The sequence below is a fragment of the Aeromonas sp. Marseille-Q7275 genome, assembly GCF_965119515.1.
In genome coordinates this window covers 338,493-453,835 of record NZ_CBCPLW010000001.1, presented here as the reverse complement: position 1 = coordinate 453,835, position 115,343 = coordinate 338,493, and the positions used below count along the sequence as shown (strand labels likewise).

Annotated in this window: 94 protein-coding genes, 2 tRNA genes and 1 pseudogene (2 of these 97 cut by a window edge); 52 read left to right on the top strand and 45 right to left on the bottom strand. The window is 63.1% G+C overall.

From position 1 onward, the window contains the following. The 3 genes from ACWPWQ_RS02035 to ACWPWQ_RS02025 all read right to left on the bottom strand — a co-directional run. A protein-coding gene (locus ACWPWQ_RS02035; RefSeq protein ID WP_454008887.1) for an aldose 1-epimerase crosses the window boundary here: on the bottom strand, window positions 1-843 show its 5' portion. Its footprint begins 15 nt before the window's first position; only the first 843 of its 858 coding nucleotides appear in the window; it begins with the start codon at window positions 841-843; the stop codon falls past the left edge of the window. Next, on the bottom strand, window positions 840-2,291 hold the full coding sequence (locus tag ACWPWQ_RS02030; RefSeq protein ID WP_202046779.1) for a sugar porter family MFS transporter: 1,452 nt from the start codon (window positions 2,289-2,291) through the stop codon (window positions 840-842). Before ACWPWQ_RS02030 ends, ACWPWQ_RS02035 begins: the two co-directional genes overlap by 4 nt. Window positions 2,292-2,372: 81 nt before the next feature. Continuing rightward, window positions 2,373-5,651 carry a DUF5107 domain-containing protein gene (locus tag ACWPWQ_RS02025; RefSeq protein WP_454008886.1) on the bottom strand — a complete coding sequence of 1,093 codons (3,279 nt, stop codon included), beginning with the start codon at window positions 5,649-5,651 and terminating at the stop codon, window positions 2,373-2,375. A 119-nt stretch (window positions 5,652-5,770) separates the two neighbouring features. Here ACWPWQ_RS02025 and ACWPWQ_RS02020 point away from each other — a divergent pair, with 119 nt between their 5' ends. Continuing rightward, window positions 5,771-6,985: an ROK family protein gene (locus tag ACWPWQ_RS02020; RefSeq protein ID WP_454008885.1), complete on the top strand. Its 1,215-nt coding sequence runs from the start codon at window positions 5,771-5,773 to the stop codon at window positions 6,983-6,985. Here the strand turns inward: ACWPWQ_RS02020 and ACWPWQ_RS02015 are convergent. Then, window positions 6,975-8,228: an NADH:flavin oxidoreductase/NADH oxidase family protein gene (locus ACWPWQ_RS02015; protein ID WP_454008884.1), complete on the bottom strand. Its 1,254-nt coding sequence runs from the start codon at window positions 8,226-8,228 to the stop codon at window positions 6,975-6,977. The genes ACWPWQ_RS02020 and ACWPWQ_RS02015 overlap by 11 nt on opposite strands. 215 nt (window positions 8,229-8,443) lie before the next feature. Here ACWPWQ_RS02015 and ACWPWQ_RS02010 point away from each other — a divergent pair, with 215 nt between their 5' ends. From ACWPWQ_RS02010 to ACWPWQ_RS01930, 17 genes are all read left to right on the top strand, one after another. After that, complete coding sequence (locus ACWPWQ_RS02010) at window positions 8,444-8,863, top strand: MerR family transcriptional regulator (protein WP_247625873.1); 420 nt, start codon at window positions 8,444-8,446, stop codon at window positions 8,861-8,863. A 134-nt stretch (window positions 8,864-8,997) separates the two neighbouring features. Further along, window positions 8,998-9,279, top strand: coding sequence for a hypothetical protein (locus ACWPWQ_RS02005; protein WP_454008883.1), 282 nt, complete (start codon window positions 8,998-9,000; stop codon window positions 9,277-9,279). Window positions 9,280-9,334: 55 nt separating this feature from the next. Beyond that, a complete protein-coding gene (locus tag ACWPWQ_RS02000; protein WP_454008882.1) occupies window positions 9,335-9,784 on the top strand; it encodes a GNAT family N-acetyltransferase in 450 nt (149 codons plus the stop codon). A 135-nt stretch (window positions 9,785-9,919) separates the two neighbouring features. Further along, window positions 9,920-10,378 (top strand): GNAT family N-acetyltransferase, encoded by a 459-nt coding sequence (locus ACWPWQ_RS01995; protein ID WP_202046785.1) that lies wholly within the window; start codon window positions 9,920-9,922, stop codon window positions 10,376-10,378. Window positions 10,379-10,821: 443 nt separating this feature from the next. Continuing rightward, entirely contained in the window at window positions 10,822-12,729 is a 1,908-nt protein-coding gene (locus ACWPWQ_RS01990) for a PTS fructose transporter subunit IIABC (RefSeq protein ID WP_454008881.1), read from the top strand. A 458-nt stretch (window positions 12,730-13,187) separates the two neighbouring features. Further along, window positions 13,188-14,594: a hexose-6-phosphate:phosphate antiporter gene (uhpT, locus tag ACWPWQ_RS01985; RefSeq protein ID WP_429038709.1), complete on the top strand. Its 1,407-nt coding sequence runs from the start codon at window positions 13,188-13,190 to the stop codon at window positions 14,592-14,594. 210 nt (window positions 14,595-14,804) lie between these two features. Next, a complete protein-coding gene (locus ACWPWQ_RS01980; protein WP_247625868.1) occupies window positions 14,805-15,110 on the top strand; it encodes a PTS fructose transporter subunit IIB in 306 nt (101 codons plus the stop codon). Beyond that, window positions 15,111-15,878, top strand: coding sequence for a PTS sugar transporter subunit IIA (locus ACWPWQ_RS01975; RefSeq protein ID WP_454008880.1), 768 nt, complete (start codon window positions 15,111-15,113; stop codon window positions 15,876-15,878). A gap of 96 nt (window positions 15,879-15,974) precedes the next feature. After that, window positions 15,975-16,913 carry a 23S rRNA pseudouridine(2457) synthase RluE gene (gene rluE / locus ACWPWQ_RS01970; RefSeq protein ID WP_454008879.1) on the top strand — a complete coding sequence of 313 codons (939 nt, stop codon included), beginning with the start codon at window positions 15,975-15,977 and terminating at the stop codon, window positions 16,911-16,913. 64 nt (window positions 16,914-16,977) lie between these two features. Beyond that, on the top strand, window positions 16,978-17,445 hold the full coding sequence (locus tag ACWPWQ_RS01965; protein WP_307764245.1) for an NUDIX hydrolase: 468 nt from the start codon (window positions 16,978-16,980) through the stop codon (window positions 17,443-17,445). A gap of 158 nt (window positions 17,446-17,603) precedes the next feature. After that, a complete protein-coding gene (gene mnmA / locus ACWPWQ_RS01960; protein WP_454008878.1) occupies window positions 17,604-18,710 on the top strand; it encodes a tRNA 2-thiouridine(34) synthase MnmA in 1,107 nt (368 codons plus the stop codon). A gap of 23 nt (window positions 18,711-18,733) precedes the next feature. Beyond that, window positions 18,734-19,345, top strand: coding sequence for a high frequency lysogenization protein HflD (gene hflD, locus ACWPWQ_RS01955; protein WP_139439358.1), 612 nt, complete (start codon window positions 18,734-18,736; stop codon window positions 19,343-19,345). Between the two features lie 175 nt (window positions 19,346-19,520). Next, complete coding sequence (gene purB, locus ACWPWQ_RS01950) at window positions 19,521-20,891, top strand: adenylosuccinate lyase (RefSeq protein WP_319916502.1); 1,371 nt, start codon at window positions 19,521-19,523, stop codon at window positions 20,889-20,891. A gap of 152 nt (window positions 20,892-21,043) precedes the next feature. After that, window positions 21,044-22,174: a ribosomal protein uL16 3-hydroxylase gene (locus ACWPWQ_RS01945; RefSeq protein ID WP_139439356.1), complete on the top strand. Its 1,131-nt coding sequence runs from the start codon at window positions 21,044-21,046 to the stop codon at window positions 22,172-22,174. 379 nt (window positions 22,175-22,553) lie between these two features. After that, entirely contained in the window at window positions 22,554-23,966 is a 1,413-nt protein-coding gene (gene pykF, locus ACWPWQ_RS01940) for a pyruvate kinase PykF (protein ID WP_202046793.1), read from the top strand. 149 nt (window positions 23,967-24,115) lie between these two features. Beyond that, on the top strand, window positions 24,116-27,436 hold the full coding sequence (gene mscK, locus ACWPWQ_RS01935) for a mechanosensitive channel MscK (RefSeq protein WP_319913281.1): 3,321 nt from the start codon (window positions 24,116-24,118) through the stop codon (window positions 27,434-27,436). A gap of 130 nt (window positions 27,437-27,566) precedes the next feature. Then, window positions 27,567-28,175 carry a LysE family translocator gene (locus ACWPWQ_RS01930; protein WP_025327715.1) on the top strand — a complete coding sequence of 203 codons (609 nt, stop codon included), beginning with the start codon at window positions 27,567-27,569 and terminating at the stop codon, window positions 28,173-28,175. A gap of 93 nt (window positions 28,176-28,268) precedes the next feature. Here ACWPWQ_RS01930 and ACWPWQ_RS01925 read toward each other — a convergent pair whose 3' ends face one another. From ACWPWQ_RS01925 to ACWPWQ_RS01905, 5 genes are all read right to left on the bottom strand, one after another. Then, window positions 28,269-30,440, bottom strand: a complete 2,172-nt coding sequence (locus tag ACWPWQ_RS01925; RefSeq protein WP_454008877.1) for a carbohydrate-binding protein — start codon at window positions 30,438-30,440, stop codon at window positions 28,269-28,271. Between the two features lie 126 nt (window positions 30,441-30,566). Next, window positions 30,567-32,174, bottom strand: a complete 1,608-nt coding sequence (locus tag ACWPWQ_RS01920; protein ID WP_454008876.1) for a glycoside hydrolase family 3 N-terminal domain-containing protein — start codon at window positions 32,172-32,174, stop codon at window positions 30,567-30,569. 30 nt (window positions 32,175-32,204) lie between these two features. Next, complete coding sequence (locus tag ACWPWQ_RS01915) at window positions 32,205-33,182, bottom strand: ABC transporter permease (protein ID WP_202046797.1); 978 nt, start codon at window positions 33,180-33,182, stop codon at window positions 32,205-32,207. Between the two features lie 260 nt (window positions 33,183-33,442). Beyond that, window positions 33,443-34,927 carry a sugar ABC transporter ATP-binding protein gene (locus tag ACWPWQ_RS01910; RefSeq protein WP_454008875.1) on the bottom strand — a complete coding sequence of 495 codons (1,485 nt, stop codon included), beginning with the start codon at window positions 34,925-34,927 and terminating at the stop codon, window positions 33,443-33,445. 60 nt (window positions 34,928-34,987) lie between these two features. Further along, window positions 34,988-36,067: a substrate-binding domain-containing protein gene (locus tag ACWPWQ_RS01905; RefSeq protein ID WP_454008874.1), complete on the bottom strand. Its 1,080-nt coding sequence runs from the start codon at window positions 36,065-36,067 to the stop codon at window positions 34,988-34,990. Between the two features lie 249 nt (window positions 36,068-36,316). Between ACWPWQ_RS01905 and ACWPWQ_RS01900 the strand changes: the two genes are divergently transcribed. After that, window positions 36,317-37,075: a response regulator transcription factor gene (locus ACWPWQ_RS01900; protein ID WP_202046799.1), complete on the top strand. Its 759-nt coding sequence runs from the start codon at window positions 36,317-36,319 to the stop codon at window positions 37,073-37,075. A gap of 190 nt (window positions 37,076-37,265) precedes the next feature. Then, window positions 37,266-38,285 carry a 6-phosphogluconolactonase gene (gene pgl, locus ACWPWQ_RS01895; RefSeq protein ID WP_454008873.1) on the top strand — a complete coding sequence of 340 codons (1,020 nt, stop codon included), beginning with the start codon at window positions 37,266-37,268 and terminating at the stop codon, window positions 38,283-38,285. Between the two features lie 62 nt (window positions 38,286-38,347). Here the strand turns inward: pgl and ACWPWQ_RS01890 are convergent, their stop codons facing one another. The 4 genes from ACWPWQ_RS01890 to ACWPWQ_RS01875 all read right to left on the bottom strand — a co-directional run bounded on the left by ACWPWQ_RS01890 (window position 38,348) and on the right by ACWPWQ_RS01875 (window position 43,600). Beyond that, the gene (locus ACWPWQ_RS01890) at window positions 38,348-38,914 is read right to left on the bottom strand and encodes a lipid-binding SYLF domain-containing protein (protein ID WP_342058194.1); all 567 of its coding nucleotides are present in this window, start codon (window positions 38,912-38,914) and stop codon (window positions 38,348-38,350) included. Between the two features lie 238 nt (window positions 38,915-39,152). Beyond that, a complete protein-coding gene (locus tag ACWPWQ_RS01885) occupies window positions 39,153-39,893 on the bottom strand; it encodes a dienelactone hydrolase family protein (RefSeq protein ID WP_454008872.1) in 741 nt (246 codons plus the stop codon). Between the two features lie 380 nt (window positions 39,894-40,273). Then, window positions 40,274-41,512: a uracil-xanthine permease family protein gene (locus tag ACWPWQ_RS01880; protein ID WP_454008871.1), complete on the bottom strand. Its 1,239-nt coding sequence runs from the start codon at window positions 41,510-41,512 to the stop codon at window positions 40,274-40,276. Between the two features lie 378 nt (window positions 41,513-41,890). Further along, window positions 41,891-43,600, bottom strand: coding sequence for an NAD-dependent malic enzyme (locus ACWPWQ_RS01875; protein WP_454008870.1), 1,710 nt, complete (start codon window positions 43,598-43,600; stop codon window positions 41,891-41,893). A 250-nt stretch (window positions 43,601-43,850) separates the two neighbouring features. Between ACWPWQ_RS01875 and mobA the strand changes: the two genes are divergently transcribed. The 3 genes and pseudogenes from mobA (at window position 43,851) to ACWPWQ_RS01860 (ending at window position 46,365) form a co-directional block, all read left to right on the top strand. Further along, window positions 43,851-44,480 (top strand): molybdenum cofactor guanylyltransferase MobA, encoded by a 630-nt coding sequence (mobA, locus tag ACWPWQ_RS01870; RefSeq protein ID WP_342058192.1) that lies wholly within the window; start codon window positions 43,851-43,853, stop codon window positions 44,478-44,480. Further along, window positions 44,477-44,965: pseudogene (gene mobB / locus ACWPWQ_RS01865) on the top strand (molybdopterin-guanine dinucleotide biosynthesis protein B); the annotation flags it as partial. The gene mobA and the pseudogene mobB, both read left to right, overlap by 4 nt. A gap of 323 nt (window positions 44,966-45,288) precedes the next feature. After that, on the top strand, window positions 45,289-46,365 hold the full coding sequence (locus tag ACWPWQ_RS01860; protein WP_454008869.1) for an FUSC family protein: 1,077 nt from the start codon (window positions 45,289-45,291) through the stop codon (window positions 46,363-46,365). A gap of 71 nt (window positions 46,366-46,436) precedes the next feature. On the opposite strand, the gene ACWPWQ_RS01855 is transcribed toward ACWPWQ_RS01860, so the two are convergent. The 9 genes from ACWPWQ_RS01855 to ACWPWQ_RS01815 form a co-directional block, all read right to left on the bottom strand. Continuing rightward, window positions 46,437-47,810, bottom strand: coding sequence for an HD-GYP domain-containing protein (locus tag ACWPWQ_RS01855; RefSeq protein WP_454008904.1), 1,374 nt, complete (start codon window positions 47,808-47,810; stop codon window positions 46,437-46,439). 89 nt (window positions 47,811-47,899) lie between these two features. Next, on the bottom strand, window positions 47,900-48,457 hold the full coding sequence (locus ACWPWQ_RS01850) for a DUF3332 domain-containing protein (RefSeq protein WP_265435435.1): 558 nt from the start codon (window positions 48,455-48,457) through the stop codon (window positions 47,900-47,902). Between the two features lie 161 nt (window positions 48,458-48,618). Then, entirely contained in the window at window positions 48,619-49,914 is a 1,296-nt protein-coding gene (locus tag ACWPWQ_RS01845; protein ID WP_427232810.1) for a methyl-accepting chemotaxis protein, read from the bottom strand. 189 nt (window positions 49,915-50,103) lie between these two features. Beyond that, a complete protein-coding gene (locus tag ACWPWQ_RS01840; protein WP_454008868.1) occupies window positions 50,104-50,568 on the bottom strand; it encodes a GNAT family N-acetyltransferase in 465 nt (154 codons plus the stop codon). A gap of 62 nt (window positions 50,569-50,630) precedes the next feature. Next, entirely contained in the window at window positions 50,631-51,086 is a 456-nt protein-coding gene (locus ACWPWQ_RS01835) for a DoxX family protein (protein ID WP_454008867.1), read from the bottom strand. Further along, window positions 51,083-51,835 (bottom strand): HvfC/BufC family peptide modification chaperone, encoded by a 753-nt coding sequence (locus ACWPWQ_RS01830; protein WP_454008866.1) that lies wholly within the window; start codon window positions 51,833-51,835, stop codon window positions 51,083-51,085. Before ACWPWQ_RS01830 ends, ACWPWQ_RS01835 begins: the two co-directional genes overlap by 4 nt. Next, complete coding sequence (gene bufB / locus ACWPWQ_RS01825) at window positions 51,828-52,670, bottom strand: MNIO family bufferin maturase (RefSeq protein WP_454008865.1); 843 nt, start codon at window positions 52,668-52,670, stop codon at window positions 51,828-51,830. The genes ACWPWQ_RS01830 and bufB overlap by 8 nt, the downstream gene beginning before the upstream one ends. Before the next feature lie 62 nt (window positions 52,671-52,732). Continuing rightward, window positions 52,733-52,996 carry a BufA1 family periplasmic bufferin-type metallophore gene (locus tag ACWPWQ_RS01820; RefSeq protein WP_005328858.1) on the bottom strand — a complete coding sequence of 88 codons (264 nt, stop codon included), beginning with the start codon at window positions 52,994-52,996 and terminating at the stop codon, window positions 52,733-52,735. A 357-nt stretch (window positions 52,997-53,353) separates the two neighbouring features. Further along, window positions 53,354-53,713, bottom strand: a complete 360-nt coding sequence (locus tag ACWPWQ_RS01815) for a hypothetical protein (RefSeq protein WP_454008864.1) — start codon at window positions 53,711-53,713, stop codon at window positions 53,354-53,356. Window positions 53,714-53,963: 250 nt separating this feature from the next. On the opposite strand from ACWPWQ_RS01815, the gene ACWPWQ_RS01810 reads away from it, so the two are divergent. Further along, entirely contained in the window at window positions 53,964-55,982 is a 2,019-nt protein-coding gene (locus ACWPWQ_RS01810; protein ID WP_454008863.1) for a BCCT family transporter, read from the top strand. Between the two features lie 713 nt (window positions 55,983-56,695). On the opposite strand, the gene ACWPWQ_RS01805 is transcribed toward ACWPWQ_RS01810, so the two are convergent. The 6 genes from ACWPWQ_RS01805 to ACWPWQ_RS01780 form a co-directional block, all read right to left on the bottom strand. Further along, window positions 56,696-57,646 (bottom strand): transposase, encoded by a 951-nt coding sequence (locus ACWPWQ_RS01805; RefSeq protein WP_454008862.1) that lies wholly within the window; start codon window positions 57,644-57,646, stop codon window positions 56,696-56,698. 177 nt (window positions 57,647-57,823) lie between these two features. Continuing rightward, a complete protein-coding gene (locus tag ACWPWQ_RS01800) occupies window positions 57,824-58,246 on the bottom strand; it encodes a YybH family protein (RefSeq protein WP_454008861.1) in 423 nt (140 codons plus the stop codon). A gap of 139 nt (window positions 58,247-58,385) precedes the next feature. Next, window positions 58,386-59,660 (bottom strand): threonine synthase, encoded by a 1,275-nt coding sequence (gene thrC / locus ACWPWQ_RS01795; RefSeq protein ID WP_454008860.1) that lies wholly within the window; start codon window positions 59,658-59,660, stop codon window positions 58,386-58,388. Beyond that, a complete protein-coding gene (thrB, locus tag ACWPWQ_RS01790) occupies window positions 59,657-60,625 on the bottom strand; it encodes a homoserine kinase (RefSeq protein ID WP_454008903.1) in 969 nt (322 codons plus the stop codon). Before thrB ends, thrC begins: the two co-directional genes overlap by 4 nt. Before the next feature lie 40 nt (window positions 60,626-60,665). Continuing rightward, window positions 60,666-63,125, bottom strand: coding sequence for a bifunctional aspartate kinase/homoserine dehydrogenase I (gene thrA / locus ACWPWQ_RS01785; RefSeq protein WP_202046816.1), 2,460 nt, complete (start codon window positions 63,123-63,125; stop codon window positions 60,666-60,668). A 253-nt stretch (window positions 63,126-63,378) separates the two neighbouring features. Then, entirely contained in the window at window positions 63,379-64,071 is a 693-nt protein-coding gene (locus tag ACWPWQ_RS01780; RefSeq protein ID WP_454008859.1) for a tRNA/rRNA methyltransferase, read from the bottom strand. Between the two features lie 194 nt (window positions 64,072-64,265). Here ACWPWQ_RS01780 and aceK point away from each other — a divergent pair, with 194 nt between their 5' ends. Then, window positions 64,266-65,993 (top strand): bifunctional isocitrate dehydrogenase kinase/phosphatase, encoded by a 1,728-nt coding sequence (gene aceK / locus ACWPWQ_RS01775; RefSeq protein WP_454008858.1) that lies wholly within the window; start codon window positions 64,266-64,268, stop codon window positions 65,991-65,993. A gap of 83 nt (window positions 65,994-66,076) precedes the next feature. Here the strand turns inward: aceK and ACWPWQ_RS01770 are convergent, their stop codons facing one another. Then, window positions 66,077-66,466 (bottom strand): META domain-containing protein, encoded by a 390-nt coding sequence (locus ACWPWQ_RS01770; protein ID WP_427232458.1) that lies wholly within the window; start codon window positions 66,464-66,466, stop codon window positions 66,077-66,079. 166 nt (window positions 66,467-66,632) lie between these two features. Between ACWPWQ_RS01770 and ACWPWQ_RS01765 the strand changes: the two genes are divergently transcribed. Further along, window positions 66,633-67,109, top strand: coding sequence for a hypothetical protein (locus ACWPWQ_RS01765; protein WP_429158510.1), 477 nt, complete (start codon window positions 66,633-66,635; stop codon window positions 67,107-67,109). Window positions 67,110-67,113: 4 nt separating this feature from the next. On the opposite strand, the gene ACWPWQ_RS01760 is transcribed toward ACWPWQ_RS01765, so the two are convergent. After that, entirely contained in the window at window positions 67,114-67,593 is a 480-nt protein-coding gene (locus ACWPWQ_RS01760) for a putative 4-hydroxy-4-methyl-2-oxoglutarate aldolase (RefSeq protein WP_247626951.1), read from the bottom strand. Between the two features lie 117 nt (window positions 67,594-67,710). Beyond that, entirely contained in the window at window positions 67,711-68,109 is a 399-nt protein-coding gene (locus ACWPWQ_RS01755) for a DUF3293 domain-containing protein (RefSeq protein WP_454008857.1), read from the bottom strand. 385 nt (window positions 68,110-68,494) lie between these two features. On the opposite strand from ACWPWQ_RS01755, the gene arcA reads away from it, so the two are divergent. Further along, the gene (gene arcA, locus ACWPWQ_RS01750; RefSeq protein WP_010673581.1) at window positions 68,495-69,214 is read left to right on the top strand and encodes a two-component system response regulator ArcA; all 720 of its coding nucleotides are present in this window, start codon (window positions 68,495-68,497) and stop codon (window positions 69,212-69,214) included. A 120-nt stretch (window positions 69,215-69,334) separates the two neighbouring features. Here the strand turns inward: arcA and ACWPWQ_RS01745 are convergent. Together ACWPWQ_RS01745 and ACWPWQ_RS01740 are read right to left on the bottom strand one after the other, a co-directional pair. Then, window positions 69,335-69,409, bottom strand: a tRNA-Gly gene (locus ACWPWQ_RS01745). A 104-nt stretch (window positions 69,410-69,513) separates the two neighbouring features. After that, window positions 69,514-69,587, bottom strand: a tRNA-Gly gene (locus tag ACWPWQ_RS01740). 201 nt (window positions 69,588-69,788) lie between these two features. On the opposite strand from ACWPWQ_RS01740, the gene cydD reads away from it, so the two are divergent. From cydD to ACWPWQ_RS01720, 4 genes are all read left to right on the top strand, one after another. Continuing rightward, window positions 69,789-71,558, top strand: a complete 1,770-nt coding sequence (gene cydD, locus ACWPWQ_RS01735) for a heme ABC transporter permease/ATP-binding protein CydD (RefSeq protein WP_265436320.1) — start codon at window positions 69,789-69,791, stop codon at window positions 71,556-71,558. Further along, window positions 71,551-73,296 carry a heme ABC transporter ATP-binding protein/permease CydC gene (gene cydC, locus ACWPWQ_RS01730; RefSeq protein WP_454008856.1) on the top strand — a complete coding sequence of 582 codons (1,746 nt, stop codon included), beginning with the start codon at window positions 71,551-71,553 and terminating at the stop codon, window positions 73,294-73,296. Before cydD ends, cydC begins: the two co-directional genes overlap by 8 nt. A 156-nt stretch (window positions 73,297-73,452) precedes the next feature. After that, window positions 73,453-73,824, top strand: a complete 372-nt coding sequence (gene rcsF, locus ACWPWQ_RS01725) for an Rcs stress response system protein RcsF (RefSeq protein ID WP_005325859.1) — start codon at window positions 73,453-73,455, stop codon at window positions 73,822-73,824. Between the two features lie 9 nt (window positions 73,825-73,833). Further along, entirely contained in the window at window positions 73,834-74,220 is a 387-nt protein-coding gene (locus ACWPWQ_RS01720) for a DUF488 domain-containing protein (protein WP_205641322.1), read from the top strand. A gap of 61 nt (window positions 74,221-74,281) precedes the next feature. On the opposite strand, the gene ACWPWQ_RS01715 is transcribed toward ACWPWQ_RS01720, so the two are convergent. Continuing rightward, window positions 74,282-75,274: an NAD-dependent epimerase/dehydratase family protein gene (locus ACWPWQ_RS01715; RefSeq protein ID WP_454008855.1), complete on the bottom strand. Its 993-nt coding sequence runs from the start codon at window positions 75,272-75,274 to the stop codon at window positions 74,282-74,284. A 198-nt stretch (window positions 75,275-75,472) separates the two neighbouring features. On the opposite strand from ACWPWQ_RS01715, the gene tsaA reads away from it, so the two are divergent. Next, window positions 75,473-76,177: a tRNA (N6-threonylcarbamoyladenosine(37)-N6)-methyltransferase TrmO gene (gene tsaA / locus ACWPWQ_RS01710; protein WP_454008854.1), complete on the top strand. Its 705-nt coding sequence runs from the start codon at window positions 75,473-75,475 to the stop codon at window positions 76,175-76,177. A gap of 79 nt (window positions 76,178-76,256) precedes the next feature. On the opposite strand, the gene ACWPWQ_RS01705 is transcribed toward tsaA, so the two are convergent. Genes ACWPWQ_RS01705 through ACWPWQ_RS01695 form a run of 3 tightly spaced genes read right to left on the bottom strand, consistent with a single transcriptional unit; the run spans window position 76,257 to window position 79,440 of the window. Further along, a complete protein-coding gene (locus ACWPWQ_RS01705) occupies window positions 76,257-77,378 on the bottom strand; it encodes a beta-ketoacyl-ACP synthase III (protein WP_454008853.1) in 1,122 nt (373 codons plus the stop codon). A gap of 55 nt (window positions 77,379-77,433) precedes the next feature. Continuing rightward, window positions 77,434-78,597, bottom strand: coding sequence for a vWA domain-containing protein (locus ACWPWQ_RS01700; RefSeq protein WP_454008852.1), 1,164 nt, complete (start codon window positions 78,595-78,597; stop codon window positions 77,434-77,436). Then, window positions 78,598-79,440 carry an AAA family ATPase gene (locus tag ACWPWQ_RS01695; protein ID WP_265436326.1) on the bottom strand — a complete coding sequence of 281 codons (843 nt, stop codon included), beginning with the start codon at window positions 79,438-79,440 and terminating at the stop codon, window positions 78,598-78,600. Between the two features lie 163 nt (window positions 79,441-79,603). Here ACWPWQ_RS01695 and cysK point away from each other — a divergent pair, with 163 nt between their 5' ends. The 4 genes from cysK to crr all read left to right on the top strand — a co-directional run bounded on the left by cysK (window position 79,604) and on the right by crr (window position 83,595). Further along, the gene (cysK, locus tag ACWPWQ_RS01690) at window positions 79,604-80,572 is read left to right on the top strand and encodes a cysteine synthase A (RefSeq protein ID WP_202046831.1); all 969 of its coding nucleotides are present in this window, start codon (window positions 79,604-79,606) and stop codon (window positions 80,570-80,572) included. 440 nt (window positions 80,573-81,012) lie between these two features. Beyond that, window positions 81,013-81,270, top strand: a complete 258-nt coding sequence (locus ACWPWQ_RS01685; protein ID WP_005303128.1) for an HPr family phosphocarrier protein — start codon at window positions 81,013-81,015, stop codon at window positions 81,268-81,270. A 44-nt stretch (window positions 81,271-81,314) separates the two neighbouring features. Beyond that, a complete protein-coding gene (gene ptsI / locus ACWPWQ_RS01680; RefSeq protein WP_139437541.1) occupies window positions 81,315-83,042 on the top strand; it encodes a phosphoenolpyruvate-protein phosphotransferase PtsI in 1,728 nt (575 codons plus the stop codon). Window positions 83,043-83,085: 43 nt separating this feature from the next. Then, window positions 83,086-83,595: a PTS glucose transporter subunit IIA gene (gene crr / locus ACWPWQ_RS01675; protein WP_005325875.1), complete on the top strand. Its 510-nt coding sequence runs from the start codon at window positions 83,086-83,088 to the stop codon at window positions 83,593-83,595. A 144-nt stretch (window positions 83,596-83,739) separates the two neighbouring features. On the opposite strand, the gene ACWPWQ_RS01670 is transcribed toward crr, so the two are convergent. The 3 genes from ACWPWQ_RS01670 to ACWPWQ_RS01660 form a co-directional block, all read right to left on the bottom strand. Then, window positions 83,740-87,492, bottom strand: a complete 3,753-nt coding sequence (locus tag ACWPWQ_RS01670; RefSeq protein ID WP_454008851.1) for an AAA family ATPase — start codon at window positions 87,490-87,492, stop codon at window positions 83,740-83,742. An 82-nt stretch (window positions 87,493-87,574) separates the two neighbouring features. Next, entirely contained in the window at window positions 87,575-88,801 is a 1,227-nt protein-coding gene (locus ACWPWQ_RS01665) for an exonuclease SbcCD subunit D C-terminal domain-containing protein (protein WP_454008850.1), read from the bottom strand. A 107-nt stretch (window positions 88,802-88,908) separates the two neighbouring features. Then, window positions 88,909-89,337, bottom strand: a complete 429-nt coding sequence (locus ACWPWQ_RS01660; RefSeq protein ID WP_005331882.1) for a GNAT family N-acetyltransferase — start codon at window positions 89,335-89,337, stop codon at window positions 88,909-88,911. A 180-nt stretch (window positions 89,338-89,517) separates the two neighbouring features. Between ACWPWQ_RS01660 and rdgC the strand changes: the two genes are divergently transcribed. Continuing rightward, window positions 89,518-90,429 (top strand): recombination-associated protein RdgC, encoded by a 912-nt coding sequence (gene rdgC / locus ACWPWQ_RS01655; protein WP_139437535.1) that lies wholly within the window; start codon window positions 89,518-89,520, stop codon window positions 90,427-90,429. Window positions 90,430-90,512: 83 nt separating this feature from the next. On the opposite strand, the gene ACWPWQ_RS01650 is transcribed toward rdgC, so the two are convergent. After that, window positions 90,513-91,127, bottom strand: coding sequence for a GDSL-type esterase/lipase family protein (locus ACWPWQ_RS01650; protein ID WP_319918204.1), 615 nt, complete (start codon window positions 91,125-91,127; stop codon window positions 90,513-90,515). 115 nt (window positions 91,128-91,242) lie between these two features. On the opposite strand from ACWPWQ_RS01650, the gene ggt reads away from it, so the two are divergent. Both ggt and ybaL read left to right on the top strand, forming a co-directional pair. Further along, a complete protein-coding gene (ggt, locus tag ACWPWQ_RS01645) occupies window positions 91,243-93,024 on the top strand; it encodes a gamma-glutamyltransferase (RefSeq protein WP_454008849.1) in 1,782 nt (593 codons plus the stop codon). Between the two features lie 361 nt (window positions 93,025-93,385). Beyond that, window positions 93,386-95,017 (top strand): YbaL family putative K(+) efflux transporter, encoded by a 1,632-nt coding sequence (ybaL, locus tag ACWPWQ_RS01640; RefSeq protein WP_454008848.1) that lies wholly within the window; start codon window positions 93,386-93,388, stop codon window positions 95,015-95,017. Between the two features lie 117 nt (window positions 95,018-95,134). Here ybaL and ACWPWQ_RS01635 read toward each other — a convergent pair whose 3' ends face one another. Then, window positions 95,135-96,436, bottom strand: a complete 1,302-nt coding sequence (locus ACWPWQ_RS01635) for a sigma-54-dependent transcriptional regulator (RefSeq protein WP_202046838.1) — start codon at window positions 96,434-96,436, stop codon at window positions 95,135-95,137. Window positions 96,437-96,930: 494 nt separating this feature from the next. Between ACWPWQ_RS01635 and ACWPWQ_RS01630 the strand changes: the two genes are divergently transcribed. The 5 genes from ACWPWQ_RS01630 to ACWPWQ_RS01610 all read left to right on the top strand — a co-directional run bounded on the left by ACWPWQ_RS01630 (window position 96,931) and on the right by ACWPWQ_RS01610 (window position 101,231). Continuing rightward, window positions 96,931-97,383, top strand: coding sequence for a hypothetical protein (locus ACWPWQ_RS01630; protein ID WP_236661678.1), 453 nt, complete (start codon window positions 96,931-96,933; stop codon window positions 97,381-97,383). Window positions 97,384-97,575: 192 nt separating this feature from the next. After that, window positions 97,576-98,568, top strand: a complete 993-nt coding sequence (locus tag ACWPWQ_RS01625; protein WP_342058161.1) for a hypothetical protein — start codon at window positions 97,576-97,578, stop codon at window positions 98,566-98,568. 53 nt (window positions 98,569-98,621) lie between these two features. After that, on the top strand, window positions 98,622-99,299 hold the full coding sequence (locus tag ACWPWQ_RS01620; protein WP_202046841.1) for a C39 family peptidase: 678 nt from the start codon (window positions 98,622-98,624) through the stop codon (window positions 99,297-99,299). Between the two features lie 7 nt (window positions 99,300-99,306). Then, window positions 99,307-99,966 (top strand): hypothetical protein, encoded by a 660-nt coding sequence (locus ACWPWQ_RS01615; protein ID WP_202046842.1) that lies wholly within the window; start codon window positions 99,307-99,309, stop codon window positions 99,964-99,966. Window positions 99,967-100,028: 62 nt separating this feature from the next. After that, window positions 100,029-101,231, top strand: a complete 1,203-nt coding sequence (locus ACWPWQ_RS01610) for a transporter (RefSeq protein ID WP_342058158.1) — start codon at window positions 100,029-100,031, stop codon at window positions 101,229-101,231. Between the two features lie 297 nt (window positions 101,232-101,528). On the opposite strand, the gene ACWPWQ_RS01605 is transcribed toward ACWPWQ_RS01610, so the two are convergent. Both ACWPWQ_RS01605 and puuR read right to left on the bottom strand, forming a co-directional pair. Next, entirely contained in the window at window positions 101,529-102,806 is a 1,278-nt protein-coding gene (locus tag ACWPWQ_RS01605) for an NAD(P)/FAD-dependent oxidoreductase (protein WP_454008847.1), read from the bottom strand. Between the two features lie 49 nt (window positions 102,807-102,855). Continuing rightward, window positions 102,856-103,467: an HTH-type transcriptional regulator PuuR gene (puuR, locus tag ACWPWQ_RS01600; RefSeq protein WP_005331862.1), complete on the bottom strand. Its 612-nt coding sequence runs from the start codon at window positions 103,465-103,467 to the stop codon at window positions 102,856-102,858. Window positions 103,468-103,776: 309 nt separating this feature from the next. Here puuR and ACWPWQ_RS01595 point away from each other — a divergent pair, with 309 nt between their 5' ends. The 4 genes from ACWPWQ_RS01595 (at window position 103,777) to ACWPWQ_RS01580 (ending at window position 110,103) form a co-directional block, all read left to right on the top strand. Continuing rightward, window positions 103,777-105,240, top strand: coding sequence for an NAD-dependent succinate-semialdehyde dehydrogenase (locus tag ACWPWQ_RS01595; RefSeq protein ID WP_454008846.1), 1,464 nt, complete (start codon window positions 103,777-103,779; stop codon window positions 105,238-105,240). A gap of 230 nt (window positions 105,241-105,470) precedes the next feature. Beyond that, entirely contained in the window at window positions 105,471-106,769 is a 1,299-nt protein-coding gene (gene gabT / locus ACWPWQ_RS01590; RefSeq protein WP_429158554.1) for a 4-aminobutyrate--2-oxoglutarate transaminase, read from the top strand. Between the two features lie 208 nt (window positions 106,770-106,977). Then, window positions 106,978-108,357: an APC family permease gene (locus ACWPWQ_RS01585; protein ID WP_454008845.1), complete on the top strand. Its 1,380-nt coding sequence runs from the start codon at window positions 106,978-106,980 to the stop codon at window positions 108,355-108,357. A 435-nt stretch (window positions 108,358-108,792) separates the two neighbouring features. After that, the gene (locus tag ACWPWQ_RS01580) at window positions 108,793-110,103 is read left to right on the top strand and encodes an APC family permease (protein WP_139437586.1); all 1,311 of its coding nucleotides are present in this window, start codon (window positions 108,793-108,795) and stop codon (window positions 110,101-110,103) included. 78 nt (window positions 110,104-110,181) lie between these two features. On the opposite strand, the gene ACWPWQ_RS01575 is transcribed toward ACWPWQ_RS01580, so the two are convergent. After that, window positions 110,182-110,574, bottom strand: a complete 393-nt coding sequence (locus tag ACWPWQ_RS01575) for a hypothetical protein (RefSeq protein WP_319913241.1) — start codon at window positions 110,572-110,574, stop codon at window positions 110,182-110,184. Between the two features lie 250 nt (window positions 110,575-110,824). Between ACWPWQ_RS01575 and ACWPWQ_RS01570 the strand changes: the two genes are divergently transcribed. The 4 genes from ACWPWQ_RS01570 to ACWPWQ_RS01555 all read left to right on the top strand — a co-directional run. Continuing rightward, on the top strand, window positions 110,825-111,979 hold the full coding sequence (locus tag ACWPWQ_RS01570) for a sodium:phosphate symporter (protein ID WP_025327778.1): 1,155 nt from the start codon (window positions 110,825-110,827) through the stop codon (window positions 111,977-111,979). Window positions 111,980-112,116: 137 nt separating this feature from the next. Next, window positions 112,117-112,587 (top strand): FKBP-type peptidyl-prolyl cis-trans isomerase, encoded by a 471-nt coding sequence (locus ACWPWQ_RS01565; protein WP_005331844.1) that lies wholly within the window; start codon window positions 112,117-112,119, stop codon window positions 112,585-112,587. Between the two features lie 272 nt (window positions 112,588-112,859). Further along, window positions 112,860-113,627: a DODA-type extradiol aromatic ring-opening family dioxygenase gene (locus ACWPWQ_RS01560; protein WP_454008844.1), complete on the top strand. Its 768-nt coding sequence runs from the start codon at window positions 112,860-112,862 to the stop codon at window positions 113,625-113,627. Between the two features lie 160 nt (window positions 113,628-113,787). After that, a protein-coding gene (locus ACWPWQ_RS01555; protein ID WP_454008843.1) for an ATP-binding protein crosses the window boundary here: on the top strand, window positions 113,788-115,343 show its 5' portion. The gene runs 1,378 nt beyond the window's last position; 1,556 of the gene's 2,934 nt are visible here — the first part of the coding sequence; it begins with the start codon at window positions 113,788-113,790; the stop codon falls past the right edge of the window.

Below are 115,343 nucleotides of genomic sequence, written 5' to 3'. Positions count from 1 at the left end.
CAGGCAGAGTGTCATACCAAGGCTCATGCGATCCCCTCTGCCGAGCAGGCGCAAGCCGGGATGACCGGCCATGTGATGGGCATTGGCGGCATGGCTCTGGGGCTCCAGACAGACGAAGCCGCTCCCCTCATCGGGCTGGTAGAGCATCAGGAAGGCACACTCGCTTGAAACCAGCAGGCGCTGCTGGCGGGCAGGATGGTCAATCTCGGCCTGACCGCGCCAACCACCGTAACAGTGGTTGAGCCACCCTTGCGGGCGCTGCCACTGACGAAAGTCGAGGTGGGGCGCCAGTCTGCTCGACCAGTCGGTCGGCAGATGTTCCAGCCCTTCTTGCCAGACGCCGCTCGCCAGAAAGCGAATGCGGGTCTGCTCGTCGCGCCAGAAGAAGGGGTGGAAACCCGCGCCGTAGAGGCAGGGGCTCTCCCCGAGATGGGTCAGGCTGATCCGCGCCACCAGGCTCACTCCCTGCAGGCGGTAGTCGATCTCCGCCAGGTAGTGAAAAGGGCCGCTCTGGCTGGTGAGCTGCAAGGTCATCGAGCTGCTGGTCAGCGCCACCGGCTGCCATGGCTGCAACCAGCCATCCCCATGCAAAAAGAAGTCGGGATCGAGCTCGCTCGCGGGCAACGAATATTGCTCTCCCCACAGTTCGAACCGGTTGCCCGCAACCCGATTGGCCAGGGGCAACATGGGAAACAGGGCGCTCTGTGCGGGATGCCAGGGCTGCGCCGGGTCCGTGTCGCGTAGCAGCGGGCGCCCTTTGTCATCTTCAAACCCCAGCAGACAGGCCCCTTGTGCAGAGACCCGCATCCTAAGATGCGGGTTGCTCAATGTGTAAACCGTCATGCCGAGGCGCTCGCCTTGGGCGGAGTCAGCTCGACCTTGCCTTGGGCCAGCTGGGCTTCCAGCGCTTCCAGCGTCACCCCCTTGGTCTCCGGCACCTTGCGATAGATAAAGATGAGACCGGCGAAACAGATGAGGCCATAGAGCAGGAAGCTGCCTGCGGCGCCCAACCCTGCATTGAGCAGCGGGAAGGTGTAGGTCAGCACGAAACAGGCAATCCAGAGCGCCAGCGTACCGGCCGACATCGCCAGCCCGCGCACCCGATTGGGGAAGATCTCCGAGAGCAGCACCCAGGTGACCGGCGCCAGGGTCAGGGCATAGATGGCGATGGCCGCCAATACCAGCAGCAACACCGGCAGCCCCAGCACACCTGTGGCATAGGCCGCCGCCATCATGCCGTAGATGATGGTGAGACCGGCCGAGCCAATCAGCATCAGCTTGCGACGGCCAATCTTGTCCACCATGGGCAACGCGATCAGGGTAAACAGCAGGTTGATAAGACCGGTGGCGACGATGGATTTGAGGGTACTGTTGATGTCAAACCCGGCGGAGGCAAAGATCTCCTGCGCATAGTTGAAGATGACGTTGATGCCGCACCACTGCTGGAAGACCGCCAGCACAATTCCGATGATGAGGATCGGCCGCACCGAGGGCTTGCCCAGCTCAGCCAGCGAGACCTTGTGGGTCTCACCCACCAGGGTCTGACGGATATCGGCCAGCGTCTGCTTGGCATAGGCATCACCGCCAATCTTGCCGAGCATGCGGGAGGCTTTCTCATACTGACCATCTTTGGCCAGCCAGCGCGGCGACTCCGGCACGAAGAACATCAACACCAGAAAGGCCAGTGCAGGTACCAGTTCGGCACCGAACATCCAGCGCCAGCCGGACTGACCATTCCAGGTCGCCAGAATATCGGCCTGAGTCGCGTTGCTCGCCACCGGATCGGCAATCATCAGGTTCACCAGCTGAGCCGCCAGCACCCCGATCACTATGGTGAGCTGGTTGATGGCCACGAACTTGCCCCGCTTGTCGGCCGGGCTGATCTCGGCGATGTACATGGGCGAGAGCGCAGAAGCCAGACCGATGCCGATACCGCCGATAATGCGATAGACCACAAAGAGATCGAAGTTGCCGGCCGCGGCCGTGCCCCAGGCCGAGATGGTGAAGAGGATGGCGGCCAGGATCAGCGGCTTCTTGCGACCGAAGCGGTCGGCTGACCAGCCGGAGATGGCGGCCCCCAGCACGCAGCCCACCAGCGCCGAGCTCATGGCCCAGCCGGACTGGGCCGGATCCGTGATGGCGAAATAGGCCTCATAGAAGGGCTTGGCCCCGCCAATCACGACCCAGTCATAACCAAACAGCAGGCCACCGCAGGCGGCCACCAAACAGATCATCCAGATGTAGCTCATATTGAGCCCATTCGTATCCAATTGATTTTTCGTGCGTTCCATGACTCATCCTTATCATCTTGTCGATTGTAGGGTGCAGTGGCGCCCCTCACCGTGGCGGGGCGCCGGTTTTTGTTATGAGAGTTATGAGTTGAGTGACAGCTCGCGGCAGATCAGGGCAAAGAGGTGCCCCTTGTCGTGAGCCGGGTTGAGGGTGAGCAGATCTCGCAAGCTCTGTTCACAGCCATCCCGCTGACCCAGCCCCAACAGGCCGAGCGCCCTGACCAGCAGACAGTGCTGGCGGTGTTTGTGCTGCGGGTCGTCATCCAGCACGATGAGATCCGGCAGTGAGACGGCGAAGAAGTCCGCCTCGACCGACTCGCCCATCGCCTGCTCGGCCCAGCCGACCATCCCTTCAAAGAGACGCTGCGCCTCCGCAACCCGCCCAAGACGTGCCAGCGCCATGCCCTGATAGAAGAGGTAATCCACCGGCTGATCGTTGTAGTAGCGGCTGGCCCCCAGCGACCCCTGACCGAGGCAGGCCTGTTGCAGGCATTGGGCCGCCAGACTCTGGTTGTCACAGGCAAGGTGGCAGAGCGCCAGCAGGTAGTGGATATCGTTGTCGGTTTGCCCCACCAGACGCCCCTCCCCCAGATTGAGGGGGTAGTGCAGCGCCTGTTGCAGCAACGGAATGGCCTGCTCGTGACGTCCCTGAATCATCAACGCCAGCGCCCGGCGCTGCTGGTTGATGAGGTACTGACCGGTCACCTTGCCCTCGCCCCCCTCCCAGGGGTGGAATTCACGCAGCCGCAAGATCTCGGCCGCCGCCTCCAGCTGGCCCGTGATGTGATAGAGGCTGAGCAGTTCGGCGGTCAGGTCGTCGCGCTTGAGGGCCACCTCACGGTGTGCCTCCAGCAGCGTCAACCGCTCCCTTGGCGCCATGGCGCAGCGTTTGTGCAGCTGATCCAGTTCAAACAGCAGGCGGGCATCGTCCGGCTTGAGGGCAAAGGCTCGGCTCAGACACTGCTCGGCCATCGGCAGGTCACCGCTCTTGTTGAAGTGATAGATGCCAAGGTTGCGCCAGGCCGGGGCAAACCCGGGCGCCTGCTCGCACACCTGCTGCCACAGGGCAATCGCCTGCTCATAGTTACGCTTGCTGTAGTGGAAGCAGCCCAGCAGATAGCTGGCAAACCAGCTGTGGGGCAGTTGCGCCAGCATGGCCACCTCGCCAAGGGTATTGGGGAAGCGCACCTTGCGGCCAAAGGCCTGCTCGGCCCGTTGCAGCAGGGCATCCTGCGCCTCACCTTCCGGCAACAATGCAGCCTGGAACAGCAGCGGCAGGGTCTCCTCTACCGGCATTGTTGAGAGCAGTTGCTGCGCCAGCTCGGGGCGTCCCAGCGCCAGCAGGTCGCTTGCCAGGAAACAGAGATTCACCCCGCGCCCGTTGCACAGAGTACGCAGCGCCTCGAGATCGGTTGGCTGCTCGCTTGCCAGCCAGCGCAGGAAGGCCAGCTGATAGTGGAGTGGATAACGGACTCGCCGCTCGTCGATATAGGCAATGGCCGCCTCCCGCTTGCCAGACTCCAGCAGCGCCAAGCCCTTGAGGGCGATGGCGCCGTAGTGGGTGCCGTTGACCGCAAGACTCTTCTCGACAAAGGGCAGCGCCTGCGCGGGGTCCCGGCGTACCATAGCGATGCGGGCCAGTCCGAGGAAGCCGCTGTCGCGGCAGTTACCGCTCCAGGTCGCCTTGTAGAAGTCATCGAAAGCGGCATCGAACTGCCCCAGACGCTCCTCGATGTGGCCGCGCAGCAAGCTCGCCTTGCCACACTGGGGGTTCTTGTTGAGGCGATGGGCACGGGTGAGCGCCTGATTGACGTAGGCCAGCGCCTGCTCATAGTTGGCGCGGTTGTACTCTAGGGTTGCCAGGGCCAGATTGCAGCGATAGTCGCCGCCATCGAGCTCCAGAGCCCGCAGGTAGTAATCAAAGGGTGAGCGGCTGGCGTGCAGATACTGCTCAAGATGCTGGCCGATGAAGTAGAGCTCGTCGACCGAGTCGAGATTGACGGCGGGCTCTGGCGCGGTGGCAGGATCCGGCAGGGCTTCGCCTGCGGGCTGATGCTCCAGATAGCTCAGGATCGGCTGGCCCTGCTCATCCAGCAGGCGTACCTGCAAGCGTCCCTCGCTGGTGATGGCCTGCGGCTCAAGCCAGGCCTGACCCGGCTGCAGATCCAGCGTCTGGGTGAACAGCACGCCCCCCTCGTCACTTACCTCGAACCGGGCCCCGCAAAGCGGCGCCACCGCATAGACTCCGCAGACGAGGCCGTCATCGCTGCGTTCCAGCTTGATGGCGGCGCGGGTGTTGGCGTTTTGCAGGGTGCCGAGGGTGTTGTAGGGCAGGAAGTTCTGCACAAACACCTTCTCCTCCCCCGCATCCAGCCAGGTAAAGTCAGGCTGGTTGTCGGTATAGACCCCGGTCATCAGCTCGATGTAGGGGCCGTTGTCATCGGTCAGGTTGCGATCCCAGGCCAGACCGAAGTCACAGTTGCCCCAGCTCCACTGCTTCTTGCCCGGCGAGACATGGTGGTCCGCCACGTGCAACAGGCCGCCCTGCTCGTCATGACAGTAGGCGCCGACAAAGTCGTAGTCGGACTTGTCCGCCATGTAGGAGGTGGGCACCGGAATATTGCGGTAGCGGGAGATATCGACTCCGGCGGAGTAGTCCACCTTGTAGTAGGTACCGCGGGCGATGGGGAAGGCACTGACGTCGCGCTTGCCGTGGTCATAGACGGCGGTCACGTCGGGCGGGAAGACGCTCTGGTGGGCATCGCCCCCCTTCACCGCCGGGTTGGACCACCAGAGGAAGTGGCGCGGCGTGTCGTTGCCGTTGAACACCTTGCCAGTGATCTCGATAAGCGCCTTGTCGGGATAGAGGGTGAAGCCCGCCATCACCTGCAGACCGCGCATTGGCTCCACCTCGCCCAGCCAGACGGTCTTGGCGCCGCCCTCGCGCTCCTGGATGCTGACATCCACCGGCATAAAGGTGGTGGGTCTGTGGTGCTGCGGCCAGTTGAACTCGATGCCGCCGGAGATCCAGGGCCCCACCAGCCCCACCAGCGCCGGCTTGATCACCTCGTTGTAATAGACAAAGTCCCGCTGCATCACCTTGTCGTAGGCACGGTGGATGCGGCCACCCAACTCCGGCAGCAGCATCACCTTGATAAAGTCGTTCTCCAGCCAGACCGCCTGATAGGACTTCATCTGCTTCTGGCCGGTCAGGGTGTCGATCACGCCGTAGGGATAGACGGCCCCCGAGGAGCCCTGATAGACCCGCTTCTCGAGAAACATGGGGTTGGGATCTTCGGCACCGACCTCGTAGGTCGGCAGGGTGACGGCCTCTACCCAGACTCTTACATCAGCTCTCATCAATCTCGCCTCATTCAACATTTATTAGTAAACGTTTCCATGAGGCCAGTTTAAGATGGCGATGACGGCGATTTTCGCTTAAAGATCACGCAATACAGTAAGCGGAGTTTAGTGAACTGATGATCGTTGGCCTGAACAACCAGAAGGTACGCCACCACAACAAGCAGGTGCTGCTGGCGTTGCTCTACCAGCTCAAGGAGGCGAGCAAGTCCACTCTGGCCCGCCACTGCGAGCTCTCCATCCCGGCGGTCAGCAAGATCCTCGACGATCTGGTGACCGACGGCACCATCAGCCACAGCGAGCAGAACCTCTCATTGCGCGGCATCAACGGCGGCAGCTACCGTATCGCCAGTGGCCAGGGGGCCATCCTCTGCCTCAATATCAGCCCCACCAGCCTGGAGAGCATACTGGTGGACAACCTGATCACCCCGCTGGATGAGTTCAGCGCCCAGAAGATAGCCCCGCAGACCCCCGATGAGCTGCTGCACCTGATTGAAGCGCACTACTACCAGCACAAGCGCAGTCACAAGGGGCTGGCGATCCGGCTGGCGCTGGCGGTACACGGCCAGGTCAACCCGGCCACCGGGGTGTCGCAAACCATGCCGCAGGCCCCCTGGCACGCGCCGGTCGAGCTCAAGTATCTGCTGGAGGAGCGCCTCGGCTGCGAGGTGATGGTGGATAACGACTGCATCATGCTGGCGCTGGCCCAGAAGTGGCAGGGCCGGGAAGGAAACGGGGATTTTTGCGTCATCAACGTCGATTACGGTATCGGATCGGCCTTTATCATCAACGGCCAGATCTACCGGGGCGCCCTGTTTGGCAGCGGCCAGATAGGCCACACCATTATCAATCCGGACGGCAGCGCCTGTGCCTGCGGCCGCTATGGCTGCCTGGAGACGGTCGCCTCGCTGTTTGCCATCAAGAAGCGGGCAAGGGTCTTTCTCAAGCAGCAAGCCAGTGCCGACAACCCGGCGCCGGCGGGCGGAGAGCTCGACACGGCCCAGTTGCTCGCGCTCTACCACCAGGGGGATGCCATGATCCGCACCCTGGTGGACGAGGGGGCCCGCGCCATTGGCCTGAGCCTCTACAACTTCCTCAATATCCTCAACATCAACCGCATCTGGCTCTATGGCCGTAGCTGCGACTTCGGCGAGCCCTGGCTGCAGACCATCGTCAGCCAGACCGGTGCCAACCCCTTCGACTGCAGCGATGCCGTCAATGCGACCCAATTGCGCTTTGGCGAGCTCACCCGTCCCCAGCAGGTGGCGGGCATCGGCTATCTCTATGTGGAGCGGGCACTGGCGCAGCGTGATGCTGCAGGCTTTAGCCAGTGAAAACGGGTCGCCCCTTGATCCAGCGCCGATAGCGGGCGTTGCCACGCAGGGTCTGCCACTGCTGGCAGGCCAGCGCCAGGGCGGGTGCGACCTTGGGGCGGCTCGGCTGGCCGCGGCCCAGCCGCCGCAGCTGGTATTTCACCATCGCCATGTAGCCCACCGAGGCCAGCACCTTGTTGCGCCAGGGGATGGGCCTGAGCTCGGCGCTGGCCGCCTGCTCCCGGCGCCATCTGGCGGGCAGATCCGGGGCGATGGCCAGCGCAGTAGCCATGCCGACGACTGCCACTCCGCTGCCGAGCACCTGCTCCACCACCGGATAACGGCGGATCCCCCCGGTCACCATCACGGGCATGCGGGCGGCGCTCACTATCTCTTCGGCGAATGTCAGAAAATAGGCTTCCCGCGCCAGGGTGCGGCCATCGCGGGCCAGGCCGTGCATGGCGGGCGCCTCGTAACTGCCGCCGGAGAGCTCCACCAGATCCACCCCGAGGGGGTTGAGCATCTCGACCACAGCCCTGGCATCCTCGGTGCTGAAGCCGCCACGCTGAAAGTCGGCGGAGTTGAGCTTGACCGACAGTGAGAAGCGCTCCCCCACCTGCTCACGGATCCCCTGCACTATCTCCAGCAGCAGGCGTGCGCGATTCTCCAGGCTGCCGCCCCAACGATCGCGGCGCTGGTTGGTGAGCGGCGAGAGGAACTGGCTCAACAGATAGCCGTGGGCGGCGTGGATCTGCACCCCGTCAAAGCCCAGATCCTGTGCCAGCCGCGCCGTGTTGATAAAGCGCGCCTTCACCTCGGCAATGTCGGCCTCGCTCATGGCCCTGGGCGGGGAGAACTGTCTGGAGAAACTGCCGAGCGCCATGGGCACGGCGGAAGGCGCCAGGGTGGGCTGCCCCAGCGCCGCCGGCATCTGGCGCCCGGGGTGGTTGATCTGCATCCAGATCTGGGCGCCGCCGCTCTTGGCCGCCTCGGCCCAGGCACTGAAACGCTCTGCCAGCTGCAGGGAGAGTTCCGGGGAATCGAGCACCACGCCCCCCGCTCCCGTCATGGCGTGGCCGTCCACCATCACATTGCCGGTGATGATAAGGCTGGCGCCACCCTCTGCCCAGGTGCGATAGAGGCGGATCAGCGCCTCTGAGGGGGCATGGTCACGGTCGGCCATGTTCTCTTCCATGGCCGCCTTGGCGAGGCGGTTGATAAGCTGGCTGCCATTGGGCAGGGTCAGGGGAGTAAAGGGGTTCATGGCGATCTCCTCGGTAATGAGGGCCCCACCATAAGTTTGAAGCTGACTTGAAGGTCAAGCCCCTTTGTCGGGATGCCGTTGCGATGGGGAAAACGCTATCCACCCACACCGCCCTTGCTCAGGGCCGTTGACATTCAAGCGGGCTTTAACCCTAGAATCCTCCCTGATCCCGCCCTTCGGCGGGCGGCCCCGCCAACCCGAGCCCAGGAGGCAAGATGAAGATCGGTGAACTGGCCAGACAGACCGGCATGGCGGCCTCGGCCATCCGCTTCTATGAAGCCAGGGGCCTGCTCAGCAAGGTGCGACGGGGTGCCAACGGCTATCGCGACTACCCGCCCGAAACGGTGCAGCTGCTGACCATCATCGGCCAGGCCCAGCAGGCGGGCTTCTCCCTCGACGAAATCAAGCAGCTGGTGCCGGCGGATATCGGCACCTGGCAACAGGCCCCGCTGCTGGCGGCACTCAAGGCCAAGGTGAGCGACATCGAAGCGCTGGAGGCAAGACTTGCCCACAGCAAGCAGCAGTTGCAGACCCTGATCCGGCTGGTGGAGTCCAAACCCGACGAGATGCCGTGCGAGGAGAACGCCGCCCGGGTACTGGCCAGCATGGGTATCACATCCCCCAAACAGCCCTGATCGACGTCGCCATGCCCTCATGCCACCACGCAGAAAAGGGGCACCTCCCTCAATGGAGCCACACCATATGGGATGGGTGAGAGCCAAGTGGAGAGGATTATGATGGGCGCGCCATCAGCAGGAGAGTGCTTATCATGACAGCCCAGCGTGAACAGCAAAAACAGAGTGAACAGCAGGCGCAGAGCGAAATCCATCGCTGCGACAAATGCGCTGAGCGCACCCGCCATATAGTGGTGCTGGTCCCTCGCGATCACAGTCAGGACATCATGCCCAAGGATCCGCGCAAAGCCTTCTGGCAAGCCTTTACTTCCAGCAGCATCACCAACTGGGCATTCGGCTCGACCCTGGCCTACCAGACCACTCATGTAAAGCACCTGATCTGCGAGCGCTGCGGGGAGAAATTTCTGGAGTATTGAGGCCCAGAGGGCGGCGCGCCCCGGACAGTCAGAGCGAGATAAAAGAGAAATAAAGATGAAGTTTGTCGAGATAGACCCCCACCAACTGCCGCTGGCACTGCTGCTAGAAGCAGATCCCGCAGAGCAGCGCATTGCCGCCTATCTGCCCGGCGCCTGGGGCTTTGCCGCCCTGGCGGGCAACGAGGTAGTGGGAGCCTGTGTGGCCGGTCTGGTGGGGGAGCAAACGACCGAAATCTTCAATATCGCCGTTGCCCCCAATCGACAGCAGCAAGGCATCGGCTCCGGCCTGCTGCGCTTCGTACTGACCAACCTGGCCGGGAAAGGAGTAAGCCGCGTCGAGCTCGGTACCGGCAGCTTCGGCCACCAGCTCACCTACTACCAGCGCCACGGCTTTCGCGTCGATGCCGTTGTGAAGGATCACTTCCTTATCCACTACCCGGAGCCCCTGATGGAGCACGGCATCCAGCACAAGGACATGCTGCGACTCTACCTTGAACTGGGCTAGGCTATCCCCACCCTCAGCAGCCTGTAGCGCCCTGGGGATAAATAGTGGGGGGATCAATTCAGCGTCGCCACATCTCATCGAAAGCAACGAGAGCCATATCGAGCACCATGCCACTGGTAAAGGGATGAATGCAGGATGCAGACAAGAAAAGCCAGCCCAGATGAACTGAATGCCATCTTCTGGATGGGCTTTGATGCTTGGGGCGAAGGACTGTCACCGACTGAATATCTGGCGAGCTGCCACGCCAGTCAAAAATACCGCTCCGGTGTGTGGTATGTCCTTATTGTGGGCAATCAGCCTGTCTCTTCCCTTATCGTCTATCGGGACCGATTTGGCCTTGGCCAGGGCTGTTTTGGCATAGGTTCACTGGCAACGACACCTGCGATGAGGGGGCAAGGATTTGGCGCCCATCTGCTGCGTGGGGTGACAGGCATGCTGCTGGATAGTCCCGGTGCCGTCGCCACCTTCCTCCATGCAGATATCGACCATCACTTCTACGAGAGGCTGGGGTATAGGTGCATTCCGGGGGGTGATTGCATGTATTTCTCTCATAGGCGGCCACGCTATGTCGGCGAACCGCCTACCTACTTTTAATCCACTCTCAGCCACCATCCACATGGCAGCCACCCGATGGCTCACGACTTTTCTCCACCTTGCCACCCCTCCTCTTCCCCTGATTACCGCCATTTATGTGCGTCGGATCACATCCAACCCCATCATCCACCCTCACAAATTTATAGAAAAAGCTTCTCTCTCCCGTCCAGACTGGTAGGGCCACAGCAATATTGCCGCAAGGGGACTACTGCTAACGACATGATTTTATATGTGAAAACCAACTTAATTCACTGCCGTTGCCCAACGCCTCGCTTTGGGATCCGGCTCACACTCGGGATCTTGCCGCACAAAAATCCAGTCATTCGCACATTTGTCCGATAGGGTGGCGTTCGACCCGTCGCGATAATAGTCGTGTCAATTTTGTCTGCATGCCGTGTGCACGGCATGCCAACAGGCTCCATCAAGGGAGCGGGGAGAACGCCATGATCACCACCCTTATCAACGAGCAGCTGATCGCGCTCGATTTAAAGGCCACGGGCAAGGAGGAGGTCTTCGCCGAGATGACCCGATTGCTGGTCGCCCAAGGCAAGGTCAGCGACGAGCAGCAGTTCATCAAGGACTTGTGGGCCCGGGAAGAGCTGGACAACACCGGCTTCGAGGAGGGCGTCGCCCTGCCCCACGCCAAGAGTGCGGCGGTGAGCACCCCGGCGGTGGCCATCGGCATCAGCCGTGCCGGCATCGATTACGGCGCCGAGGATGGCAAGCCCTCCCGGCTGTTCTTCATGATTGCCTCCCCGGCCGGTGGCGCCAACCACCACATCGAGGTGCTGGCCGAGCTCTCCGCCAAGCTGATCGAAGAGGGCTTTATCGACGCCCTGCTGGCGGCCAAGACCTCGGCCGAGGCGCTGGCGCTGCTGCTCGAGAAGAAAGAAGAAACGGTTGCCACCCCGGCCGCCGACAAGGGCTTCATCATAGGCGTCACCGGCTGCCCGGCCGGCATCGCCCACACCTATCTGGCGGCGGAATCCCTGGAGCGCGCCGCCAGGGAGTTGGGGTACGAGGTGAAGGTGGAGACCAACGGCTCCATCGGCGTCAAGAACAGCCCTACGCCTGCCGAGATCGCCCGCGCCAGCGCCATCGTGGTGGCCTGCGACAAGCAGGTGGACATGGCCCGCTTCAACGGCAAGCCGCTCATCAAGACCGGCGTCAAGGCCCCCATCAGGGATGGCAAGGGCCTCATCGAGCAGGCGCTCAAGGCCCCCGCCTATGTGGCGGACAAGGATGAGCGCAAGAGCGAGGAGAAGAGCGCGGGCGGCAGTTCCGATCTCTACCGTTACCTGATGAACGGCGTCTCCCACATGATCCCCTTCGTGGTGACCGGGGGCCTCTTGATCGCCCTGGCGCTCGCCATCGGCGGTGACCCGACCCCGAGCGGCATGCAGATCCCGGCAGGGAGCATGTGGAACCAGATCCTCAACGTGGGCGTCGCCGCCTTCACCCTGATGATCCCCATACTGGCGGGCTACATCGCCTACGCCATCGGTGATCGCCCCGCCCTGGCGCCGGGCTTTATCGGCGGCTGGATCGCCAACAACGGCAGCTTCTACGGCGCCGACGCCGGCACCGGCTTTATCGGTGCCATCATAGCGGGCCTGCTGGTCGGCTACCTGGTGCGCTGGATAGCGACTCGCCACTACCACAAGATGGTGCAGCCGCTGGTGCCTATCCTGATCGCCCCCATCGTCGGGTCGCTCTTTATCGCCGCCGTCTTCATCTTCATCATCGGCGCCCCCATCGCCGACATGATGACGGGTCTGAACGCCATGCTGCTCTCCATGAGCGGTGGCAGCCTGGTGCTGCTGGGCATAGTGCTGGGCGGCATGGCGGGCTTTGACATGGGAGGCCCGGTCAACAAGGTGGCCTTCCTGTTCTCGGTGGGCATGATTGCCTCCGGCCAGACCCAGTTCATGGGGGCCATGGCCTGCGCCATCCCGGCGGCGCCCCTTGGCATGTCGCTGGCCACCGTGCTCGGTCGCAAGCTCGGCATCTTCGATGCCTCCGAAATCGAGGCGGGCAAGGCCGCCGGTGCCATGGGTCTGGTGGGGATCTCCGAGGGGGCGATTCCGTTCGCCGCCCGTGACCCGCTCGCCGTCATTCCCGCCAACGTGCTGGGCAGCATGACCGCCGCCGTGATGGCTTTCCTGTTTGGCATCACCAACAGCGTTGCCCACGGTGGCCCCATCGTGGCTCTGCTGGGTGCGGTCAACAAGCCGCTGCTGGCGCTGCTCTGCATGGTCTGCGGTGCCATCGTCACCGGCGTGGTGGCGGTCGCCCTGAAAAAACTGCGGATCAAAAAGCGTAACGAGGTGACCCTGGCCAAGGCGGCCTGACCCTTGTTGACCCCACGCACTTGAGATGACAGCAGGCCACCCCGGGTGGCCTGCTTGTTTTTGCGCCCCCCTTGCCGCCGGGCTGCGAGCCTGATGGCTCCCACCACTGCGCGTCGCGCCACCCGGGGCGCGCGGGCCAGTGAGCCGACTCTGTGATCCCCTTCACGCTTCAGGGCCACAAGCCGCCAAACTAGGAAATTTTCCTAATTGTCCTAGGGATGGCTCTCACGCCATCCCCATCCCGCCTCTTTACAGTCGACCTACCTGATGTAGTTACCCGACCCCAGCGCAGGTGCCAGGGCCGGGCATGGGTTCAATCGACAGGGGAGCGCTCTGCTGTTCGCCCTCTTCCTGTCGCCCTTCCCGTGGCGTGACCTCCCATAACAGATTGAACGAGTTCAATACACAAATGAGGAACGCGGCGGGAATAGCGTCTATCTCGCAGAGGATGAACGAAGATGTTTAAACTGCTCGAACAGGTCCGGATCCCCACCCTGGACCTGCCGGTCGAAGCCCGGCGCAAGCTCTGGTTCAAGCCATTCATGCAATCTTATCTGGTTGTATTCATTGGCTATCTGACCATGTATCTGATCCGCAAGAACTTCAACATCGCCCAGAACGACATGATCCAGGAGTACGGTCTCTCCATGACCGAGCTCGGCATGATAGGCCTTGGCTTCTCCATCACCTACGGGGTGGGCAAGACGGTCGTCTCCTACTATGCCGACGGCAAGAACACCAAGCAGTTCCTGCCGCTGATGCTGATCCTCTCCGCCCTCTGCATGCTGGGCTTCAGTGCCAGCATGGGGGGCACGGGTTTTAGCCTCTACTTCATGATCTTCTTCTATGCCCTGAGTGGCTTCTTCCAGAGCTGTGGTGGCTCCTGCAGCTACTCCACCATCACCAAGTGGACCCCCCGCAACAAGCGCGGCACCTACCTCGGCATGTGGAACCTCTCCCACAACGTGGGCGGCGCCGGTGCGGCCGGTGTGGCGCTGTTCGGTGCCAACTACCTGTTCGATGGCAACGTGCTCGGCATGTTCATCTTCCCCTCCATGATTGCGCTGATGGTCGGCTTTATCGGCCTGCGCTTTGGCAGCGACTCGCCGGAGGCCTATGGCCTTGGCAAGGTGGAGGAGCTGTTTGACGAAGTGGCCAGCGAAGAGGACATCGCCACCGAGGAGCAGAAGCTGACCAAGTGGCAGATCTTCGTGAAGTACGTGCTGATGAACAAGGTGATCTGGCTGCTCTGCTTCGCCAACATCTTCCTCTACGTGGTGCGCATCGGCATCGACCAGTGGTCCACCGTCTACGCCCACCAGGAGCTCGGCTTCTCCAAGGAAGTCGCCATCCAGGGCTTTACCTTCTTCGAAGTGGGCGCCCTGGTCGGCACCCTGATGTGGGGCTACCTCTCGGATCTGGCGAACGGTCGCCGTGGTCTGGTGGCCTGCGTGGCACTGGCGCTCATCATCGCCACTCTGGGGCTCTACCAGCATGCCACCACCCAGTTCATGTTCCTGGGCTCCCTGTTCCTGCTGGGCTTCCTGGTGTTTGGTCCGCAGCTGCTGATCGGCGTGGCCGCCGTGGGCTTCGTGCCCAAGCAGGGGATCAGCGTGGCCGATGGCGTCAAGGGCACCTTCGCCTACCTCATCGGTGACAGCTTCGCCAAGCTGGGTCTGGGCATGATAGCCGACGGCACCCCCATCTTCGGCCTGACCGGCTGGACCGGCACCTTCGCGGCGCTGGACATGGCCGCCGCCGCCTGCCTGGTGCTGATGGCCTGCGTCGCCGTGGCCGAGGAGCGCAAGATCCGCCGCATCAAACGGGAACTGCGCGCCGCCGAGCTGGCTACCCAGTCCGCCTGATAGCCGCCATCCGCTTTATCTCCTGATATGCATTCGGCTCGCCCTCTGGCGGGCCGTTTTTTATCCGCACAGCCCCACACTCAAACGGGGCCACACCTTGCGCAAAGCGGCACCAGAGCACCGCCAAGATCCCACTTTCACCCCGCACCTTTGGCAAAAGCCGCCCCATGGCGCTATCTTGTGCCCCACCTCAATTTGCTTCGAGAGCCCATGAAGATCCTCGCCGTCACCGCCTGCCCCACCGGCATAGCCCACACCTACATGGCCGCCGAGGCGCTGCAAAAAGCCGCCGACAAGCTGGGGCTCAAGATCAAGGTGGAGACCCAGGGCGCCATGGGGCTGGAAAACGTGCTGACCGCCCGGGAGATCGCCAGCGCGGATCTGGTGCTGATCGCCTCCGACATCGAGATCGAGCAGAAGGAGCGCTTCCTCGGCTGCAATGTGCGCCAGGTATCCCTGGAGTCCGTGCTGCTGGACGCTGCCGCCGTGCTCAAAGCCGCCACTCCTGGCGCCTGAATGCTCCGCCGCGAGCTCACCTTCTGCTGCCACCAGGGCTTGACCATCACCCAGGCCAAGCAGCTCTGTCGACTGGCCGGGCTGTTCAAGTCCCAGATCCTCTTCATCAACATCAGCCGTCGCCAGCGGGCAGAGGCGACCAGCCAGCTCGCCCTGCTCACCCTGGCCACCCAGCCCGGGGATCTCTGCCAGTTGCTGATCGAAGGGCTGGATGCCGAGCTCGCCCACATGGCCTTCACCTGCTGGTGCGTGGAGCTGGGCCAGCCGCTGGGGCGCCCCGCCACCTCGGCCCGGGCCGAGCAGCGGCTGGCCGCCGCCCTGCCCGACTACGGCTTTTCCCTCGCCCAGCTCGGCCACAGCTCGGCGTCCCTCGACAAGGCGCTGGCGTTGCAGATCCTGGTGGATCTGCTGCCGGGGGAGCGGGTGCGCGACAGAGCCGCGCTGGAGCAGGCCATTGCGGATCGGGAGCGGCTCGCCGCCACCATCATACGGCCTGGCCTCGCCATGCCCCATGTGATCTGCCCCGCCATCACCAGGCCAAGCCTCTCGCTGCTTAGCTGCGATGACCCCCTCCCCTGGGGATCGGCGCTCGGGCCCGTGCAGACCATCATATTGCTGGCCATTCCGGCCGCTCTGGCCCCCGAGCAGCTGCGCCCCCTCACCCGGCTGGCCCGCGCCCTGATGGACGAGGTGGTCAGCACGGCGCTCTTGCACGCAAGCTCGGCCCCCGCCCGCCAGGCCATCGTCATCGACAGCCTGCTCGGCTGAGAGGCGCCGAGCTGCCCGGGTGCGCGCATCCCCGATGCCCCATGGCGAGCGCCGCCGTGATACACTCCGGCATCCCCTGTTTTTGGTATGCACGCGATGAAACCTGCCCGTCCCCGCCTCTCCCTTTCCGGCCGCTCCAGCGCCGCTGGCCGTCCCGCACAGGATGAGGCCCACAAGCCCGGCCTTGCACGCTCACGGGCCGGTACCCGGCAGGCGGGCGACGCCAGAGTGGCGGGGCAAAAACCAGAGGTGGCACCGGCAGATCGCAGGCTCTTGCTGCTGAACAAGCCCTACATGGTGCTCTGCCAGTTCACCGACGAGGCGGGGCGCGAGACCCTCAAGGATTACATCAGGGAGCCCGGCATCTATGCCGCAGGCCGGCTGGATCGCGACAGCGAGGGGCTCTTGCTGCTCACCAACGACGGCAAGCTGCAGGCGCGCCTCACCCAGCCGGGGGAGAAGACCCCCAAGACCTACTGGGTGCAGGTGGAAGGCGTGCCGAGCGAGGCGGCACTGGCCGCCCTGCGCGCCGGGGTTGAGCTCAACGATGGCATGACGTTGCCCGCCGGGGCGCGCATCATGGATGACCCTGCGGTGTGGCCACGCAATCCGCCCATTCGCGAGCGTAAAGAAATCCCCACCAGCTGGCTGGAGATCAAGATTGTGGAGGGTCGCAACCGCCAGGTGCGGCGCATGACGGCCCATATCGGCCACCCCACATTGCGCCTTATCCGCTACGCCATCGGTGACTGGACGTTAGATGGTCTGGCGCCGGGGGAGAGCCGCGCCCTGCCCGCCCCCGAGCTGGCGCAGGCACCGCGATCAGCGCCAGCGCACGGCAAGCCGCGGGCATCAACCCAACCCGAGGGCACTGGCAGCAACGAGCACCGAGCGGCCCGCAGCCCCCAGGCCCGGCGACAGCCTCAGGAACCACGCCAGGAGCGAGGCAACCGCGAGGCAGAGCCGCGCCCGGGCAATCGCAGCAGCGGGCGCGGCACCGCCCGCCGCCCGGCCCGCACCAAGCCGTCAGAATGATGGCAACAGCGGATCTGCATCGAACGCCCCCGCCGGGGCACAGCCAACGAGACAAGGAGCCCTTATGAGCGATCACCCACCGCTGCCCACCCGCCTTACCGTGGCCGCCCTGGTGCACTGGCAGGGTCGCTTCCTGCTGGTGGAGGAGGAGATCAGGGGCCAGCGCCGCTTCAACCAGCCCGCCGGCCACGTGGAGCCGGGGGAGAACCTGATTGAGGCGGCCTGCCGCGAGCTCAAGGAGGAGACGGGGCTGACCGCAGCCCCCAGCGCCTGGCTCGGGGTCTATCTGTTCAAACCGGCGGACAGCGAGGCCACCTTCGTGCGCACCGCCGTCATCTTCGACCTTGAAAAGGCGCCGGGTCAGCACCATCCAGAGGATCCCGACGGCGATGTGCTGGCCTGCCACTGGCTCACCCTGGCGGAGATAGCCGAGTGCAAGCCCGCCCTGCGAAGCCCGCTGGTGTGGCAGTGTATCCAGGACTACCTGGCCGGCACCCGCCTGCCGCTGTCGGCGCTCAAGGCCTTCATTTAAGATCCGTTGGAAGCTCCTTTTAACGCAATGGAGCCGAGACAAGAAAAACGATTTCCCGCCGCCAGGCTCCCGAGGGGAGCGACGGCAGGGAGATGTGACCGGGGGCGCAAAACTCTGGTAGAATACGCCCCGTTTAAACGAACTGGTAACTTCGACTAATGACAGACAACAGCCAAATCAAGGTGATCGTCGGCATGTCCGGCGGCGTGGATTCTTCCGTCTCGGCCTACCTGCTCCAGCAGCAGGGTTATCAGGTCGAAGGCTTGTTCATGAAGAACTGGGAAGAAGACGACACGGACGAGTACTGCTCCGCCTCCAAGGATTTGGCTGATGCCAAGGCCGTCTGCGACAAGCTGGGCATGAAGCTGCACACCATCAACTTCGCCGCCGAGTACTGGGATAACGTGTTCGAGCACTTCCTGGAAGAGTACAAGGCAGGGCGCACGCCGAACCCGGACATCCTGTGCAACAAGGAGATCAAGTTCAAGGCGTTCCTGGAATTTGCCGCCGAAGAGCTGGGTGCCACCTACATCGCCACCGGCCACTACGTGCGCCGTGACGACAGCACGGGCCGCCCACGCCTGCTGCGCGGTCTGGATACCAACAAGGATCAGAGCTACTTCCTCTACACCCTGAGCGAAGCCCAGGTGGGTCAGAGCCTGTTCCCTGTCGGGGATCTGGAGAAGCCGGAGGTACGCCGCATCGCCGAGCAGCTCGACCTCATCACCGCCAAGAAGAAGGACTCCACCGGCATCTGCTTCATCGGCGAGCGCAAGTTCAAGGACTTCCTGGCCAAGTTCCTGCCCGCCCAGCCCGGCCCCATCGAAACCGTGGATGGCAAGGTGATTGGCGAGCACCAGGGGCTGATGTACCACACCCTGGGCCAGCGCAAGGGGCTCGGCATCGGCGGCATGAAGGATGCGACCGAAGAGGCCTGGTACGTGGTGGACAAGGAGGTGGAGCGCAATACCCTGGTGGTGGCGCAAGGGGAGCATCCCCGCCTCTACTCCGACGGCCTGATCGCCAGCCAATTGCACTGGGTGGATCGCACCCCGATCCGGGCGCCGCTACGCTGCACCGTCAAGACCCGTTACCGCCAGCAGGACATCCCCTGCCTGATCCAGCCCATCGACGATGAGACCATACGGGTCATCTTCGACGAGAAACAGGCTGCGGTGACCCCGGGCCAGTCCGCCGTCTTCTACGACGGGGAAGTCTGCCTGGGCGGCGGCATCATAGAACAGCGTTTCAGCCATCCGGTTTGAATCCTTAACAGAAGGCAGCAGACGTGAGCGACAAATTCCAAGACAGAACAATGGCTTTCGCCGGCATCTGCCAGGCGGCCTATCTGGTGCAAAAAGTGGCCCGTGACGGCACCTGTGACGAGGCCTCCCTGCGCGAGAGCCTGCAAAGCGTGCTGGTGACCAATCCCAAGCAGCCGCTGGAAGTGTTCGGCAGCCACCTCGCCATCCGCGACGGTTACCGCGCCCTGGTGGAGCAGCTGGGGGCCGACGGCAGCCAGAAGAACGCCGAGCTGACCCGCTACGTGGTGAGCCTGATTGCGCTGGAGCGCAAGCTGGCCAAGCGCAAGGACATTCTCAACATGCTGGGGGAGCGGATCGGGCAGATCGGCCGCCAGCAACAGCATTTCGATCTGCTCGACGAGCAGATCCTGGCCAACATGGCGAGCATCTACAGCGATCTCATCAGCCCCATAGGGCCGCGCATCCAGGTGGCGGGCACCCCGCTGTTCCTGCAGCAGCCCCTGGTGCAGCACAAGGTGCGCGCCCTGCTGCTGGCAGGCATCCGTGCCTGCGTGCTGTGGCGCCAGCTTGGCGGCAGCCGTACCCAGATCATCTTCGCTCGCAAGAAGATGGTGGAACTGGCCAAACGTTTCTAAGAATCGGCTCGAGCTCCGTCGTGAGAGGCCGGAAGCAAGGTGAAGAGCAGCGCAGGTACCGGAGTTTATGTCGATAAATAAGGATGCCGAGCAGCACATGAGCCTTGATAACGGTCTCGTAACAGGAGCGCGAGTTGATGAGAATCCCCCACACCAATCATCAGGAGTTCACCCCATGGAGCTGTCCGCGCTGACTGCTGTTTCCCCGATTGACGGTCGTTATGGCGACAAGGCCGATGCCCTGCGTCCCATCTTCTCCGAATTCGGTCTGCTGCGTTTTCGCGTCGAAGTCGAGGTGCGCTGGTTGCAAAAACTGGCCAGCCACGCCGGGATCCCGGAAGTCCCTGCCCTGAGTGCGGCCGCCAATGCCGTGCTGGACGGCATAGTCCTGAACTTCAACGAAGCGGACGCCGCGCGCATCAAGCAGATCGAGCGCACCACCAACCATGATGTGAAAGCGGTGGAGTACTTCCTGAAAGAGAAGGTGGAAGTGAACCCCGAGCTCGCCGCCGTCAGCGAATTCATCCACTTCGCCTGCACCTCGGAAGACATCAACAACAACTCCCACGGCCTGATGCTGAAGACCGCCCGCGACGAGGTCATCAAGCCTTATTGCGAGAAGCTGATTTCCGAGCTCAAGCGCCTGGCCGTTGAGTACCGCGACATGCCGCTGCTGTCACGCACCCACGGCCAGCCGGCGACCCCGAGCACCATGGGCAAGGAGATGGCCAACGTCGCCTATCGCCTGGAGCGCCAGTTCAAGCAGATCATGGCGGTGGAGATCCTCGGCAAGATCAACGGTGCCGTGGGCAACTACAACGCCCACGTGAGCGCCTACCCTGAAGTGGACTGGCACCAGTTCTCCGAGGAGTTTGTTACCTCCTTGGGCCTTTCCTGGAACCCCTACACCACCCAGATCGAGCCCCACGACTACATCGCCGAGCTGTTCGACGCCATGGCCCGCTTCAACACCATCCTGATCGACTTCGACAGGGACGTGTGGGGCTACATCTCCCTGGGTCACTTCAAGCAGCGCACCGTGGCGGGCGAGATCGGCTCCTCCACCATGCCGCACAAGGTCAATCCCATCGACTTCGAGAACTCCGAAGGCAATCTGGGTCTGGCCAACGCCGTGTTCCAGCACCTGGCCTCCAAGCTGCCCATCTCCCGCTGGCAGCGTGATCTGACCGACTCCACAGTGCTGCGCAACCTGGGGGTGGCCGTGGGTTACTCCCTGATTGCCTATCAGGCGACCCTCAAGGGCATCTCCAAGCTGGAAGCGAACGCGGACGCCATGGCCGCCGATCTGGACGCCAACTGGGAAGTGCTGGCCGAGCCCATCCAGACAGTGATGCGCCGCTACGGCATCGAGAAGCCCTACGAGAAGCTAAAGGAGCTGACCCGTGGCCGCCGCGTGGATGCCGAAGGCATGCGCACCTTTATCGACACCCTGGAACTGCCCGAGGCCGTCAAGGTCGAACTGAAGAAGCTGACTCCAGCCAACTACCTCGGTCAGGCCCAGCGTCTGGTCGATCTGCTGAAGTAAGCGGCTAAACCGAACCGGCGGGGGCTCTGTCATGACGGCAGGGCCCCCGTTGATTTTGGCCCATTTGATAGCATCACAGGCTATCGGGCCATTTCAGAGCCCTTGCCCAAGCCCGATTTGGGCAAGATCTCTCACAAGATACGAGAAGCACCATGTACGAACTCAATCTGGATATTGCCCACTTCCTCGAGCATTACTGGCAGAAGCGCCCGCTCCTCATCAAGGGCGGCTTCACCGACTTTCAGGATCCCATCAGCCCGGACGAGCTGGCGGGTCTGGCCATGGAGGAGGTGATCGAATCGCGCCTGGTGACCCGCTTCGACGGCAAGTGGGCCGCCGAACACGGGCCCTTCGAGTCTTATGACCACCTGGGGGAAGAGAACTGGACCGTGCTGGTACAGGCCTGCAACCACTGGGCCCCCGAGGTGCACGAGCTGGCGCTGCCGTTCCAGTTCATCCCGGGCTGGCGCTTTGACGATGTGATGGTGAGCTTCTCCACCCCTCACGGCGGCGTCGGCCCCCACATCGACAACTACGACGTCTTCATCACCCAGGGCCAGGGCAAGCGTCACTGGCGGGTCGGCGATGCCAAGCCCCTCGAGGAGTTTGCCGCCCACGCCGCCCTGCTGCACTGCGAGCCGTTCGAGGCGATCATCGACGCCATCATGGAGCCGGGCGACATCCTCTACATCCCGCCCGGATTCCCCCACGAGGGCTACGCCATCGAGCCCTCCCTGAACTTCTCCGTGGGCTTCCGCGCACCGGACGCCAAAGCGCTCATCTCCTCGTTTGCCGATCACCTGATCGACAACGATCTGCGCACCGAGCGTTACGGCGACCCGGACCTCAAGCCTCGCGCCCGTCACGGCGAGATCCAGCCCCATGAGCTGCACCGCCTGCGGGAGCTGATGCAACAGGCCCTGGATGACGAGACCCTGTTCAAGGAGTGGTTCGGCACCATGATCTCCGAGGCCAAGCACGATCTGGACGTGAGCCCCATGGAGCCTGACTACAGCGCCGAGGAAGTGGCCGACCTGCTGACCCAGGGCGAGCCCGCCATCAAGGTGCCGGGGCTGCGCTCCGTCTGGTTCAGCGGCGAGAGCCGTAGCTGCTACATCGACGGCGAGGCCTGGACCCTGCCGAGCGAGGATGCGGCCGCCATTTCGCTCCTGTGCGACAAGGACATCATCACCCAGGCCGACATGGTGGAACTCGCCGATCAGGCCGGTTTCCTGCAACTGCTGACCCGTCTCATCAACCGCGGTTACTGGTTCTTCGGCTAAGCCTGCGCAAAGGCGCGTCCCCTGGGTGGGTGACGCGCCTGGTCGAAAGCTGGTGCCTCTCCTGCGTGGTGGCGGTCCAATGACTACACTGGGTGACGGCCAAAGGGGGAAAGGGGCCCTGACCCGTCGCCGGCACTCTCATCCCTTGTTTGTCATTTAACTACATGGGATCGGGTCATCGACGGGGGCGAAAAATGGGAACCAAATGGCCTCACTCGCGGAAAATCAATTATTTTAGCCCCTAAAATCAGCTGTGAGCGAAAACGTTATCTTTCAAATTGAGGCGTTTTTAGCTCAAAACGTTGTTTCTGGATCATAAAAAGTATCCAAAAACTGGTGTATATTGCACGGCGGAAACTCCTTAACCATGAAGACTGACATGAAAAAGACCAAAATCGTCTGCACCATAGGTCCCAAGACCGAATCCAAAGAAATGCTCGGCAAGATGCTCGACGCCGGCATGAACGTCATGCGCCTGAACTTCTCTCACGGTGACTACGAAGAGCACGGCACCCGTATCCGCAACCTGCGTGAAGTGATGGCCGAGACCGGCAAGCACGCAGCCATCCTGCTGGATACCAAGGGTCCGGAAATCCGTACCATGAAGCTGGAAGGTGGCAACGATGTCTCTCTGGTCGCCGGCCAGACCTTCACCTTCACCACCGACCAGACCGTGGTTGGCAACAAAGACAAGGTCGCCGTGACCTACGCCGGCTTCGCCAACGACCTGCGCGTCGGCAACCGCATCCTGGTTGACGACGGCCTGATCGGTCTGGACGTCATCGAAATCACCGAGCGCGAAGTCATCTGCAAGGTGCTGAACAACGGTGATCTGGGCGAGAACAAGGGCGTCAACCTGCCGGGCGTCTCCATCAAGCTGCCGGCCCTGGCCGAGAAAGACAAGCGTGACCTCATCTTCGGTTGCGAGCAGGGCGTGGACTTCGTTGCCGCCTCCTTCATCCGCAAGAAAGAAGACGTGCTGGAAATCCGTGAGCACCTGAAGGCCCACGGTGGCGAAGCCATCCAGATCATCTCCAAGATCGAAAACCAGGAAGGCCTGGACAACTTCGACGACATCCTGGCTGTCTCCGACGGCATCATGGTTGCTCGTGGCGACATGGGTGTGGAAATTCCGGTTGAAGAAGTGATCTTCGCCCAGAAGATGATCATCACCAAGTGCAACAAGGCACGTAAAGTGGTCATCACCGCCACCCAGATGCTGGATTCCATGATCAAGAACCCGCGTCCGACCCGCGCCGAAGCCGGTGACGTGGCGAACGCCATCCTGGATGGTACCGACGCCGTCATGCTGTCCGGCGAGTCCGCCAAGGGCAAGTACCCGCTGGAAGCCGTGACCATCATGGCCACCATCTGCGAGCGTACCGACGCCGTGATGCCGTCCAACCTGTCTGCTGCCAACGACAGCAACAAGCTGCGCATCACCGAAGCCGTATGTAAAGGTGCGGTCGAGACCTCCGAGAAGCTGGACGCCCCGCTGATCGTGGTTGCCACCGAAGGCGGCAAGTCTGCCAAGGCCATTCGCAAGTACTTCCCGAAAGCCTGGATCCTGGCCATCACCACCAACAAGAAAACTGCTGCCCAGCTGGTCCTGACCAAGGGTGTGGTTGCTCACGTGGTTGACAGCATCGCCTCCACCGACGATTTCTATCGCATCGGCAAGGAAGCGGCACTGCAAAGCGGCATGGGCCTGAAGGGTGACGTGGTCGTCATGGTCTCCGGTGCCCTGGTACCGAGCGGTACCACCAACACCGCCTCCGTTCACGTACTGTAATCAGTGCTGAACCATTGAAAACGGCGCCTTGAGGCGCCGTTTTTTTTATCTCTCCCCCCTGCTGCCTCCCTCGCGCCGGTGCTAGAATCCACGCGGATTTCCCCCCAGTGGGAAACCTCCCGAATCTCGCATAATCACCCGGACGTTTTATGCCCTCAATACAGTTCAGAAGAGCCTCGGCCACCCTGTTGCCGCTGCTCTGTTTACTCATCAGCCTCTGCGCCCCGCAAGCCATGGCGCAGGATCTGCCCCAGCGCGCCACCGTACAGCGGGCGCTCGATGCCCTCGGCAAGTCAGAGACCCTCACCGTCAGCCAGCAGGCGGATCAGAAGTTGCTGACCGATACCTTAGCCCTGCTCGACAGCATCGAGAAGGAGCAGGCCAAGGCCAAGGCGCTGGCACAGCGGGTACGCTCCCTGCCCGGCGAAATGAAAGAGATAGGCGCCAAGATAGACTCCCTGGCCCAGGACAAGGGTCCTGAGCAGCTCAGGAGCGAATACGCCAGCATGAGCCTGGCGGAGCTGGAGAGCCGTCAGCCGGAGGTGCTGGCCAACATGCAGGATGCCCAGGAGGCCCTCGGCACCATAGGCAGCCAGATCACCAGCCTGCAGACCCTGCCGGAGCGGGCCCAGGCCAACATGAGCCGCGCCTATCAACGCAGCCAGGAGATCCGCACTCGTCTGAACTCCGGGGACGGCGTGAGCAGCGCCGAGAAGATGAAGCTCAATACCGAGCTGGCCTTGCTGGACTTGCAACTGGCCAACCTGCAAAAGGATCTGGACAACCGCACCAGCATGCAGGATCTGGCGGTCAAGCAGCGTGACTACCAGAGTGCGCGCCTCGCCCATGAAGAGCAGAAACTGCAGGCCCTGCAGGAGCAGAGCAGCGCCAAGCGCCTCGGCGACACCGAGAAGGCCGCCGAGCAGACCGGCGAGCTGGTCGCCACCCAGAACAACCCGCTGGTGCAAAAAGAGCAGGAGATCAACCACCAGCTCAGCCAGCAGCTCATCAGCGCCACCACCAACCTCAACCTGCTCGCCCAGAAAAACCTGCAGGCCAAGAGCTGGCTGGAGCGCGGCACCCAGACCGAGCGCAACCTGAACGAACAGGTGCAGATGCTCAAGGGCAACCTGCTGCTGTCACGCATCCTCTATCAGCTCTACCAGCAGCTGGAGGCCGCCCCCTCCACCCTGGTGAAGAACCTGGAAGAGCAGATTGCCGACCTGCACCTGGCCCAGTTTGAACTGAGCCAGCAACGGGATCAGCTGTTCCAGAAGGGCCAGTATCTGGACAACCTGATCGCCAACAGCAGGGAGACCGTCAGCGAAGAGGACAAGGCCATCCTGGTCAAGCTGATCGACACCCGCATCAGCCTGCTCGATCAGCTCAACCGCCAGATGGATGCCCAGCTGACCAACGCCATCAGCCTGCAGCTCACCCAGCAGCAGCTGACGCGCATCTATGCCTCCATCGAATTCACCCTGCAACAGCACATCTTCTGGGTCAGCAGCAACAAGCCCATCGATGGCAAGTGGTTCATCAACTGGCCGGGCCATGCCTACAAGCAGGCCTCCGACTGGGTGCTCAAGCCGGACTGGCAAGGCTGGGGCGACATGCTGCTGGCGGTCTCCCTGCTGGCCCTGCCGCTGCTGCTGGTGGGTGGCCTGCTGCTGTGGAAACGCCCGACCCTGGTCAAGCGCCAGCAGCGGATCGCCAAGGATCTCGGCCGCTTCCGCCAGGACAGCCAGTGGCACACCCCGCGCGCCCTGCTCTACACCGTATTGCAGCGCCTGCCGGGTACCCTCTTCATCCTGGCCGCCGGCCTGCTGCTGGCCTATTGTGGCCTGCTGAGCCCGCGCCTCATCTTCCAGATCACCCTGAACCTGGCACTGGGCTACCTGGTGTTCAGCGTCTACCTGTCGGTGATGCGCCCTGGCGGCATCGGCGAGAGCCACTTCCGCATCCCGCGGGACGAGCTGCAGGCCAAGCGCAACAGCATGCGTTACCTCTGGCTGCCCCTGCTGCCCCTCATCATGCTGTCGACCAAGGCGGTGGTGGAGCCCTCATCGCTGGGCAACGATGTCATCGGCCAGGCGCTGACCATGCTGCTGCTGGGGCTGACCGCCTACCTGGTGCTGCCCATCTCCCGCGCTCGCATCAAGGGCGAGGCCAGCATGCTGCAGACCATGACGGCCGTCGCCCTGGCGCTGGCGCCGGTGGCCCTGATGGTGCTGGCGGCGCTCGGCTACTACTACACCGCCCTGAAGCTGACCGGTCGCCTGATCGAATCCTTCTACCTCATCATCATCTGGAGCCTGGTCTATCGCACCGCCCTGCGTGGTCTGGAGCTGGCGGCCCGCCGTCTGGCCTACCGCCGCGCCGTCGCCAAGCGCGAGCACAAGCCTTCGGAAGATGCGGAAGGGGGCGAGGCCATCGAAGAGCAGCCCATGGATCTGGAAGAGGTCAGCCAGCAGTCCCTGCGCCTGACCCGCATCATGCTGCTGCTGGTATTCGGCGTCGCCTTCTACTGGCTCTGGTCCGATCTGGTCGCTGTCTTCACCTACCTCGACAGCGTGGTGCTGTGGCACAAGAGCGAGGGCACGGGTGCCAACGCCGTGCTCTACCCCATCAGCCTGAGCGACGTGCTAACCGGCCTGTTCCTGTTCGGGGCGGCCCTGTCGCTGGCCCGCAACCTGCCAGGCCTGCTGGAGGTACTGGTGCTCTCCAAGCTGCGCCTCGCCCAGGGCACCGCCTACGCCTTCACCACCATGCTCAACTATGTGCTGATCGGGATGGGCTCGCTCACCGCCCTGGCCATGCTGGGAGTCCAGTGGGAGAAGCTGCAGTGGCTGGCCGCCGGCCTCTCGGTCGGTATCGGTTTCGGCATGCAGCAGATCGTCTCCAACTTCATCTCCGGCATCATCATACTGTTCGAGCGCCCGGTGCGGATCGGGGACACCGTCACCATCGGCACCATCTCGGGCACGGTCAACAAGATCCGCATCCGCTCGACCACCCTCACCGACTTCGACCGCAAGGAGGTGATCATCCCGAACCAGCAGCTGATGATAGAGCGGCTGATCAACTGGTCCCTGTCCGATACCGTCACCCGGGTCATCGCCCGGGTCGGGGTGGCCTATGGTTCGGATCTGGAGCTGACCCGCAAGCTGTTGATGCAGGCGGCCACGGAGAACAGTCGGGTCTTGAAAGACCCGGCCCCCATCGTCTACTTCCTCACCTTCGGCCCCAGTACCCTGGATCACGAGCTGCGCTTCTTCGTGAGCGAGCTCGGGGATCGCAACCCGGCCATCGATGAGCTGAACCGCCGCATCGACGTGCTGTTCCGTGAACACGGCATCGACATCGCGTTCAACCAGATGGACGTCCACATCAAGAACCGGCAAGGGGACGAGCAGAAGATAGAGTCCCGCCCGAGCCTGCCGCCGCCCAATGGTGGCAAGCCGGCCTGATGCCGACCTCCTGCCCCTGCAAACAGGCTCCTCATTGGAGCCTGTTTTTTTTACCCTGGCTGCCGGCCTTGAAAGCGGGAGCAGGCCCCCAATATAGGGAAGACAACGGAATGTCACCCACGAGGATCTCATGGACTATCTCTACGCCGTGGTGCTCTTTGCCATCTCGGCATCGGTCACCCCGGGACCGAACAACATCATGGTGATGAGCGCAGGCGCCAACTTCGGGATCAGGCGCAGCCTGCCGCTGCTCATGGGGATCTGCGTCGGCTTCACCCTGATGCTGTTGCTGGTGGGGCTGGGCTTCGGCCAGCTGTTCACCCTCTTCCCCAGCCTGCACTTCGTCATCAAGTGTGTCGGCACCCTCTATCTGCTCTATCTCGCCTGGCTGATTGCCCGCTCCGCCGACGAGGTGACGGGAGACGCCTCCGCCCGCCCCCTGGGGTTCCTCAAGGGCGCCCTGTTCCAATGGGTCAATGCCAAGGCCTGGGTGGTCGCCACCGGCGCCATCGCCGCCTTCACCAGCGCAGGGGCCGACTTCCATCAGCAGAACCTGACCATAGCCCTGACCTTCTTCATCGTCTCTTTCCCCTGCGTCGGGCTCTGGCTGCTGTGCGGCACCCTGCTCAAGCGCTGGCTGACCAATGCCCTCGCCCGCCGCAGGTTCAACCATGCCATGGCGGCCCTGCTGGCCCTCTCAGTGGTGCCCGTCATCCAGGAGATCCTGAGCCGGCCCTGACACCGCGCACATGAGTCCATCAAGAAACACAGGCCCCGAAGTGGGGCCTGTGTTGTTAGGTGACAGCTATCACTCGGCGCGCATAAAGGGCGTTTAGCTGCAGGCACCGATCAGCTTCCAGGGGTCCCCTGCGCTCGGCACATTGCCACTGTTCCACCACTTGGCCTCATAGATATTGCCGTTGTAGGTCACCTTGTTGCCCGTGGTATACACAGACCCGGTGGCCCAGCTTGCCGGGCAACTGCTGCCCTGCTCGAAGCTGACCGACAGGCTATGGGCACTATTCACGGCTGGGAAGGTATAGCTACCGGCCACAACCTGCGCCACACCATCGACGGTGAGGGATTTCACCTTGTAACCGGTATCGGGCAACAGGGTGACGGTGAAGCTGGTTCCCCCCTTGGCCTTCAACACCCCGTTCATCGGCGCCGGTGACAGAGTGCCACCGACCCCGACGTTCACGCTGATGTCGAAGAAGACGGGAATGTCGATGGTGGCTTCGCTGTAGCTGCCGCTAAAACCGGCGAAGTTGGTCGCACTGAGGGTATTCACCGCCGTGTTCTTCAGCACTATCTGCTTGGCATCCCCCTTGGCATAGGGTTCAACCAGGCTGATGACCACGTCGCTCCCCTCCTGGCTCAGCTTGATGCCAGAGAAAGGCACCGGCTGGTTGCTCGGGGTGGTGATGACCGTCTTGGCCGGATCGAAGCGACTGACGACCAGCGTCATGTTCCAACCCCAGTTCAGCGAGCTAAGCGGCACTATATAGCCGAGGCGATCGTAGCTGCCGGTGACATTGGTGAACATCTCGGGCCTGATATCCTTGAGGGTCAACCCCACCAGCTCATAGGAGGAGTAGATGCCGCCATCCTCCGCCTGCGGGCCCAACACCACCGAGGTGGCCGTCTCATAAGCCTTCAGGTGTTTGAAGCCGATGCCGGCACTGCCCGCAATCTTGTCGACCGCAGGATCGAAGCCCTGGACCACCTGCTTGCCCGAGTTCCAGGCCAGGGTGTAGATATCGGATTTGGTGATGACGGCAGCCGGATTGGCATGCACCGACGCCGCGCTGACCCCCTTGAGCAGAACGCGCTGACCGGCAAACTGCAACTCGGCGCCATCGGCGACATCACCAATCACCAGATCCGCCAGGGGATCCGCCATGCTCCAGCCACGCAGCACGATGAGATCATTGCCTGGGGTGAAGTCATTGACCGTGGTCAGGCCGTTCGCCTGCTCGTTGAGCAGGATTTGATCCTTGCCACCACCTGTGATGACAATGTCATTGCCCCAACCGGCCGTCAGCACCTCATCATAAGGTGAGCCCTGGGTGATGCTGTCACCCGGGGTGTCAAACAGGCTGTTGTAGTCACCAAACTTGTAGACGTACTTGGTGATGCAGGTCCCGAGCTCATCACAGGTGATCTGATCCTTGGTCAGCAGGGCGCCGACCCCCCAGGCGCCACGCAGGTGTGCCGCCGCCAGGATGCCTGACATGGTGGCACGGACCTGAATTGGCTGACCGTTGTCATCCTTATCGGGCCAGCTCTTGGCCAGGGCCTGGGCCCAGGTCATGTTGGCGTCCTTGAGCAGCTTGCTTATCACCTGATAGTTGAAATGCATGGCGTCGCGCATCACCAGCTCCTGCTTCTCCGGCAGGCGCAAGTCCGCCAGGGAGTTGACCCCATTCTTGCCGACAAAGGTTCCCTGCCAGCGGTTGACATCGGTCACATAGACCTTGTTGCCGCCCGAGCCCTCGATCTCGGCCAGGGCCTCGGTCTTGCAACCCGCCCAGGTGGAGTCCGGCACGAACATGTAGAAGCTGTCGTACTCCTTGCCATCGACAGTCACCTGTTTCGGGCTGTAGTAACCGGCGTCGATCAGCACCGCCTCTCCCAGCTGATAACCGATAAAACCCCAAGCGTTCAAGGAGTTGTATTGCATCTTCCGGAACATGGCCGCATCGGTCGGGGTGGCGGAATTATAGATATTGCCCACCCCCAGCTTGTTGAAGAAGCCGCTGATGGTGGTTGGCTCGGACAACATGCTGCCGGTCGAGCAATCCCGAACCAGACGACCCGGTGCCGTCACCTGGGCATAGGTGTAGACAGGGTTGTCGAGGTTTTGCAGATAAAAATCTGCCAGTGCCGGATTGATACCGGATTCAAAGTTGCGCAGCGCATCCAGGAAGTCCTGAGTGCCCCCCTTGGCCGCCAGAGCGGGGACAGCCAACGCGAGCAACACGGTTGCCGACACTATTTTCATGGTGCTTTTCAAAGCCTGCACCCTCTAATTAGTCCATTAATCACCGGGCAATTGCCCATGCAGGCTCCCAACAACACACTCCTAGGAGAAATCCCCCGCCATCCGGGATGGCGGGAAAAACAAAAGTTAACTGACCAGACCCACCGCCCGGCTGTGCTGGGTCGCCAGGGTGCCATTCAACACCTTGGCGGCGGCGCGAGCGCTCTCGGGGCGGGCCGAGTGGCTGCACAGGTAATAGCGCACATCCGGATAACCGAGCAGGTCATAAGGGCTGCGCAGTGCCACCACTATCAGTTTCTCGACCTCGCGGCTGAGCCGGCGGACCAGGGCCTGGGCCTCCCCTTGGGCGAAGTCTTCTCCGGGCAGAGGATGGTGCTCGGTCACCACCAGCAGCCAGTCGTCGCCGACGGTTGCCAGCTGCTCGGGCGTCACGGACAGCACCCGTCGAGCGCCCTGATCCAGAGCCGCAAGGAAGTGATCGAAGGCAGGTTCACGCTGGTTGGGGCCTATGCCACGGGGATTGGTGAGGTTGTGATAGCTGGTCGCCGGGGTGGCGTTGAGCACATAGAAGGGCCCCTCGCCCAACTCGGGCACCTGGCGTAGCCAGGTGAGCGCCTGGTTGGCACAGCGGTTGGCCACCTGCTGGTTTGCCGCCATGTCGGTGGGTTGATAGAGCGCCATGGGCACCAGCTTGGCGAGCTTGAAGGCAAGGATGCGAGCCAGGGCGGCATCGATCACTGCCTCGTCCAGATCCCCCGCTGCCACCGCGGCCATGATGCCGTGGATCATGGCGAACTGCTTGTCGAGGTAGGAGTCGCTGTGATCGTAGTGCTCCTCGGAGAGCATGATCATGTTGATGCCTGCCTTGAGCGCCAGCACTGCCGCCGTGGCGGGGGAGTAGTGGTGGACGATGGCCCCCATGTTCATGCTGTCGGAGATGATGATGCCCTCGAAGCCCATCTCGGTGCGCAGCAGATCCTGCAAGATGATCGATGAGAGCGTGGCCGGGTGCTGACTGTCGAGCTGCGGATAGAGGATGTGGCTGGTCATGATGAGATCCACCCCGGCATCGATGGCGGCCTGGAAGGGCCGCAGATCCTGCTCGCGCAACTCGCTGAGGGACTTGTCGACCCTGGGGATCTCCCTGTGGGTGTCACCCTGGGTGTCGCCGTGCCCGGGGAAGTGCTTGCCGCTGCCACAGATACCCCCCTGATGCAGACCGCGCACCGCCGCCGCCGCGTGCAACGCCACCTTGGCAGGCCTGTCCCCGAAGGAGCGGCTGTCGATGATGGGGGAGCTGGGATTGAAGTTCACGTCGCAGCAGGGCCCCAGAATGCAGTTGAAACCGGCAAGGCGCATCTCCTCGGCCATGGTCTTGTACATGGCTTCGGTACCCTGCCCGGTCTCGGCCACACCGAGCGCCAGATTGCCGGGCCCAGTGGTGGACTCCCCCACCAGCACGCCCCAGGCCCCCTCCTGATCCACTCCGAGCAGCAGCGGTAGGCGACCCTTCTCGGCACCTATGCTGGCCAGCTCCCGAGTCAATTGCTGGGCCTCGGCGAAGGTATCGCCGTTGTCCTGGCTCAGGTAACAGCCTCCCAGGTTGTACTCGACTATCATGGTGCGCGCCTGCTCGGCGGACTTGCCCGGGAAGGCCAGGATGAACAACTGACCCACCTTCTCTTTCAGGCTCCAGCCGGAGATGATGCTCGCCACCTTGGGATCCATCTTCATGATCTCTTCCTTAAGTATCTGATAATAAATTTATTTTTTTCGCAGCTGCTTGAGCTGCCCCATGGTGAAGGTGACGGCGACGATGACGATGATGCCCCGCAGGATCAGTTGCTGATCCACGTTCAGCCCCATCAGGATCAGGCCATTGTTGACCATGCCCATGATGAGGGCGCCGATGACGGACCCCACCACCATGCCCTTACCACCAAACAGATTGGTCCCCCCTATGATGACGGCGGCAATCACCAGCATGAGATCGCTCTCCCCCAGGGTGTAGCGGGCGCTTTGCAGCCGCCCCGAGTAGAGGATGCCCGCGAGAGCGGCGAGAAAACCGTTGAGCATCAGCACGTAGAGCTTGATGCGGTTGATGTTGATGCCCGAATACATGGCGGAGATCTTGTTGCCCCCGGTCGCCAGCACCTGCTTGCCGAAGCGGGTGTTGCGCAGCACGAAGGCGCCTGCCACCGTCACCAGAATGGTCCAGATGAAGAGCACCGAGATGGGCCCTATGTCACCCGAGCCGAAGATGAACACATAGAGGTCGTTGTCGATGGGGATGGATTGCAGCGAGGTGGACCAGCGAGCGATGCCGGTGATGATGCCGGTGGTACCCAGGGTCACCAGGAAGGAGGGAATGCCGACCTGGGTCACGAACAGGCCGTTGATGGCCCCTATCATGGTGCCCACCAGGAGCGCCGCCGAGACCGCCAGCAGAATGCTGTCCGTCTCCTGCAGGGTCAGCGCCGCGACTATGGCACTGAGTGCGACCGTGGCGCCGAACGAGAGATCTATCTCGGCGGCACTCAGCACGAAGGTCATGCCCACCGCCATGATGGCGATGGTGGCGGTCTGACGCGCGATGTTCATCAGGTTGACGGCGCTCAGGAAACCTTTGTCATGAAGCACCACGGAAAAGAACACGAAGATGCCGACGAACACCATGTAGATGATGTAGTCGCGCCAGTTGATACCGCGGCCCTTGGGCGCCGGCAGAGTTAAATCTTTCATCCTTGACTCCTTGCTTGTTATTGAACCGCCGCCAGCAGCGTCTCTTCATTCACCCGTCGCCCTTCCAGGCAGGCGACGACCCTGTGTCCCTTGCTCACCACACAAGATCCCTTGTTCACCACGCAGGGCTCCTTGCTTGTCATTGAACCGCCGCCAGCAGCGTCTCTTCATTCACCCGTCGCCCTGCCAGGCAGGCGACGACCCTATGTCCCTTGCTTACCACACAGATTCCTTGTTCACCACGCAGGGCTCCTTGTTTGTCATTGAACCGCCGCCAGCAGCGTCTCTTCATTCATCCGTCGCCCTTCCAGGCAGGCGACGATCCGCCCCTTGTTCACCACATAGATGAGGTCACAGAAGCTGGCGACCTCGGCATATTCACTCGACACGAAAATGGCCCCGTTACCGGCGGCGACATAGCTGTCCACTATCTTCATGATTTCGTACTTGGCATGGATATCGATGCCGAAGGTGGGATCGTCGAGCAGCAACACCTTGGCCTTGGTGGAGAGGCACTTGCCGATCACCACCTTCTGCTGGTTGCCGCCGGAGAGAAAACGCACCGACTGCTCGGGACCGCTGGTCTTGACCCCCAGGCTCTTGATCTGGGCCCGCACCATGGCGTCTCCCTTGAGCTTGTCCAGACCCAGTCCCTGGGTGAGCCGGTCATAGGCGGCCATCAACATGTTGTCGGCCACCGAGAAATCGAGCACCAGGCCCTGGCTGCGCCGCTCCTCCGGTACCATGTTGATGCCAAGCGAGATGGCCTGCCTGGGTGAGCGGATCCGCACCGGCTCGCCATCGATGCGGATCTCGCCCGCCTGGATGGGTGTCAGGCCATAAATGGCCTCAAGGATCTCGGTACGGCCACTGCCCAGCAGACCCGCCAATCCCACGACTTGGCCCGGCATCACCCTGAGGGAGATGTCGTGCAGCTGTGCATTCGAGACGCCCTCCAGCTCGAGCAGAGGCACGGCATCCACGGCAGACCCCGGGCGTGACCAGCTCAGGCTGGTGTCGCCCTTGCTGCCGAGCATGGCCTCGACCAGTGCCTCGACGCTGGTGTTGGCCGTGTGGGTGGCGAGCACCGTATGGCCGTCACGCAGCACGGTCACGGCGTCGCAGACCCGCATGATGTCGCTGAGATAGTGGGTGATGTAGATGATGGACATCCCCTGGCCCTTGAGGGTGGCAATCACCTTGAACAGCTCGTTGATCTCATTGTTGGAGAGCGAGGCGGTCGGCTCATCGAGCACCAGGATGCGGGCATTCTGGGCCAGGGCCTTGGCTATCTCGACGAACTGCTGCTGACCAACGCTCAGCCGCCCCACCTCGCAGTCCGGATCCAGATCGACACCCAGCATGGCGAGCAGAGGGGCGACACGCCTGACCCTGTCCCGGTTGGAGATGATCGCCCCGCTCTCGCCGCCGCCAGCCAGGAAGATGTTGTCGGCCACCGACAGGGTCGGCACCAGGCTGAGATCCTGATACACCATGGCGATCCCCTCGGCCTGCGCCTCTTTGGGGGTGGTGAAGCGGCAGGGTTTGCCAAACAACAGCACCTCGCCACCGTCCCGACCATGAAAGCCGTTGAGCAGCTTGACCAGGGTGGACTTGCCCGCCCCGTTCTGACCGACGATGGCATGCACCTCGCCACGCTTGAGACGAAACGACACATCCTTGAGCACGGGGATGCCGTCAAACCCCTTCTTGATACCACTCGCCTCTATGGCGTACAGCTCCATGTGATAACTCCTTCCGTGAGATGGAACGAGTAGCCGCCTGCAAGGCGGCTACTCGTACGCTTATTGACTGAGTGCCTTGGTAACGGCGGCCGGTGGAGCCCGACGCAGCGCCTGTTGCCAGGCATCGGCCAGGTTGTCGCGGGTCACCGCATCGGCGGAGACGGTGACGAAGGGAGGGGTCTGTTCTCCCAGCTTGGCCAGGGCCCCCATGGTGGCCAGGGTCTGGCCGAGGTCATAAGGTAAATCCGTCACTATGCCGGCCACGTTGCGGCCCTTGGCCATGTCCAGGGCATTGGCGGCGCCCAGATCCATGGTGATCACCTTGATGTCACTGCGTCCGGCGGCCCGCGTCGCGGCGACCACCCCTTCGGCGATGGAATCCCAGGGGGCATAGATGGCCTGGATGTCCGGGTGCTGGGTGATGAGAGCCGAGGCAACCACCTCACCATCATTGGCGTTGGCAATGCCCTGCTTGGCGAGGATCTGGACGCCTGGGTGATGCTTGGCCAGGTTGGTCAGCACCGCCTGATCCCGCTGGTTGGTGACGTAGTAGTTCGCCTCGTGGTAGATGAAACCTATCTTGCCCTGCTCGCCCACCGTCTTGGCCAGCATGTCGGCAGCCAGACCCCCCATCTCGAACAGGTCGTCGGTGACGATGCCGGCGTAATCCTTGCCATATTCAAATCCCGTTGGCAGGTTGCTGATCAGCACCAGCTTGCTGCCTTGCTGGACCGCGGGACGAAAGGCCGCGGCGCCGGAGACGGGGTCGACCACCAGGGTAAGAATGATGTCGGGAGCCATGGCCATCACGGTTTCCACGTCCGTCCTCTGCTTGTTGGCATTGAATTCGGCATCGGTCACCGCCACCACTTTGACGTTCAAGTCATGGAATCTGTCTTTGGCACCCTTGATGAGGGCACTCGACCAGTCGGAGGTGGTGTGCATCAGGATGGCGGCCGTGTAATGCTGGGCCTTGACCCTGTCTTGCTGGGCAGTAGTGAGTGTTACCTGGGTATAAGGGGTTGGTTGTTCGCCATTGGGCCCCAGTGTCGTGGTCGCCTCGGCGGCCTGGGCCCCGTTGCCGAGCAGCATGACGGCGGTCAATGCCGCCAGTAAAAAGTGTGAGCGTTTTGCCAACATGGTATTCTCCCTATATCCATTGAGTGGTTGATAGGTATTATCTAGGTGTTTTATAGCCTGTAATGAGATGCACCTCACTAAAGAGCGCGATGTTTTTGCGACACAGCTCACAGGATGTTCAATTTTTGTTAATTAATGACGGGAAAAATCTGAGCGTCTGGGTATTCACTGGGTGAGCCGAACACAACAACAGGGATGAATGAAGGCGAAATACGGGGACTTATCACGAGATGCAGAACTGGAAGGAACATGAGTAACAAGCTGATCCCTATCGTCGAGCAGGGGCTCTGCCATCAACTGCTGGCGCGCAATGACATCTATTTCATCAGCTTCGATGAGCAGGAGCAGGTGGTGGCATCCAGCTATCCGGTGGATACCCTGACCCTCAATCGGCTAGACGATCTGGTGTTCCTGGTAGGTCCCGACTACCTGAAGGCCATACGCCAGCGGATCCGGGGCAACCTGCCCACCTTGCATTTCGAGATCCTCAACCTTGCCTTCGAGCTCTTCGCCCATGACGGACCGGACGGCACCCGCATCTGGTGCCTGCAGATCAAGCCGAGCGAGAGCCAGGACGCCTCAGGCATAGAGCAGGATCACCGGCTCATCAACGAACTCGCTCACTCCCTGGCCGCACTCAGCGACAGCCAGGGGGCGGCGCCCGGTGAGCAGCATCAGCAGCTGATCGCCCGCCACCTGCCCGAAGTGGAGCAAAAGCTTACCCAAATTCAAGATCCGGCCCTCAAGATGTGCCTGGAGCTGATCCGCGCCAGCATGGAGAAGAGCCTGCAGGCCGACGGCAACCAACGCCTGCTGGAGGTGCTGACCCCCTCGGAGATGCAGGTGGCCGAGTTCATTCGCAGCGGCATGTCCAGCCAGGAGATCGCCAGCGCCCTCAAGGTGGCGCGCAAAACGGTGGAGAATCATCGCAACAGCGTGCGCATCAAGCTGGGGCTGGCCAATCGCGGCGTCAACCTGCGCAACTACCTGCTGAGCCTGGAAAAATAACCCGTGCCACAACAAAGACAGGGCTGGTCTATCGCGGCGTCAATCTGCGCAATTACCTGCTGAGCCTGGAAAAATAACCCGTGCAACAACAAAGACAGGGCTGGCCAATTACGACGATACCCTGCACAACTACTTGCCTGGCCTGGAGCAATCATCCGATGATGAGCGCCAGAGCATGAAGGAGATCACAATGCAGCAAGTCGTTTATGTCGCCAACCCGGTGAGCGGGTTGATCCATGTGTTTCGACTCGAGGATGGCGAGCTGGTCCCGCTGCAGGAGGTCCAGACCGGCGGCGAGGTGCAGCCCCTGGTCATCAGCCCGGACCAGCGCTGGCTCTATGCGGGGGTGCGCCCCGACTTTCGGGTGCTGAGCTACCCCATAGCCGCGGATGGCCGGCTCGGGACGCCCTGCTCGGCGCCGCTCGATGGCAGCGCCTCCCACACCTGCACCGATGATACCGGGCGCTTCTTCTTTGCCGCCTCCTACGCCTTCGACCACCTCAGCGTGTCGCCCATGGATGACGCAGGTCGGGTGCTGGCCCCCCACCAGCGCATCGACCGGCTGATGGCCGCCCACTCGGTGACCCTGCTGACAACCAGCCAGGGTCACCAGGAGCTGCTGGTCGCCTGCCTCAAGGAGGATGTCATCCGCCGCTTCACCCTGGGAGAGGATGGTCAGCTGAGCCCCCATCCCCTGGGTGACATCCACACGGCCCCCGGCGCCGGGCCCCGCCATCTGGCGCTGCACCCCACCAACGGCGATCTCTACTGCCTCAATGAGCTCGATGCCACCCTCAACCGCTACCACAGGGAGGCGGATGGTCGCATCGGCGCGCGGGAGAGCCTGGACATGCTGCCCGAGGGTTATCAGGGAGAGCGCTGGGGGGCCGACATCCACCTGACGCCGGATGGGCGCTTTCTCTACACCAGCGAGCGGGCCAGCAGCCTGCTCAGCCTGTTCGAGGTCGACCAGGGGAACGGCGCCCTGACCCTGCTGGGCCACTTCCCGACCGAAGCCTGCCCCCGCGGTTTTGCCATCGACCACAGCGGCCACTATCTGATCGCCACCGGGCAGAAGTCCCACAGCCTGGCCGTGCACCGTATCGCGGCGCAGACGGGCGAGCTCAGCCTCTCGTCCCGCCAACCCGTGGGGGAAGGGGCCATGTGGGTGAGGGTGCTGGCGCTGGACAAGCCCGCCTGGCAGGTCTGAAGCCGCAGAAATGCGCGCGGCGCTCTGATGAGCGCCGCGCAGTGAACACTTGTGTCTGGGCCTTATCTGCTGCCGTTGAGCTCATCGTCCGGCCAGTACTTGTAACCCTGCATGGTGGCCTGCGCCGCCAGCCCCTGCTCGGTGAGCTGGTACATCTTCACCTTCTGGAAGTCGGCATTGGCCGCCTCGCTGACCACCACCTTGCCATCGTCCGCCGACTTGGCGGCCAGATCCGCCTGGGCGCTGGCATCGAACCCTGTGGTGATGAATCTGTCCAGGGCGGCGGCATCGTTGAAGATGATCACGGCCTGGAATTTCTTGATCCCCATGCCGATCCCCATGCCGGCGGTCGCCATCTTCATGTAGGTGTCGCGACCGGTGCGGTTGTCGCGAAGCACCCCATAGCCACTGCCGGCACTCAGTACCAGCAGGTTGTTGTTCACATTGGTGAAGACGGCATAACCCTTGGATCTTGCCACCTCCTGTCTGGTGCTCCCATCCTGAGCATACAGGGTGGAGAGAGTCTGCTGGCGCATCTGCTGAATGTGGTTGCGTTGCTCGGCGGGGGTATCCCCCTTGGCACAGCCAACCAGCAGCAGAACGGCCAGTATATGAATCCATAGACGCATGTCATTACTCCTTCGTGTCTCATGTGCGGGGGGCTGAGGGGGCCTCCCGATCCGGAACCGGATCAGAGGCCATCCGACCCGCTATCAGCTCCGGTACCCCGGGGCGCTGGCCAGATACAAGCCCCTCTTCGCGTCAGTATAACCAGCGCCACTGAACTTCTGCTGACCCGGCAAGCAGTGGGGCCCCGCCACTCGTGGCTTTCGGTGGCAAGATCCCGCTGCGCCGCCAAAGGCTGCCCTACCCCTTGGTCACCTCGCCGAGAAACTCGGTGAAGCGCCGCCAGGACTTGGCATCGGCATCGGCGCGGTAATTGTCCGAGCCAAAGACGCTGAAGGCATGGGGGGCGCCACTGTAGCTGGTCGCCTCGTGCTTCACCCCGGCGCTCTCCAGCTCGGTGATGAGGGCCGCGAACTGGCCAAGAGAGACCGCCTGATCCGCGCTGCCATGCTGGATCAGCAGACTGGCCCTGGTCTGCTCGTAGTTCTGACCGGCCGGGGTCTCAAGCCCCCCGTGCACGCTGACGATCCCCTTGAGGCTGGCGCCGCTGCGGGCCAGCTCCAGCACGGCGGCGCCGCCAAAGCAGTAGCCCATCGCCACCGCATTGTCGAGCCGGCCGCCCTGCCTGCCCGCCTCGGCGAGCCCTGCCTGCAACAGCTTGCGCATCCTGGCCCTGTCCTGATAGAGCGCCCCGGTGAGGCGCTTGCGCTCTTCCACGGCGGTCGGTCTGATACCTGCCCCGAACAAGTCCACCGCGAACACGCTGTAACCGAGGGCCACCAGCATCTCGGCCCGCTTCACCTCGTAGTCCGTCAACCCATCCCAGTCGTGCACCAGCACCACCAAAGGCGCCTGCTTGTCGGCGGCGGCCAGGTAATAGCCTTCGAAGGGTTGACCGTCGACCTGGTAGCGCACCGCACCAGCCTGGGCCGCGCCCCCCCAGATAATCCCCAGCAGGGCCAGGATCCATCTCGTCTTCATGTTCGTCTCCTTGACTGTGAACAACGCCCCTGATTGTAGTCGCCAGGCCGACCCCCGATGGGTCAAGGCGCTCGCGGTGGGAGGCTACAAAAGCAAGAGGCCACCCAGGGGTGGCCACCTGTCATTGGCATGGTGCGCCCAGGATCACTCCTTGGCCGGCCCCATGGCACCCTCTTCACAGTGCCGGGGCAGGATGAGGTTCAGCAGAAAGAGAGAGGCCACCCAGGGGTGGCCTCTTGTCATCGGCATGGTGCGCCCAGGATCACTCCCTGGCCGACTCCATGGCCCCCTCGTCGCAGTGCTGGGGAAGGATGAGGTTCAGCAGAAAGAGAGAGGCCACCCAGGGGTGGCCTCTTGTCATCGGCATGGTGCGCCCAGGATCAGTCCTTGGCCGACTCCATGGCACCCTCTTCGGAGTGCTGGGGCAGGATGAGGTTCAGCAGAATAGCGGCCACCGAGGCCAGGCCCACGCCCGCCAGGGCGAAGTCACCTATCTTCATCTCCAGTGCGCCCACACCCACTGTCAGGGTCACGGCGACGATGGCGATGTTGCGGGCCAGCCCCAGATCCACCTTGGACTCCACCAGCGTCTTGAGGCCGATGGCGGCGATGGATCCGAACAGCAGCAGCATAATGCCGCCCATCACCGGCATGGGGATGGAGGTGAGCAGGGCGTTGAACTTGCCGAAGAAGGCCAGAATGATGGCGAACACCGCGGCCCAGGTCATGGTGACCGGGTTGAAGTTGCGGGTGATCATCACGGCACCGGTCACTTCCGCATAGGTGGTGACGGGGGGACCACCGATGAAACCGGCGAAGCAGACACCGATGCCGTCACCGGCCAGGGTGCGGTGCAGGCCAGGATCCTTGGTGTAGTCCTTGCCGGTCACGCCGCCGATGGCCAGCACGCCGCCGATGTGCTCGATACAGGGGGCGATGGCCACCGGCAGCATGAAGAGGGCGGCGGCCCAGTTGATCTCCGGGCTCTCGAAGTGGGGCAGCGCCAGCCAGGGGGCGTTGATCATGCCATCGAAGCTCACCTGGCCCATCAGCACGGCGGCCACATAACCGGCGATGACGCCGGAGAGGATGGGGATGAGCTTGATCCAGCCCTTGCAGAACACGGCCGCAATCAGGGTCACCGCGAGCGAGATCCCCGCCAGGGTCAGCGCGGTGGCAGGGGCCACCACCTGCTCGGCCCCGGCACGGCCCATGGCCATGTTGCAGGCCACCTGGGCCACCGACAGGCCAATCACCATGATCACGGGACCAATCACCACAGGGGGCAGCAGCTTGTGCACCAGACCCATGCCGCGCACGCGAATGATGGCCGCCAGGATGAAGTACATGAAGCCGGCGGCAAACAGACCGAACATGGTGGAGGGCAGGCCCCAGGTCTGGGTGGCATAGATGATGGGGGCGATGAAGGCGAAGCTGGAGCCGAGGAAGATCGGGACCTGGCGACGGGTGCAGAGCTGGAACAGCAGGGTGCCTACACCGGCGCCAAGCAGGGCCATGGAGGGGTTCAATCCGGTGAGCAGGGGCACCAGAACCATGGCACCAAAGGCGACAAACAGAATTTGCAGCCCGGCGACGCTTTGCTTGACCAAGGAAAACATGGGTATCCTTAACTTTTTGATAACTGACAGGGATAATTGACACTTTTCAGTCATCACAAGACTTTTTCAAGGCATGGGATGCGCCATCTGGCGTCATTCGTTACCTTTCACTGCTTGGGGAGGGCATGAAACTGGCTTTTTAGGCGGGATTCGTTGCTACAAGCATCGAGTATGCGATTTTACGCACTTTTGTGGCCGACGCCAATCGTTTTTCTGGCCGAATGTGATGACAAGGCTTTCAGCCCGGGCCGCCATTCACCGCCTGCTGCGGGCGCAGGTTCGAAAAAGGGTGGTATCCGCCGCCCCTCGCCCCTGTGGTGGCCGGGAGCAAAAAAAAACGGGGTGGCAGTGCCACCCCGTCGCGATCCCTGTCCCGTGTCAGACCCGGCGATAGGGCAGATAGACAGGCTCCCACATGTGGCTCAGGATGTGCTGCTGCAGATCCTGGCCAATCAGCGGGTGGGAGGGGTCGCGGCGCACTATGTCCTTGAGCACCGCAGTCGCCACGTGTACCGAGATGTTGCGCAGCTCGCTGATCCTCGGGTAGACGGTGCCCCGGGCGAGATCCGCCTCATCCACGCACTCCGCCAGCGCGAAGGCCGCTGTGGTGAAGATGTCCGGGCTTATCTCGCGGATCTGGCTGACGATGGCGGCCAGCCCCACACCGGGGAAGATGAAGACGTTGTTGCCCTGGCCGATCCGGAACGTCTGGCCCTTATGCTGCACGTCCTTGAACGGGCTGCCGGTGGCGACGATGGCGCGGCCTTGGCTCCAGCGGAAGATGTCCTCCGGCAGCGCCTCGCAGTTGGCGGTGGGGTTGGAGAGGGGGAACACCATGGGGCGCTCGCAGTGGGCCAGCATCAGCTGGATATGCTCCTCCTGGAAGGCGCCACCGGCCCCGCTGGTGCCGAGCAGCACGCTGATGGGCACGTGGCGCAGCACCTCGGTCAGCCCCGCCTTGCCCTGCAGATCCCACTGGGCCAGCAGCAGGCCCGGCTTGGCGTAGCGGCGCTTGTATTCGTCCAGTCCCTCGCGGTTGTCGCACACCAGCCCCTGGGTATCCAGGATGTAGATGCGATCCCGCGCCGCCTGCGGGTCCAGTCCCTCGCGGATCATCCCCGCGCAGATCTGATCCGCCACCCCGACTCCGCCGGCCCCGGCCCCATAGACCAGGTAGTGCTGCTGACCCAGGGTCTCGCCCTTGGACTTGACGGCGCCTATGATGCCCGCCAGCACCACGGCCCCTGTGCCCTGGATGTCGTCGTTGAACGAGGGCAGCGTCTGCTGGTAGCGGGAGAGGTTGTTGAAGGCGTTGGACTTGCTGAAGTCCTCCCACTGCAACACGGCGTTGGGGAAGTGGCGCTTGACCCCGGCCACGAACTTGTCGATGAAGTCGTCGTACTCCTTGCCGCGAATGCGGCGATGGGGCTGCCCCAGGTACATGGGGTCGTCCAGCAGCGCCTGGTTGTCGGTGCCCACATCCAGCGCTATGGGAAGGCAGCAGGCGGGATGGATGCCAGCCCCCAGGGTATAGAGGGAGAGCTTGCCAATGGGGATGCCCATGCCCCCCACCCCCTGATCGCCGATGCCGAGGATCCCCTGGCTGTCGGTCACGACTATGATGCGCACCGCCTTGGCGTCCATGTGGCGGGCGAGGGAGCCCATGTCATCGACGTTCTTCGGGGTGATGTAGAGGCCGCGGGGCTTCTGGAAGCGGTGGCTGAATTCCTGGCACGCCTTGCCCACGGTCGGGGTATAGATGTAGGGAGTCATCTCCTCCACGTGGCGCGACAGCAGGGCGTAGAACAGGGTCTCGTTGCGATCCTGCAGGGCCCGCAGGTTCTGGTACTTCTCGATGTCGCTGCAGGCGCTCAGGAAGCCCTGATAGACCCGCTCCAGCTGGGCCTCGAAGGTCTGCACCTGGGGCGGCAGCAGGCCGTCGAGCTCGAAGTCGGCCCGCTCCTGTTCGGTGAAGGCGGTGCCCTTGTTGAGATTGCGATCGTTGAGCAGATCGGTGCCTGTCAGTGCAACGGGGCGAAAGTCCTCTCCCTGTGCGTCTTTCCACAGCAGATATTGTCCGGTAGCCATAGTCATTCTCTTTGATTTACATGAAGTTGCCATTCGGCAGGAGAGCAAGACTCAGATTGCAGGGATCATATGACGTTTGGGGATTCGGTTTTGTGAGCTTGGGCATACCCTGCGGCCAAAGCCCCCTCTCCTGCCGGACTCATGGCCGCCGGGCTTGCCCCGGCGGGGCGCTTGGCGCAAGATCGGCAGACATTCGATGCCGCCAGCACCCTGCTGCGCGGCATGCCACCCTAGAGACCCCAGGAGCCCCATGAGCCGCAGCGACCTCCCCTTCCCCGTCTCCGCCGTGATCCTGGCCGGCGGCCGTGCCACCCGCATGGGGGGCGACGACAAGGGCTGGGTGCCCCTGGCGGGCAAGCCCCTGATAGTCCATGTGCTGGAGCGTCTGCGCCCCCAGGTGGACGAGGTGCTGATCAACGCCAACCGCAGCGAGGAGCGCTACCGGGCGCTGGCCCCCGTCATCGGCGACGCGCAGGCCGACTTCCAGGGGCCGCTCGCTGGCATGCAGGCTGGCCTTGCCGCCGCCCGCCACGACTGGGTGCTGTTCGTGCCCTGCGACGGCCCCGCCCTGCCCCGTGATCTGATGGCCCGCTTTCGCGCCGCCATGACGGCGCAGAGCGAGCTGGTGGTGGCCCACGACGGCCAGCATCTGCAACCCGTGGTCGCCCTGCTCCATCGCGCCCTGCTCCCCTCACTGCAACTGGCCCTAGCAGAGGGAGAGCGCAAGACCGGGGCCTGGTTTGCCCGCCACCGGATGACGGTGGTGCCCTTTGCCGACCAGCCCGATGCCTTCGTCAACCTCAACAGCCCGGCCGAGCTCGCCGCCTACGAGGCGAGCCTGCCGCATCAGGAGCCGCTGGCGGGGGGCGTGCGACCATGAGCGCCCCAGGGCCCCTGCTCGGCTTCGTCGCCTGGAGCGGCACCGGCAAGACCACCCTGCTGGAGCGCCTCATTCCCCTGCTCGGCCAGCGCGGCCTGCGGCTCGGGGTGCTCAAGCATACCCATCACCACTTCGACATGGACAAGCCGGGCAAGGACAGCCATCGCCTGCGCCAGGCCGGTGCCCGCCAGGTGATGGCGGCCTCCTCCCTGCGCCACGCCCTGATCTGCGAGACCCCGGAGCAAGAGCCCTCCCTGGAGGCGCTGCTGGCCCGCTTCGACTGGGCGCAGCTCGATCTGCTGCTGGTCGAGGGGTTCAAGCATCGCCATTTTCCCAAGATAGAGCTCCATCGCCGCGCCCTCGGCAGACCCCTGCTGTTCCCGGAGGACCCGGACATAGTGGCGCTCATCAGCGATGCGCCCGAGGCAACGACCCTGCCCCAGTTTCGTTTCGAGGCCCTGGACGCCATCGCAGACTTCATCTGCGCCCGGCTGCCCCGGGATGCCAGCAGCCAGCCCAGCTTGCCGCCGCTGCAGCTGCTCGCCCTGGCCCTGGAGGCCATGCCCAATCCGGCGGGGGAGGCTTGCCTGCCCGGCCACCTCAGCCAGGATGCCAACGGCTGCTTGCAGGTGCGCCCGGCAAGTGCTTTCATGCCTTCTGCCCTGCCCCCGGCCAACTGTGTGATCGAGTGCCCTGCCCGATCGGCCATCACCCAAGGTGAACGGGTCCGGATCCGCCTCTTGCCGTGATGGCGAGCGTCCGCCGGCACGGCAACACGAGATGATCAACCTGACATGAGACGACTCCCTTGCGCCTGAACACGCCGCTCTCCCGATTCGATCTGCTGATCTATGGTCGCTACCGCCTGGTCCACGGCCTGCGCATCGCCCTGGCCTTCACCCTCACCTTCCTGCTGACCCGGGAGCTCAAGCTGCCGGAGAGCACCTGGCCCCTCATCACCCTGGTGGTGGTGATGGGCCCCATCTCGTTCTGGGGCAACGTGCTCTCCCGGGCGCTGCAACGGGTGGTCGGCACCATCTTCGGTGCCGCCTGCGGGGTGGTGGCCCTCTATCTGGAGCTCTACTCCCTGCCGCTGATGCTGGTCTGGTGCAGCGCCATCATGTTCCTGTGCGGCTACCTGGCGCTCGGCAAGCGCCCCTATGTGGGGCTGCTCATCGGCATCACCCTGGGGGTCATAGTCGGCGGGGTGCCGGGAGACATAGAGACAGCGCTCTGGCGCAGCGGCGACGTCATCCTGGGGTCCATGCTGGCCCTGCTGTTTTGCAGCATCTACCCCCAGCGGGCCTATACCCACTGGCGGCTGCAGATGCACGACAGCCTGCAACAGGCGCAACGGATCTATCACACCCACCTCTCCCCCAATATCCTGGAGCGCCCCAGGCTGGCCCAAAGCCACGCCCGCCTGCTCACCAAGATAGTCAGCCTGCGCCCCCTGCTGGCGCCCGCCGTCAAGGAGACCCGTCTCAACAGCTCACTGTTCGAGGCCGTCCAGACCACGATGCGCAACACCTTCTGCACCCTGGAGATGCTGGCCAACACCTACTGGCGGGATCGCCAGAGCCACTTCCTGATGCAGAGCCACCCCGGGCTGCGCGCCTGCCAGCAGGCCACGGAGGCGGTGATCATCCAGCTCGCCCTCATGCTCAAGAGCGGCGACAGCAGCGCCGCCGAGCAGGCCATCGCCCGATTGCAGGCGGCGGCCGCCGAGGTGCAGGCCGAGGTGCGCCCGGGGACCGACGACGAGGCCACCATCAGCGGCTACCTCTGGCTCAACCTGCAGCTCACCGAGCAGATAGCCCACCTCCACCGCCTGCTGGGACTGGTGATGAACCCGCCCCGCAGCCAGGGCAGCAAGGCGGGCTAACAGAACGCCCCGCAATGGGGGCGTTCTGTCTTTGGTCTCCCGCCACTCGGGCCATGATGGCGCCGTCGGCCTTAGCCGGCCTGCGCCAGGGGTTGTTCCGGCGTGAGGTAGAGGGAGAAGTCCCGGATCCCCGCCTGAAGGGCGGCGAAACAGTCGGGATCGATGGCGCTGCCCAGATGCTCGGCCATCATCTCCAGCGCCTGGGGCACAGGGATGGCGTCCCGATAGGGGCGCTTGGCGGTGATGGCGTCGAAGATGTCGGCGGTAGTGATGATGCGCGTCTCAAGGGAGATCTCCGCCCCCTTGAGTCCCTTGGGGTAGCCCTTGCCGTCGAGCCGCTCATGGTGGGCGCCGGCCACCTGGGCCAGCTCCTCGAAGGCGCCGATGCGGCTCAGGATCTCCTCGGTATAGGCGGCATGCAGCTGCACCGCCGCCCACTCCTGCCCATCGAGCTTGCCCGGCTTGTCGAGGATGGCGTTGCTCACCCCGAGCTTGCCCACGTCGTGAAGCAGGGCCCCCCGCTTGAGCCAGCGCCGTCTCGATGCAGACAAGCCCATCTGGGCGGCGAGAATGTCGGTGTAGAGCGCCACCCTGCCACTGTGACCCGCGGTATAGGGGCTCTTGGAGTCCACCACCTGGCCGAAGGCCGCGGCGATTTCGTCCAGATAATCTTCATCGAGCGCCACCTCCCCCTGACCTGCAGGGTGGTCGAAGACCCACCCGGTCAGCCTGGGATCCACCAGCCCCTGCCAGAACGCCTCGTCGGCCAGCGTCTCAAACTCGGCGACCAGGGCGGGATCAAACCAGCTGCCGCTGCGCTCGCGCAGCTCCCTGAGCGCCGCATCCGGCCCTGCGGCGGCATGAAACACATCCACCACCTGACAGAGCAGGGCGATGCGGGAGAAGAGCGGGATCGCCTCCCCCGCCAGCTGCAGCGGCCGCCCCTTGCCATTCCAGTGCTCATCGAGGGAGAGGATGCCGTTGGCCACCTCGTCACTGAAGCGCAGCTGGCGAGCGATGTCCGCCCCTCGGTGACAGCGGGTCTGGATCAGCTCGTTGGCTATCTGATCGCCGTTGCGAAAGATGTGGAACAGGCTGCGAAAACGGCCGAGCAGATCCGCCTGCAAGCCGGTGTGACCCAGCACGAAGTTGACCACCTCGGAGAGGGAGCCATCCACCAGCTTGAAGTCGCGCTTGAAGTGAAGATCGTCGGTGAGATAGAGCTCGCAGATGCGGGCGGCATTGCTGCTGCACCCCAGATCCTTGAGCAGCAGGGTGTAATAGAGGTCGTGGCGCTGCCGGGCATCCAGTCCCAGCCGCTCCCCCAGACGGGCACCTATCCAGCAGCAGCGGATGCAGTGTCCTCGTGGTTGACCCTCGGTCATGTCCAGGGCATGACTGAGGGAACCAATCAATTCAGCCAACCGCAATCCGGTCACCGCCATAGCCTGCTCTCCCTTAGACATAATGGCGATCTTGCCAGCCGCTTGTTTATACCCTTTTCAGATGGAAAAAGATCGGCTTTCTGAAGAAGTTACACCTCCACCTTGCCTGCCCCTGCCTTTTCGTCCAGCTGCTTGCGGGTCAGGGTCGAGACCAGCTTGTCGTCCAGGTAGATGTCCAGCAGCTCGCCGCGCATCTCCCCGCGCATCATGTCGCGATGGCCGTCGATGTAGTGGATCTCCATCTGGGCCGTGCGCTCGTCCGGGTAGCTCACCTTCACCTCGCGCACCCCTTGCGGCAGCATGGCGAGCGGCACCTTGTTGAGGGCCGGATCCAGATGCTGGTTGACCTTGATCACCGCATCCGCCTTGTGATCCACCAGGGCCGGGGACTTGCCGGTGATGGGGTTCTTGCCAGACCAGAATTCGATGGTGTTGAACACGAACAGATCCGCCGTCGCCGCCAGGCCATAGACGGGGGAGAGCAGGACGAAGACACCGGCACGGCCGTAGCGATTGTCCACCACGCTGAGGTTGCCCTTGGTCACCATGGAGGAGAGCCCCATCTGCCCCATGCAACCGCCGAGCCCCATGCTCGCCACCGTCCCCAGCAGCAGGGCCAGGGCCCTGCCTTTCTGTCGTACTGCCATTGTTCTCTACCCGCTCAATGAAAAATGAGGCGGCAGCCTAAACAAGGGGGCGGGGCGCCACAATTCACAAGGCCGGGGTGGTACAGCCAGGGTTCAGCTTGGTGGCTCGTTCGCTCACTCTTTTGGCGATCTCGCCAGAGGGTGTCGCAACCGCAGCTGGCTCAGATGGAGAGTGCCGAGACCGTCTGGGAGACCCGGCTCGCCTCCTGGTGGATGTCGTTCATCAGCTTGTCCACCTCGCTGATTTGCTGCTTGCCGAGTTCGGCGCTGCCCGCCACCCCGGCCATGTCGTCGGTCACCCTGGCGGTCAGCTCGCGGTTCTTCTGCACCACCTTGGCTATCTCGGCGGTGGAAAGTGAGGTGCGGGCCGCCAGCTGGCGTACTTCGTCGGCCACCACGGCAAAACCCCGTCCCTGCTCCCCCGCCCGCGCCGCCTCGATGGCTGCGTTCAGGGCCAGCAGATTGGTCTGATCGGCGATGGCGCTGATGGTCGAGACGATGGCCTCTATGCTCCTGGACTGCTCGTTGAGCTGGCCGACGAGGGCGATGGCCTGATCCACCTGGGTGGCGATGAGGGAAGAGGTATCGACCACGGCGCGCAGCAGCTCGGCCCCGGCCTCGGCGCTGCAGAGGGTCTCCTGCGCCGTGCTGTGGGCGAGGCGGGCCGCTTCCCGGGTGGCGTGGTTCTGCTCGATGCGGGCCGTGATGTCGCTGGCGAACTTGACGACCTTCACCACCTTGCCGCTCTGATCCCGGATCGGGTTGTAGGTGGCCTCCAGCCAGACGGCATCCCCCCGGCTGTTGTGGCGCATGAAGAGACCGGACTTGAACTGGCCACGGGCCAGCTCCTCCCAGAATCTGGGCTGCTCGCGCAGGAAGGCCTCGTCGCAGAAGATCCTGTGATGCTTGCCCGCAATCTCGTTCAGGCGATAGCCCATGGTGTCCAGGAAGTTGGCGTTGGCGCCGATGATCTCGCCGCTCGGGGTGAACTCTATCATGGCCCGGGAGCGGTCCAGCGCCTGGGAGAGCGCCTCCAGGTGTTGCAGCCGCTGATGCCGGGCCGTCACATCGCTGGCCAGCTTCACCACCCGGGTCACCCTGCCCTGGGTCTTCACCGGGAAATAGCTCGCCTCCAGCCAGCGGGTCTCCCCCTGCCTGTTCACCCGCTCGAAGGTGCCGGACTGCGCCTCCCCCTGGGCGAGGCGGCGCCAGAACTGCTGATAGTCGGTGGAGCCGGTCCAGCCTTCGGGGCAGAGCAGGCGGTGGTGGCGCCCCTGCAGCTCGCCCGCGCCATATCCCATCAGGCTCAGGAAGGGCTCGCTGACCTCCAGGATCTCCCCGTCCGGGCTGAAGATGATGGTCGCGGCACTGCCCTTGATCGCCTGGGCTAAGCCCTGCTCTTCCTCGAGCCGGGCCTGACAGGCCTGCAACTGCGCCTTGAGTTTGTGATTGAACATGACACTCCTACCTCGTTGACGATCCGGATCGGCACCACAGCCTCCCCCACTGACTGTATCGGCCCCGCGAGTCTCAAGATGAGTGGTCAGATGACCTTGGACCACGGGGCGCGCAGTGTAGAGAAAAGCAACGCCGCCGCCAAGAGCGCCAGTACGTAAAAGAATCGACTCAGGATCACTGCGCCTCGCTCAGGGCGCCGGGCACCACTCCAGGCAGGCCGGGTTGGAAACAAAACCGAGCCGCTCGTAGAGCGGACGCCCCTGATCGCTGGCGTGCAGCCACAGCTTGCCCAGTCGCTGTTCCCGGGCATGTGCCGCCATGGCATCGAGCAGGACGCTCGCCATGCCCCGCTTGCGCCAGGCCGGCCGGGTATACATGTTGAGCAGATAGGCCTCGCGCCCCGCCAGGTTGCCCGGATAGGGGGGCCGCACGAAGAGCGCCAGGGTGCCGCACGCCACCGCCTCCCCATCGACCTCCACCAGCCAGGAGCGGGCGCTGCCCTCTTCCTGCGCCCGGGTGAAATAGGTCAGCGTCGCCTGCCAGAGGGCGGGGTCCTCATCGGGCCGGGCAAGCTCCCCCACCTCGCAAAAGAGCGCCATGCGAAGACGCACCAGGGCGGGAATGTCGGCGGCCAGGGCCTCGCGAACCATCATCTGTCTCTCCTTGGGTGACATGACAAGAAGGGGCCCGCAGGCCCCTTCATCTGGCAGCCACGTTAATGGCCGCTGCGCCCCTTTGCAAGGCGCCAGCTGTCCCATGACAGGGGGCCTGCCCCCCACACCGCCAGGGTCAGCAGCATCCAGCCCCACAGCTGGTGATCGTGAAAGCCCCCCGCCCACAGGGTGGGATAGGAGATGACCGCCATGGCGTTGAAGCCAAACAGCAGCAAGGCGACCGGGCGGGTGAAGAGGCCCGCCAGCAGGAAGAGCGGCAGCAGCAGCTCGGTCGCGGTGCCCGCGTAGGCCGCCCACTGCCAGGGCAGCAGGGGCACCTGATACTCGAACTCGAACAGGTAGAGGGTGGAGTCCCAGGCCGTGAACTTGAGCCAGCCGGATCGCAGGAAGACGGCGGCGACCCAGAGCCTGGCCAGCAGCAGCAGGGCGCCGCTGCACCAGGGCAGGATGCGCTCGGCAAAGAGGCCAAGCGGCTTGGTGAGAGTCTGAGTTGTCATGGGGCAAGCTCCAGATCGACCAGCAGATCGAGGGTGATGAGGGGGGGCAGGTGCTCGGCCATGGCCGGCTCCCGGGCCAGCAGGCTGGCCAGCGGCCTGCCCTGCTGGCAGCCTTGCAGCAGGCGCCAGGCGGCGGCATCCAGGGGGATGGGCTCGACCCTGTGGCCGGGGCGTTTTTTCAGGGCCAGCCAGCAGGGGGCATCCAGCTCGCTGACCGTCTCCCCGCCGTGCAGGGCCATCTGCCAGAGCGCCAGCACCGGATGACGGCTCTCGAGCAGCAGCAGATCGCAGGCGGGATGCAGTACCAGTCGATCCCACTGGGCCTGGGCAAGGGCGGCGAGCCGCTCGGCGGGCCAGCGCCTGGACTCTGGCACCAGCAGGGAGGCACGCTCCAGCAGCCACTCGAAGCGGGCCAGCTCCCCGAGCCAGGGCAGAGCCCGGGTGGTGGGCAAGCCTTCGAGCCAGGCGCCAAAACCCTCCCCGTAGTCCATGACGCTCCCCTCCTCCAGGGGGGCGGTCAGCACTAACCCTCGCGCCGCCGCCTCAAAGAAGGTCTCACCGACCATGGCGCGCACCGCGGGATAGCTGCTGGCCAGCACCTCGGTGAGGCCGAGGATGAAGTTGTTGCGATAGATCTGCAGCAGGGCGTCGGGGGCAAAGCGCCCCGGCTGGATGCGCGCGAGGATGGCGTCATCCACCCCGAGCAGACCGCTCGCAAAGGAACGTTGCAGGGAGGCCAGCTCAGACATGGGCGGCCTCCCGGGAGGTTCGCTGCGCCGCGCTCAGTATGGCGTCGGCACGTCCGGCCTCTTCCAGCAGCACAGGCAAGGGGGGTATCTCCAGATCCCACTCGATCAGGGTGGGGATGGCGCAAAGCCCGCAGACCTGCCGATAGAGCGCCCACACCGGCTCGGCCACAGGGGCGCTGTGGGTGTCGATATAGAGGTGCCCCTGGGGCAACTCCTTGTCGGTAAACCCGGCCAGGTGGATCTCCCCGACCGTCCCGAGTTCGATGGTGGCCAGGTAGTCGGCGCAATCCAAGCCGTGATTGACGCTGCTGACATAAAGGTTGTTGAGATCGAGCAGGACGCCGCAGCCGCTGCGCCGCGCCAGCTCCGCCAGAAATTCAGCCTCCCCCATCTCCCCGGGCAGCTGCAGGTAGGAGGAGGGATTCTCGATGAGCAGTTGCCGGCCCAGGGCCTGCTGCACCCGCTCTATCTTGTCGCTCATGTGCGAGAGGGCCTCGCGGGTGTAGGGCATGGGCAGCAGATCGTTGAAATAGCGCCCGCCTATGCTGCCCCAACTCAGGTGCTCGGAGACCCGCACCGGCGAGATGGCCGCCACCAGGGCCGCCAGCTGGCGCAGGTGCGCTGGGTCGAGCGGGTCGGCGGAGCCAAGGGACATGCCGACCCCGTGCAGGCTGACGGGGTAGTGCCCGGCGAGCTCGGCCAGCACCTCGAAGCCCTTGCCGTGACATTCGAAGTAGTTTTCGCTGTGCACCTCGAGCCAGCCTACCCCGGGCAGGGTCTGGCGGATCTCGTCATAGTGGGGGGGGCGTAAACCTATACCGATCAAGGGGTTCATGGCGGGGCTCTCTCAAAAGATGAGGGCCATGATGTGGCGGGCGCCACACCATGGCACCGGGCTTACTTGGGTTGCAGCGACCCGCCAGCGAGCTTCTCGCACAGGCCCTTGGGCACCACCACGAAGGCATCCCCCTGGGCATCCATCTTGGCGGTACCGGCGCAGGAGCCGCCCTTGCTGGCGCAATCGTTCTTGCCCGCCTTGACCACGCCGTAGCACTTCTCCTTGTCGTCCGCCGCCATGACTGGCGCGGCGATGAACTGGGCACCCAGGGCCAGCAGACCCGTCATGGCAGAGGCAATGGCAGTACTCTTTTTCACGTTCATGTCCATATTCCTTATTGTCGTGAGTGGTGTCTCCGGCGCATCTCATCCGGTTACGTCCAATAGAACCGGACGAGGGGAGAAAAGATTTCCCCAAAATTGAAATAAACCTGAAAAAAAACCAACAGAACACCAATAACATATTGTTTTTAATGAATATAAATTTAATCAAAAAATAGGCGGATCGGTGCAACCATCCCTTATCAAGGTGCCTTGCGCCGCCCTTGCCAAGGGCGCCGGGATAACGCCCCCCTTGCTCCGCCACCGCACAGGCACCACAACAAGAGAGGGGCACATGGCCCCTCTCTTTTCCCAGACGAGCGCCTTCCCAAGGCGCTCGCTCACCCCTTGCTCCCGGGCTCAGGTGGTCTTGACACACTTTTGCACGAAGCTGTTCTTGGCCGCCCCGGCGAGCTTCTTGTCGGCGGCCGCCTTCTCGCACTGAGCCGTCTTGTCGGTGGCGGCGTCCGTCTTCACGCACTTCTGGATAAAGCTGTTCTTGGCCGCCCCGGCCAATTTCTTGTCGGCGGCCGCCTTCTCGCACTGGCTCGCCCTGGTGCTGGCCGAGGCATCCTTGACGCACTTGCCCACAAAGCTGGTCTTGGCGGCCCCCGCCAGCTTCTTCGCCGCCGCCTGGGCCTCGCACTCCTGCTGCGCCGCGCTGTGGGCCGTCCCCATACCGAACAAAAATACCGTCATCAGGATGGCAATGTATTTCATCTGGCAAACCCTCGTTGTTGATTTGATTGTGATTCTGGCGACAAAGGGACAAGGCTCAGCGCCCCTCTCCTTTCAGGTTGCACTATAGTCGCCCCGTTTGAAGACAACCAAGCCGCCCCCCCTGTGTTCCGCCAGAGGCGGGAGCGGGCGCACCTGGGGGGGAGTGACCAGAATGCCCGCTCTTTTAGTCTCTTTTGTGAACAATGGCCCTATAGTGTCTTGAGTCCCTCTACCCAAAGGTGCCCCATGAATGCTCCTCGCCCCCCCAGATGCACACTGTCACTGCCCATCTTCAATCCCGGGTCTGCTCTTCATCCTGGGGCTGCTGGCCGTCTGCTCCCTGGCGCCGGAGGCGGCCGCCCGCTTCTTTGGCAGCGGCCAGAGCTGGATAGCCGATCACTTCAGCTGGTTCTATGTGCTGGTGGTCGGCATGTTCCTGATCCTGCTGCTGGTGCTGGCCTTTAGCAGCTACGGCAACATCCGGCTCGGGCCGGACGACGCCAGGCCCGAGTTCAGCTTCACCTCCTGGCTCGCCATGCTGTTTGCCGCCGGCATGGGCATAGGGCTCATGTATTTCGGGGTGGGCGAGCCCATGACCCACTTCGTCTCCCCGCCCCAGGCGACCCCCCTGACCCCGGTTGCCGCTCGCGAGGCCATGGTCACCACCTTCTTCCACTGGGGCTTTCACGCCTGGGCCATCTACGCCATCGTCGGCCTGGTGCTGGCCTACTTCGGCTTTCGCTACAACCTGCCCCTGACCATACGCTCGGGCCTCTACCCCATCTTCAAGGAGAAGATCCACGGGCCGCTCGGCCACGCGGTGGACGTGTTCGCCCTGGTGGGCACCATCTTCGGTATCGCCACCACCCTCGGTTACGGGGTCTTGCAACTGTCGGCGGGGATCACCCGGCTCACTGGGATGGACACCTCGGGGGAGCTGTTCCGCTTCGGCCTCATCGGGGTCGTCATCGCCCTGGCCGGTCTGTCGGCGGTCACCGGGCTCGACAAGGGGGTCAAGCGCCTCTCCGAGCTGAACCTCTTCCTCGCCATAGTGCTGCTGCTGTTCGTACTGGTGGCCGGCCCCACCCAGTACCTGCTGGGGGCCCTGTCCGAGAACATAGGCAACTATGTCTCCTCCTTGAGCCAGCTCACCTTCCGCACCTTCACCTACAGCGAGACCCGCCAGGCGGGCTGGTTTGGCAACTGGACCCTGCTCTACTGGGCCTGGTGGATCTCCTGGTCCCCCTTCGTCGGCCTCTTCATCGCCCGCATCTCCCGCGGGCGCACCCTGCGCGAGTTCATCCTGGGCGTCTTGTTCGTGCCCACCGCCTTCAACCTGCTGTGGATGACGGTGTTCGGCAACGCGGCCATCTGGGCCAGCCAGCAGGAGGGGGGCCAGACCCTGATCGACTCGGTCGGCAACATAGACACCCTGCTGTTCAACTTCTTTGACCTCTTGCCGGGGGCCGACATCACCTCGGCGCTGGCGGTGATCCTCATCAGCGTCTTCTTCGTCACCTCCGCCGACTCGGGGGCCTTCGTCATCGACAACATCGCCACCCAGGGCAAGGAGGGCTCCCCCATCTGGCAGCGCCTGTTCTGGGCCCTGCTGCTCGGTGTCACCGCGGGCACCCTGATGAGCACGGGGGGGCTGGCGGCGCTACAATCCATGACGCTGATCGCCGCCCTGCCATTCGCCTTCATCATGGTGCTGCTCTGCCTCGGTCTGGTGCGCGGCCTGATTGCGGACAAGGAGCACTCGGCCAGACGCCTCTCCCCCGCCACCGACTTCTGGAACGGCAAGCAGTGGCGCACCCGCATGGATCACCTGCTGAGCCCCTCCACCGAGGAGGATGCCCGCCGCTTCCTGCGCGAGACAGCCCTGCCCGCCCTGACCGCCCTGTGCCGGGAGTTCGAGGCCCGCGGGCTCACCAGCCGGGTCGAGCAGGATGCGGATCAGTGCCACCTGCTGGTGCCTCAGGAGGGACGGCGGGACTTCTGCTACGGGGTGCGCATCGAGGCCCGCCCCGCCCCCGCCTTCAACCCCCTGGAGGCGACCCACAACCACGATCCCGAGGCCCGCATCTTCGAGCCCATCACCTTCTTCGCCGACGGCCGCGCCGGTTACGACATCCAGTACCTGACCCGGGACGAGCTGAGCGCCGACGTCTTGCGCCAGTACGAACGCTATCTGGTGCTAAGCCAGGACCAGGGGCAGGATCTGCTGAGCGGCGCCCCCGAACATACCCCGCCCGAAACCGGGGCCTGATGGCGCTGTCATGGGCAAACGGGTCGCGCCCTGGCACCCGACAGGTTTGCCGAGCAGGCGCCCTACCCGAGCAATAAAAATCCCCCATCAAGGGGGAATTTTATTGGCCGTCATCTGGCTAGTTGACGGAAACCCATGGGGCAGCCCACGGCACTCTCCATCTACTCAACCCGAAGCTGCAATTGTTGAGCTGGCGCAAAAAAGAAAAACCTGGGACACCCACCTTTCTGAGCCAGCCATTGCTTAGCTGGCTATCTCTCTCATCACACACAGCTCCCCCAAGAACCCGCTAGAGATCGGGTAAGCAAGCGATTTTTACTTGGCGGGCCGCGTGTTCAGACGTGGTAATGCCTGATACCACACAAATGCCAAGGGGGATAAAACGGGATCAAACGGATTAACAAGGTGGCTGATGGCATCGTCGCTAGCCGCGGTGCCAGGCAAACTGCTGGCAGTGGTCTTTGTCACCCACAACTCTGATGCCCTGGCGCCTGAACAGTGTCACTTGTTTCAACCAACGGGCACTGGAAGAAACCTGGGACACCCACCTTTCTGAGCCAGCCATTGCTTAGTTGGCTATATCTCTCATAGCTCCCCCAAGAGCCCGCTAGAGATCGGGTAAGCAAGCAATTTTTACGTGGCGGGCCGCGTGTTCAGACGTGGTAATGCCTGACACCACACAAATGCCAAGGGGGAAAACGGGATCAAACGGATTAACAAGGTGGCTGATGGCATCGTCGCTGGCCGCAGTGCCTGGCAAACTGCTGGCAGTGGTCTTTGTCACCCACCACTCTGATGCCCTGGCGCCTGAACAGTGTCACTTGTTTCAACCAACGGGCACCATCAAGGCCCAATCGCGCCAGAATGGGAGCCAGGTGAGCAGGTATATAACCCCGCTTGTCAGCTCTTATCGCGCGACCTGTCCAATCCACCAGCATTAGATAATCGGTAAAGGCATAAGGCAGGCCCTCCGGTTGGGCTTGGCTTGCGAATGGCAGCAATAAAGGTGGCAATGGCGCGTCTGGTTGCTCTCCCTCAAAGCGTTGCTTGATGCTGGTGTAATCGCTCTCCTCAGGTCGGTCAGCCAATGCCGCCCGTATCGGGTTGAGGTCAACGTAGGCCATGCAGGCCAACAGGGCTGGCTCGGTGAGCAGAGCCTGACTCTTGAAGCGTCCTTCCCAGAAATGGCCCTTGCAGCCATCTTCCCGATTCGCCTGCCGTGCCAGATTTTCATTGAGCAGCCGCACAAACCAGCTGATGGAATGAAGCCGCTCCCGCCACTGCCCTATCAGTTGTTGCACCACAGTCCGCTCGGGCTCAATCAGGGATTCCCCCTGATACCAGCGCCGTACCAATAGCGGCCACTGGAACAGTGCCGCCCAACGTTCGGCCACCTCCCGCTCGCTCCAACTTGCTGCGGTGTCGGGCTCCACTTTGAGCACCAGGTGATAGTGGTTGCTCATCACCGCATAAGCACAAATACCGATGGCAAACAGTCGCGACAGTTGGCCCAGCTTGTCGACCACCCATTGGCGACGATGCTCGTAACTCTGACCAGAATGGGCATCTTCCCCGCATAGAAAAGCTCGCCGCACGCAGCGGCTGACCACATGGTAGTAAGGCGTATCTTGCAGGCTGATTTGACGTGAACGGGCAATGGTCATGGCTCACCCCCTAGGCTGTGACCTCTCAAGCCAAGTACACGACTAAACCGCTGTCAAAAAGGTGGGTGTCCCGACTTACACTCCAGCCATTACCTGGCTGGCTATCTCTCATCACATGTCAAAAAGGTGGGTGTCCCGACTTACACGCCTTGGTTGCGCCGATCTTGTGGCACTGTGCTAGTCGGTAGCAGGCAGATCGCCATGCTGCTGCGCCGCCAGCAGGGATGTGCCGTAGGAGTTGTCCACTGTGCAGCGCCACTGCCCGCCGGGCTCTTTGCGAAACACATAGGTGGCGCGGCGGGTTTCATCAATCCAGCCCTCGCCGCCCGGGTAGCGCAGCCGGGTCTCCATGATCACCAGGGCGTTGTCGGCCCCCTCTATCACCTCCATGGCCCCCTGTGTCACCTCAAGGCGGCCGTCAAAGTACTCGGAGATGGCGGTGAAGGCGCGGCGGATGACAGGGATGCCACGCACCACCATGCCGGGCTTGACCACCAGGGCGGCGTCTTCGGCGTAGAAGGCCATCAGGGCGTCGAAGTCGCGCCGGGAGATGGCGGCGTCGCAGGTCTCGATCAAGGTGCGAAGGGGATGCTGGCTCATGTCGTGCTCCTTAGGATCTGCTCACGCTCTTATCGTGAACAGGTGCTTAATCCAATGCGGGTTTCCCGCCCTCTGCCAGACATAAAAAATCCCCCGCTCTCGTGATAAAAGCGGGGGATCTTCAGCGCCTCATGGCGACTTAGCCGAGCAGGAAGGCCTTGAGGCGGCCAAAGTCTGCGGGCAGGTTGTGGGAGAGCAGCGGCAGCGCGGCATGCTTGGCAAGCGGGCCTGGCAGCGGCACATCCAGATTCAGGATCTCGTCCACCGACTCCTTGAACTTGGCCGGATGGGCGGTGCAGAGGAACACCCCCACTTCATCTTCAGCCAGCTGCTCGTTCAGCAGATCCCAGGCGATGGCGCCGTGAGGCTCGCACAGGTAATCGAGCTGATGCAGGCGTTTGAGCGCATCGCGAGTCTGGGCATCGTCACGCATGCCAGACCCCAGGGTCTCCAGCGCCCAGCCTTCACGGCGGCACAGCTCTTCCACCCGTGGCCAGTTGTTGGGGCGGCTCACGTCCATGGCGTTGGAGAGGGTCGCGACCGTCTGGTGCGGCTCCCAACTGCCGGTTTTCAAGTAGCGCGGCACTGTGTCATTGGCGTTGGTGGCGGCGATAAAGCGCTTCACCGGCAGCCCCAGCGCCTTGGCGATGAGACCCGCGGTGAGGTTGCCGAAGTTGCCGGACGGCACACTGATGACCACCTTGGCGCGGTCGGCTTTCGGCAACTGGGCCACGGCCTCGAAGTAGTAGCAGACCTGGGCCAGCAGGCGGCTGATGTTGATGGAATTGGCGGAGTTAAGGCCAATCGCCTTCTTCAGCGCCTCGTCGTCAAAGGCATCTTTGACCAGCGCCTGGCAGGCATCGAAGTCGCCGTCGATGGCGATGGTGCGGATGTTGCCACCCAGAGTGCAGAACAGCGCCTCCTGCAGCGGGCTTATCTTGCCCTTGGGGTAGAGGATAACCACCTCGATCCCCTCCAGGCCGTAGAAGGCGTGGGCCACGGCGGCGCCGGTGTCGCCCGAGGTGGCGGTGAGGATAGTGATCTTGTCGTTGGTGCGGAAGGTCGCCAGGCACTGGGCCATAAAGCGGCCGCCGAAGTCCTTGAACGCCAGGGTCGGGCCGTGGAACAGCTCGAGGGCATAGGTGCCGTCTTTGAGCTTCACCAGGGGCGCCGGGAAGGTAAAGGCGGCATTGATCAGCTCGCTCACCTTAGGCTTGGGCACTTCGTCCCCCAGCAGGTGGCTGATGATGCGCGCGGAGCGCTCGGCGAGCGGCAGCTCCAGCAGGGCATCCACATCGGCCAGGGGCGCGATGGTTTCGGGGAAGAAGAGCCCCTGCTCGCGGCCCAGACCCTGGCGCACCGCCTGGGCGAAGCTCACCTGTTCGCTGTTGTCCTTGATATTGTAAAGATTCATAGCTCGCTTCCTGTTACCCGTGCCCCGGCCATGTCCAGTTTGCAGACCCGGGCAAATCCATCTTCATTGTGCACGAAATGCGCTTCCATCCACTCTTTCATCCGCTCGGCCTGGGCCAGATCCTTCATCACCACGAACACGGTGGGACCTGAGCCCGAGATGCCGGTGGCGAGCGCCCCGTTCTGGGCCGCCTGGGCCCGCACCTCGTTGAAGCCTTCGATCAGGGCCGCGCGGTAAGGCTCGGCGATCACGTCTTTGAGCACGCTGGCCGCCAACCCCTCCTGCCCTGTGTAACTGGCGTGCACGAAGGCCGCCAGGCGACGGCCATAGGTGAGGCAATCCTGACGGCGATACTGGGCCGGCAGTATGGCACGGGCGGCGGCGGTGGAGACCACTGTACCCGGATAGCAGACCACCCAGTACCACTGCTCGAACACCGGAATGCCCTGGCTGATGACGCCGTGCTCTTCCAGCACCAGCTGCATGCCGCCCAGATAACAGGGCGCCACGTTGTCGTAGTGGACGGAGCCGGAGATCTTGCCTTCCATCTCCCCCATCAAGAGCAGCATGTCGTGTTCATTGAGGGGGGCGCCGTGGAAGGCGTTGAGCCCTTCGAGTGCCGCCACCACGCTGCAGGCGCTGGAACCCAGACCCGAGCCCACCGGCAGGTTCTTCTCCAGCACCATCTCCAGCGGCTTGAGTCTCAGGCCGCGCTTCTCCAGGGCCTCCCCATAGGCAAGCCAGCAGTCATGGAGGATGTTCTTCTTTGGATCATCCGGCAGCTTGTGGGCATAGCGGCCCACGGAGGAGAGGGCAAACGCCACATCGGCCGCCTTTACCTGGACGCGATCCCCGAGCAGGGAACCATCCACGGGGGCGAGCGCTGCCCCCAGTACGTCAAAGCCCACACTCAGGTTGGCGCTGGAGGCCGGGGCATAGGCGACCACGCTGCCGCCCTGCGCCATGGCATCTTGTTCAAAATCGGGGTTCATCGCTGAACTCATGTTACAGCTCCTGCTTCCAGTTCTGGGTGCGCAGCACGTCGGCGAAGACACCCGCGGCGGTCACTTCGGTCCCTGCGCCATAGCCGCGCAGCACCAGGGGGATGGGCTGGTAATAGGTGGAGAAGAAGGCGAGCGCATTCTCCCCGTCTTTTACCTTGAACAGGGGCTCGTCGGCACCGACCGCCTTGATGGCGACCTTGCACTTGCCACCCTCGATGGAACCGACGTAGCGCAGCACCTTGCCTTCCCGCTGGGCGGCCGCGAACTGATCGCGGAACCAGCCGTCAGCTTCCGGCAGGCGGGCCATAAAGGACTCCACATCGCCGCTCACATCAAAGCCTGGGGGCAGCGCCTGCTCCACTTCCACATCACAGAGCTCCAGCGCCATGCCGGCCTCGCGGGCCAGGATCAGCAGCTTGCGGGCCACGTCCATGCCGTTGAGATCGTCGCGGGGATCCGGCTCGGTGAAGCCGTTGCCACGTGCAATCTTGGTCGCCTCGGAGAACGCCATGCCCTCATCCAGCTTGCCGAAGATGAAGGAGAGCGACCCGGACAGCACGCCGTCGAAGGCGCGCAGCTTGTCACCGGCCTTGATGAGGTTCTGCAGGTTCTCGATGACCGGCAGGCCCGCGCCGACGTTGGTCTCGTACAGGAACTTGCGGCGGGTCTGACGGGCGGTGCGGCGCAGCGCCTTGTAGTAATCCAGCGACCCGGTATTGGCCTTCTTGTTCGGGGTGACCACATGGAAACCGGCGGCCAGGAAGTCGGCGTACTGGACGGCGACGGCCTCGCTCGAGGTGCAATCGACGATCACCGGGTTGATGAGGTGGCTCTCTTCCACCAGCTTCTTCACCGCCTCCAGGCTGAAACTGTCACGGGCTTCCACCAGTTGCTCACGCCAGTTGGCGAGGCTCAGGCCATCCTTGTTGACCGCCATCTGGCGGCTGTTGGCGATACCGACCACCCGCAGGCCGGTGCCCTGCTCCGCCAAGACCGGCTGCTGGCGGGCAATCTGATCCACCAGGGCCGCACCGACGCCACCCACCCCGACCACAAAGAGATCGATGAACTGCTGGCTGCCGAAGAAGTTCTGGTGGCACGCCTTGATGGCTTCCGCCACCTTGCGATCCCGCACCACGGCGGAGATAGATCGCTCGCTCGAGCCCTGGGCGATGGCGACTATGTTGATGGAGGCCTGGGCCAGAGAGGTGAAGAAGCGCGCCGCCATCCCCTTGGAGGTGCGCATGCCATCCCCGATGAGGGAGATGATGGCGAGATCTGTCATGATCTCGAGCGGATCCAGCAGCTGGTTCTTGAACTCCAGCTCGAACTCGCGCTCCAGCACCTTGCGGGTCTTGTCGCTGTCATAGCTGTGGATACAGAAGCTGACGCTGTACTCGGAGGATGACTGGGTGATGAGGACGATGCTGACCCCGGCGCGGGAGACGGCGGAGAAGATGCGACCGGCCATGCCCACCATGCCCTTCATGCCGGGGCCGGAGACGTTGAACATGCACATGCCGGAGAGATCCGAGATGGCCTTAACCTTGAGATCGTCATCCCCCTGCTCGACGCCGATGAGGGTGCCCGGCCCCTGGGGGTTGAAGCTGTTCTTGATGAGGCAGGGAATGTGGAACTGGGCCACGGGGGCGATGGTTTTCGGGTGCAGCACCTTGGCACCGAAATAGGAGAGCTCCATCGCCTCTTTATAGGAGAGGGTTTTCAGCAGGTAGGCATCCGGCACCAGGCGCGGGTCGCAGTTGTAGCAGCCTTCCACGTCTGTCCAGATCTCGCAGCACTCGGCGTCCACGCAGGCGGCCAGCACGGCGGCGGAGTAGTCGGAGCCGTTACGGCCAAGCAGCACGGTTTCACCCTTGTCGCTGCCGCCGGTGAAGCCCGGCATCAGGTAGAGACAATCGCTACGCAGCCCCTTGGCGGCAAAGCGCAGGCGGGAGGCTTCGATGTCGACGTGGGCTTCAAGGTAGCCGCCGTCGGTGACCAGCAGCTGCTCCGGCACGATGAGATCCAGCTCGAGGCCGCGCACCCGCAGCAACTCGTGCATGAAGGCGATGGAGAGGTTCTCCCCCCGGCTCAGGATGCGGGCCTGGACGTTGTCCGGGCAGAGGCCCAGCAGACGAATGCCCTGCATCAGCCGCTCCACCTGATCCAGCTCGGCGGTGAGACGAGCCTGCAGCGCCTTGTCATCCAGCGCCGGGTAGGCCGCCTTCAAGCCCGCCAGCAAACGGGAGAAGATGCCGTTGATCTCGAACAGGGTACTGCTTGCATCCATGCCGCGACTGGTCTGCTCCACCAGGGCGACCAGGTGGTTGGTCACCTTGGCCGGTGCCGACAGCACCAGGGCAACCTGGGATTGGCCGTGGGTGTTCACCGCGATATCGGCGACCCGTAAGAAACGCTCTGCGTCGGCCAGTGACGACCCGCCAAATTTCAACACTCTCATCGCTTTCTCTCCCTGTAAATCTATGAAATTCAATCTAAAAATCAATCCAACAAAAAGGCCCGTACTGGGTGGGTACGGGCCTTTTAAGATTTCTGTGCTTGTTCGTCAGCGCATCAACCGGCCCCAGTGCCACCTGTGGTGGTACCGGTAATAATGGTGGTGGTGATGATGATGTTGGTGAATAGCTGCATGACGAACACTCTTGAACGAAACTGGTTGTTAGCAATACCTTGCCGGACCTTGGGCTGTCAACCTAAACCTCCTTGCCAAACTTGCGGGCGAGGTCTTTGCAGAGCAGATGCAGCATATTCAGATCCCGCTGCGGCAGCATGGGCACTCGGTCCATCACCCATTGATGCAGTTTTTCATCCTGATAAACTCCGAGTTCACCAAGTAATTCTGCTGTTTTTGATTTGAGTACGCGAACCTGCCCGGCACCATCAAAATTTTCTGCTACTGCCTGGGGTTCGTCCAGCAGGGGACTCATCTCGTAGGCATACAGCATGATCGCCTGCCCCAGATTCAAGGAGGGATAACTCACCTTGAGGGGCAGATAGCTAATGAGATCCACCTGGGCAAGCTGTTCGTTGGAGAGACCCGACTCCTCGCAACCGAAGACGATGGCCACCTTCCCAAGGGAGGGCTTGGCGCGGATCTGATCGCGGATCTCGGCCGGGGTGAGGTAGTGCTGATAGCGGCCGCGCTGGCGGGCCGTGGTAGCGACCACCAGATCCATGTCGGCCAGAGCCGCTTCCAGGGTGTCAAAGGCTTCAGCCTCGGCCAGGATCTCCTGGGCGCCATGGGCGACCCAGCTCGCCTCCTCCTCTTCGTGTACCCGGCTCCCTACCAGTCGCATGGCATCGAAGCCCATGGTTTTCATGGCGCGGGCGGCCGCACCCACGTTCGCCGCGCGAGCGGGGGCCACCAGTACAAAATAGAGTTTCATCGGGTTTCTCCTGAACAGGGCCGACGCCGCGAACTGCAGCAAACCGCCGGCAAAACAGGGGCGCAATCTACCGTTTATCTCCGAACATTGCCACTTGAACAGATGTTTGGATGTTGCCATAGTGGCCGGACGAGTGGGTCCCCGCCCTACCGGCACAGACGCCATGGGCCCGATACATCACAAGGAAGAGAGAGATGCAGCAGCCATTGGAACAGGCGGTCGCCGAGACGATCTTGCAGCGTTTCGAATCGTTTTACAGCCGCTTTCTCGAGATAACCCAGGGCAGCAAGAGCCGCTTCGAGAACAGCGACTGGTTGGGGGTGCAGCTCGCCGGGCGCGAGCGCATTCGCCTCTATGATCATCACGTCGGCGCCACCACGGCCCTCATCAAGCAGATGATGGGGGAGCAGCTGCCGACCCAGGCCCTGCTCAAGCAGGTGAAGGGGGCCTTCAGCGATCTGCTGCCCCGCTGCGAGAACTTCGAGGTGGCGGAGTCCTTCTTCAACTCCGTCTATCGCCGGATCTTCCGCCATCGCAACATCCGCGACGAGAACCTCTACATCCACCCCTTTCGCAGTCGGGGTGAGCACCCGGATCTGAGCGCCTTGCTGCGAGTCTATCGCACCGACCTTGCCCACCTGCCCCAGACCCTGAGCCAGCTGCTCAGGGATTACAGCTTCACCCTGCCCTTTGAGGACAAGCAGCGGGACATCATCGACATTCATCGCCATCTGGCGGAGAGCGGGCCGGCCATACTGCACGAGGAGCCGTTCGCCATCGAGCTGCTCAAGGAGGTGTTCTACCGCAACAAGGGGGCCTATCTGGTGGGGCTCATTCGGGTGAAGGGCGAGGTGTATCCCTTCATCCTGCCCCTGCTCAGCACGGGCCAGAGCATCTATGTGGACACCGTCATCTTCGAGCCTGAGCTGGCCTCCATCGTATTCGGCTTCGCCCGCGCCTACTTCATGGTATATGCCCCTGTGCCTGCCCTGTTCGTGCTCTTCCTGCGCCAGATCATGCCCCGCAAGCCGGACTACGAGATCTACAACGCCATCGGTTGCCAGAAGCACGGCAAGACCGAGCTCTATCGTCACTACCAGCAGCACCTTGCCCAGAGCCGGGAGCAGTTCGTCATCGCCCCCGGCATCAAGGGGATGGTGATGAGCGTGTTCACCCTCCCCTCCTACGACGTGGTGTTCAAGGTGATCAAGGACGAGTTCACCCCGCCCAAGGATGTGAGCCACGAGCAGGTGAAGGCGAAATACCGGCTGGTGAAACAGCACGACAGGGTGGGCCGCATGGCCGACACCCAGGAGTTCACCAACTTCGAGTTTCCCCTGGACCGCATCTCCCCCGAACTGCTGGCCGAGCTCAAGTCGGTGGCCCCCTCGGCGCTCACCATCACCGCCGACAAGCTGGTGATCAAGCACCTCTACACGGAGCGCAAGATGATCCCGCTGAACCTCTATCTGGATCAGGCGGACGAGCAGCAGACCCGGCTCGCCCTGGAGGAGTATGGCAACGCCATCCGCCAGCTGGCGGCGGCCAACATCTTCCCCGGGGACATGCTGTTCAAGAACTTCGGCGTGACCCGCCACGGCCGGGTGGTCTTCTACGACTACGACGAGATCTGCTACATGACGGAGTGCAACTTCCGCCAGATCCCGCCGCCGCGCTACCCGGAGGACGAGTGGAGCGCCGAGCCCTGGTATTCGGTGGCCCCGAACGACATCTTCCCCGAGGAGTTCGCCACCTTCCTGCTGCAAAAGCCCCAGGTGCGGGAGATCATGATGCAGCTGCACAAGGAGCTGTTCGATGCTAACTACTGGAAGATGCTGCAGGGCAACATCAAGGAGGGGGTGTTCGAGGATGTCTATCCCTACAGGCGCAAGAAGCGCTTTCGCTTTCAGCGGGGGGGATGAACCCGGCTGAAACAGCAAAAAGGGACGCCGTGGCGTCCCTTTTTCTGGCGTCAGGCTGCGACAGCCCCTGACGACAAACCCGCTTATTTCACCGCATCGAAGGTCAGCAGCGTGGCCTTGCCGGCATCCTTCAGCACCAGCTGTTTGCCGCTTATCTGGAAGCTCGCCACCTTCTCCAGCGTCTGCAGGTAGCTCATCTCCTTGCCGGCCAGCTCCCCTGCGCACATCATGCGCGTCGAGCCCATGGCGCCCAGCGTCAATACCCCGTCACCCTGCTGGGTGATGCCGCCAAAGTAGCGGTTGCAGCCGCCCTTGCCCGCCACCTTGTCACCGGCGACCTGCAGGGTGAAGGTATCACCGCTCGCCCCTTGCAACTGCCAGGTGGATGCTTGCAGCTCTGCCAGGGTGGAACCCGTTGCCATGGCGCAGCCTCCCAGGGCCAGCGCGGCCAGCAGGGTCAGTTTCTTGTTCATGAGTTCACCTCGTGATGGAGAAAGTCGTGAAGACACAGAGTGAGGGGCCTGTTTATCACGACTCTGGCGCCGATTAAAACTCTTTTATTGTGATCGGGGTTCCCTTTACTCCCTGCTGGCATGTGCCATGCTTGTAGTCCTGTTCGGACCCAAGGAGGGGAAACGAATGGTCAAGTCTCTCGTTATCGCACTCGCATCAAGTCTCGCCTTTTCGGCCCAGGCTGCCGACTGGGATTTCCTCAAAAACGAAGCCGACAGCCAGCTCTACGTGAAAAGCTATTCCGGCGTATTGCTCGGCAATCAGGCCCATACCGGCGACAATTTCGATATCTGGCTCATCAACACCGGCTACCAGTATCCGGTAGAAGATGATATCAGCCTCTACATGGAGGCCGGGCCGGCGGTAGGCAGCCACAGCGAGCAGACCGGCTTCAATATCAGCTCGGGGGTGCGCTACCGCCTCTCCCCCTCGCTCAACATCGGCAGCCAGCTCAAGCAGCTGGAGGTGAGCAAGGCCAGCACCCTGGTGGAGCTCAACAGCAGCCTGCTGGTGACGCCGCAGCTGGCCATCACGGCCAACTACGGCCTCAGCGCCTTCAGCACGGAGCACTTCCTCACCCTGGGGGTGGGGTTCAACTTCTGAGGGCTCAGAGGAGCCTGGCGCCACTGACCAGCACGCCATTGAGATCGGCGTAGACATAGTCCCCTGGCGCTATGCTCACCCCGGCAAACGACAGCACCACATCCAGCTCCCCCTGTCCGCGTTTCTCGGTCTTGACCGGACAGGCCGCCAGCGCCTTGACCCCGAGCGCCAGCGTCGCCAGGGTGCCCACATCCCGCACGGCGCCGTGGATAAGGATCCCTTCCCAACCCTGCTCCACCGCCTTGATGGCCAGCTGATCCCCCAGCAGCGCCCGGCGCAGGGAGCCGCCCCCGTCGATCACCATCACCTTGCCATGACCTGGACGGTTGACCAGTTCGCGCACCAGGCTGTTGTCCTCGAAGCAGGAGAGGGTGACCGCCTGGCCGTAAAACAGCGGCTTGCCGCCATAATCGTGAAACAGCGGCTCTGCCACCTGCAGGGCATCGCCATGTTGATCGCAAAGGTCGGGCAGTAGATCCAGCATTGTCAGCATCCTTCCATGGAGTGAATGAGTCCGCTCATTCTTTCATCATGTGGACAGCCTGACAATCCAGCAAGCAGCCGCTATCCCCGTATGGTGTGAGGCCCATTCAGCCTCTCATCATGCAGAGGCGCTGAGAGTCCAGCGGGACGCCAGCTTGCCAAGGTGGCATGGCGCTCCCTTCAGCAGGACGGGCACCAGCCAGAGTTCGCCCTCCTCCACCCAGTAGAGGGCGTTCTGGCCGAAGCGGGCGGCCAGCCGAATGGCCTCGGCCCGAGGAAGACGCAGCAACAGGGATGCCTCCTGCCAGCGCTCATCCGGATCGCTGCCCCACACGGGCCCCATCACCAGGGTATCGGCAAGCTGACGTGACAGGGCGCGTTGACGCCGGGTGTTGCGGCGCATCCCCACCCACCGACTGGCCGGATTCCAGGCCGTGACGATGGCGTAGGCAGGCCAGGGGGGCGGGGCGAAGGGGGCAATAAAACACACATTTCTGTAGTTTTCCCACAAAGTCATGTCAACCACATGTTGCATCCCATTACATTTCTTAAGGGCGAAAAAGCGGGCCAGCCCAAGTATGATGCAGCGAACCTCGGGATTGACTTATATCAAACCTGAGTTAAAAAGTTGCTATCTGACGGCAAAGAGTGTTGTTATGCGCCTGTTAACTGATAAAATGCAGCAACTTTTGTAATGGACTACCCTTCCAGGCTCCTCTCGATCAGACTTGTTGAGAGCCTATGTGCGGCACAGGGATGTTTGCCAACATAGATACCAAATTCGCGATGATTCGACCTGATATTCATACCCAGGATGACGTAATAAATTTTCAGGACCGGTCGGATAACGCCAAAGAGTGTTAAAATTTCGATAATTAACTGATAAGAATCTGGGAATACTCATGCAAACACCACATATTCTGATCGTCGAAGACGAGCTGGTCACCCGCAACACCCTCAAGAGCATCTTCGAGGCCGAAGGCTACATAGTGCTGGAAGCCAACAATGGCGACGAGATGCATCAGGCCCTGACCAGTCACACCATCAACCTGGTGATCATGGACATCAACCTGCCGGGCAAGAATGGCCTGCTGCTGGCACGCGAGCTGCGTGAAGATGATAACATCGCCCTGATGTTCCTGACCGGCCGTGACAACGAAGTGGACAAGATCCTGGGGCTGGAGATAGGCGCCGATGACTACATCACCAAGCCGTTCAACCCCCGCGAGCTGACCATACGTGCCCGCAACCTGCTGAGCCGCACCATGAACGTGGCCGCCGGTGGCGAAGAGAAGAAGCTGGTGGAGCGTTACCTGTTCAATGGCTGGGCGCTGGACATCAACAGCCGTGCCCTGGTCAGCCCGGCGGGCGACATGTTCAAGCTGCCCCGCTCCGAATTCCGTGCCATGCTGCACTTCTGCGAAAACCCGGGCCAGATCCAGACCCGTGCCGAGCTGCTCAAGAAGATGACGGGCCGTGAGCTCAAGCCCCACGACCGTACCGTGGATGTCACCATCCGCCGCATTCGCAAGCACTTCGAGAGCGTGGGTGACACCCCGGAGATCATCGCCACCATTCATGGCGAAGGCTACCGCTTCTGTGGCGAGCTGGAGCAGGAATAATCCCTGCCCGGTGAAGCGAGAGGCGCCTGCGGGCGCCTCTTCTGTTTCCGGCCGCCGTCACCGCGCGGATCCGCCAAAACAAAAAGCCCACTCAGTCGAGTGGGCTTTTTGCATGAAAGCTGGAGCGGGCAGCGGGAATCGAACCCGCATCATCAGCTTGGAAGGCTGAGGTAATAGCCATTATACGATGCCCGCAAGGCATCAGGAACGCAGCAGATACAAGGCATGGAATCGGCGTCTGAAGAGACGTGCCAGAAGGAGGCAGCAACGAGACGGGAAATATACCGGGTATCAGAATGTGGAGCGGGTGATGGGAATCGAACCCACGTATGCAGCTTGGGAAGCTACCGTTCTACCATTGAACTACACCCGCGTCAGTGGCCTCTACTATATGCATTTTGCCGGCGAGCGCAATCACCGCCTTCGTGTTTTTTGCCATAAATCAAGCTGTTCGGCCAACTATTGAGCATGGCGCTGCTTTTTCAAACAAAGACGTTCACACTCCCGGATCTGCGAGGTTGCCAAGCCGTGGGGGCGACGATAGTCTTGCGCCACTCGACCGAGGAGGGTGGTAATGGACAAGAACAAGCAGAAACATCTCTATGGCTGGTTGCGCAAACAATCGGGCCATGGCCGGCGCTGGATCGGTCTTTCCATTGGGCTCGGCATGGGTCAGGGCATACTGATGGTGATGCAGGCCTGGCTGCTGGCCACCCTGCTCCACGGCTTCATCATCGAGAGCACCACACCCGAGCAGTCCATTCCCCTCTTCATTGCCCTGCTGCTGGTGACCCTGACCAAGGCCGCGCTGGCCTATGGCCGTGAGGTGGCAAGCTTCAGGGCGGGCAGTGCGGTGCGCCAGGCCATCCGCGAGCTGGTACTCACCCGCCTCGCCCGCCTCGGCCCTGCCTATATCCAGCGCCGCCCAGCCGGCAGCTGGGCCAGCCTGCTGCTCGAGCAGATCGAAGAGATGCAGGAGTTCTTCTCCCGCTATCTGCCCCAGATGGCCATAGCCGTCTTCATCCCCCTGGTGATCCTGGTAGCCGTGTTCCCGGTCAACTGGGCCGCCGGCATCATCTTGCTCGGCACTGCGCCCCTCATCCCGCTCTTCATGATCCTGGTGGGGGTCGGCGCCGCCGATGCCAACCGCCGCAACTTCCAGTCCCTGGCGCGGCTCTCCGGCCACTTCCTCGATCGCCTCAAGGGCTTGCGTACCCTGCAGCTCTTCATGCGTACCCAGGCGGAGGGAGAGGCCATTCGCGACGCCTCGGAAGATTTTCGGGAGCGCACCATGGAGGTGCTGCGGCTCGCCTTCCTGAGCACGGCCGTGCTGGAGTTCTTCGCCGCCATCGCGGTGGCCCTGGTGGCGGTCTACTTCGGCTTCTCTTACATAGATCACCTCAACTTCGGCAACTATGGCGTCAAGGTAACGCTCTTTACCGGCCTGTTCGTGCTGTTTCTCGCTCCCGAGTTTTACGCGCCGCTGCGGGAACTCGGCGCCCACTACCACGCCAAGGCGCAGGCCATAGGCGCCGCCGAACAGTTGCTGGAGTTTCTCGAGGCCGAGGTCAGCGAGCCGGCCTCAGGGAGTGCCCCCTTCCAGGCCGATGGCCCCATCAGGGTGGAGGCCCGCGCCCTGGAGGTGCTGAGCGCCGAGGGCAAGGTACTGGTCGGCCCCATCGATTTCACCCTTGAGGCAGGCACGCGCACAGCCCTGGTCGGGATCAGCGGGGCCGGCAAGAGCTCCCTGGTCAACGCCCTGCTCGGCTTTGCCCCCTATCGCGGTTCGCTCCGTGTCAACGGCCAGGAGCTCGCCGAGCTGGACATGAGCCAGTGGCGGCTGCAACTGGGCTGGCTCTCCCAGAACCCCCAGCTGTTCCACGCCTCCCTGAGAGACAACCTGCTGCTGGCCAGGCCCACGGCCAGCGACGCCGAGCTGGAAGCCGCCCTGGTGCGGGCCCAGGCCTGGGAATTTGCCAGGGAGAAGGGATTCGACTATCCGGTCGGGGATCAGGCCGGTGGCCTCTCCGTCGGCCAGGCCCAGCGCCTCGCCCTGGCCCGCACCCTGCTCAAGTCCACCCAGTTGATGGTGCTGGATGAACCCACTGCCAGCCTGGATCGCCACTCCGAACGCGCCATCATGAGCACGCTCGAAGACGCTGCGAAAGGCCAGACCCTGCTGATGATCACCCACCGCCTCGATCAGCTCAGCCAGATGGACAACATACTGGTGCTGGAGCGCGGCCAGCTGGTGGAGCAAGGCCACTTCGCGCAACTCTGCCAGGCACAGGGGCCCTTCGCCCGTCTGCTATCCCAACGTTCAGGGGATTCTCTCGATGACTGATCTACTGCCGTTCCTGCGTCTCTACCGCCAGCACTGGCTCAGCCTCTCCCTCGGCCTGCTGCTGGCCCTGGTCACCCTGGTGGCCGGGATGGGGCTGCTCTCTCTCTCAGGCTGGTTCCTCTCCGCCGCCGCCGTGGCGGGGCTGGCGGTCGCCAGCCGGGACACCTTCAACTACATGACCCCGGCCGGCGGCGTGCGCTTCTTCTCCATAGTGCGCACCGCCAGCCGCTGGGGTGAGCGGGTGGTGAGCCACGACGCCACCTTCCGGGTGCTCACCCGGTTGCGGGTCTGGTTCTGGCAAAGGCTCTCCCCCCTCTCCCCCGGCACCCTGGCCGGTTTTCGTCAGGCGGATCTGCTCAACCGTCTGGTGGCCGACATCGACGCCATGGATCACGTCTACCTGCGCCTCGTCACTCCCATAGGAGCGGCCCTGCTCAGCTGTGCCGGGCTGGTGTTCTTCCTCTCCTTCTTCGACAGCCGCCTGGCGCTGACCCTGGGGGCCATCCTGCTCTTTGGCATGCTGGCCCTGCCGCTGGTGTTCTATTTCGCCGGCCGCGCCCCCGGTCGTCGACTCATCGCCGAAAAATCCACCATGCGCACCCGCATGGTGGATTACCTGGACGGCCATGCCGAGCTGCAGATGTTCGCCGCCGCCCCCAAGGCGCTGGCCGAGCTGCAACAGGCCGAGCAGGCCCTGATCCAGGCCCAGGCCCGCATGGCCAGGGTGAGCGGCCTCGCCAGCTTCTCGGTCCAGCTGCTCAGCGGCTGGACCCTGACCCTGATGCTGTGGCTCGCCGGTCACGGCGTCGGCGGTGGCGCCCCGGATCCCATCACGGCGCTCATGGTGTTCGCCACCCTGGCCAGCTTCGAGGCGCTGCTGCCCCTGGCGGGCGCCTTCCAGCACCTCTCCACCAGCCTCACCTCGGCCCGTCGTCTCAACGAGATACTGCAGGAGGCCAAGGCGCCAGAGTGGGGAGAGGAGCAAGCCCCCGCGACTCAAGGCGCCTTGCAGATACGGGATCTCCACTTCACCTACCCGGGCCAGGACGGCCCGGTGCTGCGAGGCTGTACCCTGCAACTGAACCCCGGCGAGAAGCTGGCGCTGCTGGGGCAGACAGGGTGTGGCAAGTCCACCCTGATGGGGCTGCTGACACGGGAGTGGACGGCGCAGACCGGCGAGATACTGCTGGATGGCAAGCCCCTGACCCGGTATGGCGAAGGGGCACTGCGCGCCTCCTGCTCGGTGGTGAGCCAGCGGGTGCATCTGTTTGCCGATACCCTGCGCGGCAACCTCAAGCTGGCCGCCCCCGACGCCAGCGACGAGCGGCTGATCGAGGTCCTCACCCAGGTGGGTCTCGCCACCCTGCTGGCAGGGGAAGATGAAGAGGCCGAGAGCGGACTGGACGCCTGGCTCGGGGATGGCGGCCGCCCCCTCTCCGGCGGCGAGCGCCGCCGCATCGGCATCGCCCGCGCCCTGCTGCACGACGCCCCGCTCTGGCTGCTCGATGAGCCGACCGAAGGCCTCGACAGCCAGACCGAGCGGGAGATCATGGCCTTGCTGCTCAAGCTGGGGGCAAGGCGCTCCCTGCTGCTCATCTCCCACCGCCTGCTGGGGCTGGAGCAGATGGACAGGGTGGCCCTGATGGAAGAGGGCAAGATCCGCCTCTGCGCCCCGCACCAGGCTCTGCTGGAAGATGACTACTACCGCAGCCTGCACCAGCGGCTGGCTCCCGCCTGATGAAAGCCAATGAACAAGGGGCAGGGATCTGCCCCTTGTCTTGTGGAGAGTGCCAAGATCCCCGTCACAGCTCGCCTCCCGGGCGAAAAATGGGGCTGGTCGCAGGCAGCGACTGACCCCTATAATGGCCCCCTCACTGTTCAACAAGACCTCGACATGAAACGCCTGATCCTGATGATGCCCCTGATTGCCTCCGGTTGTGCCGACTTCGCCTTCAACAGCAATCTGGACAAGGAAAACTTCGACGAGTATTTCAAGCCGGGCGGCGTCCGGATCTATGAGCAGAACCAGCTCGCCGACCTCAACTACCTCTACCTCGGCACAGTCGAGGGCGAGTCCTGCCAGGCCGACGCCAATCAGGCGGTACCCAATGCCGGCGAGGCCCGCACCCTGGCCCGTCGCCGCGTGGCCGACATGGGCGGCAACGGCGTCAGCTTCGACAAGTGCGCCGAGTTCAGCGACGTACCGGGCTGCCTGAAGCAGGTGATCTGCTACGGCCAGGCGCTGAAAGTGGCCGAAGAGAAGTAAGGTCTCGACATGGCCCTCGCCATCGTCCGCCTTGGCAGCCCCCGCCTCCCCGATGAGGGGCTGCGCATCGGCACTGTGCGCCGCCCGCCTCGCGGCGTGCCCAAGAGCGATTTTGCCAGCCAGGATTGGTACGACGTCTGGTTCCCCAACCTGGCCCCCAGCGCCGAGACCATGAAGCTCGGTCAGGCCGCCGAGACCCCGGCCCAGTGGGCCGCCTTCTGCAAGCAGTACAAGGCCGAGATGGCGAGCCCCGCTGCCCGCCACGATCTGGCGCTGCTGGCGGCCCTCTCCCACACCACCAACCTGTCAGTGGGCTGCTACTGCGAGCAGGAGTCCCGCTGCCATCGCGCCGTGCTCAAGGCACTGCTGGCAGAGTGTGGCGCGCTGCTGCGCTGACGCCAGGGCAAAGAGGGCATCCTGCCCTCTCTCGTTTGCCTCTGCGCTTCCCCCTGCCGACCTATGACGGTGAAAGCTCCCGCACCCGCTGCCGCAGCGCCGCCTCCTCGGCCAGGGTCATGCCCGCCGTAATCGCCTGCCCGTTGCTGGCCAGCCACGCCACCAGATCGGCCACCGTCTCCTCCAGCGGCCGGAAGTTCAGGCCGTGGACGATGGCGGCCTCGGCGCTGATGCTGCCATAGCCGGCAAACTCGGCCTGGGTGTTGGGCAGCAGCGTGGGATAGCTCTGCCAGGGTTCGACCCCGGCCGCGATCAGGGCAGGCCAGGGGGTCCACTCTAGTTGCAGGGGGGAGGCAGGTATCAGGCGGGCCGCCAGACGCTCGACCCAGTCCACCAGCAAGATGCCGGGCTTGACGAGGTTGAAGCAGCCCTCCAGCCGCTGCTCGGCGGCCCGCAGCACGAACTCGGCGCAGTCGCGCACGTCCAGGTATTGCAGCCTGTCCTGCCCCTCCCCCGGCAGCAGCCAGGGTCCTCCTTGCTGCACCCGTTGCACCCACCAGGCCAGGCGGCCGGTCGGATCGAAGGGGCCGCACAGCACGCCGGGGCGCAGTATGCAGAGTCGCTCCCCCCAGCGAGCCCGATACTCGGCCTCGCACAAGACCTTGAGCGGACCGTAGCCGCTGGCTGACTCGCCGGGGGCCACCTGGTGCAGCGGCGCCGACTCGTCCATCTCGGGCCGGGCGAAGTCCCGATAGACGCTGATGGTGGAGATGAAGATGAGCCGCTCGCAGCGCCCGAGCAGGGCCGTCGAGAGGCTGGCCGCCTGGGTTGGGTCATAGCAGCAGGCGTCGATGGCCAGATCCCAGTGCAGTCCCTCCCCCAGCAAGGGATCCAGGCACTGATCCCTGTCCCCCTGCAGCCGGGTCAGCTCGCGCCAGTCAGGGTGCTGGCGGTGACCCCGATTGAACAGCGTCACCTCATGACCCCAATCCAGGGCCAGCGAGGTGAGGTGGCGGCCCAAAAAGCCGGTGCCGCCGATAATAAGCAGTTTCATCCCTGTCTCTCCTGTGCGCCGCGGTGCCATGACCCCGGCCAATCCCTGTTCTTCCCCCACCCTACGCAAGTTGACGCCAGGGCACAGCCTCGGATGCCCCGCTCTGCGACCGGGATCACAGGGGCCCACGACTGTGGCGACGCCTGCGTTTTCGGTCCGTCTGTGCTACATTGCCGGGGTTTTCAGCCAGGATCCGCCATGAAGTTCCACATCGACACCCTAGGGATCATCCGCTCTCCCTACAAGGAGAAGTTCGCCATCCCCCGCCAACCCGGCCTGGTCAAATCGGCCCGTGCCCGCCTGGAGTTGCTGCCTCCCTACGATCAGCCGGACGTGCTGCGCGGCATAGAGCAGTTTTCCCACCTCTGGCTCAGCTTCGTGTTTCACCAGACCATGGCCCAGGGCTGGCATCCGACGGTGCGTCCGCCGCGCCTCGGCGGCAACGAGCGGGTCGGAGTCTTTGCCACCCGCTCCACCTTCCGCCCCAATCCCCTCGGTCTCTCCGTGGTCGAGCTGCACGGGGTGGGCCGTGAGCGTAGCAAGCTGTGGCTCGACCTCGGCGCGGTGGATCTGCTGGACGGCACCCCCGTGGTCGACATCAAGCCCTACATCCCCTATGCCGACAGCCTGCCCCACGCCCGGGGTGGCTTCGCCCCCGAGGCCCCCACTCCGCCGCTGGCGGTGAGCTTCAGCCCAGAGGCGGAGCAGCAGCTCATGCCCTGGCTCAAGACCCACCCCGAGCTGCGCCAGCTGGTGAGCGAGGTGCTGGCCCAGGATCCCCGTCCCGCCTACAAGAAGGGCAAGCCGGACGACAAGGAGTACGGGGTCAGGCTGTTCGAGCTCAATGTGCGTTTTCGCATCCGCGAGCCAGACTGCCTGGTGTCGGCCATAGAGCCCGCCTGATCCTCTCCTCGCCAGCCCAGGCCCATAAAAAAACCACCCGCTCGGGTGGTTTTTTGCTGCCGCCGCCGGATGGCGGCACTCAGCGGCGCTGCAACAGCAGGCTGCCGATGGAGTAGCCGGCGCCGAAGGAGCAGAGCACCCCACGAGCCCCGCTCGGCAAGTCCTGGTTGAACAGGTGGAAGGCGATGACGGAGCCCGCCGAGCTGGTGTTGCCGTAGCGGTCCAGGATCACCGGCGCCTCCTGCTGGCTGGCGTCGTGGCCCAGCAGCTTGCGACCGATGAACTGGTTCATGGTGAGGTTGGCCTGATGGAGCCAGAGCCGGCTCAAGGAGTCTGCCGCCCACCCCTGCTCATTAAGCTGAGTGCTTATCTGGTCACACACCAGGGGCAGCACCTCCTTGAACACCTTGCGCCCCTGCTGGCGGAACAGCTTGTCATCCCCATAGCGGGTACGCGGGCTGAAGCGGTTCAGGAAGCCGAAGTTGTTGCGGATGTTGTTGGAGTACTGGGTCACCAGCTTGCTGGCCACCAGTTGCCAGGGGTTGGCCACCTTGCAATCTTCTTCCCGCTCCAGCAGCACGGCGGTGCAGGCGTCCCCGAAGATAAAGTGGCTGTCCCTGTCGCGGAAATTGAGATGCCCAGAGCAGATCTCGGGATTCACCACCAGGGCCAGTCTGGCGGTGCCGGCCGCCAGCAGATCCGCCGCCGTCTTGATGCCGAAGGTGGCGGAAGAGCAGGCCACGTTCATGTCGAACGCCATGCCGCTCGCTCCCAGATAGTGCTGCAGCTCGATGGCCAGCGCCGGGTAGGGGCGCGGCATGTTGGAGGCCGCCACTATGACCAGATCTATCTCCCCCGGCTCGCGGCCGGCGGCGATCAGCGCCTGCTCGGCGGCGGCCACCGCCATCTCCACCATGATGGAGGGCTGGTCATCGGGGCGCTCCGCCAGCAGGGGCTGCATGATGTCCGGATCCAGCACCCCCTCCCTGCTCACCAGATAGCGGCTCTTGATGCCGGACGCCTTCTCGATGAACTCGCAGCTCGAATGCTGCTTGGCGGGCAGCTGGCCCGCATCGATGGCGGAGGCATTCTCCTCGTTGTAGAGATCCACATACTGGTTGAAGGCCGCCACCAGCTCTTCATTGCTGACGGCAAAGGGCGGGGTATAGAGGCCTGAGCCACTGATTACGATAGAGGTCATCTTTGCTCCTGGCCGGGTGCAATCCCGGCTTGTCTGTTTTTTAGGGTTCAGGGGGTCACAGCTGGTCGATCGCGGCGGCGAGACCAGCCAGGGTCAGCGGGTGCATGCGCCCGCCAATCACATCATTCATCAGCCTGATGGAGGGGTGCCAGAGCCACTCCTGCCTGGGGACAGGGTTGATCCACACCAGCCGGGGGAAGTGGTGCTGCAGTCGCTCCAGCCACACCTGGCCGGGCTCCTCGTTCCACTGCTCCACGCTGCCACCGGGCCAGGTGATCTCGTAGGGACCCATCTTGGCGTCCCCCACCAGGATCACCCGATAGTCGCTGCCGTAGGTGCGCAGCAAGCTCAGGGTGTCGACACGCTCCTGGGCACGGCGGTTGTTGTCCTGCCAGACGACGTCATAGAGGCAGTTGTGAAAATAGAAGAACACCAGGTGTTTGAACTCGTGGCGCAGGGCACTGAAGAGACGCTGCACCTCGGCCACGTGGGCATCCATGGAGCCCCCCACATCGAAGAACACCAGCAGCTTGACCCCGTTGTGGCGCTCGGGTCTGAGCTTCACATCGAGCCAGCCCTGGCGGGCCGTGCTCTGGATGGTGTCGTCGAGATCCAGCTCCGAGGGATTGCCCTTGCGCACCCAGCGCCTGAGCTTGCGCAGGGCCAGCTGGATGGCCCGCTGGCCGAGCGGCGAGTCGTCGCTGAAGTTGCGATAGTGGCGTGCCTCCCACACCTTGGTTGCCTTGCCATGCCGGCCCTCGCCTCCCATGCGGATCCCCTCGGGGTGGAAGCCGCCATGGCCGAACGGACTGCTGCCCCCGGTGCCCACCCATTTGTTGCCGCCGGCGTGGCGCGCCTTCTGTTCACGCAGGCGCTGGTTGAGGGTCTCCAGCAGCTTGTCGAGCCCGCCGAGGGATCCGAGCAACGCTTTCTCCTCAGAGCTCAGCAGCCGCTCGAACTCCTGGCGCAGCCAGTCGTCCGGCAGCGTCTCGGGCAGCAAGGGGATGGCCTCCAGCCCCTGGTAGTACTCGGCGAAGGCGCGATCGAAGCGATCATAGTGAGCCTCGTCCTTCACCAGCAGGCTGCGGGACAAGCAATAGAAGTCGTCCATGTCCACGCTGGCGAGTCCGGCCGCCAGGGCCCCGTGGAGATCCAGCAACTCGCGCAGGCTGCAGGGCAGCTTGTGACGGCGCAGGTGAAGGAAGAAGTCGATCAGCATTCAGCCGCCGCGACGCGCCAGGAAGGCGAGCTTCTCGAAGAGGTGCAAGTCCTGCTCCGTCTTGAGCAGGGCGCCATAGAGGGCAGGCACCAGCTTGCCAGGCTCCCGGCTGCGCAGCGCCTCGGGGGCGATGTCATCGGCCAGCAGCAGGCGGATCCAGTCCAGCAGCTCGGAGGTGGAGGGCTTCTTGCGCAGCCCCTCCACGTTACGCAGCTCGAAGAAGAGATCCATCGCCTCGCCGAGCAGGCTCTCCTTGAGGTCGGGATGGTGCAGTTGGACTATGGCCTGCATCTCGGCCTTGTCGGGGAAGCGGATGTAGTGGAAGAAGCAGCGGCGCAGGAAGGCGTCCGGCAGCTCTTTCTCATTGTTGGAGGTGATGATGACCACGGGACGCTGACGTGCCTTGACGCGCTCGCCGGTCTCGTAGACGTCGAACTCCATCCGATCCAGCTCCAGCAACAGATCGTTGGGAAACTCGATGTCCGCCTTGTCGATTTCGTCGATGAGCAGCACCGGCCGCTGCGAGGCAGCGAAGGCCTGCCACAGCTTGCCGCGGCGGATGTAGTGATTGATGTCCCCGACCCGCGGATCCCCAAGCTGGGAGTCCCGCAGCCGGGCCACCGCATCATACTCATAGAGCCCCTGCTGGGCCCTGGTGGTGGACTTGATGTGCCAGCTGATGAGGTCGGCACCGAGCGACTCGGCCACCGCCTCCGCCAGCACCGTCTTGCCGGTGCCCGGTTCCCCTTTGATCAGCAGCGGCTTCTCCAGCACGATTGCGGCATTGACGGCCATACTCAGTGACGTTGATGCGAGATAGCGATCGCTTCCTGCAAATCCCATGGCGTCCGTTTCCTTGGTAGCACAAGGCCCGCCCTGGGCCTCGGTAATAAAGAATAAGTTCTATATGTTGTAATAACATATTGTTATAACGATTCGTCACTTCTCATTCAGAAACCACAGGGTAATCTTGTTTCATCGCCTTAACAAACACAGGGATAGCACCATGAGCAAAATTTTTGAGGACAACAGCCAGACCATAGGCAACACCCCGCTGGTTCGTCTCAACCGTGTTACCAAGGGCCGCGTGCTGGCCAAGATCGAGAGCCGCAACCCGAGCTTCAGCGTCAAGTGCCGGATCGGCGCCAATCTCATCTGGGATGCCGAGAAACGCGGCGTGCTGACCAAGGGCAAGGAGATCATCGAGCCTACCAGCGGTAACACGGGCATTGCCCTGGCGTTCGTGGCTGCGGCCCGTGGCTATCCCATCACCCTGACCATGCCTGCCACCATGAGCCTGGAGCGCCGCAAGCTGCTCAAGGCGCTCGGTGCCAACCTGGTGCTGACAGAAGGCCCGCTGGGCATGAAAGGCGCCATCGCCAAGGCCAACGAGATCCTCGAATCCGAGCCGGGCAAGTATGTGCTGCTGCAGCAGTTCGAAAACCCCGCCAACCCCGAGATCCATGAGCAGACCACAGGCCCCGAGATCTGGGACGCCACCGACGGCGAGGTGGATGTGTTTGTGGCAGGCGTCGGCACCGGCGGCACCATCACAGGGGTCTCCCGCTACATCAAGCAGACCAAGGGCAAGGCCATCGTCTCCGTGGCGGTCGAACCCTCCGAGTCCCCCGTAATCAGCCAGAAACTGGCGGGTGAAGAGATCAAGCCAGGTCCCCACAAGATCCAGGGCATAGGCGCTGGCTTCATTCCGGGCAACCTGGACCTGACCCTGCTGGACCGCGTCGAACAGGTGAGCAGCGAGGAGTCCATCGAGATGGCTCGCCGCCTGATGGAAGAGGAAGGCATACTGGCCGGTATCAGCTCAGGCGCCGCCGTGGTGGCTGCCGCCCGTCTGGCCGAGCTGCCGGAGTTCGAGGGCAAGACCATAGTCGTCGTGCTGCCGAGCGCCGCCGAGCGCTATCTCTCCAGCGCCCTGTTCGCCGGCGTGTTCAGCGAGCAGGAACTGCAGCAGTAATTGATCGTCTTACATCAAAACAGCGGCGCCCCAGGGGCGCCGTTTTCATTATGCGCTAAACTCAGTAGCCATCAGTGTCAGTCGACCCCTTATTTTTTGGGGTAAAATAACAAACTTGGGTCTGACAAAAAAAGCAGACATTCTGTGATAAATCTCATATCCTGTGCCGCGTCACGAGGTGTTTACCGGCTAGGTATCACAAGGTAACAAAGTGTTATTTTTCGTTATAAATTAATTTCAGGCCAGTCCTGACGCGGCTTGCAGCCCGATAACGAAAAGACTTAGCCTGGACGCCGAATACTGCACAGAAAATTGACCTGGATTAAACCATTGCAGGTCTGATTTCGTTACTTTACAACATATCCATACTGACACGGTGAGACAGGAAGCCTCATTAGCGACCATCTCTCCACACAATATCAATAATATGGGGTGAAACCATGTACGAGAAGTCTGTTGTTATTACTGCTGAAAACGGCCTGCACACCCGTCCCGCAGCTCAGTTCGTGAAAGAAGCCAAAGAATTCCAAAGCGAGATCACTGTGGTCTCCGGTGGCAAATCCGCCAGCGCCAAGAGCCTGTTCAAGCTGCAGACCCTGGGCCTGACCAAAGGCACCAACGTGACCATCCAGGCCGACGGCCCGGACGCTCAGAAAGCCGTTGAGAAGCTGGTTGCCCTGATGGACGAGCTGGAGTAATCCAGCTTTACTCCTCCCCCACAGTCGTTTTAATAGGAAGGATTATGATATCTGGCATTCTTGCGTCCCCCGGTATCGCATTCGGTAAGGCGCTTCTTCTGAAAGAAGATGAAATCGTTATCAATCAGGGCAAGATTTCTGCTGACCAGATTGACGTCGAGATCAACCGCTTCCTCGAAGCCCGCACCAAGTCAGCCGCACAGCTGGAAGCCATCAAAGAGATGGCCGGTCGTACCTTCGGTGAAGAAAAAGAGGCCATCTTCGAAGGCCACATCATGCTGCTCGAAGATGAGGAGCTGGAAGGGGATATCAGATCCTTCATCAAAGACAACAAGGCGTCCGCCGACAAAGCCATCTATGAGGTGATCGAACAGTACGCCAAGATGATGGCCGAGCTGGACGACCCTTACTTGCGCGAGCGCGCCACCGACTTCCGTGACATCGGTACCCGTCTGGTGAAGAACGTGCTGGGCATCGCCGTTGTCAACCTGAGCACCATAGACGAAGAGGTCATCCTGGTCGCCAAAGACCTGACCCCGTCCGAAACCGCTCAGATCAACCTGAAATACGTGCTGGGTTTTGTCACCGACATCGGTGGCCGTACCTCTCACACCTCCATCATGGCCCGCTCCCTGGAGCTGCCGGCCATCGTGGGCACCAACGACATCACTGCGCGCGTCAACAACGGTGACATGCTGGTACTGGATGGCATCAACAACCAGATCATCATCAACCCGACCGCCGAGCAGCTGGCTGAAGCCAAGAAATTCCAGGCCCAGTTCCAGGCCGAGAAGGACGAACTGGCCAAGCTGAAAGACCTGCCCGCCATCACCCTGGATGGTCATCAGGTTGAAGTCTGCGCCAACATAGGTACCGTCAAGGATACCGAGGGTGCCATCCGCAATGGCGCCGAAGGCGTGGGTCTGTACCGCACCGAGTTCCTGTTCATGGATCGTGATGCGCTGCCGACCGAAGAGGAGCAGTTCAAGGCCTACAAAGAAGTGGCAGAGGCCATGCCGGATCAGCCGATCATCGTGCGCACCATGGACATCGGCGGCGACAAAGAACTGCCCTACATGAATTTCCCGAAAGAGATGAACCCCTTCCTGGGCTGGCGTGCCGTGCGTATTTTCTTCGATCGCGAAGACATCATGCACGCCCAGCTGAAGGCCATACTGCGCGCCTCTGCCTTCGGCAAACTGCGCATCATGTTCCCGATGATCATCTCCGTCGAAGAGTTCCGCAGCCTCAAGGCAACCGTGGAACAGCTGAAGGCCGAACTGCGTGCCGACGGCAAAGCCTTTGATGAATCCATCGAAGTGGGTATCATGATCGAGACCCCGGCTGCTGCCGTGATGGCTCATCATCTGGCCAAGGAAGTGGATTTCTTCAGTATCGGTACCAATGACCTGACCCAGTACACCCTGGCCGTCGATCGTGGTAACGAGATGATTTCCGCCATGTACAATCCGCTGTCACCCTCCGTCCTGACCCTGATCAAGATGGTAATCGACGCTTCCCATGACAATGGCAAGTGGACCGGTATGTGCGGTGAACTGGCTGGTGACGAACGCGCCACCCTGCTGCTGCTGGGTATGGGTCTGGATGAGTTCTCCATGAGCGCCATCTCTGTACCGCGTATCAAGAAGCTTATCCGCAACACCAACTTCGAAGATGTGAAGGCAATGGCAGACCAGGCACTGAGCTATGCGACCGCCGCCGAAATCGAAGCCTGTGTAGATAACTTTATTAAGCAGAAGGCAGTCTGCTAAGATCGGCTGCAAACAGCGACAATCATCTCTAGGAGCTTTTACTATGGGTCTGTTTGATAAACTGAAGAAACTGGTCTCCGATGACAGTTCTGACACCGGCGGCATCGAAATCTTTGCTCCGCTGTCTGGCGAAATCGTGCCGATCGAAGATGTACCTGACGTTGTCTTCGCCGAGAAGATCGTCGGTGACGGCATCGCCATCAAGCCGGCTGGCAACAAGATGGTTGCACCGTGCGACGGCACCATCGGCAAGATCTTCGAGACCAACCACGCGTTCTCTCTGGAATCCGACTCTGGTATCGAGCTGTTCGTTCACTTCGGTATCGACACCGTCGAGCTGAAAGGCGAAGGCTTCACCCGCATCGCCCAGGAAGGTCAGAAGGTCAAGCGCGGCGATACCATCATCGAGTTCGATCTGGCCGTACTGGAAGCCAAGGCGAAGTCCACCCTGACTCCGGTCGTCATCTCCAACATGGATGAGATCAAAGAGCTGATCAAGATGACTGGCGCCGTGACCGTGGGCGAGACCCCGGTTATCCGCATCAAGAAATAATGCGCCGCTGGCGGGTGCCAGCTGCCGCAACAAAAAACCGAAGCCCCGGGCTTCGGTTTTTTTATGGGCGGCGCTCGGCGCTCGCCCCTCTCCCAACAAAAGGCCCCGGTGACAGGGGCCTTTTGCCATGGACGCACATCATCCTCAGGGCAATACCACCCGGCTCTCCCCCCCGCCGAGGGCCTCGACCCTTATTTGCACGCCGATCCGCTCCACCAGAGTCTGAACGTGGGAGATGACCCCGATCTGGCGGCCCGCCGCCTGCAGGGAGTCCAGGCTGGAGAGCGCCAGATCCAGGCTGTCCGGATCCAGGGTGCCAAACCCCTCGTCGATGAACAGCGACTCGACCTGGGTCTGGCGTGACGACAGGCTGGAGAGTGCCAGCGCCAGCGCCAGCGACACCAGGAAGCTCTCGCCGCCAGAGAGGGAGTCCACAGACCGCACCTCGTCCCCCATGTCCAGATCCACCACCTGCAGCGCCAGATCCGTGCCGGGCACCCGCTCCAGCCGATAGCGCGGCGACAGCTCGCCGAGCTGGGCGTTGGCCTCCAACAATAGACGTTCGAGCGTGAGGCTCTGGGCGAAGGTGCGCAGCTTGGCGCCGCTGGCGGAGCCGATAAGCTCGGACAACTGCAGCCAGTGATCCGCCACCGCCTGCTGAGCGGCCAGCGCCTCCTGCAGGCTGCCCGCCTTCAGTGCCGCCGCCTCGGCCTGGGCCAGGGTGCTCTTGCACTGGAACAGCTGCTCTTCCAGCTCGCCGCAGCGGGCCTCGCAGGCCCCCAGACGCTCGGCAAGGGCCTCGGCCGTGAGGGCGGTCAGATCCCCATGATGCTCCCGATAGCGCGCCAGCTTGGCCTCCTCCTGGGCCAGCGCCCGCTGACGCTCGGTCAGCCGGGTGCGGGCCTCTGCCAGGGCATCGTCCAGGCGCTGCAAGGCGCTGCGGCGAGCCCTGAGCTCATCCGGCGTGATGGCCAGCAGTCGACGCAGATCATATTCGGCGATGCCGAGGGTGCCGGCATGGGCTGCCCAGCGACCCAGCGCCTCGCGACGACGACGGCTGCTCACCTGCCTGTCCTGCTCGAGATGGGCCAGCCTGGCCTTGAGCTCGGTCTGCTTCTCCCGGGCGACCCGCAGCGCCGTCACCGCCTCCTCGAGCTGGCTGGCCGCCAGCTGCAGCCGCTGTTGCCACTCCTGCTCGACCAAGGCGATGGATCGGCCTTCGAAGCAGGCCTCCCGGCTGGCGAGCAGCCCCTGACGCTGCTGCTCCGCCTCCTTGTAGTCGCGCTCCAGCTTGTGCAGCAGCTCGTTCTGGCTCTGCACCCGCGCCTCCTGGGCGCTCAGGGCCGGGGTCAGAGTGGCTAGCTCGCCGCCAAGCTGCTCCCACTCACTCTGTCCACGCAGATACGCCTCGCAGGTCTGCTGCCACTCCTGCCATTGCCGGCTGCCAAGCCACTGGCGCCAGGGCTCGGCCCCCATCTGTTCATCGAGGCGGGCCTCCCCCAGTGCCAGGCGCTGGCGCAGTGACACCTCCTGCTCGGCCAGCGCCTTCAGCTCGGCCTCCCACTCAATCCTCTGCCGCTCGGCCTCCTGCCACTGCTGCTCAAACTGCTGATGGCGGGCGGTCAGCTCGGTCAGCTGGTTGCGCAGCCCCAGCAGCCTCTGCTGCCCCTGTTGGGCCTGCTGCAGTTTCCGCTGCCCGGCCACGAGATCCGACTCCAGAGCCTCCCCCTGTGCCAGCAGGCGAGCCAGCAGCTCGGTCCACTGCGCCGGGCTTTGCCGCAAGGGCAGCCCCTGCCCCGGCAGGGCATCCCCTCCCAGCTGCAGCCAGCGCTGGGCAAACTGCTCGGACCGTGCCTCCAGCTCGGGTTGATGCTGCTGACGGACGGCCAGCTGGCGCGCCAGTTCGACCCGCTCGCTCTCCCCCTGAATGTGCTGATGGTTGAGCTGCTCCCACTCCAGATCCAGCTGGCGGACACGCTCGGCCAGTTGCGCCAGTATGCCGGCCACCTGGGGCTGGCTTCGGGTGTAGGGATGCTCCTCGGCCCCGCAGAGCGGGCAGGGCGTCCCGTCGCTCAATACGTGACGATACTGCTCGAAGCTCGCCACGGCGCGGGCCTGCTCCAGGGCATGGCGTGCCTCCCCGCGCTGGGTGGCGAGCCGCGCCAGCGCCGGCGCCAGCTCCTCGTGCTGGGCCCTCAGCCGGGAAAGATGCAGCTCGAGCTGCGCCATCTCCTGCAGCAAGCGCTCCTGCTGTTCGCTGTGGTTGCGGCCCGCCTGGGCCAGCTCCAGCAGTTGGCGAACCCGGGCCAGTTGCTCGGTCCGGGCCTGACGCTGCTCCTGCGCCCTGGCCACCTCGGCGTCCCACTCCTGCCCCTGCAGCTCATCGTGCTGCTGTTGCAATCGGGTACGCTCCTGCTGCCAGTAGTCACGCTCCTGCTGCCCCAGCGCCAGCCGGCTGATGAGATCCCGCAGGGCATGGCCCTTGTGCTCGCGGCTTTGCAGCACGCGCTGCAACTGCTCCCTGTCCGCCGCCCAGTCCTGGATGGCCGCGAGCAAGGGCTGCCACTGACGCGCCAGCGGGGCCAGGGCCTTGCGCTCCTCGAGCCAGAGAGCCCACTGCTGACGGCGCACCGTCAGGGCCTCGACCCGGCTCGCCTGCTGCTGCCACTCCTGCTGCAGCGCCTGTTGCAGGGCCCGTGCCTGGGTCCCCTGCTGCCGGGTCTCCTGCAACTGCTGGCTCTTCTCCTTGAGCCGGGTATCGAGCTCCTGCGCCCGCTTGAGCTCGGGTTGCAGCGCTCCCCACTCCCGCTCTGCGGCAATCTTGTCGGCCAGCAGTTGCTGCTCGCGCAGCGCAGCCTGCTGCAACACGGGTTCAACCTGCTCCAGCTGGGACGCAAGCTGGCCTATCTGCTGCTCCTGCTGCTGCACCTCCAGGGTGAGGCGGGCAAGTTCGTCGTGATCGGCGCGGGCCACCTGGGCCTGCTCGGCGCGGGCAAACTCTTCCCGCCCGGGCGCCGCCTCGCCGTGGGCCGCCTCGGCGGTGGCCAGCGCCTCCTGCCCCTCCCGGCAGGCCTGCAACTGGGCGGCAATCCGTCCGTTGAGATCCCGCAAGTCCTGCAACAGCTGACGCTGCTGCTGCTCGTGCTTGAGGCTGGTGGAGAGACTCAGCTGCTGGGCGACCCAGTGCTCGCGCGTCTCGTCGTCCATCAGGGCCACGTCGCCGAGCCGCTGCTGTATGGTCGCCAGCGCCTGCTGCTCGGCCCGCGCCCGCTCATGGGTCTGGATGGAGATGGCGGAGTAGAGCTCGGTGCCCGTCATCCGCTCGAGCAGGGCGGAGCGCTCATCGGCACTCGACTTGAGGAAGGCGGCGAACTCCCCTTGGGGCAGGATGACGGCGCGGCGGAACTGCTCCCAGGAGAGACCCACCAGCTCGTCGATGCGATCCTGCAGCTCCCGCTTGCTGCCACTGAACACCTGCCCCGACTCGACGTCGGTCAGGCTGCGCTCCTGGGCCTGGAAGCGCCCCTCCGAGCGATTGCGGGCACGGCGCACCGCCCAGCGCGCCAGCCAGATGCGGCCGTCGCAGCCGCGAAACTGCACCTCGGCACAGCCACTGGCGTGGCCACGGCTCAAGATGCCGCGCACGTCGTTGGCCTTGAGCTTCTCTTCGTCATCCGCCCTGCCCACTTCGGCCACATGCTTGCGATTGGCGATAAAGCGCGGCATCTCGTCATAGAGGGCGAGACAGATGGCGTCGAGCAAGGTGCTCTTGCCCGCGCCTGTATTGCCGGTGATGGCAAAGAGCCCGGCGGCGCCCAGCGCCCCCTTGGTGAAGTCAATGGTGAAAGCCCCGGTCAGGCTGGCCAGGTTCTCCCCTGCCAGAGACAAGATTTTCATGAATGGCACTCCTTCATCCGCATCTCTTTATGCTCAGGGTGGCTTGCTCCCGCCTGGCCCTCACCGGAGCGCAACAAGATTTTCATGAGTTGGACTCCTTCACCTGCTCCAGGATCTCTTCAAACGACGCCACCAACTCGGCCGCCGGCTCCCCCTCGAACTGCCGCTGATAGCAGAGGCGAAACACCTCCGTGGGAGCGAGCTCATCCAGCCTGCGCCGCTCGCGACCATCGGCCAGCCCCGCCCCCGAGCCCTGATACTGGGTGCTGATGCGGGCGAGGCGCACCGGCTTGCCCGCCATGGCCGCCAGAATGCGCTCGCGGATGCGCGCCTCCGGTTTGGGCAGCAGCAGCCGCACCTCGAGGAAGGGCTGCGCCTCCTGGGGGCAGTCGGGCAGGGAGAGCGCCTCTATGGCGGTGAGCGCCTCTTCCAGGGTGCCCTGGGGCAGGCGGATCATCTCCACCGCACGGGGTACGGGGATCCGTTCCAGCCCCGCCAGCTTGCCCCCCTCAAACCTGACCTCCAGCACCTGGTGGTTGTAGTTGGCCTCGGTTAGGGAGAGCGGCAGCGGCGAGCCGCTGTAGTGCACCCCCTCGGCCGGACTCTGGGCCAGATGGAGGTGGCCAAGGGCCGTGTAGTCGGCGGCGGCGAAGATGTCGGCAGGCAGGGCGTGCTGGTTACCCCCCAGCACCCGCCGCTCGGAGAGCTCCGAGAGCTGGCCCGCCGCCAGGTAGGCGTGGCCCATGGCGATAAGGGCCTGGCCGGGCTCGCAGCGCGCGCGGCCTTGCGTCAGCACGTCCTGATAGATCTGGCGAACCCCCTCGATCAGCCGATCCTGCCCCTCCTCGAGCGGCTCCACCCTCAGATCGCTGCTGCGAAGAAAAGGCACGGCGGCGCACCAGGCGGCCACCTTGCCCTCCCTGTCTTGCAGCGGCACCAGCAGGCGATCGGTTTCGAGCCTGCCCTCCCCGTCCCGGCTGATGCTGCCCACCAGATGCAGGTCGAAGGCCCGCAGCAGCTCGTGGGGGGCGTCCAGCTTGGAGGGGGAGTCGTGGTTGCCACCTATCAGCACCATGTTGAGGCGGGGCATCTCGGCGCGCAGTCTGGCCAGGAAGCGATAGAGCTGCTGCCAGGCGCTGGCGGGCGGATTGGCGGTATCGAACAGATCCCCTGCAACCAGCAGGGCATCGATCTGCCGCGTCTTGATGGTGTCGGTCAACCAGTCGAGAAAGGCATCGTGTTCGAAGCGGCGCTCATGGCCATGGAGTTGATGGCCAAGGTGCCAGTCGGCTGTGTGCAGGATCTTCATGAAAAACGGCTCGAAAGATAAGAGGGGAGGTGCCAGTGGTACCCGATGAGGACAAGATGAGGATACGCCCCTCTTTTTTCAAGCAAAACAAGCCGCTGACGTCAGATTCAGACGGGCTGGCAATGCATCTCATACTGGGGATGGCCGGTCAGGGGATCCGAGACTTCATTCCCGATCCTGAATCCGTGGCGGCGATAGAAGCGCACCGCCGGCTCGTTTTCCACGAAGACCCGGGTATGGAGCGCCCCCCCCTGCTGCTTGGCCTCCTGCAGCAGGGCATGGCCGACCCCGCGCCCCTGGCGGTCGGGTCGCACGAAGAGGGCGGCCAGGTAGTCATCCACCAGGGCCATGAAACCGAGCAGCTCGCCACGCTCCTCAAACACCCAGATGCGGGCATGGTCGAGGTAGCGGGTACGCAGCTCCTCCTGAGCCTGCCACCAGCAGGAAGCGTCAACGAAATCATGGGCCTGCAAGGATGCCAGCAGCCAGATCTCGACGATCTCTTCCATGTCTTCCGGCCGGCTCGCTCTCAACATATTCGCATCCTTGTTAACAATCTGAACACTCGCAGTCTAGGGGAGTTCGATGACGAGACGGGCGGTCAAGATGAGGCCATGTGAAGTCGATCGCCCTTTATTTAGCGAGAATGATTGGCTGATCACAAAGCGCCTCTCTAGTACAATGCCCGCCGGACAATCTATGAGACCGAGGACGCCATGTGGTTTAAAAACCTGCAGATTTATCGCTTTACCCGCCCCTTTGACCTGACCGTGGATCAGCTGGAAACCCAGCTCGAGGCCTGTGCCTTCACCCCGTGCGGCAGTCAGGACATCTCCCGGTTCGGGTGGGTCAAGCCCCTCGGTAAATTCGGCTCCACCCTGACCCATTCAGCCTCTGGCCACATCCTGCTCTGCGCCCGCAAGGAAGAGAAGATGCTGCCGGGCACAGTAGTCAAGGAGATGCTGGCGGAGAAGGTGGAAGCGATCGAATTCGAGCAGGGCCGCGCCCTCAAGAAGAAGGAGAAGGAGGCGCTGAAGGAGGAGATCATGCATACCCTGCTGCCCCGCGCCTTCAGCCGCACCAGCCAGACCTTCGCCTGGATAAGTCCCGCCGACAACCTGATGGTGGTGGACGCAGGCTCCGCCAAGAAGGCGGACGATCTGCTGGCGCTGCTGCGCAAGAGCATAGGCACCCTGCCGGTGGTACCGGTGGCCCTCAAGAACCCGCCCGAGATCACCATGACCGAGTGGCTCAACGAGGGTAATCTGCCCGCCAGCTTCACCCTGGAAGACGAGGCCGAGCTGCGCAGTGCCATGGAGCACGGCGGCATCATCCGCTGCAAGCAGCAGGATCTCATGAGCGAGGAGATCAAGAATCACCTGGCCAACGACAAGCTGGTGACCAAGTTGGCCCTGAACTGGGGCGAGACCCTGAGCTTCGTGCTGGGGGACGATCTCTCCATCAAGCGCCTCAAGTTCAGCGAGGAGCTGCGCGAGCAGAACGACGACGTCACCAGCGAGGATCCCGCCGCCCGTCTGGATGCGGACTTCGCCCTGGTGACCGCCGAGCTGGCCCAGTTCATCCCGGCGCTGTTTGCCGCCCTGGGTGGTGAAGAGCAGTCCCTCTGAGTTGTCCCCTGCCTGTAAAAAAACCGCCTGATGGCGGTTTTTTTATTCCGGGCTACCCCGCCGACGGCGCAGGAGCACCGGCCTCATAGCGCGCCGCGGGCCTGCAGCAGCCGGTGCAGCCGCTCGGCCAGGGCGCCATATCCCTGCGCGTTCAAGTGCACGGCGTCGGACTTGAGCCCGGGAGTACGCAGCAGCTCGCCAAGGCTGTCGTTGTCCAGCACCAGCCCGTACTGCTCTGCCAGCTCCCCATAAAGGGGGGCGCCGTCGGCAAACAGGGACTTGCGAGGCACGGCCACCAGCAGCACCTGGGCACCGCTACCCTGCACCGCCTCTATCATGGCGGCGAGATTGGCCTTGAGCGCCCCCTCCCCGCTGCCGTGCAGTATGTCGTTGCCTCCCTCCAGCAGTATGACCAGAGCAGGCCTGTGCTCGGCCAGCAACCCGGGCAGGCGGGCCCGCCCGGCACGGCTCAACTCCCCCGAGACCCCGCCATTGATGACGGGGTGACCGCTCAGGCTCGCCAGTACGCTGGGGTAGCTCTGGGCCGGGTTGACCCCGCGCCCCTCGGTCAGGCTGTCTCCAAATGCCAATATGGTCTCCCCCGCCGCCAGGGGTCTGAACCCTGGCTCCCCGCAGGCGGCCAGCAGCAGGCAGAGCAGCCCCGTCACGCAACGCCTCACCAGCCCCTCTCTGTGCATCCTTGGCCCCTCCTTGATATTTTTGTAACCGTATGAGTATAAAGACAATCTTTCAATTGGGCTCCAACTGTGCCACATTTCGACGGGTGTACAAGAAACCGACAAGGAGCCTGTCATGTCCCTCAAACCCCTCGCCCTGCTGGTCGCCTTCGGCCTGCTCACCGGCTGCGCCCCCCAGAGTGCCTTTCATTATGTCCCCCCTCCCCAGACACTGATCGCCCCGGAGGCGGCCAGCGGTTGGACCGACAAGCCGGGCTGGCAGGGGCGCGACTTCATGGTGGCCGCGGCCAACCCGCTGGCGGTGGATGCGGGCTACCAGATCGTCAAGGCGGGAGGCAGTGCCGTCGATGCGGCCATCGCCGTCCAGCTGGTACTGACCCTGGTGGAGCCGCAATCCTCCGGGATCGGCGGCGGCTCCCTCATGCTGGTGTGGGATGGCAAGCAGGTGGCGGCCGTGGATGGCCGGGAGACGGCACCGGCGGCGGCCACGGATCAGCTGTTCATGAAGGATGGCAAGCCGATGGCGTTCTACGACGGCGTGGTAGGCGGTCGCTCGGTCGGCGCCCCCGGCACGGTGCGCGCCCTGGCCCTGGCCCACGAGCGCTATGGCAAGCTGCCCTGGGCCAGCCTGTTCGAACCCGCCATCACCCTGGCAGAGCAGGGCTTTGTGATAAGCCCACGCCTGGCCACCCTGCTGGCCAAGGATCCCTATCTGGCCAAAGACCCCGAGGCCAGGGCCTACTTCTACCAGGCGGACGGCAGCCCCAAGGCGGCGGGCACCCGCCTCACCAACCCGGCACTGGCCGGGGTACTCAGGACGCTGGCACGGGACGGTGCCGATGCCTTCTATCGAGGGCCCATCGCCGAGGCCATGGTGGCCAAGGTGCATGCCCATCCCACCAACCCCGGGGTGCTGAGCGCCGCGGATCTCGCCAGCTACAGCGCCAGACTGCGGGACGGCCTCTGCTTTGACTATCGCCAGAGCGAGGTGTGCGGCTTCCCGACCCCCTCCTCGGGCACCCTGGCCCTCGGCCAGATCTTCGGCATGCTGGAGAGCCGGGACATGGCAGCGCTCAAACCCGTGCCCGGGCCGGACGGCCGGCTGGCCGCCTCGAGCGAGGCAATCCACCTTTACAGCGAGGCGGCGCGGCTCGCCTTCGCCGATCGCAACCAGTACGTGGCCGACGGCGACTTCGTCGCCGTGCCGGTGCGCGGCATGCTGGACAAGGGCTATCTCGCCGAGCGGGGTCGACTCATCGGCGCCAGGTCCATGGGCATCGCCCAACCGGGCACGCCGCCGCAGGCACTGGCCCGTGGCCAGGATGCCACCCCCGAGCTGCCCTCCACCAGCCACGTCTCCATCGTGGATGGAGACGGCATGGCGGTCTCCATGACCAGCTCCATCGAGGACGGCTTCGGCTCCCGGCTGATGGTCAATGGCTACCTGCTCAACAACCAGCTCACCGACTTCTCCTTCACCTCGGTGGATGCCGCCGGCCTGCCGGTGGCCAACCGGGTGGAGCCGGGCAAGCGCCCGCGCTCCTCCATGTCGCCCCTGCTGGTGTTCGACAAGCAGAGCAAGCAGCTGGAGATGAGCCTGGGCTCCCCGGGTGGCTCGGCCATCATCAACTACGTGGGCAAGGCGCTGCTCGGCACCCAGGACTGGGGGCTGAACCTGCAGCAGGCCATCAACCTGCCCAACTTCGGCAGCCGCAACGGCCCCACCGAGCTGGAGCAGGGGCGCACGCCCGAGGTCGTTATCCAGGGACTCAAGGCCAGGGGTCACGAAATCGTGCTCAGCGAGCAAACCTCGGGCTTGCAGGGGGTACAGCGCAACGCCACCGGCTGGTTTGGCGCCGCAGACCCGAGGCGGGAGGGGATTGCCAGGGGCGAGTGATCCCTTGGCGCGCATCAACGGAGGCGGCCCGGAGGCCGCCTCAATCATCTGGGCTCCCGGCGAGCCAAAAACCCATCAAGGATTGATTACTCCTGCCAATATTTACCGGGAAAGACTATTTAATCACCCATAAAATAATGTTTTATATGAGCTTGAAGTCAAATTATATCTGAAACTTGGATAAGTGTTGCTCGAGAAGTAAAAATACATTATTTTTCAATGGAAACGGCATCTGTTGTCCCCAAGATATTGTGCTTGATGCGGCCAACTTCTGTCTCTTTCGCCCCCTGCTCATTGACAGCTGCCCTCTTCGCCTCCTGGTGATCTGGTAGCCCCTGACTGCCATTAGCGAGGTGACGACATGGACCATTCACTCCCCCTGATAACAACCCTGGTTGGCGGCTTCGTGCTCGCCTATCTCTTTGGCATGCTGGCTCAACGCCTGCGCATCTCCCCCATGGTGGGTTATCTGGCGGCCGGGGTCGTGTGCGGCCCATTCACCCCCGGCTATGTGGCCGATTTGAGACTCGTCCCCGAATTGGCGGAGATCGGCGTCATTCTGTTGATGTTTGGCGTCGGCCTGCACTTCTCCCTGAAAGATCTGCTCTCGGTCAAACACATCGCCATCCCGGGCGCCATAGTGCAGATCACCCTGGCGACCCTGCTCGGGCTCGGCCTCTCCCAGTTGCTCGGCTGGAGCATCACCGCCGGCCTGGTGTTCGGGCTGGCACTCTCCACCGCCAGCACAGTGGTGCTGCTGCGGGCGCTGGAGAGCCGGGGGCAGCTGGATACCAAGGAAGGGCGCATCGCCATCGGCTGGCTTATCGTCGAGGATCTGGTGATGGTGCTGGCCCTGGTGCTGCTCCCCATACTGGCGAACCTGCAGACCGGAGGCGAGACCCTGACCCTGGCCCATGTGCTCCGGGATCTGGGCTTCACCCTGGCCAAGGTGGCCGCCTTCATCGCACTGATGACCATAGGGGGCCGCCGCCTCATCCCCTGGATGCTGGCCCGCACCGCCGCCACCGGCTCCCGCGAACTCTTTACCCTGGCCGTGCTCTCCTGCTCCCTGGGTATCGCCTTCGGGGCGGTCAAGCTGTTCGGTGTCTCCTTCGCCCTCGGCGCCTTCTTCGCCGGGGTAGTGATGAACAGCTCCCACCTCAGCCACAAGGCCGCCAACGATACCCTGCCGCTGCAGGATGCCTTCGCCGTGCTCTTCTTCGTCTCTGTGGGCATGCTGTTTGACCCCACCATCTTGCTGCGCGAGCCGCTGGCGGTGCTGGCAACCATCTTTGTCATCGTCATCGGCAAGTCGGTGGCAGCCTTCGCCATAGTGCGCCTGTTTGGCCACAGCCTGCGCACGGCACTGACCATCTCGGCCAGCCTGGCCCAGGTGGGGGAGTTCTCCTTCATCCTGATGGGGCTGGGTGCCATGCTCGGCTTGGTACCCGATGTGGCGCGCGATCTGGTGCTGGTAGGCGCCTGCTTCTCCATCATGCTCAATCCACTGGTGTTCAACCAGGTCGAGCGCTGGCTAAGAAGCAAGCCTGAGCCCCGGGTCGAGACCGGTACTTCCCTCTGTCCCCTGCACGGTCATGTGGTGGTGGTCGGGGCCGACGCCATCGGCAGCCATTTGATTCGGCAGTTGCATGAGCAAGGAAGGGAGATGGTAGTGATAGATCCGGATGAGCAGTTGCTGGAACCCTGGCGCGCTCAGGGGATCACCTGCCTCGCAGGCCACCCCATCCAGAACGACCTGCTCTCGGTGGCGCTCCCCGATGCCAGCTGGTTGCTCATCACCCTGGATGACAGCCTGCTGGCCGGAGAAATTGCTGCGAGAGCCCGTGAACAGGGAGACCTGCTGCGCATTGCCGCCTGTGGTCACCAGGCGGAAGAGGTGCATCACCTGCTGATCCGCGGCGCCCATCAGGTGGTCCAAAGTGAAGAGGAGGCGGCGCGCCGTCTGTGCCAGCTGGCAACGCACGCCTCCTGACGACCCCCTCGAGCGCATCCATCACCCGACAGGTTTGCGCATATTGGCACAAATTATAACCCGGGCCTGGCACTGAACGGCATGGGGCAAGGGCCGCCATGCACGCAATGACGGGGACTACAGCAGATCGTGCTTGTCCAGCAGCCGGTAGAGGGTGGCGCGCGAGATGTCGAGGGTGCGCGCCACCTCCTCCAGCTGGTCCGGGAAGCGGGCCAGCGTCCGTTGCAGCGCCTGACGCTCTGCCCCCTCACGCACGGCCTTGAGCGAGCCACAGATCAACAGGGTGTCCATGTTGGTCAGCTCCATGTCATCGGCCTCGATGAAGGGGCCCGAACACAGGGCGGCTGCCCGCTGCACCCGGTTGCGCAGCTCCCTGACATTGCCGGGCCAGCAATAGGACTGCATGGCCTGACGCGCCTTGTGGGTAAAGCTCAGCACCCGCCCTCCCCGCACTTCTGCCAGGATGTCATCGGCAAGCAGCTGGATGTCCTCGGCCCGTTCGCACAAGGCAGGGGTGCGCAGCCGCACCACATTAAGCCGATAGTAGAGGTCCATGCGAAATCCGCCGTTGGCCACCGCCTGCTCCACGTCGATATTGGTGGCGGCAATGACCCTCACATCCACACTCCGAGTCAGATGACTGCCCACGGCCTCTATGCTCTGCTCTTGCAAGAAGCGCAGCAGGGTCGCCTGATCCTCCAGTGGCAACTCCCCGATCTCGTCGAGGAACAGGGTGCCGCCATCGGCCGCCTCAATCTTGCCTATCTTGCGGCTCTGGGCACCGGTGAAGGCGCCCTTGACGTGGCCGAACAGCTCGGACTGGATCAGCTGATGGGGCATGGCACCGCAGTTGACGGCCACAAAGGGGCCGTCTTCGCCGAAGGTGCTGTAGTGCAGCTCACGGGCCACCAGCTCCTTGCCGGTGCCGCTGGGCCCGGTCACCAGCACGGGCAAGCGACAATGTTGCAGCCGCATGATCTGCTCGCGCAACTGGCGAATGGCGCTGCTCTCCCCCTGGATGAAGCGCAGCTGAGCCGGCGCCTTGGGGCGATGACGCCGGATCAACCGCGCCATGCCCAGCGCATGACCCAGGCTGTGGGAGAGCCTTTCCTGATCGAGCGGGAAGGTGTGGAAATCATGAAAACAGGCTGCAAGCAGGTTGCGCAGGGCCTCGCTGGCCAGGCAATCACGCTCGATCAGGCCAATCCACAGGCTGCTGGAGTGTTGGCCAATCAGGGAATACAAAGCGTCATGCTGCTCCGGCTCGATGGCCACCAGCACCAGGGGATACGCCTTTTCCTGCAATTTCTGTTCTGCCACCGCCAGGGAGCTCGCCTGCTCCACTTGCCATTCGCCTTTTATCAGCAGGCTTTCCAGCACGGCACATGAATTGATGAGTAACAATGCCGTTTCTGTCATAGGGAAACTCCTTGTTATCGCCTCTGCACGAGAGAGTCAGACCATTTCTCTTTGAGACCCATTATTTCATCTGGAAAGAGCATGGTTATTATCAAGTGACGCCAACCCAAGGCAACCAAACGATGATAACTATAAACCATCCCGCATTTTGACTAGTGGCAACACAATCATGAGATAGCAGAATTAACGATGAGAAACAATAAAATCATTAATAAACAATATGTTGATGAATCATATAAAAGTTCATTATCAAAACTGAGACTTAAAGACAAATAACTCAAATACAAAAACAATACATATCAATAAATTACCAAGTGGCACACTCATTGCTCTCTCTAATAAGCCCTCCTGGCATATGGAGACAGAGCATGAAAACATATATTGCATTGGCAATTATTTCCCTTTCCGCATTCGCACCTCAGTCACAAGCAGAGAATCGGGTTGATCTCGGCTCGCAAGCACTCAGCAACATTCGTGGCGCCATGGGTGTCAATATGGTTGCCGGTGATAACAACCAGCAGGGCAACCTCGCCGCCATCGCCCTATCAGGGCCGGCCATCATTCAGTTTAGCCAGCAGAATCAATCAACTACCAATCTCAATGGCAACCAGAGCGTGGCCATTCTGGACTCGGCGCTGAGCCAGAGCCAGGGGCTGGTCGGGATCAATCAGGGCGCCGGTGAAGCCAACCAGCAGCTGAATGCCTTCGCCTTGTCGCTGGATGACAGCGGCATCGGCGTGGTGACCGACATCAACCTCAGCACCAGTGTGGCAAAGACACCTTCAGGCAAGGTGCCCCCCAACACCACCACCAGTATCTATCTGGATGACAACGCCCTGACGGGCAGCAAAGGCGTCATCCAGGTGAACCAGGTCACGGGACAGGGAAACCAGGCAGTCAACATGGTCTCCCTGCCTCTGGCTGGCGCAGTAACGACATCCCCATGATGTCGCAGGGATCGGAAGCCGAGTCCGGGGGCTTAGATTCAGCCGATGGGCAAATCTTCCACAGAAAGTTCAATGGAGAGACTCATTATGCGTGGACTTATTTATAGCTCATTAGCCGCTGCGGTTGTCATGGCCATGTCAGGCACCGCCTCCGCCGATTACCGCGGTGACAGGGATGAGACAGGGGCAACCTTGACCAAGAAGGTCAAGGCAGAAGTCGATGTGGAGTACGAAGGCAGAGTCAATGTCGGCGGCTACATCAATGTCAACAAACTCGGCATGGCGGTGGTGGACAACCAGCAATCCAGCTCCATGATCGGCACTGCTAACTCAAGAACAGAAAACACGAGCAAGATTGACGGCTCGTTCAAGGGTGCATCCGGTAACGTCGGCGCCAACGTGGCAGCCGGTGACTCCAACGTACAAGGCAACAGTGGCGCCCTGGCCGCCTATGACGAAGTCGATGCCGAGTTCATCATGGGTCGTGGCCAGCAACATGGCATGGCCGGTGGATCTTCGGATGCCGAGATCTTCTCCACCCAAAGCGCCAGCCAGAACTGGACTACCAACCACGGTCATCAGAACAAGGCCGGGGTAGGCGATGGGGCATTCAAGGATGCCGCAGGCAACATAGGTGCCAACGTGACGTCTGGCTCGGGTAACGTTCAGGCCAACAACATGGCGGCCTCGGTGTCCACCGGCAACATGGCCGTGGCCACGGTGGCAAACAGCCAGAGCGTGTCCAAGAACATGACCGAGAACAAGAGCCTGAGCGCCACCAAGACCGTGGACTACAACCCCATCTTCCTCAAGCTCAAAGCCGAGGGTGAGTACGAAGGGACCAGCAAGCAGACCAACAACGTCTATCCGGAAATCTGGAAGGATGGTGATCATCCCAATGGCGGCAGTCTCTGGGGCCACATCGACTATGACAATCAGGACGATGATGGCAGCAAGGACTCCAAGTTCAAGTTCGAGGAAGAGGGTGATATCAAGCTGAGCGGTTATGCCACCGGTTTCATTCCCGTGGTCAACACCTACACCAGCCGCGAAACCTTCAACCGGGCAACCATCGATGGCGGCGCCTTCAACGGTGCCGTGGGCAACATCGGGGTGAACGTGTCGTCGGGCACCAACAACCTGCAAGCGAACAACCTCTCGCTGGCCGCAGGTTTTGCCAAGTAATGCACTTCAGAGGGGGCCTTTGCGCCCCCTTTTTTCAGGACATGGAGGTCTCAATGCGCTGGCTACTGCTGTTGTTATTCTGCCCTGCTGCCTGGTCGGCCAATATGCCATTGGGAGAACATCTCCCGGCACTGGGGGATCTCAACAAACCGGTACAGAGCATTCTGGAGCGCCGTTATGCCAATATCGAGCGCCAACAGACAGATTTCAGCTGTGGGGCCGCCGCAGTCGCCACCATACTGCGCTACTCCTACGGCCACGTAACGAATGAACGCTGGGTGATGGATGGCATGCTGGCCATGGCTGACCCTGAACAGGTCAAGAATTACGGCTTTTCCATGCTCGACATGAAGCAATATTTGCAGATGCTCGGCATGCGTGTCAGAGGCTATCGCCTGGGAGATGAAAAATTGCGGCAGGTGAGAGTCCCCACCATAGTGCTGCTCAATATTCGCGGCTACCAGCACTTTGCCGTGCTGCGCGCCATCGATCGCCACGACCGTGTCTATCTGGCAGACCCCGCCCTCGGCAATCGAGTGATCACCTTCAAGGAGTTCAAGGAGAGCTGGAACGGCATACTGCTTGCCGTGATCGGCGCTGGCTATCGGCCTGATGCGCCCCTTGCCAACCCTGCTCCTCCCCTGTCTGCCAGAGGAAAAGATGGGCTGTTCGCCCCCCTCAATGAAACATCCCTGCTGGAATTTGGTTTTCAGCACAAAGAGTTAATGTGAGGTCATCATGAATACCCGACCCGCCATATGCCTCATCTGCAGTCTGGGTGGCTTTGCCTCTCCGCTGCTGGCCGCCCCGGATCCTCTGGCACTACTGTCAGACAGCTTTGCCCCCGAACTGGCCGATGGGGAACTGGCCCATCTGCGTGGCCGCTACGTCAGCAGCCACGGGATCAGCTACTTCGGCATCGAGTTCATCTCATCCCTGACCACGGCCCAGGCTCAACAAACGGCCGCCATGAACCTGGCGCTGAGCGTGGTGCAAAACAAGCCCAAGCTGGATGTCCGCATCAAGGACGAGGTCAAGACTGTGACAACGACGCCCCAGAGTGCCCCCGTACAAGGCGCAGGCCTGGTGCAGGTCGTGCAACTGGAGGGAAGCGGCAACAGCTCGGTGAACCAGGCGGGTATAACACTGACGCCCCCCGACATGACGGGACAGATCGTCTCCGCAGGCAACTACGAGCACCAGGGGAACCTTGGTACTGCCAGTTACCGCGTGTCAGGCAATTATGCGGGGCTGCAACTAAACTCCTCCGACGGACGCGTTCGATTGGAACAGAGTCTGAGAGGCACCGACTTCAGTCGAGGTCTGCTGCAACTCAATAGAGTCAAGGGTGACGGTTTGCAGACCCTCAATCAGACCCGGATCTGGTTCTCTCGCTGAGAACAGATGAGCCCCATTGGCTGAACAATAAAAAGGATAATAAACAACAAGGACGTATCTCGATGAAACAGTCGACCATGCTGTTGATTGCACTGACCCCCTTCACCTGCTGGGGCGCAACTGCAGAAGAAGAGGCCCTGCAGCAACAGCTGGATCAGCTGCGTCAGCAATTGATCCAGCAGAATCAGGCCCTCCATCAGTTACAGGCTCGCCTGGAGGCCGTCAAGGCCTCGGGGGCCACGCCTGCCGCCACAGCAGGAACAAGCGGGGCCGCCGTCGCAGCCTCCTCCCAACCCGATACGGCACGGCGCACGCCGGAAGTCGGTCGCAGTACCGAAGACCTGATGATCGAGCAACACAACGTGTTCGATCGCGCGCTGACCCTCGACTTCGGCCTCTCTTATCAGCACTACAACCGCAAGGATCTCGCCCTGCGCGGTTTCCTGGCGCTGGACGCCATCTTCCTGGGCGAAATCAACCTGGATAGGGTCCGCTCGGATCAATGGACGGCCGATCTGGTGACCCGTTACACCCTCAATGATCGCTGGCAGCTGGAACTTGCGGTGCCCTACATGTATCGCAACACCAACTATCAGAGCACCGGCAAGGAGAACTCCAGCCGCGACTTTGAGGAGCAGAGCGTCAGCGATGGCGGGCTCGGCGATCTCAGCCTCGCCATCTACTACAGGGTCCTGGCCGAGGATGAAGATTGGCCGGATCTGGTCTGGAACCTGCGGGCCAAGGCGCCGACCGGCAAGGATCCCTATGGGATAGAGCTCATGACCTCAGAATCTGGCAACCTGATGGTCCCCAAGGAGCTCGCCACCGGCAACGGGCTCTGGCAGCTGTCCACCGGCTTCTCCCTGGTCAAGACCCTGGATCCCGCCATCCTGTTCGCCAACCTCAACTATGGCCACAGCCTCAAGCAAGACTTTGACGATGTCTCCTACCAGCCCGGCGATCAGCCCGGCAGCATCCAGCTCGGTGACTGGTATGAATATGGATTGGGGGTCGCGTTTGCACTGAACGAGCGCTTCAGCCTCTCCTTCAATATCAACCAGCGCATCACCCTCGAATCCAGTCAGGGGGCCGAAGGCTTTGACATGGAGAAGGTGACCGGCTCCGATGCCAATGCGGCCAGTTTCGGTATGGGGTCCACCTGGGCCATCACCGACAAGCTCTCAATGGCAGTCAACTGGTCGGCAGGGCTCACCACGGATGCGCCTGACTACAGCCTAGGGCTGCGTTTCCCCTATAGGTTCTGAGAGCGGCGAGTCGATGCAACCTGAGCGGGCAGATGATGGTCCCATGCCATTGAAGCGGATCCAGGTTGTTCACCCATCACAGAGGGAGGCACTATGCCTCCCTCTGTCGTTCTGCCTCCTGGCTGCCGGCGGGCACCTGAGGGCAGCCGCTTCCCCTGAAAGAAGTGCCTGGGGTGCCCTCGCTGCGATACAGGGAATGGCTTGCCACTTCCCTTATGCGACAGCCTAATCACCAGAGACTCACGTCCTTCACCATTCAACAGTCATGGCACCATAGCGCGACGCCCTTTATGGGCATCACACCCCCAGCCTGTCTCGCAGGGTATACCAGGCGGCTCCTGCGGCGGTGAAGGGGATACGCAGCAGACGCCCTCCCGGGAAGGGGTAGTGCGGCAGCCTGGCGAAGGCGTCGAAGCGCTCCGCCTGACCGCTCAGCACCTCGGAGAGCAGCTTGCCCGCCAGATGGGTACAGGTAACGCCGTGGCCGCTGTAACCCTGCATGTAGTAGATGTTGGGGCCGATGCGACCAAACTGGGGCAGGCGCGACAGGGTGAGCAGGAAGTTGCCGGTCCAGGTGTACTCCACCTTGACGTCTTTGAGCTGGGGGAAGGTCTTGAGCATCTTGGGGATGATCAGCCGCTCTATGTCCGCCGGATCCCGCGCCCCGTAGACAACGCCGCCGCCGTAGATCAGCCGGTGATCCCCTGTGGTTCTGTAGTAGTCGAGCAGGTAGTTGCAATCTTCCAGGCAGTAGTTCTGCGGCAGCAAGGCGCGGGCCCGCTCCTCCCCCAGCACCTCGGTGGCGATGACCTGGGTGCCGCACGGCATGCTCTTGCTCGCCAGCTCGGGCACCAGGTTGCCGAGGTAGGCGTTGCCGGCCACCACCACGAAGCGCGCCTTGACCGCCCCCCTGGCGGTCTTGACCAGAGCCGGCTGGCCAGGAGTGATGCTGGTGACGGCGGACTGCTCGAAGATCTGCCCCCCCTGCATGCGGATGGCTTCCGCCTCCCCGAGCGCCAGGTTGAGGGGGTGGATATGACCGCCGCGCTTGTCCAGCAGGGCGCCGACGTAGCGATCGCTTGCCACCACCTCGCGCACCCCGTCGGCATCGAGCAGCTCCAGCTGATCGTTGCCCCACTTCTGCCAGCGGGCATGTTGTGCCTTGAGCTCGTGGAGCTGCTTCTCGGTCTCGGCGGCAAAGACGCCCCCCTGCTGCAGATCGCACTGGATGTTGTAGCGCTGGATCCGCTCGCGGATGATCTCTCCCCCCTCAAACAACATGGAGCCGAGCAGCCTGGCCTGATCCGGCGGGCAGTTCGCTTCTATGGTGTCGATGTCGCGGCTGTAGGAGTTGACGATCTGGCCGCCGTTGCGACCGCTGGCGCCGAAGCCGACTCGCGCGGCCTCCAGCACCACCACCTTGTAGCCCTTCTCCACCAGATGCAGGGCACTGGAGAGGCCGGTATACCCGGCCCCGATGACGCAGACGTCGCACTCAAGCTGCTCGGTGAGCGTGGGATAGGGGGCGTGTTTGTTGGCACTGGCTGCGTAGTAACTCTTTACATGTTCGGTCATGATCCCTGTTTCCTTACCGGTTCGTTTCCAATATTCGCGCTGTTCAATGTCAAAAGCTGGCGGGGGTGTGGGCGCTGACGATGCGGCAGACCTGCCCCGACGGATTGCTGAAGCTGTGGGGCTCGCCGGTGTCGATCACATAGCTGTCCCCGGCGCTGAGCTGATAGGTCTGCCCCGCCAGGCTCAGCACGACAGAGCCTTCCAGCACTGTGCCCACCTCCTCCCCCAGGTGCTTGACCTGGCCCCCGGTGTCCGTGCCGGGGGCATAGGTCTCCAGCATGAAGCCGAGCTGGCGACGATTGTTGCCGTTGTGCACCAGCTTCATGGAGACCCCCTGACTGCCCAGCTCGATGAGCTGCTCCGCCTTGATCACCACGCTCGGTGCCCGCGCCTCCTCCTCGGCGAAGAAGCGGGAAAGCGGCAGCTCGTAGACGCAGAGCAATTTTTGCAACGAGGCGACCGAGGGGCTCACCTTGTTCTGCTCTATCATGCAGATGGCGCCGTGGGTCAGACCGCTCAGCTCGGCGGCCCGGCGCTGAGAGAGCCCGAGACTACGGCGAAGGAGGGCGAGCCGCTCCCCCATGGTTTTATCCATCCCTTTGTCAGACAAGGGGTTATCCGTCATGGTCTGCCACTGGACCTCACCTTGTGGTTGCTGCATCCCCACCTCCTTGTATGGCCATTCGAATACCTTGTGGCGGCTGGTTAATATAATGCGTCAATCCCGGCACCCTGTTCGCTATCCTGCACAGCCGAGAGCGTTCATTATTTTGCACACCCAACACAATGAGAAACGCTAGAATCGTCCTGACAGCCCCATTTCTAGCATGCGGCGCCCCGTTCACTCAAATATATTTAACACTTGAAAAACATTTCGGCTCACTTTATGGTCGTTAGGTGCTTATTATTCTATACGGTGGCACCACGGGATGAGTCGGCCACCCAGACCCACAATCGAGGCTTCCTATCTATGTCAGCATCACAACCTGCTCTCTCTCTGATCAAGTCCCTTGCCTATATAGATGGCCGCTGGTGCGAGGCCCATGGCGGACAACGGTTCGAGGTCCTGAACCCGGCGACCGGCCAGCTCATCACCCAGGTACCCGACATGGACGAGACGGACACCCGGCTCGCCATCGCGGCGGCTCACAAAGCCCAGCCCGCCTGGGCTGCCCTCACCGCCAAGGAGCGCGGCAGCCGGCTCCACGCCTGGTTCGAACTCATCATGGCCAGTCAGGATGAACTGGCCCGCATCATGACCTGCGAGCAGGGCAAACCGCTCGCCGAGGCCAAGGGGGAAGTGGCCTACGGCGCCAGCTTCATCCAGTGGTTCGCGGAAGAGGGCAAGCGCGCCTATGGCCGCACCATCCCGGGTTTCAGCGGTGACCGGCGTCTGGCCACCATCAAGCAGCCGGTGGGCGTGGTGGCCGCCATCACCCCCTGGAACTTCCCCATCGCCATGATCACCCGCAAGGCGGGCCCGGCACTCGCCGCCGGTTGCACCATCGTCATCAAGCCCGCCGCCGAGACCCCCCTGTGCGCGCTGGCGCTGGCGTCCCTGGCCGAGCAGGCGGGCATCCCCGCCGGGGTCATCAACATAGTCACCTCCCATCAGGCGGCGGCCGTGGGCAACGAGCTGTGCAGCAACAAGACGGTGCGCAAGCTCTCCTTCACCGGCTCCACCCGCATCGGCAAGCTCCTGATGCGCCAGTGCGCCGACACCATGAAACGGCTCTCTCTGGAGCTGGGTGGCAACGCCCCCTTCATCGTGTTCGACGATGCGGATCTCGACGCCGCCGTGGCCGGGGCGCTCGCCTCCAAATACCGCAACGCCGGCCAGACCTGCGTCTGCGCCAACCGCATCCTGGTGCAGGCCAGCGTCCATGACGCCTTTGCCGAGAAGCTGGCCGCCGCGGTGCGCGCCTTCAAGGTGGGGGATGGCATGGGGGAAGGCACCCAGATAGGCCCCCTCATCAATGCCGCCGCCGCCGACAAGGTCGCCTCCCTGGTCAGCCAGGCCGAGGCCGCCGGGGCTCGCGTGCTGGTGGGGGGGCAAGCCCACCCCGCCGGCCCGCTCTTCTACCACCCCACCATCCTGACCGGCGTGACCCCGGACAACCCCATACTGCAGGAGGAGATCTTCGGGCCGGTGGCGCCCCTGGTGCGCTTCGAGACCGAGGCGGAGGCCATCGCCATCGCCAACGACACCCCCTATGGCCTGGCCGCCTACTTCTATGGTCGCGACATCGCCCGGGTGTGGCGGGTGGCCGAGCAGCTGGAGTACGGCATGGTGGGGATCAACGAGGGGATCATCTCGACCGAGCTGGCCCCCTTTGGCGGCATCAAGGAGTCGGGGCTGGGTCGGGAAGGGGCGGCAGAGGGGCTGGAGGAGTACCTCGAGACCAAATACCTCTGCTTCGGCGGCATCCGCTGATGCCCATGGCCCACAGAGACATCGCCTAAAAAGATGCCTCTGATACCCGTCCATCGTTTTTATAGATAGACATGGGCGCCCGCTCGGCCTCACGAGAGCGTCGACGGCGCCCTGCGGCACGCCACCCGCGCACCGCACCGGACATGCCGCCCTGCCAGATGGCAGCGCGGTTCACTCGATGAGCAGATTGCACAGGAATATCAGGGGCCCATGCCCCTCAGGGAGGAAAGATGAGTCAGTCAGAACAGCATTCAAACCAGGCGTGGCAAGCGCGCCGTGAAGCGGCCGTGGTACAGGGGGTCGGCACCCTGCTGCCGGTCTTCATCGACCGGGCGCAAAACGCCGAGCTGTGGGACGTGGAGGGCAACCGCTACATCGACTTTGCCTCCGGCATCGCCGTGCTCAACACCGGTCACAACCACCCCAAGGTGGTCGCCGCCGTGCGCGAGCAGCTCGAGAAGTTCAGCCACACCTGCTTCCAGGTCACCCCCTACCCGGGCTATATCAAGCTGGCCGAGAAGCTCAACGCCCTGGTGCCGGGCCCCACCCCCAAGCGCACCCTCTTCCTCTCCACCGGCGCCGAGGCGGTGGAGAACGCCATCAAGATCGCCCGCGCCCACACGGGTCGCAGCGGCACCATCGCCTTCAAGGGGGGCTTCCACGGCCGTACCATGATGGGCATGGCGCTCACCGGCAAGGTGGTGCCCTACAAGACCGGCTTCGGCCCCTTCCCGGGGGAGGTCTATCACCTGCCCTTCCCGGCCGACTACCTGGGGGTGAGCGAGGCCGATGCCCTGGCTGCGCTGGATCTCTGCTTCAGCGCCGACATAGAGCCGGCCCGGGTGGCTGCCATCATCATAGAGCCGGTGCAGGGTGAGGGGGGCTTCTATGTCGCCTCCCCGAGCTTCCTGCAAGCCCTGCGCAAGATCTGCGATCAGCACGGCATCCTGCTCATCTGCGACGAGATCCAGACAGGTTTCTGTCGCACCGGCAAGACCTTCGCCACCGAATACAGCGGCGTCGAGCCGGACATCATGACGCTGGCCAAGAGCCTGGCGGGCGGCTTCCCGCTCTCCGCCGTGGTGGGCAAGAGCGAGGTGATGAACGCCGCCAAGCCCGGTGGCCTGGGGGGCACCTATGCGGGATCCCCCATCGCCTGCGCCGCCGCCCTGGCGGTGCTGGAGGTCATCGAGGAGGAGCGCCTGAACCAGCAGGCCCTGGTGCAGGGGGAGCAGATCAAGGCGCGCCTGCACCAGCTGGCGGAGCGATTTGACAGCATAGGCAACATCCGCGGCCCCGGCGCCATGGTGGCCATGGAGCTGGTCAAGGGGCGCGATGCCACCCAACCGGACCCGGATCTCACCAGGCGGCTGGTGGCAGAGGCAGGCAAGCGCGGCCTGGTGCTGCTGGCCTGCGGCGTGCGGGCCAACGTCATCCGCTTCCTCGCCCCCCTCACCGCCTCCCCGGCGCTGATCGACGAGGGACTCGACCTGCTGGAGCAGGCGCTGGCCGCCGCCAGTCAGGGTTAGTGCCCGCGGTTCTCGCTGGCACGAACAATATCGTCAGATAACGACAGGCCGTCCATCGCGGATGGCCTGCTTATACGGTATCATCTCGCCCCCAAAAAATGATGGCAGGAGCACTTGGCTCCCTCTGTGACCAGTCACCCTGTCATGGGGCCCTGTCCCTGCTCGGCAGGCGGGCCCTTCACCACTGCATTCTTAGGAGACAGGCCCCATGGCCCCACGCCCTGCGCGACTGAAACAAACCCTGACCCTGTGGCAAGTGGTCGTGATGGGCCTGGCCTACATGACCCCCATGGTGGTGTTCGATACCTTCGGCATCGTCACCGACATCACCCAGGGTCATGTCACCACCGCCTACCTGCTGGCCCTGGTCGGGGTGCTGTTCACCGCTTCTAGCTACAGCAAGATGGTGCGTCACTACCCGATCGCGGGCTCGGCCTACACCTATGCCCAGCGGGAGTTCTCCCCCGTGGTAGGCTTCATGGTGGGCTGGTCCTCCCTGCTCGACTACATCTTCCTGCCGATGATCAACATGCTGCTGGCCAAGATCTATCTGAGCGCCCTCTTCCCCGGCGTCGAGCCCTGGATCTTCATCCTCGGCATGACGGTGCTGATGACCGCCATCAACCTGCGCGGCATCGATCTGGTGGCTAACCTCAACGGCCTCATCATCTTCATCCAGGTGGCAATCATGCTGGTCTTCCTCGGCCTGATCGCGCATGGGGTCTACCAGGGGGAAGGGCTCGGCAGCCTCAGCCTGCAGCCCATCTACAGCGGCAGCACAGAGATCTTGCCGCTGCTGACCGGGGCCACCATCCTCTGCTTTTCCTTCCTCGGCTTCGACAGCCTGAGCGCCCTCTCCGAGGAGACCCCGGAGGCCGGCAAGGTGATCCCCAGAGCCATCATCCTGACCGCCCTGCTTGGCGGCCTCATCTTCGTGGTGGTGGCCTATGCCCTGCAGCTCTACTTCCCGGACGCCTCCCGCTTCAAGGCGCCGGACGCCGTGCTGCCGGAGATCGCCCTCTACGTCGGCGGCAAGCTGTTCCAGAGCGTGGTGCTGGTCTGTGCCTGCGTGGCGGTGCTGGCCTCGGGGCTCTCCTCCCACGCCGGGGTCTCCCGCATCCTCTACGTGATGGGGCGGGACAAGGTGCTGCCCCAGCGCACCTTCGGCTATATCCATCCCAAGTGGCGCACCCCGGTGTTCAACATACTGCTGGTGGGCCTGCTGGCCCTGTCGGCCGTCAGCTTCGATCTGGAGATAGCCCTGGCGCTGATCAACTTCGGCGCCCTGGTGGCCTTCACCGTGGTCAATCTGTCGGTGATCTCCTGCTACTACCTGCGCCTGGGCCGCAACAAGACCTGGCAGGATCGCCTGCAATACCTGGTGCTGCCCCTGCTCGGGGCCGGGACCGTGGCCATACTCTGGCTCAACCTGGAGCAGACCTCCCTGGTGCTGGGGCTGATCTGGGCCGCCATCGGCGGGATTTACCTGTTTTTGCGCACCACGGTCTGGCGGGTCTCGCTGCCGAGCCAGCAGGCGGCAAGCCTTGCCAGCAGCGGGCTGGCCCCCCTGCCGTCGACACCTGAATAGGCGCGGTTTATTGATGTAAACCCTGTCCTTGTGCATTCTCTTGCCGGGAATGCCGATCCTGGCTTGTCATCCCCCCCCATCTGGGGCAAAATGCGCGCCGATTTGAATAACCGATGTGATCCTCACATCGGTTATTTTTCATTTTGAAAACAAGTGTCTACTTCGAGGCCGGAACCATTCCGGAAATGATATCTAGGTTCAGATGAACCTAATGCCGCAATGAGGAAAAACATGGGGCTCTTATTGGCTTTGTCTCCGGTTGCCACCGGAACCTGCTTTGGTCGCCGCGCGACCAACGTCTGTGGTTTGCATACCGCTTCGCTGCGGATGCGAGAAACCAGTCCCATGGCCTCACGCCATTCCACCTCCTGCCAGCCGTGCAAGGAGGGAGCCTGAGTGAGCCAGCAACCCGTTCGTCTGATAAAAACCCTCAGCATGTGGCAAGTGGTGGTGATGGGCCTGGCCTATCTGACCCCCATGGCCGTGTTCGACACCTTCGCCATCGTCGGTGACATCACCGAGGGCCGGGTCGCCACCGCCTACCTGCTGGCGCTCGGCGGCATTCTGCTGACCGCCTTCAGCTACGGCCACCTGGTGCGCCGCTTCCCCTCGGCGGGCTCCGCCTACACCTACGCCCAGAAGGTGTTCCACCCCTATGTCGGCTTCATGGTGGGCTGGTCCTCCCTGCTCGACTACATGTTCATGCCGATGATCAACATCCTGCTGGCCAAGATCTATCTGACCGCCATGTTCCCGAACGTCGATCCCTGGATCTTCATCTTCGGCCTGGTGACGGTCATGACCTTCCTGAACCTGCGTGGCATCAAGCTGGTGGCGAACCTCAACGGCTTCATCGTCTTCATCCAGGTCGCCATCATCCTCACCTTCCTCGGCCTCATCGCCTGGGGACTGCTGCACGGCGAAGGAACGGGCACCCTGCTGAGCAGCCGCCCCTTCCACCTGGAGTCCGCCGGCATGCTGCCGCTGTTCACCGGCGCCACCATTCTCTGCTTCTCCTTCCTCGGCTTCGACGGCCTGAGCTCACTGTCGGAAGAGACCCCGAACGCCGGCAAGGTGATCCCCCGTGCCATCGTGCTGACGGCCCTCATCGGCGGCATCATCTTCGTCACCGTCTCCTACAGCCTGCAGCTCTTCTTCCCGGATCTGGCCCGCTTCAAGGAGCCGGACGCCGTGCTGCCGGAGATCGCCCTCTACGTCGGCGGCACCCTGTTCCAGAGCGTGGTGCTGGTGTGCACCACGGCGGCCGTGCTCGCCTCCGGCATGGCGGCCCACGCCGGCGTGTCCCGCATCCTCTACGTGATGGGGCGCGATCGCATGATCCCGGAGCGGGTGTTCGGCTACATCCACCCCACCTGGCGCACCCCGGCCATCAACGTGCTGCTGGTGGGGGCCCTGGCGCTCTCCGCGGTGTCCTTCGATCTGGACATGGCGCTGGCCCTGGTGAACTTCGGCGCCCTGGTGGCCTTCACCTTCGTCAACCTGTCGGTCATCGGCCAGTTCTGGGTGCGCGAGCAGCGCAACAAGAGCCTCAAGGAGCACCTGCTGTTCCTGGTGCTGCCGCTGCTGGGGGCCGCCACCATAGGGGCGCTCTGGATCAACCTGGAGCAGAGCTCCCTGGAGCTTGGTCTCATCTGGGCGGGGATCGGGGTCACCTACCTCTTCCTGCGCCTCGCCGTGTTCCGCATCCCCTTCCGTCAGTACGAGGAGACGGCCGACGGCCAGTAAGGCCGGCCGGACGACAGCCAAACAGAAGGGGAGCCTATGGCTCCCCTTCTTGCATGCAGACCTGCGCCTGACTCTTCCTCACCCCTGGTTGATCACCGCGGTGGCGGCCGCCTTGACCGGATCCCTGGCCACGGCGTTGACGTCCTTGCGGGTCTGCTTGACCTTGTCCTGCGCCTGCTTCAGATCGGCACTCTGCTTGTCCATGGCCGCTTTGGTGTTCTGCTTCGCCTCTTTCAGCCCCGCCGTCTTCTTGTCCAGCGCGTCCGTGGTGGTGTTCTTCACCTCGGCCTTGGCCTTCTCCTTCTGCTGACGCACCAGCTTGTCGGCATCGCAGTTGCCCTTGACCCCCAGGGTCGCATTCATCGCCTCGTTTCTGGCCGCCTTGTCGAGGTTGCACTCGGACTTGAACACGCTGGCCTGCGCACCGGCAGACAGCAGACCCAGGGAGAGACACAAAACCCATGCACGCATCATCACTTCCTCAGTTTGAAGACAGGAAAGCCTGGCAGCATATAACCCAGGGGCCTCAGTGCAAGGGCGGAGACCGGCGCTGAGCCGGATGGCGCCATATCGGCGTTTGCTCCGACACTTTTTGTCTGCGACGCCCCCTGCCGCCCTGTCACCAAAACATCATAAAAGTGTCACTTTGTCATATTTCTGTCATGGAGCGCTGCTTTAATGCGCCCGTCCATTTCAACGCAGAACGACCCCAAGAGGCCATATGCACAGCACCGCATCTTCCGCACCCCAGCAGACCCGCCGTCCCGGCCCCCTGTTCAACTGGCTCGCGGTGATCACGCTGATTTACCTGATCCTGGTCGCCGTTGGCGCCGTCTCCCACGGCTTCAAGGGCTTCTCCGGCGGCGCAGAAGGCGCGGCCCAGATCTTCGCTTTTGCCAACAACCCCTTCGTCGCCCTGCTGCTCGGCATCCTGGCCACCGCCCTGGTGCAATCTTCCAGTACTGTCACCTCGGTGATCGTCGGTCTGGTGGCCGGTGGCCTGCCCATGGAGATGGCCATCCCCATGGTGATGGGGGCCAACCTCGGCACCACCATCACCAACACCATCGTCTCCCTCGGTCACATCCGGGACAGAGGCGAGTTTCGCCGCGCCTTCGCCGCCGCCACGGTACACGACTTCTTCAACCTGCTGGCGGTCTTCATCTTCCTGCCCCTGGAGCTGATGTTCGGACTGCTGCAACAGAGCGCTGAGTGGATCTCCGGCCTGCTGATGGGTTCCGCCGACATGTCGATGAAGGGGATGGACTTCATGAAGCCCCTCATCTCGCCGTCCCTGGATCTCATCGACGCTGCCGTCGCCTTCCTGCCGGGCAAGGGCCCCGCCATCGCCACCATAGTCATCGGCATACTGCTGATCCTGGGTTGCGTCACCAGCCTCGGCAAGGTGCTGCAACGGGTCATGGTGGGCCGCGCCAAGGAGCTGCTGCACAAGGCACTGGGCCGTGGCCCGCTGACCGGCATCGCCTCCGGCACCCTGATGACGGTGATGGTGCAGTCCTCCTCCACCACCACCAGCCTGATGATCCCCCTGGCCGGCGGCGGCGTCTTCACCACCCGTCAGCTCTACCCCTTCACCCTGGGGGCCAACATAGGCACCACCATCACGGCCCTGCTGGCCGCCACCGCCATCAGCGGTGCCGGTGCCCAGCTGGCGCTGACCATAGCCCTGGTCCACGTGCTGTTCAACCTGTTTGCCGTGGTGCTCATCTACGGGGTTCCCTTCCTGCGGGAGCTGCCCATCAAGGCCGCCGAGACCCTGGCCCGGGTGGGCAGCGAGAACAAGCTGCTGGCGCTGGGTTACGTGGCCGGGCTCTTCTTCGCCCTGCCCGCCCTGATGATGGTGGCCGCCAAGTAAATCCGAACCGGGGGCATGATGCCCCCGGTGCCTTGCCCGTCCGGTCACATCCTCCGGCATCCCCCCTCGCCCTCCCTCCCCGGCTGGGATAAGATGCCCCTTCATTGCACTCTGATTTCAAGGAACAGGAAAACCCGATGAAATTCATTCTGATCGCCCTGCTGATCGCCGGCGCCGCCTACTACTTCTACTCCAGCAGCAACAACAAAAAACTGGCCGAAGAGAACGTGCGCAAGGGGGCCGAGTTCCTCGCCAGCAACAAGGAGAAGCCCCTGGTCACCACCACGGCCTCCGGGTTGCAGTACGAGGTGCTGACACCGGGCAGCGGCACAGTTCACCCCACCGCCACCAGCAAGGTGAAGGTGCACTACGAGGGCAAGCTGCTGGACGGCACCGTATTCGACAGCTCGGTCGCCCGCGGCGAGCCCATCGAATTCGGCCTCAACCAGGTGATCAAGGGCTGGACCGAAGGGGTGCAACTGATGGTGGAAGGGGAGAAGACCCGCTTCTACATTCCCGCCAACCTGGCCTACGGCGACCGCGCCGCCGGCAAGATACCGCCAGGTTCGGTGCTGATCTTCGATGTGGAACTGCTGGGTATTCAGTAAGGCTTCTGGCTCGGCCACCACCAGGCGAGAGCCCGCCGGGCATCAAGCAATAACCGGCTGATGAAGAACAACGGGGCCAGCATGGCGATGCTGGCCCCGTTGTTTTAAGGTCATCTCCCGTCTTCATCTATCAACTCATAGTGAACAGTGCTTATACATATGGCCGCATTGTTAACTTCCTATCCTGGGCAGATAATGACCCCATCGTCAGTGGCCCCTTGCCCTGACCCGGCCATGCTCTGCGTGCCGGCCTCATTGATAGGAGTCTCCCTATGGCTATCGCCCCCGTCTGGTTTATCTCCCACGGCGCCCCGGATCTGGTCCTGCGGGATCAGCCTGCCACCCGGTTCCTGAAACAGCTGCGCCTCGAGGGCGTCAGGGGGCTGGTGGTGGTCTCGGCCCACTGGTTCAGCCGCGGCGAGCCGCAGCTCAACGTCGAGTCGAGCCCGGCCCTGATGTACGACTTCTACGGCTTCCCCGATCCTCTCTACCAGATCCGCTGGCCGGCCAGGAGCCCCCAGTGGCTGCAGGAGGCGGTGAGCGATCAGCTGCTGCTGGCGGGCCTGCCCGCCACGCCGGTCAAGCGCGAGCTGGATCACGGGGTCTGGTCGCCCCTCTCCCTGATGGATCCCCAGAGCGAGCTCCCCCTGGTGCAACTCTCCATTCCGGCCGGCTTCACCCCGGCCCAGCTGTGGCAACTGGGGGAGGCGCTGCAGGGCCTGCGCGCGCAGGGCATAGGCATCCTCGCCTCCGGCGCCATCACCCACAACCTGAGGGCGCTCGGGCCGGACGACAGCCCGGTGCCCCACTGGGCGAGCGCCTTCGTTCACTGGCTGGAGCAGGCCATGGATGAGGGTGACAGGGCGGCGCTGGAAGATTATCGGACCCGGGCACCGGGCGCCGTGGAGTCCCATCCCCATGACGATCACCTGCGCCCGCTGTTCGTGGCGCTCGGGGCGGCGGGCAGCGACAGACCGACCAGGCTGCACCAGAGCTGGGACTATGGCAGCCTCTACATGGGCGCCTACCGGTTCGGCTGATCCCGGCGACCCTGGACAAGCATGGCGGCGCACGCCGCCATGCTCATGCCTTTCATGCTGGCTGCGGCCAAATAGGGGACTCGTTATAGCCATTTTCCGGTAGAATGGCCGTCTTTGGCCCAGACCCGGCAAGGATGGCTGTCCCGTTCCAGGTGGCATGATGAACCTCTATCGATCACTGATCCTGCTCTGTCTGCTGTTCGGCCAGCCTGCGCTGGCCTTGACCCTGCACAGCCGTCACCATCCCGAGATAGTCCCTCCCCGCTGGTCCAAGGCCGAGCAGGGCTGGTTGCGGCAGGCCGGGCAGTTGCGGGTCGGCCTCCTCGCACAGGATTACCGCCCCTTCAGCATCATCGTCTCCCGGCACAGGTTCGAGGGGATCTCCGCCGATTACCTCGGCATCCTCGCCCATATGCTGCAAAAGCCCCTGTCACTGCAGCTCTTCGCCGACAAGGAGAGCGCCCTGCTCGCCCTGCGCCGGGGAGAACTCGATCTGGTCAACCTCGGCAACCTGACCCTGGCGGACACCGAGGCCTCCGGGATCCGGCTCAGCCAACCCTACTTCAGCAGCGCCCTGGTCTTCTCGGCCCCCAAAGCCTATCAGGGCCCCCTGCTCACCCCGGGCCAGCGCGTCGCCGCCGTAAAGGGCCAGATAGACGCGCAGCGGTTCAGGCTCTACTACCCCACCCTCACCCTGGTGACCCATGACTCCAACATGGAGGCCTTCGACGCCGTCTTCTTCGGCCGCCAGGAGATACTGCTCAGCGACGCCCACGCCATGCACTACCTCAACAGCGAGCGCTTCGACCACCTCAGGCAGCGCGGCGAGGCGCAGCCCAGCCTGGCTCCGGCCGACTTTCGCTTCGCAGTCTCCGCCCGCGTGCCGGCCCTGCTCGGCCTCATCAATCGCGGCCTGGACGCCATCGACGACGGGACCCGCAATGCCATCTTCAGCCAGTGGAACGGGCCCATACGTGACATGAACGACGGCGCGAGCGAGCGCTATGACGCCGCCGAGCTTGCCTGGATGCGCCAGTCTCCCCCCATCAAGGTGTGGCTGATGGACAACCTCTACCCCTATGGCGCCCTGGATCACGACGGCCAGCTCACCGGCATGACGGTCGACATGCTGGCCAAGGTGAGCAAGCGCACCGGCCTCTCCTTCGAGTTCATCCGCTTCGACTCCGACCGGCAGCGGGACAAGGCGATCCGCTCGGGGCGCCTCGATCTCATCGGTGCCATCTCCCGGCCCGTGGCCGAGCGCTATGGCTTGCGCCCCTCGGTCCCCTATGCCACGGACGACATCTACGTGATCCTCACCCATCAGGGGGAGGAGAGCATGGGCTCGCTGCAGGGTCTGGCGGGCAAGCGCGTGGGGATGACCCGCTACAACCCCCTCGCCGATGAGCTCAAGGGCAGCCGGCTCACCACCATGGAGAGCGCCGATGAGGCGATGCAGGCCGTCGAGGGGGGCAGACTGGATGCCGCCATAGTGCCGCTCTATTTTGCCCGCCACGCCCTGGACAACGATCCGCAAACCCGGTTGCGCATCGCGGGGCCCGCCGATGACGAGCCCATACGGATGGGCTTTGCCAGCCAGCCCGGCAACGCGATGCTGATGGGTATTCTCGACAAGACCCTGCTCGCCATCCCGCCCAACGAGCTGGCCATGACGAGCTACGAGTGGCGCAACCGCAAACTGCCAATGCCCGGCTT

Coding starts and splice junctions, on each gene's coding strand:
- mnmA (WP_454008878.1), top strand. CDS start 17,604: ATGACAGACAACAGCCAAATCAAGGTGATCGTCGGCATGTCCGGCGGC.
- ACWPWQ_RS01765 (WP_429158510.1), top strand. CDS start 66,633: ATGGTCAAGTCTCTCGTTATCGCACTCGCATCAAGTCTCGCCTTTTCG.
- ACWPWQ_RS01620 (WP_202046841.1), top strand. CDS start 98,622: ATGCGCTGGCTACTGCTGTTGTTATTCTGCCCTGCTGCCTGGTCGGCC.
- cysK (WP_202046831.1), top strand. CDS start 79,604: ATGAGCAAAATTTTTGAGGACAACAGCCAGACCATAGGCAACACCCCG.
- ACWPWQ_RS01855 (WP_454008904.1), bottom strand. CDS start 47,810: ATGGCGGTGACCGGATTGCGGTTGGCTGAATTGATTGGTTCCCTCAGT.
- thrB (WP_454008903.1), bottom strand. CDS start 60,625: ATGGCGCAGGGCGGCAGCGTGGTCGCCTATGCCCCGGCCTCCAGCGCC.
- ACWPWQ_RS01755 (WP_454008857.1), bottom strand. CDS start 68,109: ATGACTTTGTGGGAAAACTACAGAAATGTGTGTTTTATTGCCCCCTTC.
- ACWPWQ_RS01890 (WP_342058194.1), bottom strand. CDS start 38,914: ATGCGTCTATGGATTCATATACTGGCCGTTCTGCTGCTGGTTGGCTGT.
- ACWPWQ_RS02010 (WP_247625873.1), top strand. CDS start 8,444: ATGAAGATCGGTGAACTGGCCAGACAGACCGGCATGGCGGCCTCGGCC.
- ACWPWQ_RS01705 (WP_454008853.1), bottom strand. CDS start 77,378: ATGACCTCTATCGTAATCAGTGGCTCAGGCCTCTATACCCCGCCCTTT.
- ACWPWQ_RS02025 (WP_454008886.1), bottom strand. CDS start 5,651: ATGAGAGCTGATGTAAGAGTCTGGGTAGAGGCCGTCACCCTGCCGACC.
- ACWPWQ_RS02000 (WP_454008882.1), top strand. CDS start 9,335: ATGAAGTTTGTCGAGATAGACCCCCACCAACTGCCGCTGGCACTGCTG.
- ACWPWQ_RS02030 (WP_202046779.1), bottom strand. CDS start 2,291: ATGGAACGCACGAAAAATCAATTGGATACGAATGGGCTCAATATGAGC.
- ACWPWQ_RS01830 (WP_454008866.1), bottom strand. CDS start 51,835: ATGTCTGAGCTGGCCTCCCTGCAACGTTCCTTTGCGAGCGGTCTGCTC.
- ACWPWQ_RS01885 (WP_454008872.1), bottom strand. CDS start 39,893: ATGAAGACGAGATGGATCCTGGCCCTGCTGGGGATTATCTGGGGGGGC.
- ybaL (WP_454008848.1), top strand. CDS start 93,386: ATGGACCATTCACTCCCCCTGATAACAACCCTGGTTGGCGGCTTCGTG.
- ACWPWQ_RS01575 (WP_319913241.1), bottom strand. CDS start 110,574: ATGCGTGCATGGGTTTTGTGTCTCTCCCTGGGTCTGCTGTCTGCCGGT.
- ACWPWQ_RS01660 (WP_005331882.1), bottom strand. CDS start 89,337: ATGTTGAGAGCGAGCCGGCCGGAAGACATGGAAGAGATCGTCGAGATC.
- ACWPWQ_RS01605 (WP_454008847.1), bottom strand. CDS start 102,806: ATGACCGAACATGTAAAGAGTTACTACGCAGCCAGTGCCAACAAACAC.
- ACWPWQ_RS02005 (WP_454008883.1), top strand. CDS start 8,998: ATGACAGCCCAGCGTGAACAGCAAAAACAGAGTGAACAGCAGGCGCAG.
- uhpT (WP_429038709.1), top strand. CDS start 13,188: ATGTTTAAACTGCTCGAACAGGTCCGGATCCCCACCCTGGACCTGCCG.
- ACWPWQ_RS01905 (WP_454008874.1), bottom strand. CDS start 36,067: ATGTTGGCAAAACGCTCACACTTTTTACTGGCGGCATTGACCGCCGTC.
- ACWPWQ_RS01615 (WP_202046842.1), top strand. CDS start 99,307: ATGAATACCCGACCCGCCATATGCCTCATCTGCAGTCTGGGTGGCTTT.
- ACWPWQ_RS01915 (WP_202046797.1), bottom strand. CDS start 33,182: ATGAAAGATTTAACTCTGCCGGCGCCCAAGGGCCGCGGTATCAACTGG.
- ACWPWQ_RS01820 (WP_005328858.1), bottom strand. CDS start 52,996: ATGAACGTGAAAAAGAGTACTGCCATTGCCTCTGCCATGACGGGTCTG.
- ACWPWQ_RS01800 (WP_454008861.1), bottom strand. CDS start 58,246: ATGAGCCAGCATCCCCTTCGCACCTTGATCGAGACCTGCGACGCCGCC.
- arcA (WP_010673581.1), top strand. CDS start 68,495: ATGCAAACACCACATATTCTGATCGTCGAAGACGAGCTGGTCACCCGC.
- ACWPWQ_RS01850 (WP_265435435.1), bottom strand. CDS start 48,457: ATGGCAGTACGACAGAAAGGCAGGGCCCTGGCCCTGCTGCTGGGGACG.
- crr (WP_005325875.1), top strand. CDS start 83,086: ATGGGTCTGTTTGATAAACTGAAGAAACTGGTCTCCGATGACAGTTCT.
- ACWPWQ_RS01635 (WP_202046838.1), bottom strand. CDS start 96,436: ATGACAGAAACGGCATTGTTACTCATCAATTCATGTGCCGTGCTGGAA.
- ACWPWQ_RS01665 (WP_454008850.1), bottom strand. CDS start 88,801: ATGAAGATCCTGCACACAGCCGACTGGCACCTTGGCCATCAACTCCAT.
- rluE (WP_454008879.1), top strand. CDS start 15,975: ATGAAACCTGCCCGTCCCCGCCTCTCCCTTTCCGGCCGCTCCAGCGCC.
- ACWPWQ_RS01580 (WP_139437586.1), top strand. CDS start 108,793: ATGTGGCAAGTGGTGGTGATGGGCCTGGCCTATCTGACCCCCATGGCC.
- ACWPWQ_RS01995 (WP_202046785.1), top strand. CDS start 9,920: ATGCAGACAAGAAAAGCCAGCCCAGATGAACTGAATGCCATCTTCTGG.
- rdgC (WP_139437535.1), top strand. CDS start 89,518: ATGTGGTTTAAAAACCTGCAGATTTATCGCTTTACCCGCCCCTTTGAC.
- ACWPWQ_RS01945 (WP_139439356.1), top strand. CDS start 21,044: ATGTACGAACTCAATCTGGATATTGCCCACTTCCTCGAGCATTACTGG.
- puuR (WP_005331862.1), bottom strand. CDS start 103,467: ATGCAGCAACCACAAGGTGAGGTCCAGTGGCAGACCATGACGGATAAC.
- ACWPWQ_RS01875 (WP_454008870.1), bottom strand. CDS start 43,600: ATGGCTACCGGACAATATCTGCTGTGGAAAGACGCACAGGGAGAGGAC.
- ACWPWQ_RS01920 (WP_454008876.1), bottom strand. CDS start 32,174: ATGAAGATGGATCCCAAGGTGGCGAGCATCATCTCCGGCTGGAGCCTG.
- ACWPWQ_RS01840 (WP_454008868.1), bottom strand. CDS start 50,568: ATGATGGTTCGCGAGGCCCTGGCCGCCGACATTCCCGCCCTGGTGCGT.
- ACWPWQ_RS01835 (WP_454008867.1), bottom strand. CDS start 51,086: ATGACAACTCAGACTCTCACCAAGCCGCTTGGCCTCTTTGCCGAGCGC.
- ACWPWQ_RS01810 (WP_454008863.1), top strand. CDS start 53,964: ATGCTCCTCGCCCCCCCAGATGCACACTGTCACTGCCCATCTTCAATC.
- ACWPWQ_RS01780 (WP_454008859.1), bottom strand. CDS start 64,071: ATGAAACTCTATTTTGTACTGGTGGCCCCCGCTCGCGCGGCGAACGTG.
- gabT (WP_429158554.1), top strand. CDS start 105,471: ATGAGTCAGTCAGAACAGCATTCAAACCAGGCGTGGCAAGCGCGCCGT.
- ACWPWQ_RS01965 (WP_307764245.1), top strand. CDS start 16,978: ATGAGCGATCACCCACCGCTGCCCACCCGCCTTACCGTGGCCGCCCTG.
- ACWPWQ_RS01720 (WP_205641322.1), top strand. CDS start 73,834: ATGGCCCTCGCCATCGTCCGCCTTGGCAGCCCCCGCCTCCCCGATGAG.
- ACWPWQ_RS01585 (WP_454008845.1), top strand. CDS start 106,978: ATGGCCCCACGCCCTGCGCGACTGAAACAAACCCTGACCCTGTGGCAA.
- ACWPWQ_RS01760 (WP_247626951.1), bottom strand. CDS start 67,593: ATGCTGGATCTACTGCCCGACCTTTGCGATCAACATGGCGATGCCCTG.
- ACWPWQ_RS01925 (WP_454008877.1), bottom strand. CDS start 30,440: ATGAAAATAGTGTCGGCAACCGTGTTGCTCGCGTTGGCTGTCCCCGCT.
- thrA (WP_202046816.1), bottom strand. CDS start 63,125: ATGAGAGTGTTGAAATTTGGCGGGTCGTCACTGGCCGACGCAGAGCGT.
- ACWPWQ_RS01650 (WP_319918204.1), bottom strand. CDS start 91,127: ATGCACAGAGAGGGGCTGGTGAGGCGTTGCGTGACGGGGCTGCTCTGC.
- ACWPWQ_RS01900 (WP_202046799.1), top strand. CDS start 36,317: ATGAGTAACAAGCTGATCCCTATCGTCGAGCAGGGGCTCTGCCATCAA.
- ACWPWQ_RS01560 (WP_454008844.1), top strand. CDS start 112,860: ATGGCTATCGCCCCCGTCTGGTTTATCTCCCACGGCGCCCCGGATCTG.
- thrC (WP_454008860.1), bottom strand. CDS start 59,660: ATGAATCTTTACAATATCAAGGACAACAGCGAACAGGTGAGCTTCGCC.
- purB (WP_319916502.1), top strand. CDS start 19,521: ATGGAGCTGTCCGCGCTGACTGCTGTTTCCCCGATTGACGGTCGTTAT.
- cydD (WP_265436320.1), top strand. CDS start 69,789: ATGGACAAGAACAAGCAGAAACATCTCTATGGCTGGTTGCGCAAACAA.
- ptsI (WP_139437541.1), top strand. CDS start 81,315: ATGATATCTGGCATTCTTGCGTCCCCCGGTATCGCATTCGGTAAGGCG.
- ACWPWQ_RS01770 (WP_427232458.1), bottom strand. CDS start 66,466: ATGAACAAGAAACTGACCCTGCTGGCCGCGCTGGCCCTGGGAGGCTGC.
- bufB (WP_454008865.1), bottom strand. CDS start 52,670: ATGAACCCCTTGATCGGTATAGGTTTACGCCCCCCCCACTATGACGAG.
- ggt (WP_454008849.1), top strand. CDS start 91,243: ATGTCCCTCAAACCCCTCGCCCTGCTGGTCGCCTTCGGCCTGCTCACC.
- ACWPWQ_RS01880 (WP_454008871.1), bottom strand. CDS start 41,512: ATGTTTTCCTTGGTCAAGCAAAGCGTCGCCGGGCTGCAAATTCTGTTT.
- ACWPWQ_RS01570 (WP_025327778.1), top strand. CDS start 110,825: ATGCACAGCACCGCATCTTCCGCACCCCAGCAGACCCGCCGTCCCGGC.
- pgl (WP_454008873.1), top strand. CDS start 37,266: ATGCAGCAAGTCGTTTATGTCGCCAACCCGGTGAGCGGGTTGATCCAT.
- rcsF (WP_005325859.1), top strand. CDS start 73,453: ATGAAACGCCTGATCCTGATGATGCCCCTGATTGCCTCCGGTTGTGCC.
- ACWPWQ_RS02015 (WP_454008884.1), bottom strand. CDS start 8,228: ATGAACCCCTTTACTCCCCTGACCCTGCCCAATGGCAGCCAGCTTATC.
- pykF (WP_202046793.1), top strand. CDS start 22,554: ATGAAAAAGACCAAAATCGTCTGCACCATAGGTCCCAAGACCGAATCC.
- ACWPWQ_RS01695 (WP_265436326.1), bottom strand. CDS start 79,440: ATGGGATTTGCAGGAAGCGATCGCTATCTCGCATCAACGTCACTGAGT.
- tsaA (WP_454008854.1), top strand. CDS start 75,473: ATGAAGTTCCACATCGACACCCTAGGGATCATCCGCTCTCCCTACAAG.
- ACWPWQ_RS01990 (WP_454008881.1), top strand. CDS start 10,822: ATGATCACCACCCTTATCAACGAGCAGCTGATCGCGCTCGATTTAAAG.
- ACWPWQ_RS01595 (WP_454008846.1), top strand. CDS start 103,777: ATGTCAGCATCACAACCTGCTCTCTCTCTGATCAAGTCCCTTGCCTAT.
- ACWPWQ_RS01685 (WP_005303128.1), top strand. CDS start 81,013: ATGTACGAGAAGTCTGTTGTTATTACTGCTGAAAACGGCCTGCACACC.
- ACWPWQ_RS01670 (WP_454008851.1), bottom strand. CDS start 87,492: ATGAAAATCTTGTCTCTGGCAGGGGAGAACCTGGCCAGCCTGACCGGG.
- ACWPWQ_RS01975 (WP_454008880.1), top strand. CDS start 15,111: ATGCTCCGCCGCGAGCTCACCTTCTGCTGCCACCAGGGCTTGACCATC.
- ACWPWQ_RS02020 (WP_454008885.1), top strand. CDS start 5,771: ATGATCGTTGGCCTGAACAACCAGAAGGTACGCCACCACAACAAGCAG.
- aceK (WP_454008858.1), top strand. CDS start 64,266: ATGCAGCAGCCATTGGAACAGGCGGTCGCCGAGACGATCTTGCAGCGT.
- ACWPWQ_RS01815 (WP_454008864.1), bottom strand. CDS start 53,713: ATGAAATACATTGCCATCCTGATGACGGTATTTTTGTTCGGTATGGGG.
- ACWPWQ_RS01805 (WP_454008862.1), bottom strand. CDS start 57,646: ATGACCATTGCCCGTTCACGTCAAATCAGCCTGCAAGATACGCCTTAC.
- cydC (WP_454008856.1), top strand. CDS start 71,551: ATGACTGATCTACTGCCGTTCCTGCGTCTCTACCGCCAGCACTGGCTC.
- mscK (WP_319913281.1), top strand. CDS start 24,116: ATGCCCTCAATACAGTTCAGAAGAGCCTCGGCCACCCTGTTGCCGCTG.
- mobA (WP_342058192.1), top strand. CDS start 43,851: ATGAGCCGCAGCGACCTCCCCTTCCCCGTCTCCGCCGTGATCCTGGCC.
- ACWPWQ_RS01930 (WP_025327715.1), top strand. CDS start 27,567: ATGGACTATCTCTACGCCGTGGTGCTCTTTGCCATCTCGGCATCGGTC.
- ACWPWQ_RS01845 (WP_427232810.1), bottom strand. CDS start 49,914: ATGTTCAATCACAAACTCAAGGCGCAGTTGCAGGCCTGTCAGGCCCGG.
- ACWPWQ_RS01565 (WP_005331844.1), top strand. CDS start 112,117: ATGAAATTCATTCTGATCGCCCTGCTGATCGCCGGCGCCGCCTACTAC.
- ACWPWQ_RS01715 (WP_454008855.1), bottom strand. CDS start 75,274: ATGAAACTGCTTATTATCGGCGGCACCGGCTTTTTGGGCCGCCACCTC.
- ACWPWQ_RS01700 (WP_454008852.1), bottom strand. CDS start 78,597: ATGCTGATCGACTTCTTCCTTCACCTGCGCCGTCACAAGCTGCCCTGC.
- ACWPWQ_RS01610 (WP_342058158.1), top strand. CDS start 100,029: ATGAAACAGTCGACCATGCTGTTGATTGCACTGACCCCCTTCACCTGC.
- ACWPWQ_RS01630 (WP_236661678.1), top strand. CDS start 96,931: ATGGTTGCCGGTGATAACAACCAGCAGGGCAACCTCGCCGCCATCGCC.
- ACWPWQ_RS01980 (WP_247625868.1), top strand. CDS start 14,805: ATGAAGATCCTCGCCGTCACCGCCTGCCCCACCGGCATAGCCCACACC.
- ACWPWQ_RS01910 (WP_454008875.1), bottom strand. CDS start 34,927: ATGGAGCTGTACGCCATAGAGGCGAGTGGTATCAAGAAGGGGTTTGAC.